74 protein-coding genes and 2 pseudogenes are annotated in these 99,565 nt (G+C 71.0%); 50 read left to right on the top strand and 26 right to left on the bottom strand.

Annotated features, from left to right (window positions below; genetic code table 11):
• Positions 1-150: 150 nt before the first annotated feature.
• The 5 genes from ACZ6KY_RS29505 to ACZ6KY_RS29525 all read right to left on the bottom strand — a co-directional run bounded on the left by ACZ6KY_RS29505 (position 151) and on the right by ACZ6KY_RS29525 (position 5,254).
• Positions 151-558 (bottom strand): VOC family protein, encoded by a 408-nt coding sequence (locus ACZ6KY_RS29505; protein WP_469313308.1) that lies wholly within the window; start codon positions 556-558, stop codon positions 151-153.
• A 118-nt stretch (positions 559-676) separates the two neighbouring features.
• Complete coding sequence (locus tag ACZ6KY_RS29510) at positions 677-2,377, bottom strand: hypothetical protein (protein ID WP_469313309.1); 1,701 nt, start codon at positions 2,375-2,377, stop codon at positions 677-679.
• Positions 2,359-3,096 (bottom strand): ABC transporter ATP-binding protein, encoded by a 738-nt coding sequence (locus tag ACZ6KY_RS29515; RefSeq protein ID WP_469313310.1) that lies wholly within the window; start codon positions 3,094-3,096, stop codon positions 2,359-2,361. Before ACZ6KY_RS29515 ends, ACZ6KY_RS29510 begins: the two co-directional genes overlap by 19 nt.
• 275 nt (positions 3,097-3,371) lie before the next feature.
• Positions 3,372-4,754 (bottom strand): aspartate aminotransferase family protein, encoded by a 1,383-nt coding sequence (locus ACZ6KY_RS29520; RefSeq protein ID WP_469313311.1) that lies wholly within the window; start codon positions 4,752-4,754, stop codon positions 3,372-3,374.
• A complete protein-coding gene (locus tag ACZ6KY_RS29525) occupies positions 4,739-5,254 on the bottom strand; it encodes an Lrp/AsnC family transcriptional regulator (protein WP_328553146.1) in 516 nt (171 codons plus the stop codon). Before ACZ6KY_RS29525 ends, ACZ6KY_RS29520 begins: the two co-directional genes overlap by 16 nt.
• Before the next feature lie 187 nt (positions 5,255-5,441).
• On the opposite strand from ACZ6KY_RS29525, the gene ACZ6KY_RS29530 reads away from it, so the two are divergent.
• A complete protein-coding gene (locus ACZ6KY_RS29530) occupies positions 5,442-6,881 on the top strand; it encodes a gamma-aminobutyraldehyde dehydrogenase (RefSeq protein WP_469313312.1) in 1,440 nt (479 codons plus the stop codon).
• 93 nt (positions 6,882-6,974) lie between these two features.
• Here the strand turns inward: ACZ6KY_RS29530 and ACZ6KY_RS29535 are convergent, their stop codons facing one another.
• Positions 6,975-7,181, bottom strand: coding sequence for a hypothetical protein (locus tag ACZ6KY_RS29535; RefSeq protein WP_469313313.1), 207 nt, complete (start codon positions 7,179-7,181; stop codon positions 6,975-6,977).
• A 115-nt stretch (positions 7,182-7,296) separates the two neighbouring features.
• On the opposite strand from ACZ6KY_RS29535, the gene ACZ6KY_RS29540 reads away from it, so the two are divergent.
• A complete protein-coding gene (locus tag ACZ6KY_RS29540; protein ID WP_469313314.1) occupies positions 7,297-8,487 on the top strand; it encodes an ABC transporter substrate-binding protein in 1,191 nt (396 codons plus the stop codon).
• A gap of 217 nt (positions 8,488-8,704) precedes the next feature.
• Entirely contained in the window at positions 8,705-9,400 is a 696-nt protein-coding gene (locus ACZ6KY_RS29545) for a DUF4232 domain-containing protein (protein ID WP_469313315.1), read from the top strand.
• A 183-nt stretch (positions 9,401-9,583) separates the two neighbouring features.
• Here the strand turns inward: ACZ6KY_RS29545 and ACZ6KY_RS29550 are convergent.
• Positions 9,584-9,883 (bottom strand): annotated as a pseudogene (locus ACZ6KY_RS29550) (alpha/beta fold hydrolase); the annotation flags it as partial.
• A 119-nt stretch (positions 9,884-10,002) separates the two neighbouring features.
• Here ACZ6KY_RS29550 and ACZ6KY_RS29555 point away from each other — a divergent pair.
• From ACZ6KY_RS29555 to ACZ6KY_RS29565, 3 genes are all read left to right on the top strand, one after another.
• Positions 10,003-10,368, top strand: coding sequence for a sortase-dependent protein (locus ACZ6KY_RS29555; RefSeq protein ID WP_469313316.1), 366 nt, complete (start codon positions 10,003-10,005; stop codon positions 10,366-10,368).
• On the top strand, positions 10,365-11,003 hold the full coding sequence (locus ACZ6KY_RS29560) for a class F sortase (protein ID WP_328553135.1): 639 nt from the start codon (positions 10,365-10,367) through the stop codon (positions 11,001-11,003). The genes ACZ6KY_RS29555 and ACZ6KY_RS29560 overlap by 4 nt, the downstream gene beginning before the upstream one ends.
• A gap of 150 nt (positions 11,004-11,153) precedes the next feature.
• A complete protein-coding gene (locus ACZ6KY_RS29565; protein ID WP_469313371.1) occupies positions 11,154-11,645 on the top strand; it encodes an RNA polymerase sigma factor in 492 nt (163 codons plus the stop codon).
• Positions 11,646-11,729: 84 nt separating this feature from the next.
• On the opposite strand, the gene ACZ6KY_RS29570 is transcribed toward ACZ6KY_RS29565, so the two are convergent.
• A complete protein-coding gene (locus ACZ6KY_RS29570; protein ID WP_328553134.1) occupies positions 11,730-12,107 on the bottom strand; it encodes a hypothetical protein in 378 nt (125 codons plus the stop codon).
• 401 nt (positions 12,108-12,508) lie between these two features.
• Here ACZ6KY_RS29570 and ACZ6KY_RS29575 point away from each other — a divergent pair, with 401 nt between their 5' ends.
• Entirely contained in the window at positions 12,509-13,873 is a 1,365-nt protein-coding gene (locus tag ACZ6KY_RS29575; protein ID WP_469313317.1) for an FAD-dependent oxidoreductase, read from the top strand.
• A 193-nt stretch (positions 13,874-14,066) separates the two neighbouring features.
• On the opposite strand, the gene ACZ6KY_RS29580 is transcribed toward ACZ6KY_RS29575, so the two are convergent.
• The 3 genes and pseudogenes from ACZ6KY_RS29580 to ACZ6KY_RS29590 form a co-directional block, all read right to left on the bottom strand.
• A complete protein-coding gene (locus ACZ6KY_RS29580) occupies positions 14,067-15,218 on the bottom strand; it encodes a serine hydrolase domain-containing protein (protein WP_469313318.1) in 1,152 nt (383 codons plus the stop codon).
• Positions 15,219-15,399: 181 nt separating this feature from the next.
• Positions 15,400-16,083 (bottom strand): glycerophosphodiester phosphodiesterase, encoded by a 684-nt coding sequence (locus ACZ6KY_RS29585; protein ID WP_469313319.1) that lies wholly within the window; start codon positions 16,081-16,083, stop codon positions 15,400-15,402.
• A 17-nt stretch (positions 16,084-16,100) separates the two neighbouring features.
• A pseudogene (locus ACZ6KY_RS29590) lies at positions 16,101-17,217 on the bottom strand (adenosine deaminase).
• A gap of 442 nt (positions 17,218-17,659) precedes the next feature.
• On the opposite strand from ACZ6KY_RS29590, the gene ACZ6KY_RS29595 reads away from it, so the two are divergent.
• Positions 17,660-18,508, top strand: a complete 849-nt coding sequence (locus ACZ6KY_RS29595) for a DUF4190 domain-containing protein (protein WP_469313320.1) — start codon at positions 17,660-17,662, stop codon at positions 18,506-18,508.
• Positions 18,509-18,575: 67 nt separating this feature from the next.
• On the opposite strand, the gene ACZ6KY_RS29600 is transcribed toward ACZ6KY_RS29595, so the two are convergent.
• Both ACZ6KY_RS29600 and ACZ6KY_RS29605 read right to left on the bottom strand, forming a co-directional pair.
• On the bottom strand, positions 18,576-20,099 hold the full coding sequence (locus tag ACZ6KY_RS29600; RefSeq protein ID WP_469313372.1) for an MFS transporter: 1,524 nt from the start codon (positions 20,097-20,099) through the stop codon (positions 18,576-18,578).
• A 428-nt stretch (positions 20,100-20,527) separates the two neighbouring features.
• Complete coding sequence (locus ACZ6KY_RS29605) at positions 20,528-21,109, bottom strand: NADAR family protein (protein ID WP_469313321.1); 582 nt, start codon at positions 21,107-21,109, stop codon at positions 20,528-20,530.
• A 178-nt stretch (positions 21,110-21,287) separates the two neighbouring features.
• Here ACZ6KY_RS29605 and ACZ6KY_RS29610 point away from each other — a divergent pair, with 178 nt between their 5' ends.
• The 8 genes from ACZ6KY_RS29610 (at position 21,288) to ACZ6KY_RS29645 (ending at position 31,193) form a co-directional block, all read left to right on the top strand.
• The gene (locus tag ACZ6KY_RS29610; RefSeq protein WP_469313322.1) at positions 21,288-22,814 is read left to right on the top strand and encodes a gamma-aminobutyraldehyde dehydrogenase; all 1,527 of its coding nucleotides are present in this window, start codon (positions 21,288-21,290) and stop codon (positions 22,812-22,814) included.
• 76 nt (positions 22,815-22,890) lie between these two features.
• The gene (locus tag ACZ6KY_RS29615) at positions 22,891-24,138 is read left to right on the top strand and encodes a polyamine ABC transporter substrate-binding protein (protein WP_469313323.1); all 1,248 of its coding nucleotides are present in this window, start codon (positions 22,891-22,893) and stop codon (positions 24,136-24,138) included.
• A gap of 5 nt (positions 24,139-24,143) precedes the next feature.
• Positions 24,144-25,295, top strand: coding sequence for an ABC transporter ATP-binding protein (locus ACZ6KY_RS29620; RefSeq protein WP_469313324.1), 1,152 nt, complete (start codon positions 24,144-24,146; stop codon positions 25,293-25,295).
• Complete coding sequence (locus ACZ6KY_RS29625; RefSeq protein WP_469313325.1) at positions 25,295-26,224, top strand: ABC transporter permease; 930 nt, start codon at positions 25,295-25,297, stop codon at positions 26,222-26,224. Before ACZ6KY_RS29620 ends, ACZ6KY_RS29625 begins: the two co-directional genes overlap by 1 nt.
• Entirely contained in the window at positions 26,225-27,025 is an 801-nt protein-coding gene (locus ACZ6KY_RS29630; protein WP_469313326.1) for an ABC transporter permease, read from the top strand.
• Positions 27,026-27,055: 30 nt separating this feature from the next.
• Positions 27,056-28,483, top strand: coding sequence for an NAD(P)/FAD-dependent oxidoreductase (locus ACZ6KY_RS29635; protein WP_469313327.1), 1,428 nt, complete (start codon positions 27,056-27,058; stop codon positions 28,481-28,483).
• A 178-nt stretch (positions 28,484-28,661) separates the two neighbouring features.
• Positions 28,662-29,120: a hypothetical protein gene (locus ACZ6KY_RS29640; RefSeq protein ID WP_469313328.1), complete on the top strand. Its 459-nt coding sequence runs from the start codon at positions 28,662-28,664 to the stop codon at positions 29,118-29,120.
• 237 nt (positions 29,121-29,357) lie between these two features.
• Positions 29,358-31,193 carry a chitinase gene (locus ACZ6KY_RS29645; RefSeq protein ID WP_469313329.1) on the top strand — a complete coding sequence of 612 codons (1,836 nt, stop codon included), beginning with the start codon at positions 29,358-29,360 and terminating at the stop codon, positions 31,191-31,193.
• Here the strand turns inward: ACZ6KY_RS29645 and ACZ6KY_RS29650 are convergent.
• Positions 31,132-32,058, bottom strand: coding sequence for a phosphatase PAP2 family protein (locus ACZ6KY_RS29650; protein WP_469313330.1), 927 nt, complete (start codon positions 32,056-32,058; stop codon positions 31,132-31,134). The two genes, ACZ6KY_RS29645 and ACZ6KY_RS29650, sit on opposite strands and share 62 nt — an antisense overlap.
• A 200-nt stretch (positions 32,059-32,258) precedes the next feature.
• The gene (gene gabT, locus ACZ6KY_RS29655) at positions 32,259-33,593 is read right to left on the bottom strand and encodes a 4-aminobutyrate--2-oxoglutarate transaminase (RefSeq protein ID WP_469313331.1); all 1,335 of its coding nucleotides are present in this window, start codon (positions 33,591-33,593) and stop codon (positions 32,259-32,261) included.
• Between the two features lie 300 nt (positions 33,594-33,893).
• Here gabT and ACZ6KY_RS29660 point away from each other — a divergent pair, with 300 nt between their 5' ends.
• The 3 genes from ACZ6KY_RS29660 to ACZ6KY_RS29670 all read left to right on the top strand — a co-directional run bounded on the left by ACZ6KY_RS29660 (position 33,894) and on the right by ACZ6KY_RS29670 (position 39,923).
• Entirely contained in the window at positions 33,894-36,305 is a 2,412-nt protein-coding gene (locus tag ACZ6KY_RS29660; protein WP_469313332.1) for a type IV secretory system conjugative DNA transfer family protein, read from the top strand.
• Positions 36,306-36,478: 173 nt separating this feature from the next.
• Entirely contained in the window at positions 36,479-38,146 is a 1,668-nt protein-coding gene (locus ACZ6KY_RS29665; protein WP_469313333.1) for a PucR family transcriptional regulator, read from the top strand.
• Between the two features lie 331 nt (positions 38,147-38,477).
• Complete coding sequence (locus ACZ6KY_RS29670; protein WP_469313373.1) at positions 38,478-39,923, top strand: aldehyde dehydrogenase family protein; 1,446 nt, start codon at positions 38,478-38,480, stop codon at positions 39,921-39,923.
• 450 nt (positions 39,924-40,373) lie between these two features.
• On the opposite strand, the gene ACZ6KY_RS29675 is transcribed toward ACZ6KY_RS29670, so the two are convergent.
• Positions 40,374-43,316, bottom strand: coding sequence for a glycoside hydrolase family 3 C-terminal domain-containing protein (locus tag ACZ6KY_RS29675; protein ID WP_469313334.1), 2,943 nt, complete (start codon positions 43,314-43,316; stop codon positions 40,374-40,376).
• A gap of 362 nt (positions 43,317-43,678) precedes the next feature.
• Between ACZ6KY_RS29675 and ACZ6KY_RS29680 the strand changes: the two genes are divergently transcribed.
• The 6 genes from ACZ6KY_RS29680 (at position 43,679) to ACZ6KY_RS29705 (ending at position 52,672) form a co-directional block, all read left to right on the top strand.
• Positions 43,679-45,358: a type 2 periplasmic-binding domain-containing protein gene (locus ACZ6KY_RS29680; RefSeq protein WP_469313335.1), complete on the top strand. Its 1,680-nt coding sequence runs from the start codon at positions 43,679-43,681 to the stop codon at positions 45,356-45,358.
• Positions 45,359-45,384: 26 nt separating this feature from the next.
• Entirely contained in the window at positions 45,385-46,449 is a 1,065-nt protein-coding gene (locus ACZ6KY_RS29685) for an ABC transporter permease (protein ID WP_469313336.1), read from the top strand.
• Positions 46,446-47,381: a carbohydrate ABC transporter permease gene (locus tag ACZ6KY_RS29690; protein WP_469313337.1), complete on the top strand. Its 936-nt coding sequence runs from the start codon at positions 46,446-46,448 to the stop codon at positions 47,379-47,381. The genes ACZ6KY_RS29685 and ACZ6KY_RS29690 overlap by 4 nt, the downstream gene beginning before the upstream one ends.
• Positions 47,382-47,537: 156 nt before the next feature.
• Positions 47,538-49,544, top strand: coding sequence for a beta-galactosidase (locus ACZ6KY_RS29695; RefSeq protein WP_469313338.1), 2,007 nt, complete (start codon positions 47,538-47,540; stop codon positions 49,542-49,544).
• Positions 49,541-51,919, top strand: a complete 2,379-nt coding sequence (locus tag ACZ6KY_RS29700) for a glycosyl hydrolase family 95 catalytic domain-containing protein (RefSeq protein ID WP_469313339.1) — start codon at positions 49,541-49,543, stop codon at positions 51,917-51,919. Before ACZ6KY_RS29695 ends, ACZ6KY_RS29700 begins: the two co-directional genes overlap by 4 nt.
• 36 nt (positions 51,920-51,955) lie before the next feature.
• Positions 51,956-52,672, top strand: a complete 717-nt coding sequence (locus tag ACZ6KY_RS29705; RefSeq protein WP_469313340.1) for a glycoside hydrolase family 12 protein — start codon at positions 51,956-51,958, stop codon at positions 52,670-52,672.
• A gap of 95 nt (positions 52,673-52,767) precedes the next feature.
• On the opposite strand, the gene ACZ6KY_RS29710 is transcribed toward ACZ6KY_RS29705, so the two are convergent.
• Both ACZ6KY_RS29710 and ACZ6KY_RS29715 read right to left on the bottom strand, forming a co-directional pair.
• Positions 52,768-54,810, bottom strand: a complete 2,043-nt coding sequence (locus tag ACZ6KY_RS29710; protein WP_469313341.1) for a glycoside hydrolase family 31 protein — start codon at positions 54,808-54,810, stop codon at positions 52,768-52,770.
• 230 nt (positions 54,811-55,040) lie between these two features.
• Complete coding sequence (locus ACZ6KY_RS29715) at positions 55,041-56,054, bottom strand: LacI family DNA-binding transcriptional regulator (protein WP_469313342.1); 1,014 nt, start codon at positions 56,052-56,054, stop codon at positions 55,041-55,043.
• Between the two features lie 452 nt (positions 56,055-56,506).
• Between ACZ6KY_RS29715 and ACZ6KY_RS29720 the strand changes: the two genes are divergently transcribed.
• The 8 genes from ACZ6KY_RS29720 to ACZ6KY_RS29755 all read left to right on the top strand — a co-directional run bounded on the left by ACZ6KY_RS29720 (position 56,507) and on the right by ACZ6KY_RS29755 (position 68,878).
• Positions 56,507-58,438 carry an acyl-CoA dehydrogenase family protein gene (locus tag ACZ6KY_RS29720; RefSeq protein WP_469313343.1) on the top strand — a complete coding sequence of 644 codons (1,932 nt, stop codon included), beginning with the start codon at positions 56,507-56,509 and terminating at the stop codon, positions 58,436-58,438.
• Between the two features lie 160 nt (positions 58,439-58,598).
• Positions 58,599-61,361, top strand: a complete 2,763-nt coding sequence (gene secA / locus ACZ6KY_RS29725; protein ID WP_469313344.1) for a preprotein translocase subunit SecA — start codon at positions 58,599-58,601, stop codon at positions 61,359-61,361.
• Between the two features lie 192 nt (positions 61,362-61,553).
• Positions 61,554-62,810, top strand: coding sequence for a 1-deoxy-D-xylulose-5-phosphate reductoisomerase (gene dxr / locus ACZ6KY_RS29730; RefSeq protein WP_469313345.1), 1,257 nt, complete (start codon positions 61,554-61,556; stop codon positions 62,808-62,810).
• Complete coding sequence (locus ACZ6KY_RS29735; RefSeq protein WP_469313346.1) at positions 62,807-64,111, top strand: M50 family metallopeptidase; 1,305 nt, start codon at positions 62,807-62,809, stop codon at positions 64,109-64,111. The genes dxr and ACZ6KY_RS29735 overlap by 4 nt, the downstream gene beginning before the upstream one ends.
• Before the next feature lie 168 nt (positions 64,112-64,279).
• Positions 64,280-65,437, top strand: coding sequence for a flavodoxin-dependent (E)-4-hydroxy-3-methylbut-2-enyl-diphosphate synthase (gene ispG, locus ACZ6KY_RS29740; RefSeq protein WP_261708026.1), 1,158 nt, complete (start codon positions 64,280-64,282; stop codon positions 65,435-65,437).
• A 198-nt stretch (positions 65,438-65,635) separates the two neighbouring features.
• On the top strand, positions 65,636-66,484 hold the full coding sequence (locus ACZ6KY_RS29745; protein ID WP_469313347.1) for a GNAT family N-acetyltransferase: 849 nt from the start codon (positions 65,636-65,638) through the stop codon (positions 66,482-66,484).
• A 61-nt stretch (positions 66,485-66,545) separates the two neighbouring features.
• On the top strand, positions 66,546-67,115 hold the full coding sequence (locus ACZ6KY_RS29750) for a GNAT family N-acetyltransferase (protein ID WP_469313348.1): 570 nt from the start codon (positions 66,546-66,548) through the stop codon (positions 67,113-67,115).
• Positions 67,116-67,186: 71 nt separating this feature from the next.
• Positions 67,187-68,878 carry a proline--tRNA ligase gene (locus tag ACZ6KY_RS29755; RefSeq protein WP_469313349.1) on the top strand — a complete coding sequence of 564 codons (1,692 nt, stop codon included), beginning with the start codon at positions 67,187-67,189 and terminating at the stop codon, positions 68,876-68,878.
• Positions 68,879-69,191: 313 nt separating this feature from the next.
• Here ACZ6KY_RS29755 and ACZ6KY_RS29760 read toward each other — a convergent pair whose 3' ends face one another.
• The 3 genes from ACZ6KY_RS29760 to ACZ6KY_RS29770 are packed head-to-tail and all read right to left on the bottom strand — an operon-like array spanning position 69,192 to position 71,284.
• Positions 69,192-70,130, bottom strand: a complete 939-nt coding sequence (locus tag ACZ6KY_RS29760) for an aminoglycoside phosphotransferase family protein (RefSeq protein ID WP_469313374.1) — start codon at positions 70,128-70,130, stop codon at positions 69,192-69,194.
• 39 nt (positions 70,131-70,169) lie between these two features.
• Entirely contained in the window at positions 70,170-70,643 is a 474-nt protein-coding gene (locus ACZ6KY_RS29765) for a ferritin-like domain-containing protein (protein WP_469313350.1), read from the bottom strand.
• Entirely contained in the window at positions 70,640-71,284 is a 645-nt protein-coding gene (locus ACZ6KY_RS29770) for a hypothetical protein (RefSeq protein WP_469313351.1), read from the bottom strand. The genes ACZ6KY_RS29765 and ACZ6KY_RS29770 overlap by 4 nt, the downstream gene beginning before the upstream one ends.
• Before the next feature lie 252 nt (positions 71,285-71,536).
• Here ACZ6KY_RS29770 and rimP point away from each other — a divergent pair, with 252 nt between their 5' ends.
• The 9 genes from rimP to ACZ6KY_RS29815 all read left to right on the top strand — a co-directional run bounded on the left by rimP (position 71,537) and on the right by ACZ6KY_RS29815 (position 84,025).
• Positions 71,537-72,034 carry a ribosome maturation factor RimP gene (gene rimP, locus ACZ6KY_RS29775; RefSeq protein ID WP_355842119.1) on the top strand — a complete coding sequence of 166 codons (498 nt, stop codon included), beginning with the start codon at positions 71,537-71,539 and terminating at the stop codon, positions 72,032-72,034.
• 2 nt (positions 72,035-72,036) lie between these two features.
• Positions 72,037-73,035 carry a transcription termination factor NusA gene (gene nusA, locus ACZ6KY_RS29780; RefSeq protein WP_365873415.1) on the top strand — a complete coding sequence of 333 codons (999 nt, stop codon included), beginning with the start codon at positions 72,037-72,039 and terminating at the stop codon, positions 73,033-73,035.
• Positions 73,036-73,136: 101 nt separating this feature from the next.
• A complete protein-coding gene (locus tag ACZ6KY_RS29785) occupies positions 73,137-73,415 on the top strand; it encodes a YlxR family protein (RefSeq protein ID WP_469313352.1) in 279 nt (92 codons plus the stop codon).
• Positions 73,416-73,564: 149 nt separating this feature from the next.
• On the top strand, positions 73,565-76,729 hold the full coding sequence (gene infB, locus ACZ6KY_RS29790; protein ID WP_469313353.1) for a translation initiation factor IF-2: 3,165 nt from the start codon (positions 73,565-73,567) through the stop codon (positions 76,727-76,729).
• Between the two features lie 245 nt (positions 76,730-76,974).
• Positions 76,975-77,268, top strand: a complete 294-nt coding sequence (locus ACZ6KY_RS29795) for a DUF503 domain-containing protein (protein WP_351123437.1) — start codon at positions 76,975-76,977, stop codon at positions 77,266-77,268.
• Between the two features lie 33 nt (positions 77,269-77,301).
• A complete protein-coding gene (rbfA, locus tag ACZ6KY_RS29800) occupies positions 77,302-77,751 on the top strand; it encodes a 30S ribosome-binding factor RbfA (RefSeq protein ID WP_261709639.1) in 450 nt (149 codons plus the stop codon).
• Positions 77,748-78,653: a tRNA pseudouridine(55) synthase TruB gene (truB, locus tag ACZ6KY_RS29805; protein WP_469313354.1), complete on the top strand. Its 906-nt coding sequence runs from the start codon at positions 77,748-77,750 to the stop codon at positions 78,651-78,653. Before rbfA ends, truB begins: the two co-directional genes overlap by 4 nt.
• A 288-nt stretch (positions 78,654-78,941) precedes the next feature.
• Complete coding sequence (locus tag ACZ6KY_RS29810; protein ID WP_469313355.1) at positions 78,942-82,877, top strand: serine protease; 3,936 nt, start codon at positions 78,942-78,944, stop codon at positions 82,875-82,877.
• A 194-nt stretch (positions 82,878-83,071) separates the two neighbouring features.
• The gene (locus tag ACZ6KY_RS29815; protein ID WP_469313356.1) at positions 83,072-84,025 is read left to right on the top strand and encodes a bifunctional riboflavin kinase/FAD synthetase; all 954 of its coding nucleotides are present in this window, start codon (positions 83,072-83,074) and stop codon (positions 84,023-84,025) included.
• 103 nt (positions 84,026-84,128) lie between these two features.
• Here ACZ6KY_RS29815 and ACZ6KY_RS29820 read toward each other — a convergent pair whose 3' ends face one another.
• Entirely contained in the window at positions 84,129-87,869 is a 3,741-nt protein-coding gene (locus ACZ6KY_RS29820; protein WP_469313357.1) for an SCO5717 family growth-regulating ATPase, read from the bottom strand.
• Between the two features lie 416 nt (positions 87,870-88,285).
• Positions 88,286-88,582, bottom strand: coding sequence for a DUF397 domain-containing protein (locus ACZ6KY_RS29825; RefSeq protein ID WP_469313358.1), 297 nt, complete (start codon positions 88,580-88,582; stop codon positions 88,286-88,288).
• A gap of 264 nt (positions 88,583-88,846) precedes the next feature.
• Between ACZ6KY_RS29825 and rpsO the strand changes: the two genes are divergently transcribed.
• The 5 genes from rpsO (at position 88,847) to ACZ6KY_RS29850 (ending at position 94,371) form a co-directional block, all read left to right on the top strand.
• Positions 88,847-89,137: a 30S ribosomal protein S15 gene (rpsO, locus tag ACZ6KY_RS29830; protein ID WP_081219736.1), complete on the top strand. Its 291-nt coding sequence runs from the start codon at positions 88,847-88,849 to the stop codon at positions 89,135-89,137.
• 362 nt (positions 89,138-89,499) lie between these two features.
• Positions 89,500-91,716 (top strand): polyribonucleotide nucleotidyltransferase, encoded by a 2,217-nt coding sequence (locus ACZ6KY_RS29835; RefSeq protein ID WP_469313359.1) that lies wholly within the window; start codon positions 89,500-89,502, stop codon positions 91,714-91,716.
• A complete protein-coding gene (locus ACZ6KY_RS29840) occupies positions 91,713-93,092 on the top strand; it encodes a M16 family metallopeptidase (protein ID WP_469313360.1) in 1,380 nt (459 codons plus the stop codon). Before ACZ6KY_RS29835 ends, ACZ6KY_RS29840 begins: the two co-directional genes overlap by 4 nt.
• Before the next feature lie 41 nt (positions 93,093-93,133).
• Positions 93,134-93,886: a 4-hydroxy-tetrahydrodipicolinate reductase gene (gene dapB, locus ACZ6KY_RS29845; protein WP_469313361.1), complete on the top strand. Its 753-nt coding sequence runs from the start codon at positions 93,134-93,136 to the stop codon at positions 93,884-93,886.
• A gap of 32 nt (positions 93,887-93,918) precedes the next feature.
• Positions 93,919-94,371, top strand: a complete 453-nt coding sequence (locus ACZ6KY_RS29850) for a tetratricopeptide repeat protein (RefSeq protein ID WP_355842083.1) — start codon at positions 93,919-93,921, stop codon at positions 94,369-94,371.
• A gap of 62 nt (positions 94,372-94,433) precedes the next feature.
• Here the strand turns inward: ACZ6KY_RS29850 and ACZ6KY_RS29855 are convergent, their stop codons facing one another.
• Together ACZ6KY_RS29855 and ACZ6KY_RS29860 are read right to left on the bottom strand one after the other, a co-directional pair.
• Positions 94,434-94,991, bottom strand: a complete 558-nt coding sequence (locus tag ACZ6KY_RS29855; RefSeq protein ID WP_469313362.1) for a hypothetical protein — start codon at positions 94,989-94,991, stop codon at positions 94,434-94,436.
• Positions 94,992-95,081: 90 nt separating this feature from the next.
• Positions 95,082-95,321: a hypothetical protein gene (locus ACZ6KY_RS29860; RefSeq protein ID WP_469313363.1), complete on the bottom strand. Its 240-nt coding sequence runs from the start codon at positions 95,319-95,321 to the stop codon at positions 95,082-95,084.
• Between the two features lie 241 nt (positions 95,322-95,562).
• On the opposite strand from ACZ6KY_RS29860, the gene thyX reads away from it, so the two are divergent.
• The 3 genes from thyX to ACZ6KY_RS29875 all read left to right on the top strand — a co-directional run bounded on the left by thyX (position 95,563) and on the right by ACZ6KY_RS29875 (position 99,248).
• Positions 95,563-96,303 (top strand): FAD-dependent thymidylate synthase, encoded by a 741-nt coding sequence (gene thyX / locus ACZ6KY_RS29865; protein ID WP_469313364.1) that lies wholly within the window; start codon positions 95,563-95,565, stop codon positions 96,301-96,303.
• A 211-nt stretch (positions 96,304-96,514) separates the two neighbouring features.
• Complete coding sequence (dapA, locus tag ACZ6KY_RS29870) at positions 96,515-97,414, top strand: 4-hydroxy-tetrahydrodipicolinate synthase (RefSeq protein WP_469313365.1); 900 nt, start codon at positions 96,515-96,517, stop codon at positions 97,412-97,414.
• Between the two features lie 148 nt (positions 97,415-97,562).
• Positions 97,563-99,248: a ribonuclease J gene (locus ACZ6KY_RS29875; protein ID WP_469313366.1), complete on the top strand. Its 1,686-nt coding sequence runs from the start codon at positions 97,563-97,565 to the stop codon at positions 99,246-99,248.
• 101 nt (positions 99,249-99,349) lie between these two features.
• Here the strand turns inward: ACZ6KY_RS29875 and ACZ6KY_RS29880 are convergent.
• Positions 99,350-99,565, bottom strand: a 216-nt coding sequence (locus tag ACZ6KY_RS29880) for a hypothetical protein (RefSeq protein ID WP_469313367.1), incomplete at its 5' end; no start/stop codon positions are given.

The raw sequence follows: 99,565 nt of genomic DNA on the forward strand, positions 1-99,565 counted from the left end.
GGTGGGGGTGTGGGGGTTTGGGGTAGTCGGCCACAAAACGGAACCCTGGTGGGGGGGGTCGCGACGACTCCCCCGCGAACCCCCACTGCACCCCCCCCCCCCCCCCCCCCCCCCCCCCCCGGCCCCGGAACGTCGACCGGGTCGGGGGACTCAGCCCTGGACCGCCGCCGGGTCCATCCACATGACCTCCCACGTGTGGCCGTCCGGGTCGTCGAAGGCGCGGCCGTACATGAAGCCCTGGTCCTGCGTTTCGCCGGTGCCCGAGCCGCCCGCCGCGATGGCGGCGTCGACCAGCTCGTCGACCTTCTCGCGGCTCTCGGCGCTCAGACACAGCAGCACCTCGCTGGTCTTCGTCGCGTCCGCGATCTGCTTCTTGGTGAAGTCCGCGTAGCGCTGCTTGCCGAGCATCATCGCGATGATCGTGTCGCTGATCACCACACAGGCGCAGTCGTCGGTGGAGAACTGCGGGTTGATCGTGTAGCCGAGCTCCGTGAAGAACTTCTTCGAGGTGTCCACATCGGACACCGGCAGGTTCACGAAGATCATCTGCTGGTACATGCGAGGGTCTCCCGTCAGTGTTGTGCCGTTCGCGGGGATAGACCGCCGGCCCGCCCTGAACTCATCGCCCGGCGCGGACTTTTTCCCCGGGGACCGTGCCGAACCGTCCGCGGGCCGATCAGCTGATCAGCGGAAGAGCGGCCAGTTCGGCGACCACCCAGGTCAGCGGGGCGAACGCGACGAACAGCGCCCCGGCACGCAGGGCCGCGGCTCCGCGCAGCAACGCGTTGGGCGCCCCCAGCCGCAGCAGCGCCGCCGTGGTGTCCGCACGGGCCTGCTTCGCCTCGACGGCGGCGGTCGCCAGCGTCAGCAGCGTGCACCCGGCGACCAGGAGGGCGCCGAGGGTGGTCAGCGGACCGAAGGCGGGCCGGGCACCGGTGTACAGCGTCGTCATGGCGAACCCGCCCGACGCCACCGCGCACACCACACCCAGCGGCTGCCCGATGCGCCGCGCCTCCGCCTGGAGCACCCGTCCGGCCAGCAGGCGCAGCGCGCCCGGACGTACGGCCTGGAGCAGACGCCCGCACAGATACGTGATCGCGGGCCCGGCGAGGGCCAGACCGACCGCCGTCAGCACCCAGCCGAGCAGCACCCCGGCAGGCCCGCCGACGAATCCGCCGGGCAGCGCGAGCGCCGGCGCGGGTCCCGAACGGCTCGCGTACGTCTCCACGGCCAGCCCGGCCGCCAGCGTGGCCGCGCCCCAGGGGAGCCCGTTCGGGGAGGCGTCCGGGGGCGGCAGCCGACGGGAGCCGGCCTCGGCGGCCCGGTGCCGGTCCGGGCGCGCTTCGGACGCGTCCGCACCCTCGTACGACACATCCGGACCGTCGTACGACACGTCCGCGTCCTCGTAGGAGGCGGGCGGCCCGGGGTGCCCGTGGGCGACGGCGCCCGAACGGTCCTGCGCGCCCACCCGGTGGGGTGTCTCCGCATCGGCGTACGCCTCGGCGGTCCAGTGGAAGTCGGCGCCGTCGGAGCCGTCCGTTCCGGGGGCTCGCGGGTCGGGCTGCGGGAGGGCGGCGCCGGCGTCGACGTCCGCCGACCCGTCCCGGAACCCGTCGCCCGTGCCGGTCACCGTGAATCCGTCGGTCGTGCCCGTCGTGGTGGTGGGGGCGGCGGTCATGCCGGTCGCGGTAGAGGGGACGGTCGTTCCGGTCGTGGTGGGGGCGGCGGGCGTTCCGCGACCTACATGACCGTCGCCCGTGGGCCGTCCGCCGCCCCGGGTCCCGCGCCGCGGAGCGCTCGCGACCGCGTTCTGCCGCGCCGACATCCAGGTGCGGCCGTACGACCACGGAGTGCGCTGCGGACCGCTGCGCCGTGGGCGCAGGACCACGGCGGACGCGCCGGAGGCCGCGGTCGGTACCACGGCGAGCAGCGTCAGGGCCGCGGGCAGGGGCAGGGACTGGCCGGCGGCGAGGAAGTCCGTCGCCGCGCCGCCGAACGGGATGCCGGTCAGGTCGCCCCGCAGGTGCAGGAAGAGGAGCAGGGCGAGCAGCGAGCCGAGGAGCGTGGACAGGGCCGTGGTGACGGCGGAGATCGCCATCAGCCGGCCCGGACCGAGGCCGATGGCGGACAGGCCGGGCCGGGGGCGGGTGGCGGGGTCGGTGCGGGCCACCGCGACGGCGAAGTAGACCGTGGCGGCGAGGGGGGCGACGCACCAGGCCAGGCGCAGCGCGCCGGCGGCCGAGGCGTCCGGATGGCTCATCGCGTAACCCAGCGTGCACAGCAGCAGGAACCCGGTGCCCGCGGAGGCGGCGGCGACCAGGAGCCGGCGGAGCTGGACGAGGGGGTGGCCCCCGCGGGCTAGACGGAGAGCGAGCACGCGGCCCGGCCTTCCGTCTCGGCGACCGGGGGCAGGTGGACGGTGTTCACACGCCGTCCGTCGAGCAGCGACACCGTGCGGTCGGCGAGCGCCGCGGTGTCCGCGTCGTGGGTGGCGAGGACGACGGTGATGCCGTGCGAGCGGGCGGCCGTGGTGAGCGTGCGCAGCGCGAGGGCGCGGTCGGCGCGGTGCAGCGGGGCCGTCGGCTCGTCGGCGAACAGCACGGTGGGGATGGGGGCGATCGCGCGGGCGATGGCCACGCGCTGCCGCTCGGCCTGGAGCAGGGCGTGCGGGCGCTTGCGGGCGCAGCCGCCGATGTCCAGGCGCTCCAGCCACTCCAGGGCGGTGGTCTTGGCGGCCCGGCGGGCCCAGCCGCGCAGCATCAGCGGGAGGGCGGCGTTCTCCCAGGCGTTCAGCTCGGGGACCAGCGTCGGGACCGGGTCGATCCAGCCGAACCGGTCCCGGCGCAGCCGCTCGCGGCTGAGCGGGCCCATGGTGTGCACGGGCGAGCTGTTGAACCAGACCTCGCCCCGCTGCGGCAGCAGCTGGCCGGACAGGCACTGGAGGAGGGTCGTCTTGCCGCTGCCGCGCGGGCCGCCGACGGCGAGGATCTCGCCCTCACGGACGCCGAGCGAGACACCGCTGAGCGCGGGCGAGCCGTTGTGCTTGACGTGCAGGGCGCGTGCCCAGAGCACGTCGTTGTCCGGCGGGGCCACCATCGCGTACACCTCGTTCAGATCTGACTGTGCCGTGCCCGGCGATCTCTTCGAGGTCGCTCGGTCCCCCGGACGAGGGAACGAAGGCAGGGCCGATCGGTCACACGGCACGCTAGGGAGTCGGGGCCGGGAGGCCGGACAGCACGCGGCCCCGGGGCGCCCATTCTCACTCGAACGGGCGCCACCGGGGCCGGTGTTGATCAGTCGGACGGAGGACCGGGGGCTGCCGGGGGAAATCGGCGGGGCCGGGCTCGCGGCTGAGGATCAGAGGCGCGGGATCAGAGCTTGGTCCACGCCTCCGTCAGGACCTGACGGACGATCCCCTCGATCTCGTCGAAGGTCGACTGGTCGGAGATCAGCGGCGGCGACAGCTGGATGACCGGGTCACCGCGGTCGTCGGCGCGGCAGTAGAGGCCGTACTCGAAGAGCTTCTTGGAGACGAAGCCGTAGAGCACGCGCTCCGACTCCTCGTCCGTGAAGGTCTCCTTGGTGGCCTTGTCCTTCACCAGCTCGATGCCGTAGAAGAAGCCGTTGCCGCGGACGTCGCCGACGATCGGCAGGTCGTGCAGCTTCTGCAGGGTCTTCAGGAAGTTCGCCTCGTTGTCCAGCACGTGCTGGTTGAGGCCCTCGCGCTCGAAGATGTCGAGGTTGGTCAGCGCCACGGCGGCGGAGACCGGGTGGCCGCCGAAGGTGTAGCCGTGCAGGAAGGTGTTGTCGCCCTTGTAGAACGGCTCGGCGACGCGGTCGGAGACGATGCACGCGCCGATCGGGGAGTAGCCCGAGGTCATGCCCTTGGCGCAGGTGATCATGTCCGGTACGTAGCCGAACTTGTCGCAGCCGAACATCGTGCCGAGGCGGCCGAAGGCGCAGATGACCTCGTCCGAGACCAGCAGTACGTCGTACTGGTCGCAGATCTCGCGCACGCGCTGGAAGTAGCCGGGCGGCGGCGGGAAGCAGCCACCGGCGTTCTGCACCGGCTCCAGGAAGACCGCGGCGACGGTCTCCGGGCCCTCGAAGAGGATCTCCTGCTCGATCTGGTCGGCGGCCCAGCGGCCGTAGGCCTCGGGGTCGTCGCCGAAGAGCGGGGCGCGGTAGATGTTGGTGTTGGGGACCTTGTGAGCACCCGGGACCAGCGGCTCGAAGGGGGCCTTCAGGGCCGGCAGGCCGGTGATGGACAGGGCGCCCTGCGGGGTGCCGTGATAGGCGACCGCACGCGAGATGACCTTGTACTTGGTCGGCTTGCCCTGCAGCTTGAAGTACTGCTTGGCCAGCTTCCACGCGGTCTCGACGGCCTCGCCGCCACCCGTCGTGAAGAACACCTTGTTCAGGTCGCCCGGCGCGTGGTGCGCGAGGCGCTCGGCCAGCTCGATGGCCTTGGGGTGGGCGTAGGACCACACCGGGAAGAAGGCCAGCTCCTGGGCCTGCTTGAAGGCCGTCTCGGCCAGCTCGGTGCGGCCGTGGCCGGCCTGGACCACGAACAGGCCCGCGAGACCGTCGAGGTAGCGCTTGCCCTTGTCGTCGTAGATGTAGGTGCCCTCACCCTTGACGATGGTGGGAACGGGCGCGTTCTCGTACGAGGACATGCGGGTGAAGTGCATCCACAGGTGGTCGTACGCGGTCTTGCTGAGGTCCTTGGTGCTCACGGCTATCGGGTTCCCCACATGTAGGTCTGCTTCTTGAGCTTCAGGTAGACGAAGCTCTCGGTGGAGCGCACCGCGGGCAGCGCCCGGATGCGTTTGTTGATGACGTCCAGCAGGTGGTCGTCGTCCTCGCAGACGATCTCGGCGAGGATGTCGAACGAGCCCGCGGTCATCACCACGTACTCGACTTCCGACATGGCAGTCAGCGCTTCGGCCACCGGGTCGAGGTCGCCCTCGACCGTGATGCCCACCATCGCCTGCCTGCGGAAGCCCACGGTGAGCGGGTCCGTGACGGCGACGATCTGCATGACGCCCTGGTCGAGCAGCTTCTGGACGCGCTGGCGTACGGCGGCCTCGGAGAGGCCCACGGCCTTGCCGATCGCGGCGTACGGGCGGCGTCCGTCCTGCTGGAGCTGCTCGATGATGGCGAGGGAGACGGTGTCCAACTGGGGACTGCCGTTCCTGGACTCGCGGGAGTCCCTGGGTTCCGCGCTTCGACTGACCACGACCCCACTGTGCACGACGTCTCGATAGTTCCGCAAGGATCAGGCGATGAAATTCGTTGTTTACAGGTACGTGTCTTGCGGATTTCGCAGTTCTGGGCCGTTCGGGGGTGTTGAAAACGTGGAGCCACGGATTAGGGTGGGGGCCAGGCATCTCAGGTAGTGGACACCTGAGTCGTTGGACATCCGACAGGAGGGCCGGGCAGTGAGCACCGAGCTGCGTCGTCTGCGCAATTACATCGACGGAGAGTTCCGCGATGCCGCCGATGGACGGACCACGGAGGTGGTCAATCCCGCGACCGGCGAGGCGTACGCGACCGCGCCGCTCTCCGGCCAGGCGGACGTCGACGCCGCGATGGCGGCTGCCGCCGCGGCCTTCCCCCAGTGGCGGGACAAGACCCCAGCCGAGCGCCAGAGGGCCCTCCTGAAGATCGCGGACGCGTTCGAGGAGCGGGCCGAGGAGCTGATCGCGGCCGAGGTGGAGAACACCGGCAAGCCGATCGGTCTGACCCGGTCCGAGGAGATCCCGCCGATGGTCGACCAGATCCGCTTCTTCGCGGGTGCCGCCCGCATGCTGGAGGGCCGCTCGGCCGGCGAGTACATGGAGGGCATGACCTCGATCGTCCGCCGCGAGCCGGTCGGCGTCTGCGCCCAGGTCGCGCCGTGGAACTACCCGATGATGATGGCGGTGTGGAAGTTCGCCCCGGCCCTCGCGGCGGGCAACACGGTCGTCCTGAAGCCCTCGGACACCACTCCGGCCTCCACCGTCCTGATCGCCGACATCCTCGGCGGCATCCTGCCCAAGGGCGTCTTCAACGTCATCTGCGGCGACCGCGACACCGGCCGCGCGATGGTCGAGCACCCGACCCCGGCGATGGCGTCCATCACCGGCTCGGTCCGCGCGGGCATCTCGGTCGCCGAGTCGGCGGCCAAGGACGTCAAGCGCGTCCACCTGGAGCTGGGCGGCAAGGCCCCGGTCGTCGTCTTCGAGGACACCGACATCGCCAAGGCCGTCGAGGACATCTCGGTCGCGGGCTTCTTCAACGCCGGCCAGGACTGTACGGCCGCCACCCGCGTCCTCGTCCAGGAGTCCATCCACGACGAGTTCGTCACCGCGCTCGCCAAGGCCGCCGCCGAGACGAAGACCGGCCAGCCGGACGACGAGGACGTGCTCTACGGCCCGCTGAACAACCCGAACCAGCTCAAGCAGGTCGCCGGGTTCATCGAGCGCCTGCCCGCGCACGCCAAGGTCGAGGCGGGCGGCAAGCAGGTCGGCGACAAGGGCTACTTCTACGCCGCGACCGTCGTCTCGGGCCTCAAGCAGGACGACGAGATCATCCAGAACGAGGTCTTCGGCCCGGTCATCACCGTCCAGTCCTTCTCGGACGAGGCCCAGGCCATCGAGTGGGCCAACGGCGTCGACTTCGCCCTCGCCTCCTCGGTGTGGACCAAGGACCACGGCCGCGCGATGCGCCTGTCCAAGTCCCTCGACTTCGGCTGTGTGTGGATCAACACCCACATCCCGCTGGTCGCCGAGATGCCGCACGGCGGCTTCAAGAGGTCCGGCTACGGCAAGGACCTGTCGGGGTACGGCTTCGAGGACTACACGCGCATCAAGCACGTGATGACGTCGCTCGACGCGTAGTACGTACGGTGTGAACCACACGGCCCCGGCCGGGAGTCGATCCCGTCCGGGGCCGCTGTGTTCCCCCCTCCGGGCAGGCTCGGGCGCTCTCGGTCACGATCGAGAGCGAGGGCAGCTCACGTAACTGATGCCGGCCTTCTTCAGGATCGGCGCGCACGCCTTCACGTCGGCCCGGTAGCTCTTCGACGTCGGGTCGAACTGCTTGCCCGCCTTCATCCGCACGCTCATCGGCACATGGCCCTGCTCGCCCTTCGAGGCCCCGGCGGGCAGACTCCCCCTGATTCCCCGGCCGATGGCCACGCGCCCGGAATTCCCGAAGCGCTCGGAAAGGGATCGACAGGGTGTCGGGTCGGCGGGCGACTGGTCGACGCAGCGTCCATTGTCCGGACCGAGCCAGGGCCCGCATGCTCGGCGCGTGCCAGTGAATCGGAAGACCTCGCCCCTGTCCCGCCGGTCCCTGCTGCGCGCCCTGGGCGGTGGTGCCGCGCTCGGAGCCCTGGCGGGATGCGGGGTGCCGGCGGCGTACGTGGGACCGGGCGACCGCGCCGGAGCCGATCTCTCCGCCACGGACAAGCGGCTGACCTGGGCGAACTGGCCGTTGTACATCGACACCGATGACAAGGACACCACTCGGCGGCCGACGCTGGAGGCCTTCGAGAAGCGCACCGGGATCTCCGTCGACTACATCGAGGAGATCAACGACAACGACGAGTTCTTCGGCAAGATCAGCCCGTCCCTGATGAACCACCAGCGGACCGGCCGCGACCTCATCGTCATCAGCGACTGGATGTGCGCCCGTTTCGTCCGGCTCGGCTGGGTCCAGGAGATGGACCGGGCCAAGCAGCCGAACATCACCAAGTACCTCGACCCGCTGCTGAGTTCGCCCGCCTTCGACCCCGGCCGCAAGTCCTCGGTGCCGTGGCAGTCGGGGATCACCGGCATCGCGTACAACCGCCGCAAGGTCGGCCGCGAGATCAAGCACGTGTCCGATCTGTGGGCCGACGACCTCAAGGGCCGGGTCACCCTGCTCTCCGGCCTCGACGAGGCGTTCGCGCTGCTCATGCAGGCGAACGGCGTCGACATCACGCGGTGGAAGGCGGACGACTTCCACCAGGTGTGCGAGCAGGTCGAGAAGCGGGTCCGCAGCGGCCAGATCCGCCGCTTCACCGGCAACGACTACATCAAGGACCTCTCCAGCGGCGATGTCCTGGCCTGCCAGGCCTACTCGGGCGACGTGATCCAGCTCCAGGCCGACGACCCCGACATCCGTTTCGTCGTTCCCGAGGAGGGCGCCGAGCTGTGGGCGGAGTCGCTGATGATCCCCAACCTGGCCCGGCACAAGGCCAACGCGGAGCAGCTCATCGACTACTACTACGAGCCCGAGGTCGCCGCGGAGCTGGCCGCCTGGGTCAACTACGTCTGTCCGGTCCCCGCCGCCCAGGACGTCCTCGCCGCCTCCAAGGACAAGGACACCGCCGCCCTCGCCGAGGACCCCCTGATCTTCCCGGACTCGACCATGCGCAAGCGCCTCGCGATCGCCCGCGACATCACCTCCACCGAACGAACGGAGTTCGCCAAGCGCTGGAACGCGATAGCGGGGTTGTGAGCCGCGGGCCGGTGGACGGCGTGCTCCGGCACGGAGCGCCCGGTGGCGGCGCGCGTTGGACCGCCTGTGCGTGTAACAGCAATGTATTAGGGGGTGGTTGGGCGGAACGGTGCGCCGGTCGGGCGGCTCTTGGTGGTCAGAAACGGCCGCTCGTACCGACTTGTACCGACTCGTACCGAGCGGCCGGTCCTGCCAACCGATGCTGAGGAAGAAACCGATGCGCGTCCACAAGCTCACCTTCGCGGCCCTGGCCGTTGCCGCGGGTCTCTCGCTCACCGCCTGCAACAACGGCGATGACAGCGCGGGCCGGAGCGGCCCGTCGTCCGCGTCCAACGCGTCCACCGCGTCGTCCGCGTCCCCCTCGGGCGGCGGTTCGGGCTCGGGCGGTTCGGATCAGAGCGGAGGGAAGGAGTCCGCCGGGACGAGCTCCGCCGGGACGAGCTCCGGCGGGAAGGGTGCGACCGCCGGGACCGGCTCCGGCAGGACCGGCCAGGTCGGCAGGTGCCACACCGACGACTTGCAGATCACGGCAACGGACAACACGATCAGCGGCGACCCCGACGGCACCGTCACGGTGCAGTTGAGGAACCGCGGCGGCCGGGACTGCGCGATCTCCGGGTACGCGGGCGTCGACCTGAAGACCGGCGCGGGGTCACTGTCCGCGAAGCGAACCGGTGAGAAGGCCGACCCGGTCATCCTCAAGAACGGCCGGTCGACGGCCTTCGGCATCAACTACCCGCTCAACAAGTCGGGTGGCTCCGGCGTCCGCGTCACGGGCCTGCTGGTGACCCCGCCGAACGAGACGAAGACGGTCACCCTCGCCTGGCCGGGCGCCGGCACGCTGCCCGTCACGGACGGCTCCGGCTCCCCGGTGAAGGTCGGACCGGTCGGAAACGCCGGCCAGGGCGGCTGACCCGCACGCCCCGGGTGTGGCTTCGCACTTGTCGCTGCCGGCGAGGCGGAGGGCGAAGCCCCCGCGGTCCGGCCGAGAGCGGGCGGGCCGGCGGCGCGGAGCCGCCGCCGGCGGCGACTGCCGCGGTCTGCTCCGGGCCGCCCCTGTTGGCACGGTGGCCTGCTTGACGAGCTCCGCGACGGCTTCCGGCCGGGAGACGTGGACGGCGTGGCTTCCGGCGCCCTCCGTCACCGTGGCTCCGGCTCGCTCGGCCATCGTGCGCTGTGCAGGCGGCGGGATCACGCGGTCCCCGGTCGAGACGAGATACCAGCTCGGCTTGGCACGCCAGGCGGCCTCCGTCACTCTCCCGTTGAGAGCCTCCGCACCCCAGGGAACCTGCGAGTCCACCATGAACTGAGCGTCCTCGGGCGCCACATCGCCCGCGAGCGACGCGGCGAACCTGGTTCCGCGCCGGGCGAGGCGTACCGGAAGGCGCGGACACACCCCCGCACGCCTTTGCCTCCCCTTTACAACCCCGTCCGCCGCCGGCTCGTCTCTCCGCTCGATCCGTAACGCAGCCCGCCGTGCCAACAGGCGGGCGGACCGACGAAAGAGAGCGATTCATGCGCCGAACCGTCTTCAGTGCCACGGCACTCGCGTGCACCGCCGTGCTGGTGGGCACGGTGCCCGCGTTCGCCGACGGGGCCTCCGCGAGCCCCACGGCCCGTCCGAGCGTCAGCGCCTCACCGGCCCCCGCGAGCCCCCGGGCGACCCGGCAGCCCTCCACCGCACCCAGCGCCGCACCGACCCGGGCGCCGGCCTCGCGGCAGGTCTCCGTCCGGCCGAGCGGGGCGCCCGACACCGGGGTGGCGCCGACGGCGTCGCAGTCCTCTGGGCCGGGCGGGCTGATCGGCGGGAGCGCCGCCGCGGTCCTCGTCGCGGGCGCGGCGGTCCTCGTCGTGCGCCGTCGGCGGGCAACCGGGGAATGACGCCCTTCTCCAGGCGCGCGTTCGTCACCGCGGCGGTGGCCGCGCTGCTCGTGGGCTGCGGCGGCCATCCGGCCGGTCCGCCCGCGACAGCGCGGTCCCGCAGCACACCCTCGGTCCCGGGTACCGTCAGCACATCCCCGCCCCCGCGTACCGCCGCCGGGTCGGCACGTCCGCTGGGGCGTTCGGTCCCGGTCGGGCTGCGGATACCGGCCATCGGGGTCGACACCCCGGTCATGCGGCTGGGGCTGGCCCCGGACGGCAGCGTGCAGGTGCCGCCGATCGCCGCGCACGACCGGGCCGGCTGGTACCGGCACTCGCCGACGCCGGGTCAGACCGGTCCGTCGGTGATCCTCGGCCATGTCACGGTCGGCGCGTACGGGGACGGCGTCTTCCGCCGCCTCGCGCGGCTGCGGCACGGCGACCGGATCGTGGTGCGCCTGGAGAACGGCCGGTCGGCGGTGTTCGCCGTCACCGGCGTCCGCACGGTCGCCAAGGCCGACTTCCCGACGGACGAGGTCTACGGGGATGTGGGCCGCCCGGAGCTGCGGCTCATCACCTGTGGAGGTCCCCGGTCCGGTAGCGGCTACCTCGACAACGTGATCGTGTTCGCGGCCCTGACCTCCGCGAACCCCTGACCCGCCGGCCGCATCCCGCGGTGCCCGGGTTCCCGACCCGTCCCCCCTCCGGGTCCGCCGTGGACCCGGAGGCGGGATCCTGGGCCGATGGACCTTAGGTCCTTGGCCCGGGATCCTTCCCTTCGAGTGCCGTCACGACCATGGAGAATGTTGAAAGGGTCCCGTGAGAAGGCAGCGTCCGAGCTGTTCGCCGCCCTCTATCCGCGCCTCGCCGGCTGGTGCCGCCGGCTCGTCGACGACGACGGGACGGCCCATGAGATCGCCTCGGAGGCGTTCACCCGGTTGTGGGCCCGCTGGACCTCCGTGGCCGAGCCGCGCGGGTTCCTCTACGTCACCGCGGCCAACCTCGTCCGGGACCACTGGCGCAAGCTGGAGCGGGAACGCAGGGCCGTGCACCGGGCGACCGTCGAGGCCGTCGTCGGCCCGCGCAACGAACAGACCGATCCGTCCGTACGTCTGCTGGTGCAGTCGCTTCCCGAACGGCTGCGCGTCCCGATCCTGCTGCACTACTACGCTGACATGCCGATCCGGGAGGTGTCCGCGCTGACCGGGCGCAAGGAAGGAACCATCAAGGCCGATCTCCACGCGGCCCGCGAACTGCTCCGCGCCCACCTGAGGAGAAGTCTTGATCACACACTCTGACGATGGTCCGGACTTCGGCCCCGACGACCCGCTCGCCGTCATCATGCGGCCCCCCGCCGACTACCTCGGACCACCCGCCGGCCGCTACGAGGCGATCCGCCGGGGTGCGGCCCGTCGCCGGCTGCTGCGCGCCGCGGCCGGGGTCGGCGTGGCGTGTGCCGTCGGCGCTCTCGTCGTGCTGCCGCTGCGGTCGGCCGCGCCGCAGTCACCCGTGTCCCCGGTGCCCCCGCTGGCGCCGCCGCCCGCGAGCGGTCCGTCGGCCGGGCCCTCGACGTCGGCGTCGCCGAAGCCTGTCAGCCCCCGTCCCCGGGAGTCCGGCCGTTCTTCCCGGACCACGGCGCCGAGCACCGCGCCCGTTCCCACCGCGCGGACCGCCTCGTCCGTCCCCGCCCGCACTCCGTCGCCGACACCCACCTCCGTCACGGTCCAGCCGTCCGCCGCCAGGACCCGGGCCGTCCCCACTCCGTCGAGAGTGGTCCAGCGGTAGAGGTGCGGGGCGGGTGTCCGTGGGCTGAGCGCGACAAGGGCAGCGGCCGGTGGAGCCGGCGCCGGCGGCTGCGGTTCGCGGCGGGGCCCGGGTGACGGCTTGTGGCGCGCGTGGGGCCCGGGGTGGCGGTTTGTGGCGCGCGTGGAGGCCGGGTGGTGGCTCGATGCGTGCGTGGGGTTCCGGGCCCCTGCCCGGTTCCGTTCGACGCGCCCCCGGTAGCCTTCCAGCCCCGCGCGGGCGCCGCCCATAAAGCGGCCCTTCATCACCCATAAGTCAGCCTTATGAGGTCATAGCCCGGACCCGCCTACTGACTTAGGTTTGCCTCAGTTTAGGCTTCCCGTCGAGTCCCCTGCCCCTGCTCGAAGGGAATCTGATCATGCCTCGCCCTCTGCGGGTAGCCATTGTCGGAGCCGGCCCCGCCGGAATCTACGCCGCCGACGCGCTGCTGAAATCCGCAGTGGCCGCCGAGCCCGGTGTCTCCATCGACCTGTTCGAGCGGATGCCGGCCCCGTTCGGTCTCATCCGCTACGGCGTCGCCCCCGATCATCCCCGGATCAAGGGCATCATCACGGCCCTGCACCAGGTGCTCGACAAGCCGCAGATCCGCCTCTTCGGCAACGTCGACTACCCGCGCGACATCAGCCTCGACGATCTGCGCGCCTTCTACGACGCGGTGATCTTCTCCACGGGCGCGACGGCCGACCGGGCTCTCGACATCCCCGGCCTCGACCTCGACGGTTCGTACGGCGCGGCGGACTTCGTCTCCTGGTACGACGGTCACCCGGACGTTCCGCGCACCTGGCCGCTGGAGGCGGAGAAGGTCGCCGTCCTCGGTGTCGGCAACGTCGCGCTGGACGTGGCCCGCATCCTCGCCAAGACCGCCGACGAGCTGCTGCCCACCGAGATCCCGCCGAACGTCCACGAGGGACTCAAGGCCAACAAGGCCCTCGAGGTCCACGTCTTCGGCCGCCGCGGCCCGGCGCAGGCCAAGTTCAGCCCGATGGAGCTGCGCGAGCTTGACCACTCGCCGAACATCGAGGTCATCGTCGACCCCGAGGACATCGACTACGACGAGGGCTCGATCGCCACCCGGCGCGGCAACAAGCAGGCCGACATGGTCGCCAAGACCCTGGAGAACTGGGCGATCCGCGACACCGGAGACCGCCCGCACAAGCTGTTCCTGCACTTCTTCGAGTCGCCCACCGAGATCCTCGGAGAGAACGGCGAGGTCGTCGGCCTGCGCACCGAGCGCACCGCCCTCGACGGCACCGGGAACGTCAAGGGCACCGGCGAGTTCAAGGACTGGGACGTCACCGCCGTCTACCGCGCCGTGGGCTACCTCTCCGACAGCCTGCCCAAGCTGCCCTGGGACGTCGACTCGGGCACGGTGCCGGACGCGGCCGGCCGTGTGCTGGAGGACTCCGGCGAGCACCTGCGGTCCACGTACGTCACCGGCTGGATCCGGCGCGGGCCCATCGGCCTGATCGGCCACACCAAGGGCGACGCCAACGAGACGGTCGCGAGCCTGCTCGACGACCACGCGAACGGCCGCCTGCGCACGCCCACTTCGCCCGAGCCGGCCGCCGTCGACGCCTTCCTCGGCGAGCGGGACGTCCGCTTCACCACGTGGGACGGCTGGCACCGGCTGGACGCCGCGGAGAAGGCGCTCGGTGAACCGCAGGGCCGCGAGCGCGTGAAGCTCGTCGAGCGCGAGGACATGCTGAGGGCGAGCGGCGCCTGAGCCTCCGAGCCCTTGGGCAAGGACGGTTTTGAACGCGTTCAAGTCGGAGCGTACGCTCCCGGCACGAGCGCCGGAGCCGCCCTGCTCAAGGGCATCCGTGAGCGTCTGGAGCGCTCACCCCGGACCGGGCGACCGCACCGGCACCGGCTGCCTGACCGCTCCGGTGCTCGCCACGCGACGACTCCGGTACCCGCTACTTGAGCGCCGCCAGGGCGATCCGCTGGGCGACCGGGTTCATCGACTCGCCCTTGGCGTCGGTGGAGTCGACCGAGTAGACGAGCGTGCGGGACAGGTTCCGGGTGGCCGCCACCACGGTGCTGTAGCCGTACCGGGCGCCCGACTTGAGCCAGTAGACCGTGCCCCCGTACTCGAAGCGCTGGAGTCCGGCGCTCATGTCGGCGCCCTCGATGCCCGGGGGCACGGTGAACATCTCCTCCAACTGCCGGGCCGGGACCAGGTCTCCCTTGAACAGGCGCGTGATCAGCCGCTCCAGGTCCACCGTCGTGGAGATCATGTCGCCGGCCGCCCAGCGGTCCGCCTGGTTCCAGTCGGTGACGTCCACGAACGCCGTCGTGCCGTCGGGCCGCGGTACCGCCTGGTAGCCGCGGTTGTGCGGCCCGTGGATGTACGGGTCGGTGCCGGGGAAGTAGGTGTGGCGCATCCCGGCGGGCCCGAGGATCCGCCGGGCCGCCTCGTGCGCGTACGTGTGGCCGGTCACCTTCTCGATCAGCATGCCGAGGATCGTGTAGTTGATGTTCAGGTAGTCCTGCCGGGTGCCCGGCGCGAACTCCGGTCCCTTAGCCACAGCGGACGCCACGACCTCGCGCGGTGTGAGAGTGTCGAAGCGGTGCGCGTACGCGTCCTCGAAGGCGTCGCCGAAGCCGTCACCGGACTGGATGCCACTCGTGTGGTTGAGCAACTGCCGTACGGTGATGGGCTCGAAGGCCGACGGCAGCAGCCCGGGGAGATACTTCTGCACGGGAGTCCCCAGCCCGACCCTGCCCTCGGCCGCGAGCTGGAGGACGACCGCCGCCGTGACGACCTTCGTGGTGGAACCGGCGCGGAAGCGGGCGTCCGGGTCGGCCGCGCGTCCGCTCTCCAGATCGTGCACCCCGGCGCTGCCGCGCCATGTGCCGTCGCTGCCTCCGATCCGTACGAGCGCCGCCGTCGCGTCCGCGTCCGGGAGTCCGGCCAGCGCGGAGCGCAGCGCGTCGGCGTCGGGGCCGCCGGCCGTCCGGGCCGACGCGGCGGCGGGGGAGGCGAACGCCGGAGCACCCAACGGTCCGGCCGCGAGGCCGAGGGCGAGGACGGCGACAAGGGCAACTGCTGGGCTGCGTGCGGGCATTGACGGCTCCTGAGGGGTGCGTGCCGGAAGAGGACACCGCTCATCCTCCGGCCGTGCGCGATCCTCCGGATCCTCATCAAGCAGGGCACCGTCCCCGGCATCCGAGCCGGGGTCGCCCCTAAGGGACGACGGTGACGCTCCCCGACCCGCACCCCGCGTCCGCCGCCGAACTGCGTCCGGCTCAGTCGCCGCGCAGAGCCGTCAGTGTTTCGACGCGGTTGGTCGTGATCGAGTCGACCCCCGCGTCCAGCAGCCGGCGCATGGAACGAATGGTGTCCGGGGTCCATGCGGAGACCAGGTAGCCGTCGCGGTGGACGCGGGCCGTGAGGTCCCGGTTCACCAGCGGGAAGCGGTAGTTGAGCCAGCGCGGCCGTACGGCTTCGAGCAACCCCGGGCGCGGTGGCGCCACGGTCGTCCACGTCAGGGCGATCTCCGCGGACGGGTCGGCGCCCCGCACCGCGAGCATGGCGGGGGCCGCGGCGCAGTAGTACACCCGTTCCTCGGCCCCGCACGCCCGCACCACGTCCACGACCTCGCGCGCGGCCCTCGCGTCCACCGATCCGGGCAGATCGACCATGACCCGGCCGTCGCCGGTCGCCCCGAGGGCCTCCGCCAGTGTCGGCACCCCGCCCGCCGTGAGCCCGCGCACCTCGTCGCCGGAGAGCGAGCGCAGCGGCCGGTCGTGTCCCCACAGACGTTTGAGGGTCTCGTCGTGCAGGAGTACGGGGACGCGGTCGCGGGTGAGCCGTACGTCGATCTCGACGGCGTCCGCGCCCCGGTGGAGCGCGGAACGCAACGAGTCGATCGTGTTCTCACGGGCGCGATAGGGGTCGCCGCGGTGGGCGACTGCGGTCACGGTGCGCATGGGCTCATTGTGCTGGGTCAGAGCGCGAGCCAGGTCGCGGCGTACGTGTCGATCTCCGCGGCGAGTTCCGCCTTCCCCGCCTCGTCGAGGAACGACGCCCGCACCGCGTTCTTGGCGAGCTCGGCGACGCCCGGCTCGTCGAGGCCGAGGAGGCGGGCGGTGACCGCGTACTCGGTGTTGAGGTCGGTGCCGAACATCGGCGGGTCGTCGGAGTTGACGGTGACCGTCACCCCCGCCGCCACGAACTCCTTGACGGGGTGTTCGTCGAGGGTGCGGACCGCGCGGGTGGCGATGTTCGAGGTCGGGCAGACCTCCAGCGGGATGCCTTGCTCGGCGAGGCGGTCGAGCAGCTTCGGGTCCCGCGCGGAACTCGTGCCGTGGCCGATGCGCTCTGCGCCGAGGAAGTTCAGCGCGTCCCAGACCGTCTCCGGGCCCGTCGTCTCACCGGCGTGCGGCACCGACCGCAGTCCCGCCGCGCGGGCCCGGTCGAAGTACGGCTTGAACTGCGGCCTCGGCACACCGACTTCGGGGCCGCCGAGCCCGAAGGAGACGAGCCCCTCCGGCCGCAGCCGGTCGTCGGTCGCGAGCCGCACGGTCTCCTCGGCCGCCTCCAGACCGGCCTCGCCCGGGATGTCGAAGCACCAGCGCAGGACGACACCGAGCTCGGACTCGGCGGCCTTGCGGGCGTCCTCGATCGCGTCCATGAAGGCGCGCTCGTCGATCCCGCGCCGCGTGGAGGACCACGGAGTGATCGTCAGCTCGGCGTAGCGCACCTGCTGGCGCGCCATGTCCCGGGCGACCTCGTACGTCAGCAGCCGTACGTCCTCGGGGGTGCGGATGAGGTCGACGACGGACAGATACACCTGGATGAAGTGGCCGAAGTCCGTGAACGTGAAGTAGTCCGCGAGCGCCTCGGGATCGGTCGGCACCCGGGAGTCGGGGTGGCGGGCGGCGAGGGCGGACACGATGCGCGGGGAGGCGGAGCCGACGTGGTGGACGTGCAGTTCGGCCTTGGGCAGCCCGGCGATGAAGGTGCGCAGGTCACGGGCGTCGTCGTGTGCGCTGATGTGGTCGGTCAACGGGTTCCTCCCCGGAACGGCGTCCCTTGACCGTGCGGGGCGGGACGCGGGTGATCGGCTGATCGATGGCTCGGGGATCATCGTAGGCGGCCCCCGCCGTCCGGGCCCGGTGTGTCCGGCGTGGCCCGTTGTCCGGCGGAGATCCCCTGGAGCCGCACGGGCCGTAGCATGACGGAACGACGAGAGAGGGGACCTCGCGCATGTCCGACGACGCCCAGAGGCCGATAGCCCCACGCGACACGGGCGCGTGGACTCCGCCGGGCGAGGCGAACCCGCCGTTCACGCCGAACGGGTCCCCGGTGGCGTCCGCCGCGCCGGATTCCGGCCCGGCGGACGCGATACCCGAAGCGGATCGCGTACCCGCCGTCGACCCGGACCACGAGGTACCTCTGTCGGACAGCGATCGGGGCAGGGATCGGGACAGCGTTCGGGACGCAGACCCGGGCGACGATCGGGACGGCGGTCCGGGTTCCGGGTTCGAGGAGCGCGCGCGGTGGGTGGATCGCGCGTTCGGTGACGGAGCGGAGCAGGGGGCGCCCGCGGCGGACGACGGTGTGTCAGGTGACGGGCCGAGGGGTTCCGTGCCCGCGCAGGGCACCGCGCCTTTCGCGGCTCCCGTTCCCGGCGCCCAGGTCTACCTCGGGAAGCGCGCCGTCGACCGGGAACCCGAGCGCGACCCCTGGGCGCCGCCCGAGGAGATCTCCTCGCCGGGGGGAACCGCACGGGGGAGTGCCACACCTCCTCCGGCGTACGGTCTGCCGACGATCACCTCGCTGCCCGGCGCGCCGGTCCCGCCCGGACCTGGAGGCATGGGCGGTCCCTCCTGGGACAACCCCTTCGCCCCGCCGGCGGCCCGCAGTCCCTACCCGCAGCCGGTTCCCGGTGAGCCCGTCCCCCCGCCGCCGATCGCGCCCGGCGGTCCGGGCCTCCCGTACGGCTACGGCTACGGCTACCCGCAGTACCCCGGCGCTCCCGCGGGGCCCGTCCATCCGGGCGCACCGGGCTACGGCTGGCCCCTGACGCAGCCCCCGCCGAGCAACGGTATGGGGACTGCCGCGCTCGTGCTGGGGATCATCGCGGTGGTCCTGTTCATCGTGTCGCCGTTGGCGATCTTGCTGGGCATCCTCGCCGTGATCTTCGGTCTGATCGGCCGGGCCAAGGCGCGCCGGGGCGAGGCCACGAACTCCGGGGTGGCGCTGGCGGGGGTCATCTGCGGAGCCGTCGGCATCGTGCTCGCTGTCGGTCTGTTCGTCCTTTTCATCTTCGTCGTTCCGGACGACGGGGGCAGCGGTGACCCGGGTGGCGACGACGGCTTCTCCACGTCCCTGGGGGTACACCAGCGGTAGCCCGCAGCCCCGCTGTACGTAGGCCGCCGCGCCGGAGGGCCACCGCACCAGAGGGCCGGCGGTCGTGTCAGTCCGCGGCCGGGGGTTCGTCGTCCGCGGCTGCCGGCCCGCGGCCTCCGGGGTGGCGCAGGGCGCAGAGGAATCCGACGGCGAGCGCGATGGCCATGCCGTAGAAGACCCACTGGTTGGCCTCGGCGAAGTCCGTCCGCACGCTCGCCATCACCTCGCGCATGGTCGACGCGGTGGCGCCGGTGCCGGTGGGCTGCCGGGCGTCGGAATTGCCCGTGACCGCCTGGGCGATCTCCTTGGCCACGCCGTGGGCCTCGTCCGACGAGAGGCCGTGGGACTGGAGCGTCGACACGACCTTGTCCGTCATCGTGTGGGTCAGGATGGTCCCGAAGACGGCCAGGCCCACACTCGCCGCGTAGTTGCGGACGGTCTGCGTGATGCCGGTGACCTCGCCGTACGACGCTCCGATGGACCGGTTGACGGCGTCCGTGGAGGCGGGCGCCAGGATGAAGCCGATGCCGGCGCCCGCGAGGGCGACGTACGGCCACTGGTCGCTCATGGACAGGTCGGTCAGCTTGTGGGCCCAGAGGGCGAAGCCGACCGCGCCCAGGACGGTGCCGATCTTCATGGCCGGCCGTGCGCCCTGTCTGTCCAGCATGCGGCCGCCCCATTGCGAGGCGATCGCGAAGCCGGCGAAGAAGTACAGCAGGTAGAGGGCCGCCTGGTTCGGTGAGGCGCTGAGGGAGACCTGCGCGTACACCGAGGCGAAGAAGAAGACCGGCACGAAGGCGAGCATGGCGAAGAAGAGCACCAGGGAGTCCACGGTGAACGCCTTGTCCTGGAAGACCGCCAGGTTGACCAGCGGGTGGCGCTTGTTCCGCTCGTAGCGCCAGAAGAGGACCAGGACGACGAGGCCGCCCGCGATGCAGCCCCAGGTCGCCGCGCTGTCCCAGCCCCAGGAGCCGGCCTGCTGGAAACCGAGCACGCTCAGGCCCATGCCCACCGCGATCAGGAGCGCCCCGACGCCGTCGAGCGACTCGTCGCGCCGCCTGTCGGGAATGTGCGCCATCACGGTCAGGACCAGGGCTACGACGGCGACGGGCACGTTGACCCAGAAGATCGCTCTCCAGGTCCACTCCGTGAGCCAGCCGCCCAGCAGCGGGCCGATGGCCGTGAGCGCGCCGGACAGCCCGAAGAACAGCGCCAGGGCCCGGCCGCGCCGCCGGACCGGGAACACGGCCACGACCACGGCGAGGGCCGCGGGGAAGAGGAGCGCGGCCCCCAGTCCCTGGGTCGCCCTGAAGATGATCAGCCAGGTCTGGGCGAAGTCTCCCTCGGGCACGCATCCGCAGAGCACCGACGAGATGACGAACACGAGGGTGCCGACGACGACGACACGGCGTGGGCCGAGCAGGTCGGCGAGGCGTCCGCCGAGGGCGAAGAACGCGGCCAGCGAGAGCAGATAGGCGTTCACCACCCATTGCATGCCGGAGGCCGACAGCCCCAGCTCGCGGACGATGTCCGGCGCCGCGATGGAGACGATCGTCTGGTCGATGAACGTCATCGCCACGGCGAAGAGCATCGCCGCGAGTGCCAGCGACTGACGCGGGGCGGGGACTGATGTCGGCACGGCCTTGTCCCGCGCCCCAGAGGTGCCACTCACACGGTCAGTGTCGGTTGATCAGGACGCCGACGCATCCGCAGACCGGCGCACCGGCCGCCTGCCTTCGCCGCCCCGCCAGGCCGTGAGCCGCGGACCGGCCCCGGACGGTGGCGGGAGGCCTGCCGGGGGAGCTCCGGCCGTACGCAATGCCGCCCGGCCGGAGTTCCACCGCCCGGGGTGGCATCGGGTGCGGCCGACCGGGCGGGCACCCCCCGGAGAGGAAAGCAGCGTCCCTGGGCGACGGCAGCGGCGCCCTCTGGGAAGGTCGTGGGCGTCGTCCGGGAAGGCGGCAGCGCCGTCCGGAAAAGGCGCGAGTGTCGGCCCCCGGTACCGGGCGTCCTCCGGGGCTACCGCAACCGCTCTCGTGCCTCCATCAGCGCGAAGCCCAGCAGGTTCGGGCCCCGCCAGCGGCGGGGGTCCGACGCGCCGTCGTCGTTCGCGGCGAGGCCGATGCCCCAGACCCGGTCCATCGGGCTCGCCTCGACCAGTACCCGGCCGCCCGTGCCCAGCAGGAACGTCCGCAGGCCGGGGTGGGCGGAGAACTTGTGGACGCTGCCCTCGACGACGATGTCGAACCGCTCGCGCTCCCATAGGGCGTCGTCGAAGCCGCGCACCAGCCGGCCGGCCTTCTTGGCGAGCGCGGGGCTCGGTGCGTCAATCGCCTGGCGCTCGGCCTCGGCGTCGCCGAAGAGGCGGGCCTTGGACGCCATCATCCAGTGCTCCGCCGTCGCGTAGGCGACTCCGTCGACCACGAAGGGCGACGGCCACCACTGGCTGAGACAGCTCGACCCCACCTGGCCGTCCGCCCTCGGGCGGTGCCCCCAGAAGTGCAGGTACTCCACCGGTGTCCCCGACTCCACGGCACTGACCAGTGCTTCCCGCGACTCGATCTTCCCCATGCACGCCACTGTGGCACGCACCACTGACATTCCGTCCCGCCTTTTCCAGGACGACTCGACACCTGGTCGAAGGATTCCGTCGCGTAACCAAAAGGCAACAACGGAATCACTTGTTGGAGTCCCTTTGCTCTGTCAGGATCGGCACTCAAATCGAGCTGGAGCTACGCCGACCCCCGTCTCGACGGGGAGGACGGCGGAGGAGAGCGACATGCACAATCCGGGCCATCGCTTCCAGGCGCAGGACCGCCTCGCGGACGGCGCGCAGTACATCGGGGGCCGTCTCACCAAGGGCACCTCCGGTCGTACGCACGCGGTCGTGAACCCCGCCACGGGCGAGGAGGTGTACACGTACGAGCTGGCGAGCACCGCCGACGTGGACGCGGCCGTCGCGGCCGCCCGCGCGGCGTTCCCCGGCTGGGCCGGCACCACCCCCGGGGAGCGTTCCGACGCGCTGCACCGCTTCGCCGCCGTACTCGCCGAGCGTGCCGAGGAGTTCGCCCAGGCCGAGTCGCTGCAGTGCGGAAAGCCGCTCAAGCTGACCCGCGAGTTCGACGTCCCGGGAACCATCGACAACACGGCGTTCTTCGCGGGCGCCGCCCGGCACCTCCAGGGCCAGTCGGCCGGTGAGTACTCCGGCGACCACACCTCGTACGTACGCCGCGAACCCATCGGCGTCGTCGGCTCCATCGCGCCCTGGAACTACCCGCTCCAGATGGCCGCCTGGAAGATCCTCCCGGCCGTCGCGGCCGGCAACACGATCGTGCTGAAGCCCGCCGAACTGACCCCGCTCACCTCCCTGTTGTTCGCCGAGGCGGCCACCCACGCGGGCATCCCGGACGGGGTCATCAACATCGTCACGGGTCTGGGCAAGGAGGCCGGTGAGCATCTGGTCGGGCACCCCGACGTCGCCATGACCTCCTTCACCGGGTCGACCGCCGTCGGCAGGCGCGTCGCCGAGATCGCCACCTCGACCGTCAAGCGCCTCCACCTGGAACTCGGCGGCAAGGCCCCCTTCCTCGTCTTCGACGACGCCGACCTGGAGGCCGCCGTGCACGGCGCGGTCGCCGGTTCGCTCATCAACACGGGCCAGGACTGCACGGCCGCCACGCGCGCGTACGTGCAACGGCCGCTCTACGAGGCGTTCGTGGAGCGCACCGGCGCCCTGATGGCGAGCGTCCGGGTGGGCGACCCCTTCGCGTCCGACACCGACCTCGGCCCGCTGATCTCGCACGCCCAGCGCGACCGCGTCGCCGGATTCGTCGACCGGGCCCGCGGCTACGCGCGCGTGGTCACCGGCGGCGAGGCCCCCCAGGGAGAGCTCAAGAGCGGCGCGTACTACGCGCCCACGCTCGTCGCCGACGCCGGGCAGGACAGCGAGATCGTGCAGGCCGAGATCTTCGGCCCGGTCCTCGTGGTGCTCCCCTTCGACACCGACGACGAGGGCATCGCGCTGGCCAACGACACACCGTACGGACTCGCCGCCTCCGCCTGGACCCGCGATGTCTACCGTGCGGGCCGCGCGACCCGCGAGATCAAGGCCGGCTGCGTCTGGGTCAACGATCACATTCCGATCATCAGCGAGATGCCGCACGGCGGTTACAAGGCGTCCGGTTTCGGCAAGGACATGTCCGCCTACTCCTTCGAGGAGTACACGCAGGTCAAGCACGTCATGTTCGACAACACCGCGGTCGCCAGGAAGGACTGGCACCGCACGGTCTTCGGGGACCGGCCGTAGCCGATCGACCGGCTACGGCCCTGTGGCACACCAGGCCGCGACCACGGCCGCGACCCTTCCGAAAGGGCATCAGAGCATGGAGCAGTACGAGCCCGAACGCCTGTCCCCGGTGCAACTGGCCGCCCTGCGGCGCAGCTTCCGGAACGGCAGGGCGTCCCTCACCCGCCGGTCACTGCTGCGCGCCTCGGCGGGCGGCGCGCTGGCCGTCGGCGGCCTCGGGGCGCTGAGCGCCTGCGGGATCCCCGCGGCCGGCAAGCCCCAGGGCAGCGTCTCGTCGGAGGACCACTCGGCCAAGGAGAAGACGATCAACTTCTCCAACTGGACCGAGTACATGGACGTCGACAAGAGCGAGAAGCACCACCCCACGCTCGACACGTTCACCAAGCGGACCGGCATCCAGGTCAAGTACACCGAGGACATCAACGACAACGTCGAGTTCTTCGGCAAGATCAAGCCGCAGCTCGCGGCGGGCCAGGACACCGGGCGCGACATGATCGTCGTCACCGACTGGCTGGCGGCCCGGCTGATCCGCTTCGGCTGGGTGCAGAAGCTGGACCCGTCGAACCTCCCGCACGCCTACACCAACCTGTCCGCCCAGTTCCGCAACCCGGACTGGGACCCCGGCCGCGCCTACTCCTACCCCTGGCAGGGGATCTCGACCGTCATCGCCTACAACAAGAAGGCGCTCGACGGGGTCGAGGTCAAGTCCGTCTCCGACCTGCTCGACAACCCCAAGCTCAAGGGGCGCGTCGGCTTCCTCTCGGAGATGCGCGACAGCATCGGCCTGACGCTGCTCGACATGGGCAAGGACCCGGCGAACTTCACGGACGACGACTTCGACGCCGCGATAGCCCGTATCCAGAAGGCCGTCGACAAGGGCCAGATCCGCCGCTTCACCGGCAACGACTACACGTCCGACCTCACCAAGGGCGACCTCGCGGCCTGTCTCGCCTGGGCCGGTGACGTCGTCCAGCTCAAGGCGGACAGCCCGGACGTCGACTTCATCATCCCGGACAGCGGCTATCTGACGTCCACGGACAACATGCTGGTCCCCAACAAGGCACGTCACAAGACGAACGCCGAGCGGCTCATGGACTACTACTACGAGCCCGAGCCGGCGGCGGAGCTCTCCGCCTACATCAACTACGTCTGCCCGGTCGACGGGGTGAAGCCCTACCTCGCGAAGATCGACAAGAACGCGGCGAACAACCCGCTGATCATTCCTGACAAGGCCATGGCCGCGAAGTCCCACGCCTTCCGCTCTTTGAGCTCGAAGGAAGAGACGGCCTACGAAGAGAAGTTCGCGAAGCTCACAGGGGCGTGACCACCATGACGAATGAAAACAGCGGCGACGTCCGCCTCTCCGGGATCAGCAAGACGTACGGCTCCTTCACGGCCGTGCACCCCCTCGACCTGACCGTGCCGCAGGGCTCGTTCTTCGCCCTCCTCGGGGCGTCGGGCTGCGGCAAGACCACCACCCTGCGGATGATCGCCGGCCTGGAGGAGCCCACCTCGGGCGTCGTCTCGCTCGGCGAGCAGGACGTGACGAACCTGCCGCCCTACAAGCGCCCGGTGAACACGGTCTTCCAGTCGTACGCACTCTTCCCGCACCTCGACATCTTCGAGAACGTCGCCTTCGGTCTGCGCCGGCGCGGCGTCAAGTCGGTGAAGAAGCAGGTCGAGGACATGCTCGACCTCGTACAGCTCGGTGAGCAGGCGCGCAAGAAACCGCACCAGCTCTCCGGTGGCCAGCAGCAGCGCGTCGCCGTGGCCCGCGCGCTGATCAACCACCCCAAGGTGCTGCTCCTCGACGAGCCGCTCGGCGCCCTCGACCTCAAGCTGCGCCGCCAGATGCAGCTCGAACTCAAGCGCATCCAGACCGAGGTCGGCATCACCTTCATCCACGTCACGCACGACCAGGAGGAGGCCATGACCATGGCCGACACCGTCGCCGTGATGAACGCGGGCCGGGTCGAGCAGCTCGGCGCGCCCGCCGACCTCTACGAGAACCCGAACACGACCTTCGTCGCCAACTTCCTCGGCACCTCCAACCTCATCGAGGCCGAGGTCGACTCCCGCAGCGGCGACGACATCGTGCTCAAGGCGGGCGGCGGCAAGCTGGTGCTCCCCGTGGCGCGCTGTTCCGCGACCGCCACGACCGGCGGCAAGGTCCTGGTCGGTGTCCGCCCGGAGAAGATCTCCCTCACGCACGCCGACGACGCGGGCGAGATACCCGCCGGCCGCAACCGGATCACCGGCAAGATCGCCGACTCCAGCTTCATCGGCGTCTCCACGCAGTACGTCATCGACAGCGCCGTCTGTCCCGAGTTCGAGGTCTACGCCCAGAACATCGACCGGGACTCCCGGCTGGTCCCCGGCGCGGACGTCGTCCTGCACTGGAGCCCGGCGCACACCTTCGGGCTCGACGGCGCCCAGGACATCGACGCGGGCGTCGAAACGGCCGAGGAGGAGGCCGCCTGATGGCCACCGTCACCGAGGTGGAGGCGCCACCGATCGCGCCGCGGCCCGCCGAGAAGCCGCCCAGAAAGCGTGGCCGCCTGGTCCCGTACTGGCTGCTGCTGCCCGGACTCCTGTGGCTCGTCGTCTTCTTCGCGCTGCCGATGATCTACCAGGCCTCCACGTCCGTGCAGACGGGCTCGCTGGAGGAGGGCTTCAAGGTCACCTGGCACTTCCAGACGTACTGGAACGCGCTCGCCGACTACTGGCCGCAGTTCCTGCGCTCCGTGCTCTACGCCGGCGCCGCCACGATCCTGTGTCTGGTACTCGGGTATCCGCTCGCGTATCTGATCGCGTTCCGGGCGGGCCGCTGGCGCAACCTGATCATGATCCTGGTGATCGCCCCGTTCTTCACCAGCTTCCTGATCCGCACGCTCGCCTGGAAGACGATCCTCGCGGACGGCGGCCCGGTCGTCGGCGCCCTGAACTCGCTGCACGTCCTGGACGTCACCAACTGGCTCGGCTTCACCGCCGGGGACCGCGTCCTCGCCACCCCGCTCGCGGTGGTCTGCGGACTCACGTACAACTTCCTGCCGTTCATGGTCCTGCCGCTCTACACCTCGCTGGAGCGGATCGACGGACGGCTGCACGAGGCGGCGGGCGACCTGTACGCGCGGCCGATCACCACCTTCCGCAAGGTGACGTTCCCGCTGTCGATGCCCGGCGTGGTCTCGGGAACGCTGCTGACGTTCATCCCCGCCAGCGGTGACTACGTGAACGCCGACCTGCTCGGCTCCACCGACACCCGGATGGTCGGCAACGTCATCCAGACCCAGTTCCTGCGGATTCTCGACTATCCGACGGCCGCGGCGCTCTCCTTCATTCTCATGGCCGCGATCCTCATCATGGTCACGCTCTACATCCGCAAGTCCGGGACGGAGGATCTGGTTTAAATGGCCTTCGTGAACTGGCTCAAGCGCCATCTCGTCGTCATCGCCGGCCTGGTGACACTCGGATTTCTGCTGCTGCCCAACATCGTCGTCACGGTGTTCTCCTTCAACAAACCGAAGGGGCGCTTCAATTACGAGTGGCAGCAGTTCTCGACGGACGCCTGGCGTGATCCGTGCGGGGTCGCCGACATGTGCGGCTCGCTCTCGATCAGCCTCCAGATCGCCGTCTGGGCGACGATCGGGGCCACCGTCCTCGGCACGATGATCGCCTTCGCGCTGGTCCGCTACCGCTTCCGCGCGCGCGGCGCCGTGAACTCGCTGATCTTCCTGCCGATGGCGATGCCCGAGGTCGTCATGGCCGCCTCGCTGCTCACCCTGTTCCTCAACATGGGCGCCCAGCTGGGCTTCTGGACGATCCTGATCGCCCACATCATGTTCTGCCTCAGCTTCGTCGTGACGGCCGTCAAGGCCCGTGTCATGTCGATGGACCCGCGGCTGGAACAGGCGGCCCAGGACCTCTACGCGGGACCCGCGCAGACCTTCCTGCGCGTCACCCTGCCCATCGCGGCCCCCGGAATCGCCGCGGGCGCGCTCCTTGCCTTCGCGCTCTCCTTCGACGATTTCATCATCACCAATTTCAACGCGGGTTCGACCGTCACGTTCCCCATGTTCGTCTGGGGTTCGGCACAGCGCGGAACACCCGTTCAGATCAATGTCATCGGTACGGCCATGTTCCTCGTCGCCGTACTGTTCGTCCTGGCCGGAATGGTTCTCGGCAATCGCCGGAACAGGCAAAAGGCATAACACCCGTCACCCTTGTTGGGAGTTGAAATCATGGCCCCAAGCGCCATGACCCGTGGTAATCAGTGGACGAAATCCCTTTCCGACGCCCAGCCGGTCCCGTACTGGCTGGACGACCCCGGCAAACCCCGCCCCGAGCCCGCGCTCACCGGCACCGAGACCTGCGACCTGCTCGTCGTCGGCGGCGGCTACAGCGGGCTGTGGACCGCGCTGATTGCCAAGGAGCGCGACCCCGGGCGGGATGTCGTCCTGGTGGAGGGGCGCGAGGTGGGCTGGGCCGCCTCGGGCCGCAACGGCGGCTTCTGCGCCGCGTCCCTCACCCACGGTCTGTCCAACGGACTCACCCGCTGGCCGGACGAGATCAGGAAGCTGGAGGAGCTGGGCGCCCGCAACCTCGACGAGATCGAGGCGGCGGTCGCCCGCTACTCCCTCGACTGCGACTTCGAGCGCAGCGGTGAGATCGACGTCGCCACCGAGCCGCACCAGGCGGCCGAACTGCGTGACTGGCACCAGGAGCTGGAGCGAGAGGGCCTCGCCGAGGGCATCGAATACCTCGACACCGAGGCCGTACGGGAACAGGTCGACTCCCCGACCTTCCTGGCCGGGCTGCACGACCGTCGCGGCGTCGCCATGCTCCATCCGGCCAAGCTGGCGTGGGGTCTGAAGCGGGCGTGCAAGGAGCTCGGAGTGCGGGTGTACGAGCACACACCCGCCCTCGAACTGAAGCCGTCCGGCGCCGGCATGGCCGTCCGCACCCCGTACGGCTCGGTCCGGGCCCGCCGGGTGGCCCTCGGCACCAATATCTTCCCGAACCTGGTCAAGCGCGTCCGCCCGTACACCGTCCCGGTCTACGACTACGCGCTGATGACCGAGCCGCTCACCGCCGACCAGTTGGCGTCCATCGGCTGGAAGAACCGGCAGGGCCTCGGCGACTCGGCCAACCAGTTCCACTACTTCCGGCTGTCCGCCGACAACCGGATCCTGTGGGGCGGCTACGACGCGATCTACCCCTACGGCGGCCGGATGAACGCCGAGTACGACGACCGTCCCGAGACGTACGCCAAGCTCGCCGGGCACTTCTTCACCTGCTTCCCGCAGCTGGAGGGCGTCCGTTTCTCCCACGCCTGGGGCGGCGCGATCGACACCTGCTCGCGGTTCTCGGCGTTCTTCGGCAGCGCACACGGGGGCAAGGTCGCTTACGCGGCGGGCTATACGGGCCTCGGTGTGGGCGCCACCCGGTTCGGCGCCGACGTGATGCTCGACCTGCTGGCGGGGGAGCGCACCGAACGCACCGAGCTGGAGATGGTCCGCCGCAAGCCGCTGCCGTTCCCGCCCGAGCCGTTCGCCTGGACCGGCATCGCGCTCACCAAGTGGTCGCTGGCCCGGGCGGACGCGCACGGCGGCCGGCGCAATCTGTGGCTGAAGACGATGGACAGGCTGGGCCTCGGCTTCGACAGCTGAGGCGCGCGCCACGGACGTGCACCGACGCGCGGGCCCGGACCTGATCCACCGGCGCGCCCCGCGTCGGCCGGGTCCCTGATCTTTTGCCAACTGGTAGCCCGAACCCGCGTAATGACCGGCCCTGACCTCCCTCTCCTCTGTGACGCGAACAGCGTCGACACGAGAGGGAGGTTCCGTCATGACAGGGCCCAAGGCGGCGGTCGAGTGGCTGGCATCCGTGGCACCGGATCCCGAGGCCTGCCGCTGGGAGTGGGAGCGCAATCCCCGCGGGATCGCGCTGTTGCCGGCGGGAAGGGCCTGGGACGTCCTCATTCTGCCGGGCGGGCTCGGCTATCCGACCCTCGACGTACTGACCCGGGTGATCGACCAGCCCGGGCCGGTGCTCGTCGACTTCGGCGACGCCCGGATGGGTTTCTTCGTGCCAGCGGGCACCGCGGCCCGATGGCTCGGCACGGGGGTGCGTACGGCGGGCCACGGCACCTGGATCGTGGTGCCCTACCCGGGGCGGTCCACCGGCGGGGTCCGCTGGCTGGTCCCGCCGGACGGCTCGGGCACGCTCACCGACCCGGCGCTGCTCGAACTGGCCATGCACGAGGCCGCGGCGGCCCTGGCCGGGAACGAGGACAGGCGGCGGTGAGAGGCAGGCTCGGCGACGCTGGGGACCGAGATCGGTGACGGTGGGGAGCCGGGGCCGGGGTCGGTGACGGCGCAGGGCCGGGACGGTGACCGTCCGGAAGCAGGCCCGGCGAGATTCCGGATTCCGGCCCGGCGGCCCTCCGAACTCCATTGCCTGCCGGAGGACTTGACAACCGAATTGGTCTGGACCAAGTTGGGCGCGCCCCATCCTCCAACTCCCCCATGCCCGGAGGCAGTCGTGGACCGCACCAGACACAACAGACCGTTCGCGCGCGGTCGCCGCAGGCTTCTCGCCGTGTGCACGGCCACCGCCCTGGCCGTGCCCGGACTGGTCGCGCTCTCGTCGGCCGCCCGCGCGGCCGACGCGGACCTCGCCAGGAACGGCGGATTCGAGTCGGGCCTGACCGGCTGGAGCTGTACGGCGGCGACCACCGTCAATTCCCCGGTCCGGAGCGGCAGTTCGGCGCTGATGGCGACCCCGGCCGGCAGCGACTACGCGCAGTGCTCGCAGACCGTGACCGTGAAGCCCGACGCGCAGTACACCCTCTCCGGCTACGTCCGCGGCGGTTACGTCTACCTCGGCGCGACCGGCACCGGCACGACCGACGTCAGCACCTGGACCCCGTCCGCCGCCGACTGGCAGCAGCTGAGCACCACCTTCCGCACCGGCGCATCCACCACCCAGGTCACGATCTACACGCACGGCTGGTACGGCACCGGCGCCTACTACGCCGACGACGTCTCGCTGACCGGCCCCGGCGTCGACGCCGGGCAGCCGCCGGCCGTGCCCACCGGACTGACGGTCGGCACGGTCACCTCCTCAGCGGTCGGCCTGTCCTGGACGGCGGTGCCCGGCGCGACCGGCTACGCCGTCTACCGCGACGGAGCGAAGGTCCAGACGGTCACCGGCACCTCGGCGACCGTGAGCGGTCTGTCCGCCTCCACCGCGTACTCCTTCCAGGTCTCGGCGACGAACGCCGCGGGCGAGTCGGCGAAGTCCGCCACGGTCACCGCGACCACCTCGGCGGGTTCCGGCGGGGGCGGCGGAGGTTCCTCGGACCTGCCCACCCACGCCCTCGTGGGCTACCTCCACGCGAGCTTCGCCAACGGCGCCGGCTACACGCGCATGGCCGACGTACCCGACAGCTGGGACGTCATCGACCTGGCCTTCGGCGAACCGACCTCCGCCACCTCGGGCGACATCCGCTTCAACCGCTGCCCCGTCACCGAGTGCGCAACGGTGGAGAGCGACGCCGACTTCAAGGCGGCGATCAAGGCCAAGCAGGCGGCCGGCAAGAAGGTGCTGATCTCGATCGGCGGCCAGAACGGTCAGGTCCAGCTCACCACCACGGCCGCCCGCGACACCTTCGTCTCCTCGGTCTCGAAGATCATCGACACCTACGGCCTGGACGGCCTGGACATCGACTCCGAGGGCCACTCGCTCTCCCTGGACGCGAGCGACACGAACTTCAGGAGTCCGACCACCCCGGTGATCGTCAACCTCATCTCGGCCCTGAAGACCCTGAAGGCCAGGTACGGCTCGAAGTTCGTGCTGACCATGGCCCCGGAGACCTTCTTCGTCCAGCTCGGGTACCAGTACTACGGCACCGGGAAGTGGGGCGGCCAGGACCCGCGCGCCGGCGCCTACCTCCCGGTGATCTACGCCCTGCGCGACGACCTGACCCTCCTGCACGTCCAGGACTACAACTCCGGCTCGATCATGGGCCTCGACAACCAGTACCACTCCATGGGCGGCGCCGACTTCCACATCGCGATGACCGACATGCTCCTGACGGGCTTCCCGGTCGCGGGTGACGCGGGCAACGTCTTCCCGCCGCTGCGCCCCGACCAGATAGCCATCGGGATGCCCGCCACCACCAACGCCGGCAACGGTTACGTGGCCCCGGCCGAGGTCACCAAGACGCTCGACTGCCTCACGAAGAAGACCGACTGCGGCTCGTACGCGACCCATGGCACCTGGCCGGGCCTGCGCGGCCTGATGACGTGGTCGGTCAACTGGGACCGGTTCGGAGGCTGGGAGTTCTCGCACAACTTCGACGCGTACTTCGGCTGAGGAAGAGCCGCAGGGAGCCGAGCAGCACCGCGCACAGGCACCAACTGGCCACCACGTCCAGTGGCCAGTGGTAGCCGCGCCGGACCAGGCCGAAGGCCACGCACGCGTTCACGGCGGCACAGACGCTCAGCAGTGCGCCACGGGCGCCCGCGGTGCGGAGCAGGGGGAGGAGGAGCAGCGTCGCGGCGCCGTACGCGATGGCGGCGGTGGCGGTGTGTCCTGAGGGATAGAAGCCGGTGCCGGGTCCCATGACCGGGGGGCCCGGCCGGGCGACGAGTTCCTTCAGCGGCACGATCAGCGCGGGGACGAGGGCCATCAGGACCGCGGCGGCGGCCGGGGGCAGCCACCATCGGTCCAGACCCGTGGCGCGGCCCCGCAGGGCGACGTACAGCAGCGTCAGGGCGAGGACCGGAACCGCCACCTGGACGCTGCCCAGGTCGGCGAGCGACTCGGAGAACCGGTCCGGGCGGACGAGGGCGCCGCTGATCCGCTCGTCCAGACTCACGAGCGGGCCGCCCGCAACGACCTGCCAGGTGATGAGCAGGAAGCAGAGAGCGGGCAGGCCGAACAGGAGGGGCATGGGGACAGCCTGCCATCGTCCGGCGCTGTCGCTGCGCCACCCGCCTGAGGCATCGGGCTGAAGAGCGGGCCCGGCGGAGGAGGGGGAAGAAGGAGGGTCGGCCGCCCCGGAACAGGGGGGGGTGGTTCCGAGGCGGCCGTCCGGACCGGAATGCCGCGCGCCCCGGGGGGTTTGGGGCGGGCGGCTGTCCGATCGGTGAGGAGAACCGGAGCCGGAAGCTCCGGGTGTGTGCGCGAGGGCACGACCAGGGCGAAGCCGGGGAAGCCTCGGCCCGGTGTCACCCACAGTCCCCTGTGGGCGGGTGTATCGCTGATCTGGTTAGAACCTACGGCAGGGGGTGCGGCTCCGACAGGCGGAATCGCGTCCCGCCATGCACCTCGCACACCTTCTTCACACGCCCGACCCGGAAAGCCGCAGCACCGGAACCCAGGCGGAATCCGCCCGTGGGCGGCTTCCCGGATTCCGGTGCTGCGGCGTCTCGGGCGTCAGATGCGCGAGAAGGCCTGCTCGATGATGTCGAGACCCTCGTTCAGGAGGTCCTCGCCGATGACCAGCGGGGGCAGGAAGCGGAGGACGTTGCCGTAGGTGCCACAGGTCAGGACCAGCAGGCCCTCCTGGTGGCAGGCCCTGGCGAGCGCGCCGGCCGCCTCCGCGTTCGGCTCCTTGGTGGCGGGGTCCTTGACCAGCTCGATCGCGATCATGGCGCCACGCCCGCGGACCTCGCCGATGATGTCGAACTTCTCGGCCATGGCGCCGAGGCGGGTCTTCATGACCGACTCGATGTTCTTCGCCTTGGCGTTGAGGTCGAGCTCCTTCATCGTCTCGATCGCGCCGAGCGCGCCGGCGCAGGCCACCGGGTTGCCGCCGTAGGTGCCGCCCAGGCCGCCGGAGTGCGCGGCGTCCATGATCTCGGCGCGGCCCGTCACGGCGGCGAGCGGCAGGCCGCCCGCGATGCCCTTGGCGGTGGTGATCAGGTCCGGGACGATGCCCTCGTCCTCGCAGGCGAACCACTGGCCGGTACGGCAGAAGCCGGACTGGATCTCGTCCGCGACGAAGACGATGCCGTTGTCCTTGGCGAACTGGCTGATGGCCGGCAGGAAGCCCTTCGCGGGCTCGATGAAGCCGCCCTCGCCGAGCAGCGGCTCGATGATGATCGCGGCGACGTTGTCGGCGCCGATCTGCTTGTTGATCATGTCGATGGCCTGCGCGGACGCCTCGGCACCGGCGTTCTCCGGGCCCGTCAGCCAGCGGTAGCCGTAGGCGACCGGCACGCGGTAGACCTCGGGCGCGAACGGGCCGAAGCCGTTCTTGTACGGCATGTTCTTGGCGGTCAGCGCCATCGTGAGGTTCGTACGGCCGTGGTAGCCGTGGTCGAAGACGACGACGGCCTGGCGCTTGGTGTAGGCGCGGGCGATCTTGACGGCGTTCTCGACGGCCTCGGCACCCGAGTTGAACAGCGCGGACTTCTTGGCGTGGTCACCCGGGGTCAGCTCGGCGAGCGCCTCGGCGACGGCGACGTACCCCTCGTACGGCGTGACCATGAAACAGGTGTGGGTGAAGTCCTGGAGCTGAGCGGAGGCCCGGCGTACGACGGCCTCGGCGCTCGCGCCGACCGACGTCACGGCGATGCCGGAGCCGAAGTCGATGAGGCGGTTGCCGTCGACGTCCTCGATGATCCCGCCGCCCGCGCGCGTGGTGAAGACAGGGAGCACCGACCCCACGCCGGCCGCGACCGTGGCCAGGCGTCGGGCCTGCAGCTCCTGCGACTTCGGGCCGGGAATGGCGGTGACGACGCGGCGCTCCTGCGGAAGTGCGGTCATGAGGGGCTCCCTGATGATCTTGCGAACCGGACGGTCCCCGGCGAACGCGGGGTGGTCCGGGCGGGGGGTTTCGGACGCTTGCCTTCTTTCTTCGCAGGCTAGAGCCGAGGAGGGGGGGTCGGCATGCGCCATGTGGGCGTTGTCGGGGGAATCGGTTGTCCGCGGTGGACATAGAGGAGCCGGCGTCCGGCGGTCCGCCCCCGAGGCCGGCCGGGTCGTGTAAACGCTGAACTCCCCCCGCGGGACCACTAGATTGGCCTGAGAGCGACAAGCGGACTGGCTGGTCAGGGGGCGCACACGATGGACTTCGACGGTACGCGCGACGCACGTGGCACGCACGATCCCGTGCCTCGTCCGGCCGCACCCCCCGGGGTCCCCGCTGTTCCCGGCGGTGCTCCGCCCAGGCCCTCGGGACCGCCGCCCGTGCCCGGTCAGGCGCCGACGCCCCGGCCGGCCGTGCGTGACTGGCTCAACGCGCCGCGCCCCGACGCCGCACTGGGGATCTGGCGGTACGGATACGTCGCCCCCCGGGAGCCGAAGGAGCGGAAGCGGCTCGCCTCCGTGACGATCGTCGGCCTGGTGATCCCCCTGGTGATCGGGCTGATCGTCTGGTCGTTGTGGCGCCGGGGGGCCGTTCCCTATCAGCTCGTCGTGCTGAAACTGTTCACGCCGGACGACTGGTGGTGGGGCGGGACGACCTCCCCGAAGTCCTGGCAGGGCGTGGACGCCATCGTCGTCTACGACGGCCTCTTCTTCGGCGCGCTGATCTACGCGATGGGCCGTCTCGGAAGCTGGCGCGAGGTCGCCCACCACTTCGTCGTCCGGCGCGCGCAGCCCGGCCGGGCCGTCATCGCGGCCCTGGCGGCCCTGGTGACCCTGATGTTCGTCTGGCCGGACGCCTTCCCGGGCGTGGGGTGGGACCCGCTGCCGATCGTCAATCCGGTGCTGTCCCTCGTGGCGCTGATCGCCGGCGGCGACGAGGTGTTCCAGTCACTGGCTCTCAGCTACGGCGTCTACACGCTGATCACCGTGCTGGTCCTGCTGCCCTTCGCCAAGCTGGGCGGATGGTGGCCGCTCGCCAAGGAACGGTTCGGCTCCCGGCCGGCTCCGGCGGGCACGCCCGCGGCCGAGCCCGCGGACCCGTCCGGCCCTCCGGCCGAATGGCCCGAGCTGAGGGCGACCGGACAGCACAAAGCGGCGGAACTGCTGTCCTCCGAGGTGCTGACCGGCCGTATGAACGACGTGGACTGCGCGAGGATCCTGCGTGCCTGGACCTCGGCCAAGCGGGACGGACAGCTCGCCGTCTTCAGCGACACCGTGCTGCGGCGGGGCGCCGCGGCCTGGACCCATCCGTCCGGAGCCCGCGATCTGCCCGCCCGCGCCGCCTCCCACGACCTGCTCGCGGCCCAGGTACGGCTCGGCCGATGGGTCGCCCGGGAACGCACCCCGCTCGCCTACTCCGGCGCGGGTGCCGCCCTCGACCCGGCGACACTCGGCACCTCGCTCCTCGCGGTCGGACCGGCGGGCTCCGGGAAGACACGCCACCTCGTCAGACCGGTCGTCGAATCGCTGGGGCTCCAGGCCCTCACCGCCCGGTGCGCCGTCGTCGTGGTGGCCGCCGCCGGGACGCCGGTCGGCCCTGACACGTCGTACGACGTCGTCGTGAAACTCGGAAATCCCGAGTCGGTCCATGACCTGGACCTGTACGCCGACTCCGACGACCCCGACGAAGCCGCCGCGTTCCTCGCCGAGGGCCTGGTCGGGAGCGTCGACGGCGTCGACGTCCGGCGTGCCGCCACCGCCCTCGCCCAGCTGCTCGGCCCCTACCGCGCCGTGTACGGCACGTTCCCGACGATTCCCGTGCTGCGCGAACTGCTCGAAGGCGTGCCCGCGGTACTGGAGCCGCTGCGGCAGGCGCTGTCGGCCGAGGGGCACCCCGCGATGCTCCGTGAACTGGAGGCGCGGCTGCGGCAGACGGGCGGCGCCAACGACCCCGGCCCGGTTCTGGCCGACCGGCTGGCGCTGCTGGACCGGCCCGTCTTCGCGGACTTCTTCGGTGCGGGCGGGAGCGCCCGGCCGTTCTCGCTCCGGGCGGTCGCCCATCATCCGCTGCGCGTCCGGATCGACCTCCCGGAACGCGGCTACGAAGAGGCGTCCCAGCTGATCACCCGGCTTCTGCTCGCCCAGTTCGCCGCCGTCGTCCGCGGCGGCGGCGAGCGCGGGCACTTCGCCTGCCTGGTGCTCGACGACGCGACCGGGGCCCTGACCGCCGAGACGGTCCGCCGCATCCAGGGCTTCCGCGCGCAGAACGCGGGAGTGGTCCTCGCCCTGCGGAGCATCGGGGACATCCCCGAGGCCCTGCACGGCCCGCTGTACGGAGCGGTCGGCTGCCGCATGGCCTTCTCCGGCGTCACGACATGGGACGGCGGTCGCTTCGCCGAGTCCTGGGGCACCGAGTGGGTGGAGGCGCGCGATGTGGCCCAGCACACCGTCTTCGCCGACCAGCCCATGACCCGGGCCATCCACGCGCTGCGCAAGCTGGTGACCGGCAAGGCCGTGACCACCGACGCCGTCACCGTGCGCCAGGTCGAGCGGGAGCACTGGTCCGCGTCCGAACTGGCCCACGCGGTGCCGCCCGGGCACGCGGTGCTGTCGCTGACCAGCGTGAAGGGCGAACACGCCCCGCCCCTGCTGGTGGACCTGCGGGGTTGACGGGCGGTTGCGGGGCTGACCGGGACGTATGGGCAGGAACGTACGCGACGACCGTACGGTGAGGCAGAATCGACACAGGCCGTTCATACGCCGCGGCCAAAAGATCGCAGAGATCACCGAGATCATCACAGAGATCACCGAGATCGCAGAGCTCACACCGACCTGAAGGCCTCATGCCCCCCACGCTCGCCTCGCTCGTCCACCACTCCGCGCTCAAGCTCTCGGTGCGCGCGGGCGAGGACCGCCTGGACGTGCCCGTCCGCTGGGCCCATGTCAGCGAGCTCGCCGACCCCGTGCCGTACATGGAGGGCGGGGAGCTGCTGCTGATCACCGCGCTCAAGCTGGACGCGGACGATCCCGACGTCATGCGGCGCTACGTGAAGCGGCTGGCCGGCGCGGGAGTCGTCGGGATCGGCTTCGCCGTCGGGGTCAACTACGACGAGATCCCGAAGGCGCTGGTCGACGCCGCCGACGAGGAGGGGCTGCCGCTCCTCGAAGTGCCCCGGCGCACCCCCTTCCTCGCCATCAGCAAGGCCGTGTCCGCGGCCATCGCCGCGGATCAGTACCGGGCCGTCACCGCCGGGTTCGCCGCACAGCGCGAACTCACCAAGCAGGCGCTGAACGACGGACCGGAGGGACTGCTCACCGCACTCGCCGCACAGGTCGACGGCTGGGCGGCGCTCTACGACGCGTCCGGCGCCGTCGTCGCCACCGCGCCGGACTGGGCGGGGCGCCGTGCCGCGCGGCTCACCCCGGACGTGGAGCGGCTGCGCGAGCGGCCCGCGCCCGCGAGCTCGGTGGTCGGCGGCGAGGACCGGGTCGAACTGCACTCCCTCGGAACGGGACGCAGGCCGCGCGCCGCGCTCGCCGTCGGGACCGCCGGCGCCCTCGGCACCGCCGAGCGCTACGCCGTGCACTCGGCGATCGCCCTGCTCACGCTCACCACGGAACGCTCGACGTCCCTGCACGCCGCCGAGCAGCGGATCGGCGCGGCCGTGCTGGGGATGCTGCTCGCCGGGGAACCCGACCACGCGCGCGCCGTCGCCGGGGACCTGTACGGCGAACTGCTCGACGCGCCGTTCCGGCTGATCATCGCCGAGTCGGTGTCCGCGTCGGCCGGACGGGCGCACGCCGACGGGCACGCGCGCGTGGGCGCCGCCGCGCCCTCCAAGACCGCCGCCGCCGTGCCGGGCGTCAACGGCGATCCGCTGGACGGCCTCGCCGAGGTCGTCGAATCCGCCGCCGCGCGTTCCGGGGAGACCGTCCTCGTCGTACCCGACGGGGAACGGCTGGTCGTCCTCGCCGTGGACGGCGGCGCCGCGGTCGCGGCCTGCGGGGACTACGCCGTGGTGCTGGAATCGGCGCGGGCCGTGCCGCGCGAGCAGCCCGCCGGGGTCTCCGGGGACGACGCCGAACTCGTCGTCGGGCTCTCGGCCCCCGCGGGTCCGATCGCCGCCCGCGCCGCCTACAAGCAGGCGGAACAGGCCCTGTCCGTCGCCCGGCGGCGGGGCCGGTTCCTCGTCGAGCACGAGGAACTGGCGGCCGGGTCCGTTCTGCCGCTGCTCGCGGACGACGCGGTGCGGGCGTTCGCGGACGGGCTCCTGCGGGCGCTCCACGATCACGACGCCACCGGCCGCGGGGACCTGGTCGCCTCGCTGCGGGCGTGGCTGTCGCGCCACGGCCAGTGGGACGCGGCGGCTGCCGACCTGGGGGTCCACCGGCACACGCTGCGCTACCGGATGCGCAGGGTCGAGGAGATCCTCGGCCGGTCGCTGGACGATCCCGACGTCCGGATGGAACTCTGGCTCGCCCTGAAAACCACGACCGCGTCGGGGGAGTGAACCGACTCCGCCGCTGACGGCAGCCGGCTCGGGTAGGGGGCGTGGGGCACGGTGGCCTCGGTGACCTGCCCGCACGGGCTACCGGTCACCCCAGTCCCGGCCGAGGTCGCGGACCTCAGCCCCGACCGTCTTCGGGCGACGCGGACGATCAGGCCAAACCGGCGTACCCCGCCCCCCGACTGTTACGCGCCGGATAAACCGTCGCCAGTGTTCCCGGCCCTACCGTGGACCGGAAAGCGCAGCACCACCAGAAACACCCCATCGTCACCCCCCTCATCGTCACCCCCCACTATGGAAGGGCCGGGACTCGCACATGCCTCAGGAAGAAATCGTGGGGGCCACCCACGCCTTCTGGCTCGCCGGCCGCCAGGCCACCGGTGAGACCACGTTCGACGTCACCTCGCCGTGGGACGGCCGGGTCGTCGGTCAGGTCAGCGTTCCCACCGAGGCTCAGGTCGAGGAGGCCGTGGCCGCCGCGTACGCCGTGCGCGACGAGTTCGCCGCCACCCCTGCCCACGTACGCGCCGCCGCCCTCGACCACGTCTCGCGCCGCCTCGCCGAGCGCACCGAGGAGATCGCGCAGCTCATCTCCGCCGAGAACGGCAAGCCGATCAAGTGGGCCCGGGGTGAGGTCGGCCGCGCGGTGTCCGTGTTCCGCTTCGCCGCGGAGGAGGCCCGCCGCTTCAACGGCGGCGAGGCGCAGCGCCTCGACACCGACCTGGGTGGTCAGGGCCGGCTCGCCCTCACGCGCCGCTTCCCCAAGGGTGTCGTCCTCGGCATCGCGCCCTTCAACTTCCCGCTGAACCTGTGCGCCCACAAGGTCGCGCCGGCCATCGCCGCGGGTGCCCCGATCATCCTGAAGCCGGCGCCCGCGACCCCGCTGTCCGGCCTGATCATCGGTGACCTGCTGGCCGAGACCGACCTCCCGGCCGGTTCGTGGAGCATCCTGCCGGTCGCCAACGACAAGATGCCCGCCCTGGTCCAGGACGAGCGCCTTCCCGTCATCTCCTTCACCGGGTCCGAGACGGTCGGTTACGCGATCATGGACTCGGTGCCGCGCAAGCACTGCACCCTGGAGCTGGGCGGCAACGGCGCGGCCGTCGTCCTCGCCGACTTCGCGAGCGACGCGGACCTGGACTGGGCCGCGACCCGCATCGCGACCTTCTCCAACTACCAGGGCGGCCAGTCCTGCATCTCGGTGCAGCGCGTGATCGCGGACGCGGCGGTGTACGAGCGGCTGCTGCCGCGCATCGTCGCCGCCGTGGAGGCCCAGGTCACCGGCGACCCGTCCGACGACGCGACGGATGTCGGCCCGCTGGTCAGCGAGGCCGCCGCCGAGCGCGTCGAGTCATGGGTGGACGAGGCCGTCGCGGCCGGCGCCACGCTGCTCACCGGCGGCAAGCGCGACGGTGCCTCCTACGCGCCGACCGTCCTCGCCGATGTGCCGGCCGATGTCACGATCTCCTGCGAGGAGGTCTTCGGACCGGTCCTCACCGTGCAGAGGGTGGAGGGCGAGGCCGCCGCCTTCGCCGCCGCCAACAGCTCCAAGTACGGCCTTCAGGCGGGCGTGTTCACGCACGACCTGCAGACCGCGTTCCGCGCGCACCGCGCCCTGGAGGTGGGCGGCGTCGTGATCGGCGACGTGCCGTCCTACCGCGCCGACCAGATGCCGTACGGGGGCGTCAAGCAGTCCGGTGTAGGCCGCGAGGGCGTCAGGTTCGCGATGGACGACTACACGTACGAGCGTGTGCTGGTCCTGACGGGCCTCGCCCTCTGACGAAGCCCCACCGAAGCCGACGGCCGGAGCCCAACTGTGCGGGGGCTCCGGCCGTCGGCGTATCCGGCGTCGAGCGCCCGTAGCGCCCGGTTCCGCAGCGGCGGTCGTGCCGGTCGAGGTCCGGACATCGAAAAAGACCCTGTCCCGGGTGATACGGGACAGGGTCTTCACAGAGCGCCGGGCAGGCCTTGCACCTGCATTTCCCCGCAGGAAGCGGGGCGTCTTTCCTTGGACCACCAACGCATCGCGTAGCGGCGTGACCTCCGCCGATCTGCTGAAGATCATATTAGCGCATGGGTCGGGAGGAGCAAACGCCCCGGCCCGGGGCGGGGCGGACGTGACCGAAAACGGCATGTCTAGTGACAATCGTTTTCAGCTAACGTTGTCAGGGAAGGGGCCCGGCACCGATGCCTTCCGGTGCCGGACCCCTGTGCCGGCTCCTCCGGACCCTCAGCCGGAGAAGCCGACGTGCGCGAGCCGAACGGGGCCGCGCAGTCTGAGGCGGACGTCGTGCACACCGCCGGCGGCGAACGCGGCGGTGAGGGTGCGGTAGTCGTAGGGCCCCCGCGTTCCGCCCGCCGTGATTTCGGCGACCGGAGCACTGCCCGGCGGCGGTTCGGCGACCGGCGGACCGCCCGGCGGCCGTTCCGCGACCGACGCCCCGCCCGGCCGGAGCCCAGAGGCCGACAGGTCACCGTCCAGGAAGACCTCGACGACCCCCTCGCCCGCCGCCTCCACGACGACCTCGGTGACTCCCGCGCCGAAATCGCAGTCCCGGTAGAGGAGTTCGCCCGTGCCGCCGTCCACCGGGGTCACCGCGTCGCCCGTCGCCTTCGTGCGGTCGACGATGGCGGTGTCTCGCTGCTCGTCGAAGTGGGCGGCGTTCAGGCCGCGTTCGCGGACGAGGCGAGGAGTGCCGGGCTCGCCGTCGAGTTCGACCCGCGCGCCGAGCCGGATGTCCTCGCTGGACGCGCCGACCAGCAGTTCGTACGCGCCCGGCTCCAGGCGCCGACGGTCGTGGGCCACGTCCCAGAACTCCAGCGCCGAGAGCGGTAGTTCGAAGGTGACGGGGGTCGAGACGCCCGGGGTGAGGCGGACCCGTCGGTGTGCCGCCAGTTCGCGGCGCGGGCGGGGTACGGACGGGGCGACCGCGCGGGTGTAGAGCTGGACGACCTCGTCGGCGGTCGCGGTCGAGGTGTTGGTGACGGTGCACGAGACCGTCAACGCGTCTGCTTCTCGGCGGACTTGAAGGTCCGCGTAGGCGAACGAGGCGTAGGACAGGCCGTGTCCGAACGGGAACAGCGGAGTCCCCTCGAAGTAGAGATAGGTCTGCCGGCCGCCGATCACGTCGTAGTCCAGCAGGCCGGGCAGGTCGTCGTCGCCGGCGTACCAGGTCTGCGGGAGGCGGCCCGCGGGGGAGACGTCCCCGGCGAGGACGCGGGCCAGGGCGGTGCCCGCCGCCTGGCCGCCGTGCGCGGTCCACAGCAGGGCGGGCAGATCGGCGTGGTCGACCGCGTACGGGTAGGCGGAGACCAGGGCCAGCACCGTGTCCGGGTTCGCCGCGCGGGCGGCACGCAGCAGCCGCTCCTGGTGGGCGGGCAGCCGCAGGGTCGTACGGTCCTCGGTCTCGCGGCCGTTGACGTGCGGGTCGTTGCCCGCGACGACGATGACCACGTCGGCCGAGGCGGCGGCACGGGCCACCGCGTCCTCGCCGTGTTCGCCGAACTCCAGCTGGAAGATCTCGGCGTCGCCGGCGTCCTCCTCGGCAACCTTCACGCCGTCGGCGGCGACAGAGACGTACCTGCCCGTCCCCAGGTGCTTCAGGAGGTGGCCGTTCCCATGGGATGCGGAGGGTTCCAGCCGGAAGGTCTCCTGGACGACCCAGCCGCCCGGCCGGTCGGCGGAGGCGCGGACGAAGCAGTCGTCGGCGACGGAGAGATACCGGCCGTCGGGGGCCCGCAGGGTGAGGATCCCCTCGCCCCAGTCGATCAGCGCCAGTTCGGTGCCGACGGCGTCGGCGGTCAGCGGGGGCAGGTCGGTGCGCCCCGTGAGCAGCGCCGGGTCGAGGGCGCCCCCGGCACCGCGTACCTCCTCCGCCGTGTCATCGGCGGCGGGCACCGCGAGATACCGGCCGGACGACGTCCTCAGACGTACGCGGTCCACGCCCTCGGCGAAGTCCACGCGCTCGGCGCCGAACCGCTCGTACAGGCCCTCCAGCGGGGTCGAACGGTGGATGAGCGTGCCGCTGTACCAGTCGAGCTTGCACTCGTCGGCGAGCAGGCCGACGACGGCGACCCGGACGCCGGGGCGCAGCGGCAGCAGACCGTCGTTCTTGAGCAGGACGATCGCCTGTTCCGCGGCTTCCCGGGCGAGCGCGCGGTGGGCGGGCGTGTCGAAGTCCTCGGTTCCGGCGTACGGGTCGAGGTCCGGGTCGAACTCGCCCAGCCGGAAGCGCACGGCGAGCTGGCGGCGGACCGCGGTGTCGATGTCGGCCTCGGTCAGCAGGCCAAGCTCCAGGGCGCCCCGGACGCGTCCGGCGATCCGCGATCCGTCCGTGCCGTGGTCGGTGAAGCTGTCGACGCCGGCGAGGAGGGCGGCGGCGGTGGCCTCCTCGTGGGTGTCGAAGTAGTGCTCGGAGTCGACCAGGTTGGAGGGCGCGCCCGCGTCCGAGCAGACCAGCAGCTCCTGGTCGGTCCACGCCCGCAGGTGCTCGCGCAGATACGGCGAGACATGGTTGGGGCGCCCGTTGACCAGGTTGTACGCGGGCATCACACCGGAGACGGCGCCCGCGACCACGGTGTCGCGGAAGGCGCGCAGGTCGTACTCGTGCAGCACGCGCGGGCGGACGGACGAGGACGAGGTGTCCCTGTGCGTCTCGTTGTTGTGCGCGAGCCAGTGCTTGAGGACGGGCGCCGTGCGCCAGTAGGCCGGGTGGCCGCCGCGCAGCCCGCGGGTGTACGCGGTGGCGATGGCGGAGGTGAGCGCCGGGTCCTCCGAGTAACCCTCCTCGTTGCGCCCCCACAGCGGGTGGCGCAGCAGATTGACCGTGGGGGACCAGACGTTGAGGCCCACCCGGTCGTCGCGGGCGCGCATCGCGCGGACCTCCGTCGAGACGGCCTCCCCGACCCGGCGCACGAGATCCTCGTTCCAGGTCGCGCCGAGTCCGACGGCCTGGGGGAACACCGTCGCCGGGCCCATCCAGGCGACGCCGTGCAGGGCCTCCTGGCCGGTGCGGAACGCCCGCACGCCGAGTCGCTCGACGGCGGGCGCGAACTGGTGCAGGAACGCGATCCGTTCGTCGAGGGTGAGCCGCGCCAGCAGGTCGTCGATGCGCTTCGCGAACGGCAGGCTCGCGTCACGGAAGGGCGGCATGGGTGGCGTCTCTGCGGTCACGTGGTGATCCCTTTGCGGTGGAGCGGTGACGGGCTTTCGAAGCGCTTCGATGCTCGATCGGCCAGGGGGTGGGTGTCAAGACACCTGGGGGCAGCAACTCCATTTCCCGCCATAGATCTCAAGTGCCAGGCGGGGCATGCCTGTTGCATGACACTCCGAGGAATCTTGGGATCGACCCTTGTGCACCCCCAGGCGTTCACTTAACCTCGCAGCAACATCGAAGCGCTTCGATTGACGGGCTTCCCTCCCCGCAGGGCACAGTCCTCCGAGGACCGCTTCAGCTCAGGCAGATCCACTCAAGACACCGCAGCCGACGGCTCCACCGCCGGGTGTCCTGCTGTGCGCCATGAAGGGTTGACGCAATGACGCCGAACTCCGCCACCTCCGCCCCCAGCCGGAGAAGCTTCCTCGCCTCCACGGCGGTCGCAGCGGCCGCCGTGGCCGGCGGAATGCCCCTGCTCGCCGCCTGTGGCGGCGGACAGGACGGCAACAAGGACGGCACCACCTCGGGCAAGGACGCGCAGAAGATCCTTCCGGCGTTCGTGGCGTCGAGCGTCGTCACGCCCGACATCCCCTCGAAGAACGGATCGGCCGCGGGCTTCACACAGCCGATCGACCTGAGCGCGCTGAAGACCGCCGTCCCGAAGAAGCTGGGCGGCGGCAGCGGCCTGAAGATCATGTCGCCGTTCTGGGGCACACCGCCGGCCGACGACAACGCGTACTACACGGCCATGAACGAGGCCATCGGCATCAAGGCGACCTGGCAGAACCAGGACGGCAACACCTACGACGAGAAGCTCGGCGCGATCCTCGCCTCCAGCGACATCCCGGACGTGGTGGTCGTCCCCGGCTGGAACCTGAACGGCAAGATACCGAGCGCGATCAACGCCAAGTTCGCCGACCTCGGCCCGTACCTGTCCGGCGACAAGGTCAAGGACTACCCGAACCTCGCGGCCGTACCGACCGACGCCTGGCAGCGCTCCATCTTCGGCGGCCTGCTGCGCGCGATCCCGATGCCGGCCTCGTACGTCACGAACATCGCGGCCTTCTACCGCAAGGACATCTTCGCCAAGAAGGGCTACACACTGCCCAAGTCGCCCGACGAGTTCCTGTCCTGGGCGAAGGAGGCCACCGACGCCAAGGCGAAGGTGTGGGCCTGCGACGACCTCAAGTGGACGGCCTTCAACATCTACGGCGTCCTCAACGGCAGCGACAAGGCACTGTGGTGGGACCTGCGGGACGGCAAGCTGGTCAACCGCGTCGAGACCGCCGAGTACCTCGAAGCCCTGGAGTGGACGCGCAAGCTCTACGCGGCGGGCGTCGTCCACCCCGACGCCAAGGCCGTCAAGGGCGACGCCTCCAACCGCTTCACCGCGGGCCAGTCCCTCGTCTTCAACGGCGACCTGTCCTACTGGTACGGCTCGACGGCCGAACAGCGCACCCAGAAGACGGACTTCGAGATGGGCGCGTTCGACATCTTCGGCCCCGACGGCGGCGACCCCACGCTCTGGGCGACCCAGCCCGCGGGCATCTTCACCTTCGTCAGCAAGAAGGCGTCCAAGCGGCAGATCAAGGACTTCCTCGCGCTCGCCGACTTCTGCGCGGCGCCGTACGGCACCAAGGAGTACATGCTCACGGTGTACGGCGTCGAGGGCACCGACTACACGGTCAAGAACGGCCTGCCCACCAAGACCACCAAGGGCACCAACGAGGTCAACGGCGCCTACGACTACACCGGCGACCCGGCCGCCTACCTCGCCCACCCCGATCTGCCGGACATCGCCAAGCTCCAGGTCGAGTGGCAGCAGCGCATGGGCGCCTTCACCAAGAAGTCCTCCTTCTACGGGCTGACCATCACCGAGCCCAACCGCTGGACCAACCTCGCCAACGACTTCGAGCAGCTGGAGGACGACATCGTCCGCGGCCGCAAGAAGATCAGCGACATGCAGCAGGCCGTCGCGGACTGGAAGCAGAAGGGCGGCGACGACCTGCGCGCCTGGTACAAGAAGCTGCTCGACGACAACGGCTCCGCGGCCAAGTGACCCAGGGCTGAGGCAAGGAGAAGGCCGTGTCGCACAGCACGGTGCCCCGGAGCGGGGCCGGGGCCGAGGCGGGCAAGAGGACACCGGACGGGAGTCCACCGGACGGCGACGCCGGGCGCGCCGCCGGACGGCGGGCCGGGCGGAACGCCGGACAGGGCGCCGGAAGGCCGGGCTTCCGGCTACGGTTCAGACGCGACCGCACCCTGATCCTGATGACCCTCCCGGCGGTCGCGCTCGTCCTCGTCTTCACCTACATACCGGTCCTCGGCAATGTCGTCGCCTTCCAGGACTACGACCCGTATCTGAGCGACAACGGCTTCGTCGCGATCTTCGAGAGCCCCTGGATCGGCCTGGAGAACTTCCAGCGGATCTTCGCCGACTCGGAGTTCTGGCACGCCGTGCAGAACACGTTCGTGCTGTTCTTCCTCCAGCTCGTGCTGTACTTCCCGATCCCGGTCGGCCTCGCGCTGCTCATCAACAGCGTGGTCAGGCCCCGGGTCCGGGCGGTCGCCCAGGCGGTCATGTACCTCCCGCACTTCTTCTCCTGGGTCCTGGTCGTCACCGTCTTCCAGCAGATCTTCGGCGGGGCGGGCATCATCGCGCAGACCCTGCGGCAGCACGGCCACCAGGGCATCGACCTGATGACCGATCCGGGGATCTTCAAGTTCCTGGTGACGGCCGAGGGTGTCTGGAAGGACGCGGGCTGGGGCATCATCGTCTTCCTCGCGGCCCTGTCGTCCGTCCCGCCCGATCTCTACGAGGCCGCCGCCATGGACGGGGCCGGACGCTGGCGCCGGATGTGGCACATCACCCTGCCCGCCCTGCGCCCGGTGATCGCCCTGCTCCTGGTGCTGCGCGTCGGCGACGCGCTCACCGTCGGCTTCGAGCAACTCCTGCTCCAGCGCGACTCGGTGGGCCCCGGCGCCTCCGACGTCCTCGACACCTACGTGTGGTGGAACGGCATCCGCAACCAGGACTTCGGCTATGCCGCGGCCGCCGGACTGGTCAAGGGCGTGGTCGGCCTGGGGCTCGTCCTGACCGCCAACAAGGTCGCCCATCTCATGGGTGAGCAGGGGGTGTACGAGAAATGACCGCCGTGACGTACGAACCGCGCGACAGGCCCGGCCGCTGGGCGGCGCCGCCCCGGCCGCCCTGGGAGGAGGAGCCGTCGAAGGCCGGCCTCGCGGGCAAGGGGCTCACCCTCACCCTGGCCGCCTTCGCGATCCTCTTCCCCCTCTGGATCGTCGTCGTCACCAGCCTCCAGTCGAAGAAGACCATCGACGCGGCCGGCGGTCTGGTGGTCATCCCCCAGGGCGTCACCCTCGTCGCCTACAAGGAACTGCTGACCGGCGGCCAGGTGCAGCGCGCCGCGCTCGTCAGCGTCGGAGTGACCCTGGTCGGCACCCTGTTCAGCATGTCGGTCTCGGTCCTGTGCGCCTACGGCCTCTCGCGTGTCGGATCGCTGGGCCACCGCTGGCTGTTGATGCTGCTGCTCGCCACGATGTTCTTCGGCGCCGGGCTCATCCCCACCTATCTGCTCGTGCAGGCGCTCGGCCTCACCGACACCTATCTCGCGCTGATCCTCCCCAGCGCGGTGAGCGTCTTCAACATCCTGGTGCTGCGCGCGTTCTTCATGGGCATCTCGCCCGAACTGATCGACAGCGCCCGCATCGACGGCGCCGGCGACTGGCGCGTCCTGTGGCAGATCGTGATGCCGCTCTCCCGGGCGGTCCTCGCGGTGATCTCGCTGTTCTACGCGGTCGGTTACTGGAGCGCCTGGTTCAACGCCTCCATCTACCTGACCGACCAGAAGATGATGCCGCTCCAGAACGTCATGATCCAGCTGGTGCAGAAGCAGGAGCGTCCCGTCGGACTCGCCACGCAGATCAACACCGGTCAACTGTCGCCGCTCGCCATCCAGATGGCCGTCATGGTGATGGCGCTGCTGCCGGTCGCGGTCCTCTCGCCCTTCGTCCAGCGGCACTTCAAGAAGGGCATGCTCACCGGCGCCGTGAAGGGCTGATCCCGGCCGGGTCTTGCGCCCCTCCACACCCCTCTCGTGCCTCCGCGTTCTTCCGTACGGCCTCCGTTCCGCCGCCCCAGCTCGCCGCGGCCGACCTGCTCCTGACCAGCGGTCGGCCGCGGCGGTCCACTCTCCTCACCCCGATCGAGGTAGGTCATGCGCACGCCCCGCGGAACCGGCCCGGAGTCCGGGCGTCCGAGCCTGAGCGACGCCACCCGGGGCCGCATCCTGTTCGGCGGCGACTACAACCCCGAGCAGTGGCCGGAGGAGACCTGGCACGAGGACGTCCGCCTCATGAAGGAGGCCGGCGTCAACTCCGTCACTCTCGGGGTCTTTTCCTGGGCCAGGCTGGAACCACGCCCAGGAGTGCGGGAGTTCGGCTGGCTGGACCGGCTGATGGACCTGACGCACGAGCACGGCATCGGGGTCGTGCTCGCCACCCCCACCTCCTCGCCGCCCCCCTGGATGGGCCGGCTGCACCCCGAGACGCTGCCCCGGGACGAGGACGGCCGCACCGAATGGTGGGGCTCCCGGCAGCACTTCTCGCACTCCAGCGCCGTCTACCGCCGATGCGCCGCCGCCATCACCGAGGATCTGGCCGCCCGCTACGGGAGCCACCCCGCGCTCACGATGTGGCACATCAACAACGAGTACTGCACCTTCGACTACGGCGACGAGGCCGCCGCCGCCTTCCGCCGCTGGCTCCAGGACAGGTACGGCACCGTCGAAGCCCTCAACACGGCCTGGGGAACGGCCTTCTGGGGCCAGGGCTACGACGGCTGGCACGAGGTGATCCCACCGCGTCACGCGCACTACATGAAGAACCCGACGCAGGTGCTCGACTTCAAGCGGTTCACCTCCGACATGCTCCTGGAGTGTTGCGCCGCCGAGCGGGACATCGTGCGCCGCCACAGCCCGCACACCCCGGTGACCAGCAACTTCATGCCGATGTGGGTCGGCCAGGACGCCTGGAGGTGGGCCGCCGAGGAGGACGTCGTCTCCGTCGACGTCTATCCGGACCCGCGCGACCCGCTCGGCGCGCAGAACGGCGCCCTCATCCAGGACATGACGCGCTCCCAGGCCGGAGGCGGTCCCTGGATGCTCATGGAGCAGGCGGCCGGGGCGGTCAACTGGCGTGGTGTGAACCACCCCAAGCCGCGCGGGCTGAACCGGCTGTGGTCGCTGCAGGCCGTGGCGCGCGGCGCCGACGCCGTCTGCTACTTCCAGTGGCGGCAGTCCCGGCAGGGCGCCGAGAAGTTCCACTCGGGGATGATCGGCCACGCGGGGGAGCGGGGCCGCACCTTCCAGGAGATCAAGCGGATCGGTGCCGAACTCTCCCTCCTCGGCACCTATGTGACAGACAGTCATGTCGCCTCGGACATCGCGATCCTGCACGACTGGAACTCCTGGTGGGCGGGAGCGCACGACGGCCGACTCTCCTCGGAGAACGACTACGCGGAAGTCGTACGGGCCTGGCATCGCGCCCTCTGGGAGGCTCACCTCACCACCGCCTTCGCGCATCCCGAACACGACCTCTCCGCGTACCGGATGATCGTCGTGCCCCAGCTCTACCTGCTCACCGACGCGGCGATCGACAACCTCCTCGCCCGTGTACGAGCGGGCGGCACCCTCGTCTGCGGCTTCCTCACCGGCGTCGCCGACGAGGACGACCGGGTGCGGCCGGGCGGCATGGACGAGCGGCTGCGCGAACTGTTCGGCATCCGCACGCTGCACGAGTGGTGGCCGCTGGACGCGGGGGAGAGCGCGGACTGCGACGGCTTCCGGGGCACGCTCTGGTCCGAGGAGATCGAACCCGACGGCACCGCGGTCGTCGAGACGCGGTACCGGGGCGGCGAACTGGACGGACTGCCCGCCGTGCTCCGCAAGGGCACGGCCCGCTACCTCTCCACCCTTCCCGAACCGGCCGCCCTGCGTGAACTGCTGGCGAAGGCCGCGTACGGCGCGGGCGTCCGGCCGGTGCTCGACGGGCTGCCCGACGGCGTCGAGGCCGTCCGGCGCGGTGACCTGCTCTTCCTGCTCAACCACGGGCACGACCCGGTGACCGTCGAGGTCCCGGGCAGTCACCGCGACCTGCTCGGCGGCGCGCCCGTACGCGACTCCGTACGACTGGAGCGCTACGGAGCGGTGGTGCTCGCCCCATGACGGACAAGGCTCGCTCCGACGCACACGCAGCGAACACCCACGCCCACTCCACTCGCACCGACTCCGACGGCACCCGAACGGAGGGGGGCCAAGCGGAGTGCGGCCGAGCGGATGGCGGCCGTGCCTCCGCCCCCGTCCACGGCACCTGGGAACCTCTCCCCGCCGCCCGCTGGGAGGACGCCTTCCTGAGCGGGAACGGCACGCACGGCGCCATGGTGTTCGGTGATCCGAACGACGACCGGGTGATCGTCAACCATCACCGTCTGGTCCGCCCGAACGGCAGCGTGAACGCCCGCCCGCCCGAACTCGCCGACCGCCTCGCCGACGTGCAGGACCGGCTGCTGGCCGGAGACGTGAGCGCCGGGGAGGACTTCACCGACGGACGGCCGCTGCTGTGGGTGCAGCCCTTCCACCCGGCCTTCCAGGTGCGACTGCGCCGCCCTGGTGACCTCGCGCATACGGACGGTGTGCGCCGCCCCGCCGAGGAGCGGCCTGCGTACCGGCGCGAGGCCGACTTCACCACCGGGGTCGTCAGCGCCGCGTGCGGTGACCGGCGCAGCGAGGTCTTCGTCTCGCGCGCCGACGACGTCATCGCGCACTATGCGACCGCCACCGACCTCGCGGCCGAGGTGACACTCGACCACCGGCTGCCGGGAGCGCCCGCCGACCTCGCGGTGGCCCACGGAGCCGTCCGCACCCCCGAAGGCGCCCTCCTCACCCTGCGCGCCCGCTATCCGGGCAGCGACCTGGCGTACACCGGGATCACGCTCCTCGTCACCGACGGCCGGACCCGTCCCACCCTTCCCGGCGTACGGGTCGAGGGCGCCCGCTCGATGCTGCTGCTCACCCGGGTACGCCGGCACCCGGGCGAGACGGACGTCCTCGCCGAGGTCCGCGCGCTACGGGAGCTGCTGCCCGAGGCCGGCCACGGCGCCGAGGGCATCGAGCGCGCCTACGTCCACCTGCTCGACCGCCACACCGCCTCGCACCGCGCCGCCTACCTCCGCGTCACCCTCGACCTGCACGCCGATCCCGCCGAACGGGCCCTCCCCGGATCGGAGTTGGTCCGGCGACCGAAGAGCCCCGCCCTCCTGGAACGGCTCTTCGCCGCCGGCCGCTACCATCTGTTGTCCGCGGCCGGGACGCTGCCGCCCCGGCTGACCGGGATCTGGACCGGCGACTGGGACACCGCCTGGTCCGGGGCGTTCACCACGGACGCCAACCTCAATCTGCAGACCGCGTCGGCCGTCGCCGCCGCGCTCCCCGAGGTCACCGAGGCGCACGCGGCCCTGGTCCACGGCCAGTTGCCGCACTGGCGGGACAACGCCCGAGCCGTCTTCGGCGCACGCGGTGTCGTGGCCCCCGCCCACACCGACGGCGAGTCCGGCCACATCCACCACCTCAGCCGTGAGTACCCGCTGCACGTGTGGACCGCGGGCGCCGACTGGCTCCTCAAGCCCCTGGTGGACCACGACGAGACCCGCGGCGAGCGCGACCCGAGGCTGGCCGCAGCGCTCGCCGAAGTCGCCCGTTTCTACGAGGACTTCCTCACCCGGACCGACGAAGACGGCCACCTGGTGATCGTGCCGTCCTACTCCCCGGAGAACCGCCCCGCGAACGCGGGCTGGGTCACCGTGAACGCCGCCATGGACCTCTCGGCGGCCCGGCACGCCCTGCGCACGGCCGCCGAATACCACCCGGGACCCGACGCCGACCGCCGGCGCGCGCTCGCCGACCGGCTGCCGCCGCACCGGATCAACGCCGAGGGAGCGCTCGCCGAGTGGGCCAGGCCCGGACTCCTCGACACCTACGACCACCGGCACCTCAGCCACCTCTACGGCGTCTGGCCGCTCGACGAGATCAACCCGTACGACACCCCCGAACTCGCCGCGGCGGCCCACCGCGCCCTCGAACTGCGCGGCGCCGAGAACGACTCGGCGCACGGCCACCTCCATCACGCCCTGGTGGCCGCCCGGCTGCGGGACGCGGAGCGGGTGGCGGCAGCCCTCGACAACGTCCTGGCCGGGGACTTCTTCCACGTCTCCCTGATGAGCGGCCACTACCCGAACCGGCACGTCTACAACGCCGACGCCGCCCACACCCTGCCCGCCGTGCTCATCGAGGCCCTGATCCAGTCCACACCGCGGCGGCTCGTCCTGCTCCCCGCGCTCCCCGCCGGCCTCCCCAGCGGCGAACTCCGGGGCATCCGCACGAGGTTCGGCGCCGAGGCCGACCTCATCTGGACCCCCGACGGTGCCACGGCCGTGCTGCGACCCGGCCGCACCTGCCGCATCGAACTCCAGACTTCCGCCGGCGCGCGACCGCTCTCCCTGAGCGCCGGAGAAGACCGCGTCCTCACCCTGGGGCCGCGGTAGACCCCCGCACCTCCCCCCACCCATGAAAGGGACCTCATGGCGCTTCGTACACGGAACAGGATCACTATGACCCTGCTGGCCCCCGCGCTCGCGCTCGGCGCGACGATCGGCCTCGCCTCGGCCCCCGCCCAGGCCGCCGTCTGGTCCTCCTGCGACCAGTGGGGCAGCACCACCCTCAACGGGTACACGCTCTACAACGACATCTGGGGCTCCGGCGCCGGCAGCCAGTGCATCTGGGCCAACTCCGGCACCAACTGGGGAGTCTGGGCCGACCACCCCAACACCGGCGGCATCAAGTCCTACCCCAACTCCAAGAAATACGTCGGCAAGACGATCTCGGGGCTGTCCACCCTCACCAGCACCTACAACGTCACCGTCCCGTCCTCCGGCGCGTACGACACCTCGTACGACATCTGGGACACCGGCTACGCCCACGAGATCATGCTCTGGGTCAACTACAACGGAGCCGTCGGCGCGCTCGGCACCTCACAGGGCACGCTCACGCTGAACGGCAACACCTGGACCGTCTACAAGGGCAACAACGGCGCGAACGACGTCTTCTCGTTCCTGCGGACCTCGGACTCCACCTCCGGCACCCTCAACATCCTCCCGATCCTGAAGTGGATCGCGAACACCAAGGGCTGGATGTCGAGCGGCGCGACCATCGGGGACGTGCAGTTCGGCTTCGAGATCACCTCGTCCGCGGGCGGTCTCGACTTCACCACCAACAACCTGACGGTCAGCAGCAGTTGACCCGCGCCTGAACGGGCGGCCGGTCCCTCGCGGGGCCGGCCGCACCCGGCCGGACAGGATCCGCCCCGGCCGGCCGCACCCGTCCCGGACCGGCCCTAACCGGCCACCGGCAGCCGCGCCCCGTCCCGCAGGAACAGCGGGATCCGGTCCAGCGGCGCGTCGACCGTCACGGCCACGCCCCCCTCGTACGACTTCCCGGTCCACGCGTCCGTCCAGCGCGCACCCGCCGGGAGGTACGCCGTACGGGCCGTCGCGCCCGCGGTGAGAACCGGCGCGACCAGCAGGTCCGGGCCGAGGAGGTACGCGTCGTCCACCGACCAGGCCGCCTGGTCGCCCGGGAACTCCAGGAGCAGCGGGCGCATCACCGGCAGCCCCTCCTCGTGGGCCTCCCGCATGACGTCCAGCAGATACGGCTTCAGGCGTTCGCGCAGCCGCAGGTACTTCTCCATGACGGCGCCGGCCTCCTCGCCGTACGACCAGACCTCGTTCGGGCCGCCCGTCATGCCGGGGCCGAGCGGCAGGCCGGGGTCGCGGAAGCCGTGCAGCCGCATCAGCGGGGACAGCGCGCCGAACTGGAACCAGCGGACCATGACTTCGCGGTACGCGGGGTCGTCCGGGTCGCCGCCGTGGAAGCCGCCGATGTCGGTGTTCCACCAGGGGATGCCGGACAGCGCGGTGTTGAGGCCCGCGGCGATCTGGCGGCGCAGGGTCGCGAAGTCGGTTCCGATGTCGCCCGACCACAGCGCGGCCCCGTAGCGCTGACTGCCCGCCCAGGCCGAGCGGTTGAGGGAGATGATCTCGGTCTCCCCGGCGGCGGCCATCCCCTCGTAGAAGGTGCGGGCGTTCTCGCGCGGGTAGAGGTTGCCCACTTCGAGACCCGGGCCCGCGTGGTAGCGCAGGTTCTCGGCGAAGCCCGGCTTCAGCTCCGGCTCGCAGGCGTCCAGCCAGAAGGCCGAGATCCCGTACGGATCCAGGTAGTTGTCCTTCACCCGCGACCACAGGAAGTCGCGCGCCTCGGGGTTCGTGGCGTCGTAGAAGGCCACCTGGACGGTGGACGCGACCTCCTTGTCCGGCCAGTCGGCGTGCGCCATCGGTCCGTACTCGGTGCCGATGAAGTAGCCCCGCTGCTCCATGAGCTGGTGGTTCTCGGAGAGCGGGGAGACCGAGGGCCAGACCGACACGACCAGTTTGACGCCGAGACCGGCGAGTTCGGCCTGCATGGCCGCGGGGTCGGGCCACTCGGCCGGGTCGAACCTCCAGTCGCCGAGATGGGTCCAGTGGAAGAAGTCGCAGACGATGACCGACAGCGGCAGGCCCCGGCGCTTGTACTCCCTTGCCACCTCCAGGAGTTCGTCCTGCGTGCGGTAGCGCAGCTTGCACTGCCAGAATCCGGCCGCCCACTCGGGCAGCATCGGCGTACGGCCGGTCGCCGCGCTGTAGCGGCGCTGGGCGTCGGCCGGAGTGCCCGCGGTGATCCAGTAGTCGATCTGGCGGGCCGAGTCGGCCACCCAGCGGGTGCCGTTGCCGGCGAGCTCCACCCGGCCGATGGCCGGACTGTTCCACAGAAGGGTGTAGCCGCGGCTGGAGGTGAGCACCGGAACGGTGACCTCGGCGTTGCGCTGGACGAGGTCCAGGACCGCGCCCTTCTGGTCGAACAGCCCGTGCTGGTGCTGCCCGAGGCCGTACAGCTTCTCGCCGTCGTACGCGGCGAAGCGCTGCTCCAGACGGTGGTGACCGTTCCCCGTGGGGGTGTACAGGCGCGAGCCGGGCCACCAGAAGTGGGCGCGCTCCTCGGCGAGGAGCTCACTGCCGTCGTCGGTGCGGGTAAAGCGGAGCAGCCCCTCGGCGCTCACCTCGACGGTCAGCGCTCCGACCGTCAACCTTCCCTGGCCGTCCCGGAGTTCGAGCATGCTCGCGGTGGCCTCCCGCTCGTCGAGCAGCGCTCCCGGCAGGCCTTCGAGTACGGGGGCGCCGAGACGGGCGCGGACCCGGACCGCGTCGGGGCCCCACGGCTCGATCCGGACGGTCTCCGTGCGGCCGCTCCACTCCAGCGCGCCGTCCCGCTCACGGAACGTGCCCACGGTCGGGGAGGACTGCGCGAGGCTGACCTGGGACTGGGTTTCGGCAGACTGATTCACGGCGAGTGCTCCTGAAGGAGTGCAGACATGAAGGAGTGCAGACAGGGAGTGCGGGTGGGGTGCGGGCAGGGGTGCAGCCAGGGCGGTGCGGGCAGAGCAATGCAGAGCGGTGCGGTGCGGTGCGGTGCGGTAGGAGTGTGCGGACGGGGGTGCCCCCCCGGCAGAGAGAGGCCCGGGACGGGGGCCCGGAAGGGGCGCCCTCGAAAGGGTCCTGGGTGCTGGGCCCTGGGTCAGGGAGCGGCCGGCGCCGGCCCCGTGCTCGCCCGGACCGTCAACTCGGGTGCGATGAGTACGACTTCGTCCTTGCCGCGCCCTTCGAGCTTGGCGATCAGATGCTCGACGGCGTGCCGGCCCATGTCCTGCGCCGGGATGGCGACCGACGTCAGCCGCACCGAGGCCTGGGTGGCGACCTGGTCCGGGCAGATCGCGATCACCGACACGTCCTCGGGCACGGCGCGGCCCTCCCGGCGCAGCAGCGCGAGGAGCGGTTCGACCGCCGACTCGTTCTGTACGACGAAGCCCGTGGTGCCCGGGCGCTCGTCGAGGATGCGGGCGAGGGTGAGGGCCATCGCGTCGTAGCCGCCCTCGCAGGGCCGGTGCAGTACGCGCAGGCCCAACTCCCTAGAGCGGGACCGGAGTCCGTCGAGCGTGCGCTCGGCGAAGCCGGTGTGCCGCTCGTAGACGGCGGGCGCCTCGCCGATGACAGCGATGTCACGGTGGCCGAGCAGCGCCAGGTGCTCGGCGCACAGCGCGCCCGTCGCCCCGAAGTCGAGGTCGACGCAGGTCAGGCCGGTGGTGTCGGCGGGCAGACCGATGAGCACGGACGGCTGGTCCGTCTCGCGCAGCAACGGCATTCGCTCGTCGTCGAGTTCGACGTCCATCAGGATCATCGCGTCGGCGAGCCCGCTGCCGGTGACCCGGCGCACCGCGTCGGGCCCCTCCTCACCGGTGAGCAGCAGGACGTCGTAGCCGTGCGTCCGGGCGTTCGTGGCCACCGCGATGGCGATCTCCATCATCACGGGTACGTACATGTCGGTGCGGAGCGGAACCATCAGCGCGATGATGTTGGACCGGCTGCTCGCCAGGGCGCGGGCGCCCGCGTTCGGGTGGTAGCCGAGCTCCTGGATGCTCCGCTCGACCCGCTGCCGGGTGCCCGCGGAGATGGACCGCTTGCCGCTGAGGACATAGCTCACCGTGCTCGCCGAGACTCCGGCGTGCTGGGCGACCTCGGCGAGGGTGACCATCCAGCTCTCCAAGCTTTGTGAAGCGCTTCGACAGTGCGCGCGGTACGGATAGGGGCGAGTGGGGGTGGCTCGACACTAGCCCGGTGGAGGAATCGTGTCCATAGGTTGTCGAAGCGCTTCGACAACGAAATTCCCGAACTTCGGCAACGAGATTCCTGAACCCGGTTCAGCGCCCTCGTGGAACGTGCGGTGGCCCCCTGAGCGGCGTACCCAGACCGTCCCCCGGAAGGCGTCCCCGGCGCAACACCGCCGACCGTGCCCGTGCCGGCGGGTGAGAGAGCAGGCGGGTACCCGGGTGACGGGGTGGCGCCGGCCGGGGTCCCGGGGGCGTCCATTGGGCCGAACGCTGCGTGAGGACTGGTGGGGTCACCGGGAATCCGGTAAATACGATCGAGTAGCACCGTTCGGTAACGAACAGCCCCAAGATCCCTATTCGCGGCGAGGTGAGCCTCATGTCCGCAACACCCCACCAGCCCACAGTCACCGAACGTGAGGCCCGACAGGTCGCCGAGGCCGCGCGCGAACAGGACTGGCGAAAGCCCAGCTTCGCCAAGGAACTCTTCCTCGGCCGCTTCCGGCTCGACCTGATCCACCCGCACCCGCTCCCCGCCGACGAGGACACCCTGCGCGGCGAGGAGTTCCTGGCCAAACTGCGCGACTTCTGCGAGACGAAGATCGACTCCGCCCGGATCGAGCGCGAGGCGCGGATCCCGGACGAGACCATCACCGGGCTCAAGGAGATCGGCGCCCTCGGCATGAAGATCGACACCAAGTACGGCGGTCTCGGCCTCACCCAGGTGTACTACAACAAGGCCCTCGCCCTGGTCGGCTCCATGAACCCGGCGCTCGGCGCGCTGCTCTCCGCCCATCAGTCGATCGGCGTACCGCAGCCGCTGAAGCTCTTCGGCACCCAGGAGCAGCGGGACACCTTCCTGCCGCGCTGCGCCCGCACCGACATCTCCGCCTTCCTGCTCACCGAGCCGGACGTCGGCTCCGACCCGGCGCGGCTCGCCACGACGGCGGTGCCGGACGGTGACGACTACATCCTCGACGGGGTGAAACTGTGGACGACCAACGGCGTCGTCGCGGATCTCCTCGTCGTCATGGCGCGCGTCCCGAAGTCCGAGGACCGCAAGGGCGGCATCACGGCCTTCGTGGTGGAAGCCGCCTCGGAGGGCGTCACGGTCGAGAACCGCAACGCGTTCATGGGCCTGCGCGGCCTGGAGAACGGCGTCACCCGCTTCCACCGGGTGCGGGTGCCTGCCGCGAACCGCATCGGACCGGAGGGTGCGGGCCTGAAGATCGCCCTCACCACCCTCAACACCGGCCGCCTCTCGCTGCCCGCCATGTGCGTGGGCGCGGGCAAGTGGTGCCTGAAGATCGCCCGTGAGTGGTCGGCGGTGCGCGAGCAGTGGGGCAAGCCGGTCGCCTTCCACGAGGCCGTCGGCTCCAAGATCTCCTTCATCGCGGCCACCACCTTCGCGCTCGAAGCCGTTCTCGACCTGTCGTCGCAGATGGCCGACGAGAACCGCAACGACATCCGCATCGAGGCCGCCCTCGCCAAGCTGTACGGCTCCGAGATGGCCTGCCTGATGGCCGACGAACTGGTCCAGATCCGCGGTGGCCGCGGCTTCGAGACGGCCGCGTCGCTGGCGGCCCGCGGCGAACGCGCCGTCCCCGCCGAACAGGTCCTGCGCGACCTGCGCATCAACCGCATCTTCGAGGGCTCCACGGAGATCATGCATCTGCTGATCGCCCGCGAGGCCGTCGACGCCCATCTCTCGGTGGCCGGCGACCTCATCGATCCCGACAAGTCCCTCTCGGAGAAGGCGAAGGCGGGCGCGAACGCCGGGGTCTTCTACGCCAAGTGGCTGCCGAAGCTCGTCGCCGGAGCCGGTCAACTCCCGCGCTCGTACAACGAGTTCCACCACGACGTCGACCTCTCCACGCATCTGCGCTACGTCGAACGCAGCGCCCGCAAGCTCGCCCGGTCCACCTTCTACGCCATGTCGCGCTGGCAGGGCCGCATGGAGACCAAGCAGGGCTTCCTCGGCCGGATCGTCGACATCGGCGCCGAACTCTTCGCGATGAGCGCGGCCTGTGTACGGGCCGAACTCCTGCGCACCACAGGGGAACACGGCCGCGAGGCCTACCAGCTCGCCGACGCCTTCTGCCGTCAGTCCCGCGTCCGCGTCGAGGAGCTGTTCGGACGTCTGTGGACCAACACCGACGACATCGACCGCAAGGTCGTCAAGGGTGTCCTGTCGGGCACCTACACCTGGCTGGAGGAAGGCGTACTCGACCCGTCCGGCGAAGGCCCCTGGATCGCCGACGCCACACCCGGCGCGAGCACCCGGGAAAACGTCCACCGGCCCATTCGCTGACGATCGTCCCGGTCACGCCGACGGACCCCGTCCGCCGTCGCGCTGCTTGCCGCGCCGCAGCAGGGCGCCGACAATGAACGCAACGGCGAACGGGGAACTCCACCGAGACGCCTCGCGGTTTTCCCCGGCATCGACCGCGCCGGACTGCGAGGGAATTCCCATGCCAGGAAAAGGGCTCGACGCCATCACCGGCAGGATCATGCGGGCGGGCGAGGGCCGGATACTGCACCGCCTCGAACGCCTCGCCGCACAGGTCGGCTCCCTGGAGGAGGAGTTCAGGGCACTGACCGACGAGGAACTCCAGTCACTCACACCGGAGTTCCGGGAACGTCACGCCGCCGGCGAGAGCCTCGACGACCTGCTGCCGGAAGCCTTCGCCGCGATGCGCGAGGCGTCCCGCCGCATCCTCGGCATGCGCCACTTCGACGTACAGATCATGGGCGGAGCGGCGCTGCACCTCGGCAACATCGCCGAGATGCAGACCGGCGAGGGGAAGACCCTCGTCGGCACCCTGCCGGTGTATCTGAACGCCCTCGCGGGCAAGGGAGTCCACCTCGTCACCGTCAACGACTACCTGGCCCGGCGCGACGCCGATTGGATGGGGCGCGCCTACCGCTTCCTGGGCCTGACCGTCGGCGTCGTCAGGACGGAGTCGACGCCCGCCGAACGCCGTGCCCAGTACGCCTGCGACATCACCTACGGCACCAACACCGAGTTCGGCTTCGACTATCTGCGCGACAACATGGCCTGGTCGCGGGACGAACTCGTCCAGCGTGGGCACCACTTCGCGATCGTCGACGAGGCCGACTCGATCCTCATCGACGAGGCCCGCACCCCGCTGATCATCTCCGGCCCGGCCGACCAGCCCACGCACTGGTACGAGGCCTTCGCCGCGTTCGCCCAGCACATGAAGGGCGTACGGGTGCAGGAGGAGCAGTTCACCACGCAGGCAGACAAGGACCGCCTCGCCGAACTGCGGATGCGGCACGACTACGAGTACGACCCGAAGACGCGCACGGTGTCGATCCTGGACCCCGGCGTCGAGTACCTCCAGGACCAGCTCGGCATCGACAGCCTCTACGAGTCCGACCACACCCCGCTGATCGGACACCTCAACAACGCCCTCAAGGCCAAGGAGCACTTCAAGAAGGACAAGGACTACGTCGTCGTGGACGGCGAGGTACTGATCGTCGACGAGCACACCGGCCGCATCCTCGCCGGCCGCCGCTACAACGAGGGCCTGCACCAGGCCATCGAGGCCAAGGAAGGCGTCACGATCAAGGACGAGAACCAGACCCTCGCGACGATCACCCTGCAGAACTTCTTCCGCCTCTACGACAAGCTCGCCGGCATGACCGGCACCGCCATGACCGAGGCGGCCGAGTTCCACCAGATCTACCAGCTGCACGTCGTCCCGATCCCCACCAACCGGCCCATGGTCCGGCGCGACGACCCCGACCAGATCTACCGCACCGTGGAGGCGAAGTACGCCGCGATCCTCGCCGACATCGCCGAGAAGCACCACCTCGGCCAGCCCGTCCTGGTCGGCACCACCTCCGTCGAGAAGTCCGAGCTGCTCTCGGTGCTGCTGCGCGGGCAGGGCATCCGGCACGAGGTCCTCAACGCCAAGAACCACCGGCACGAGGCCCAGATCGTCGCCCAGGCGGGACGCCGGGGCGCCGTCACCGTCGCCACCAACATGGCGGGCCGCGGCACCGACATCATGCTCGGCGGCAACCCGGAGGCCATGGCACTCGCCGAGGCGGGCGAGGACGCGGACCCGGAGGAACGGCGCAGGGCGCTCGACCGGATCACCTCCGCGGTCGCGGCCGAGCACGACGAGGTCAAGGAACTCGGCGGCCTCTATGTGCTCGGCACCGAGCGCCACGAGTCACGGCGCATCGACAACCAGCTCCGCGGCCGCTCCGGCCGGCAGGGCGACCCCGGCGCCTCCCGCTTCTACCTCTCGCTGGAGGACGACCTGATGCGGCTGTTCCGGGCCAACGTCGTCGACCGCGTGATGTCCATGGCGAACGTCCCCGACGACGTGCCCATCGAGAACAAGATGGTCACCCGCGCCATCGCCTCCGCCCAGGCACAACTCGAACAGCAGCACTTCGAGTCCCGCAAGGACGTCCTGAAGTTCGACGAGGTCCTCAACCGGCAGCGCACCCTCATCTACGCCGAACGCCGCCGGGTCCTGGCCGGCGAGGACCTGCGCGAGCAGCTCGTCCACTTCATGGAGGACACCGTACGGGCGTACATCGAGCAGGAGACCGGCGAGGGCTTCGGGGAGGAGTGGGACCTGGAGCGGCTGTGGGGCGTGCTCGGGCAGCTGTACCCCGTGGGGATCACCGTCGAGGAGCTGGAGGAACGCTACGGCGGCCGCGACGACCTCACCACCGAACGGGTCGTCGAGACGGTGACCGACGACATCCGCACCCGGTACGAGGACCGCGAGAGCGAACTCGGCTCCGACGCACTGCGCGACCTGGAACGCCTCGTCGTCCTCTCCGTCCTCGACCGCAAGTGGCGCGAGCACCTCTACGAGATGGACTACCTCCGCGACGGCATCGGCCTGCGCTGGACGCTCGGCCGCGAGCCGATCATCGAGTACGAGCGCGAGGGCTTCGACATGTACGGAGCCATGACCGACGCGATCAAGGAGGAGTCCGTCGGCTACGTCTTCAACCTCGACGCCACGGCCCCGGCCGACGGGACACTCGACCGGCGCGACCGCACCGACGGCCTCCTCTTCACCGCGCCGACGCTCGACACGGCCGACGGCGTGGTCGAAGGCGCGTTCGCCCGTACACAGCCGCCCGGGACCGCGCAGACAGCTCCCGAACCCGTCGGCGGACCGCCCGCGCGGAACCGCCCCAAGCCGCCGAGGTCCGGAGCCAGGCGCCGCCGCAAGCGCTGACCTGCGGATCAGTACGCCGGCCGGCCGCACCGGAACCCCCGCGGGTCGGCGCGCGCCCACCGCCGCCCGTACGGGATGTCCCCACCCCGCTCGGACCCCTCGGCGCGGCCGGGCGACGGGAATCACGAGGGGAGGCGGCGGAATGAGGGACGCACTGTCCTCCGGCCGACGTGATGCGGCCACAATGGGGGGATGAGTGACAGTCCAGCCCCCCTCGCTGATCCGCATCTCGTCTTCGACCCCGTGGCCGGAGTCCGGGATGTCGTGATCCTCGGATCCACCGGCTCGATCGGCACCCAGGCCATCGACCTCGTGCTGCGCAACCCCGACCGGTTCCGGGTCACCGCGCTGTCCGCCGCCGGCGGCAGGGTCGCCCTGCTCGCCGAGCAGGCCCACCGGCTGCGGGTACGGACGGTCGCCGTCGCGCGCGAGGACGCCGTCCCGGCGCTCAGGGAGGCCCTCGCGGCCCACTACGCCCCCGGTGAGCCCCTTCCCGACATCCTCGCCGGACCCGAGGCGGCCACCCAGGTCGCCGCCTCCGACTGCCACACCGTCCTCAACGGCATCACCGGCTCCATCGGCCTCGCGCCCACCCTCGCCGCCCTGGAGGCGGGCCGCACCCTCGCGCTCGCCAACAAGGAGTCGCTCATCGTCGGCGGCCCGCTGGTCAAGGCGCTGGCGAAGCCGGGCCAGATCATCCCGGTCGACTCCGAGCACGCCGCCCTGTTCCAGGCGCTGGCCTCCGGCACCCGCGCGGACGTGCGCAAGCTCGTCGTGACCGCCTCCGGGGGCCCGTTCCGCGGCCGTACGAAGGCCGAGCTCGCGGACGTGGCACCGGCCGACGCCCTCGCACACCCCACCTGGGCCATGGGCCCGGTCATCACGGTCAACTCCGCCACCCTGGTCAACAAGGGACTGGAAGTCATCGAGGCACACCTCCTCTACGACATTCCCTTCGATCGGATTGAGGTGGTCGTGCACCCTCAGTCGTATGTCCACTCGATGGTGGAATTCACGGACGGCTCGACGATCGCCCAGGCGACGCCCCCCGACATGCGGGGGCCCATCGCCATCGGCATCGGCTGGCCCGAGCGCGTCCCGGACGCGGCGCCCGCCTTCGACTGGACGAAGGCGTCGAGCTGGGAGTTCTTCCCGCTCGACAACGACGCCTTCCCGGCGGTGGGGCTCGCCCGGCACGTGGGGCAGCTCGCGGGTACGGCCCCGGCGGTGTTCAATGCCGCCAACGAGGAGTGCGTGGACGCGTTCCTGAACGGCACACTGCCGTTCAACGGGATCATGGAGACCGTCACCCGGGTCGTCGAGGAACACGGCACACCGCGTACGGGAACTTCCCTGACCCTCGCGGACGTCCTCGAAGCGGAGACCTGGGCGCGCGCCCGGGCTCGTGAACTGACGGCACAGACGACAACCGCGGAGGCTCGTGCATGACGACCCTGATGATGATCCTCGGCATAGTCGTCTTCGTGCTCGGGCTGCTGATCTCGATCGCGTGGCACGAGCTGGGACATCTGTCGACGGCCAAGCTCTTCGGCATCCGGGTGCCGCAGTACATGGTCGGCTTCGGCCCGACCATCTGGTCGCGCAAGAAGGGCGACACGGAGTACGGCATAAAGGCCGTCCCGCTCGGCGGCTACATCCGCATGATCGGCATGTTCCCGCCCGGCCCGGACGGCCGCATCGAGGCCCGCTCGACGTCCCCCTTCCGGGGCATGATCGAGGACGCCCGGTCGGCGGCCTTCGAGGAGCTGCAGCCCGGCGACGAGACCCGCCTCTTCTACACGCGCAAGCCGTGGAAGCGCGTGATCGTGATGTTCGCCGGCCCCTTCATGAACCTCGTCCTGGCCGTCGCGATCTTCCTCGGCGTGATGATGACGTTCGGCGTGCGCACCGAGACGACCACGGTCAGCAAGGTCTCGGACTGTGTCATCCAGCAGAGCGAGGACCGCACGAAGTGCGCGAAGGGCGACCAGGTGGCGCCCGCCAAGGCCGCCGGGTTCAAGGGCGGCGACAAGATCGTCGCGTTCGACGGCAAGGCGGTCCGCGACTGGACCGCCCTGCAGTCCGACATCCGGGGCAACCCCGGCAAGGACGTCACGATCACCGTCGAGCGCGACGGGCGGCAGATCGCCCTGAAGACCCATCTGATCAAGAACCAGGTGAGCCGGACGGACGGCAACGGCGGCTACGTCCAGGGCAAGTACGTGTACGCCGGATTCCTCGGCTTCACGCCCGCCTTCGGCATCGTCGAGCAGTCCTTCGGACAGTCCGTGAACCGCATGGGCGACATGATGCAGAACGGCGTCGAGTCCCTCGTCTCGCTGCCCGGCAAGGTCCCCGACCTGTGGAACGCGGCCTTCGGCGACGGCCCGCGCAAGGCCGACTCCCCGATGGGCGTGGTCGGCGCGGCCCGCATCGGCGGCGACGTCTTCACCCTGGACATCCCCGCGTCGCAGCAGGTCGCGATGATGCTGCTGCTGGTCGCCGGGTTCAACCTCTCGCTGTTCCTGTTCAACATGCTCCCGCTGCTCCCGCTCGACGGCGGGCACATCGCGGGCGCGCTGTGGGAGGCGCTGCGCCGCAACACGGCGAAGGTCCTGAAGCGGCCCGACCCGGGCCCCTTCGACGTGGCGAAGCTGATGCCGGTGGCTTATGTGGTGGCCGGAATCTTCGTCTGCTTCACCTTGCTGGTGCTCGTGGCGGACGTGGTCAACCCGGTGAAAATCAGCTAGTAAGCCTGCGTTTGCGGCGGCCGGGCACCCTGGGTGTCCGGCCGCCTTCCATTGAGTGGGTTTGGGGGCGGGGGCGTGATGTGCTCGGTGGCGCGCCCGTACCGTAATCTCGAAGCCTGGAGCCCACGATTCCGGGACCTTGATCCACAACTTGGGGTTGCACAGCAGATGACTGCGATTTCTCTCGGCATGCCGTCCGTTCCGACCAAGCTGGCCGAGCGCCGGAAGACCCGGCAGATCCAGGTCGGAACCGTGGCCGTGGGCGGAGACGCACCCGTCTCGGTGCAGTCGATGACGACCACACGTACGTCGGACGTCGGCGCCACGCTTCAGCAGATCGCCGAGCTGACCGCCTCCGGCTGCCAGATCGTGCGCGTCGCCTGTCCCACCCAGGACGACGCCGACGCGCTCGCCACGATCGCCAAGAAGTCCCAGATCCCGGTCATCGCGGACATCCACTTCCAGCCGAAGTACGTGTTCGCCGCGATCAACGCCGGCTGCGCCGCCGTCCGCGTCAACCCCGGCAACATCAAGCAGTTCGACGACCAGGTCAAGGAGATCGCGCGGGCCGCCAACGACACCGGCACCCCGATCCGGATCGGCGTCAACGCGGGCTCGCTCGACAGGCGGCTGCTCCAGAAGTACGGCAAGGCGACGCCCGAGGCGCTCGTGGAGTCCGCGCTGTGGGAGGCCTCCCTCTTCGAGGAGCACGACTTCCGGGACATCAAGATCTCGGTCAAGCACAACGACCCCGTCGTCATGGTCAACGCCTACCGCCAGCTCTCCGCCGCCTGCGACTACCCGCTGCACCTCGGTGTGACCGAGGCCGGCCCCGCCTTCCAGGGCACCATCAAGTCGGCCGTCGCGTTCGGCGCCCTGCTCTCCGAGGGCATCGGCGACACCATCCGCGTCTCCCTGTCGGCCCCGCCGGTGGAGGAGGTCAAGGTCGGCCTGCAGATCCTGGAGTCGCTGAACCTCAAGCAGCGCGGCCTGGAGATCGTCTCCTGCCCGTCCTGCGGCCGCGCCCAGGTCGACGTCTACAAGCTGGCCGAGGAAGTCACCGCGGGCCTCACCGGCATGGAGGTCCCGCTGCGCGTCGCCGTCATGGGCTGCGTCGTGAACGGCCCGGGCGAGGCCCGCGAGGCCGACCTCGGCGTCGCCTCCGGCAACGGCAAGGGCCAGATCTTCGTCAAGGGCGAGGTCATCAAGACCGTCCCCGAGTCGAAGATCGTGGAGACCCTGATCGAGGAGGCGATGAAGCTCGCCGAACAGATGGAGGCCGAGGGCATCGCCTCCGGCGAGCCGTCGGTGTCCGTCGCCGGCTGACGCCCGGCCGGACTCCGCCGCACACCCTGGAACCAGGCCGGTCCGAGGTTCTCGGTGAACCCCGGACCGGCCGGGGTTTCCGGTCGGTCCGTCGCCGCCGGGGCCCCGGCCGGTCAGCCCGTGCAGGAGGGCGGGCGAGGCACAACCTCGCCAGGTACAGTGCGGAGATCAGCAGACCCCAGGGTGAGGCCTCCGTACGTGTTGACCCAGACCACCACCAGGGTCCTCGAACCGAGTGACCTGGACGCCGCGCTCGCCGTGCTCGGCCGCGAGCCGGTGGCGAACGCTTTCGTCGCCTCCCGTGTACAGGCCGCCGGGCTCGACCCATGGCGGCTCGGCGGCGAGATGTGGGGCTGGTACGAGGACGGCATGCTCCAGTCCCTCTGCTACGCGGGCGCCAACCTCGTCCCGATCTGCGCCACCCAGCGCGCCGTGCGCGGCTTCGCCGACCGGGCCCGCAGGGGCGGCCGCCGCTGCTCCTCGATCGTCGGGCCCGCCGGACCCACCGCCCAGCTGTGGCGGCTGCTCGAACCGAGCTGGGGCCCCGCCCGCGAGGTCCGCGCCCACCAGCCGCTGATGGTGACCGACCGGCTGCCCGCCGACATCGCCCCGGATCCGTTCGTCCGCCGCATCCGCAAGGACGAGATGGAGACGATCATGCCGGCCTGCGTCGCCATGTTCACCGAGGAGGTCGGCGTCTCGCCGATGGCCGGCGACGGCGGCCTGCTCTACCAGGCCCGGGTGGCCGAACTCGTCGGCTCCGGCCGGTCCTTCGCCCGCCTCGACCAGGACGGAAAGGTCGTCTTCAAGGCCGAGATCGGCGCCGCGACCGGCCAGGCCTGCCAGATCCAGGGCGTGTGGGTGGCCCCCGAGTACCGCGGCCAGGGAGTGGCGGCCCCGGGTATGGCGGCCGTGCTGCGCTACGCCCTCGCCGATGTCGCCCCGGTCGTCAGCCTCTACGTCAACGACTTCAACACGGCGGCGCGGGCGGCGTACCGCCGTGTCGGGTTCCAAGAGGTCGGCGCGTTCATGAGTGTCCTGTTCTGACGCCTGGCGCGGGCCCGCCGGGACCTCACATGTCCCGCTGTTCGCCAGGTAGTCTCCCGGCATGCTGCGCTTCCCCGGTCAGGGCCCCCGCGACTCCCACGACGTGGTCATCGGCCCGCTGGATCTCACCGCGCGCGTCGACGAGGCGCTCGCCGTGCAGGCGCTCGCCTTCGGGCTCGGCGCCGACGAGATCGCCGTACGACGTCAGATCGTGCTGCGCCACCTCACCTACCCGGGAGCCCACGCGCTCGGCGCTACCACGCTCGACGGACGGCTCGTCGGCTTCGTCTACGGCATGCCCAACGACCGGGCGCACTGGTGGTCCACCGTCGTCGAACCGTATCTGCGCGGCCGGGGCCACGACGGCTGGCTCGACGACTCCTTCGTGATCACCGAACTGCACGTCCACCCCCGCTTCCAGAACCGGGGTGTGGGCCGGGCCCTGATCACCTCCATCACGGACACCGCGGCCGAACCCCGCTCGATCCTCTCGGCGATCGACTTCGACAGCCCGGCCCGCGGCCTGTACCGCTCCCTCGGCTACGAGGACCTCGCACAGCGGGTCCTGTTCCCCAGCGCACCCAAGCCGTACGCCGTGATGGGCGCCCCGCTTCCGCTGCGACACCGCTAATGGATTTCCGGGGACGGCCGCTGCCCGGCTAACCTCCAGACATCACCCTTACGCAGCAGGAGTCGAGAATCATGGCCCAGGTCCAGCGCATGTCCCGTTTGATGGTCAAGACATTGCGTGACGACCCGGCGGACGCCGAGACGCTCAGCCACAAGCTGCTCGTCCGCGCCGGCTACGTACGGCGTAACGCCGCGGGCATCTGGACCTGGCTGCCGCTCGGCAAGAAGGTCCTCGACAACGTCTCCCGCGTGGTCCGCGAGGAGATGGACGCGATCGGCGCCCAGGAGGTCCTCCTCCCGGCCCTGCTGCCCAAGGAGCCCTACGAGGCCTCCGCCCGCTGGGAGGAGTACGGCGACCTCCTCTTCCGCCTCAAGGACCGCAAGGGCGCCGAGTACCTGCTCGGCCCGACGCACGAGGAGATCTTCACCCTGGTGGTGAAGGACCAGGTGGCCTCGTACAAGGACCTGCCGGTCATGCTCTACCAGATCCAGACGAAGTACCGCGACGAGGCCCGCCCGCGTTCCGGCGTACTGCGCGGACGCGAGTTCCAGATGAAGGACTCGTACTCCTTCGACATCACGGACGAGGGCCTCGCCGAGTCCTACGCGCTGCACCGAGCGGCCTACCAGAAGATCTTCGCGCGCCTCGGTCTCGACTACCGCATCGTGTCCGCCGTCTCCGGCGCCATGGGCGGCTCGGCCTCCGAGGAGTTCCTCGCGCCCGCCGCCGCCGGTGAGGACACCTTCGTGGACTGCCCGGCCTGCGACTACGCCGCCAACACGGAGGCCGTGACCTTCAAGCTCACGCCCGTCTTCGAGGAGCACGGCCCGGTCGAGGAGCTGGACACCCCCGACACCCCGACCATCGAGACGCTCGCCGGGCACCTGGGCGTGCCCGCCTCCGCGACCCTGAAGAACCTGCTGGTCAAGGTCGACGGCGAGATCGTGGCCGTGGGTGTCCCCGGTGACCGCGAGGTCGACCTCGGCAAGCTGGGCGAGCACCTCGCCCCGGCGGTCGTCGAGCTCGTCACGGCCGAGGACTTCGAGGGCCGCGACGACCTCGTACGCGGCTACGTGGGCCCGCAGGGCCTGGAGAAGATCCGTTACATCGCCGACCCGCGCGTCGCGCCCGGCACGGCCTGGATCACCGGCGCCAACAAGATCAACACGCACGCGAAGAACGTCGTCGCCGGCCGGGACTTCGAGGTCGACGACTACCTCGACGTCGTCGTGGTGCAGGCGGGTGACCCCTGCCCGGCGTGCGGCACCGGCCTCAAGATGGACCGCGCCATCGAGATCGGTCACATCTTCCAGCTCGGCCGCAAGTACGCCGACACGTTCGGTCTCGACGTTCTCGGGCAGCAGGGCAAGCCGGTCCGCGTGACCATGGGCTCGTACGGCATCGGCGTCTCCCGCGCGGTCGCCGCGCTGGCCGAGCAGTCGGCCGACGAGCAGGGCCTGTGCTGGTCCAAGGAGGTCGCTCCCGCCGACGTGCACGTGGTCGCCGCGGGCAAGGCCCTCCAGACCGAGCTGGCGCTCGACGTGTCCGAGAAGCTCGGCGCCGCGGGCGTCCGCGTCCTGGTCGACGACCGCGCCGGCGTCTCCCCGGGCGTGAAGTTCACCGACGCGGAGCTCATCGGCGTACCGACGATCCTGGTCGCCGGCCGCCGCTCGGCCGAGGGCGTCGTGGAGCTGAAGGACCGCCGTACCGGCGAGCGCGAGGAACTGACCGTCGAAGAGGCGATCGCCCGCCTGACGGCCTAGCGGCTCACCCGGCGGCGCCTCAACCTCCTCTTCGAGGGGCGGGGGCGCCGCCGGCCCGTTTCTCCCCGGCTGCGCCGCGCCCGCACGCGCAGGACGTGACGGACCGTCATGCGTCATGCGTGGTACGGGCCTTGTGGCATGCGCCGTACGAATGAGCAGCCGCCCGGACCGGACCCGAGCGGGCGCCGACGGTGGTGCGCCGGGGATTCGGAACCGGTACACCGCCGGACCCGCCCGCGAACTCCCGCCGGATCCCCGGCCGTTGTCCGACGGCCTCGAACTCGCCGTAGCCGAGCGGGAGTCGGGACAGCCCTCAGAGCCAGCCGGCGAACTCCAGGAGGAGTTCGGCGTCGCGCAGGCGGCCGACCCGGCCCGCCCGGACGCCCGACTCGACGGCGCGGAACAGGGTCCAGCCGCGCAGCCGCTCCTGGTCCACGTCCAGGGACTCGGCGAGCCGCTTGACCCTGCGCCGGGTGATCGACGGCCCCGAAGGCGACGCGATGAGGTCCTCGACCCGGTCGCGGACCAGCCGGGCCAGGTCGAACGCGCACTCGCCGACCACCGGGTCAGGACCCACGGCCAGCCAGGGCGCGCGCTCCCCGGCGAGCACCTTGCTCTGCCGGAAGGTGCCGTGCAGCAGCCGCGCCTCGGGCGGCCCGGCCAGCAGCCCGTCGCGGGCCGCGAGCGCCGCGTCTACCAGGGCCGTCACCTCGGCACCGGCTCCGGCACCGTTCTCGGCCGTCGCCGTGGCCCGCATGGCCTCGGCCTGACGCCCGGTCCGCTCCGCGACGGTCTCGAAGACATGGCCTGTGGGCGGCTCGACCCAGAGCCGCCGCAGCGTCCCCGCCGCCTCGAGCAGGGCCTTCGCCTCGGGCAGCGACCGTACGGACATGTCCGGGTGCAGCCGCTCCAGCAGCAGGACGCCGTGGGTGTCGGGGGTGTCTCCGGGGTCGAGAACGCGGACCGCGCCGCGGCCGTCCCAGTGCGCGAGCGCGGCCCGCTCGCTCTCCGGACGCGCCCGCTCGGGCGCCAGCTTCAGCACGGCGGGCGTGCCGTCGGCCTGCCGCACCAGGACGACGAGACTGCTGCGCCCACCCGGTGCCTGCACCCGTTCCACGGTCAACTCGCGTAGACCGGTGGCCTGTTGGGCGGTCTCGGGCAGCCGCTCCAGCCACTCGTCGGCCCCCTCCGACCCGCTCCGGCGGGTCTCGCCGAGCGCCCGAAGAAGGCGCTGCGGCGGTTCGAAGGCCATGCGCGAGTCCATGCGCGAGAGGTTCCCTTCCAGGTCGCGTTACGTCGGCGAGGGCGCCGTGGCGGACGGGGCGCCCGCCCGCTCGGCGAGCCCAGGGAAGGCTACGCTCTCGCCGCTCCACCGCACCGCACGGACCGCGGCCTCCCGCAGCGCCCCGGCCGCCATGCGCCGCCGGTCGCCGACGGCGGCGCGTACGAGGTCGGAGTACACGTCGGCCACCCGCTCCTCCAGCTCGGCCGCGAACCGTATGGCCGCGGCGGTGTCCGTCACCGGGAACGGCAGCATGTACGCGGCCGACGCGGCTTCGGGGGTACCGCCCATGTCCTTCACCGCACGGGCCAGTTCGTCCCGGCGCGCGCGGTGGGCGTCGTACGCCGAGCGGGCGTCCGTCTGCCGGGCCGCGCCGATCCGGCCGCCGACGACGCCGTAGCCGTAGACGGCCGCGTGCTCGGCGCCCAGCGCGGCCTGCAGGGCCCTCAGCTCGGCTTCCTCGGTCTTGTTCCGCTTGCTCACTTCGCCGCCTTCGTCAGCAGAAACGCGTGGGCCGCACCGGCCGCCGCCACGGAGGCGAGCAGTCGGGCGAGCTCGCCGGGAACCTCCACCAGGGCCTGCGTCCGTTCGTCCGCGAGCGCCAGTTCGGCGGAGGCGAGGTCGGCGAGCGCGTCCTTGGGCCGGGCCGCCACACCGGGGGAGCCACTGGCCGAAGCCGAAGCCGAAGCGGAGGGCGGCACCGACACCGAACTCGAGGCCGACGCCGAAGCGGATGCCGACACCGACGCCGACGAGGACGCGGACGGAGACGCCATCGAGGAGGCCGAGGAGGGAGACGCGGACCCCGACGGGGACGCCGACGCCCCCGCGCTGCCGCCTCCGAACGCCGTCGCATGCCGGACGACCTCCGCCCGCAGCGGGCCGAGCCGCCCCGCCAGGTCAGGATGGGCGGCGATCACCGCGGTGTACCGGTCGGAGAGCGTCAGGCTGTCGCGGGCCCCGCGCGCGCGGGCCCGGTCCGCGGCCGAGGGGCTGCCGCCCGTCGTGTCGCTGGACGGCTCGGGAGCGGAACAGCCCGCGAGCGCGAAGGCGCCCGCGGCGGCCGCGAGCAGGGTCCTTCGGCGCGGACCCGACGGGGTGCGCGACGGCAGGGGGAACGACACGGCAGACGTCCTCGGAGGGCTCGAACGAAAGTATGGGCGAGCTGCCCGTGATCACGGTACCCGCGCATCGGCCGAACACCTCCCAGCGGCTCTCCTCCATCTGTCTCCGGCGCGATTTCACGGACGCCCTCCGGGACCTTCCGGCGCGGGCGCACGCGTCCCGGTGGACGGCAACACCCTCCGCGACCGGATACCCTTTGAGCTGACACGCGACCAACCCACAACAGCACACGCGGCCGAGGAGTCACCCGGATGAGCACGACCCAGAGCGAGAGGCTGCGAGAACTCCTGGACCCGCTCGTGAGCTCCCAGGGCCTCGATCTGGAAGAGATCGAAGTGGAGACCGTAGGCCGCAAGCGTGTTCTGCGCGTCGTCGTCGACTCTGACGAAGGTGCCGACCTGGACGCGATCGCCGATGTGAGCCGCGCGCTCTCGGCGAAGCTCGACGAGACGGACGCGATGGGCGCGGGGGAATACACCCTCGAAGTCGGAACCCCCGGTGCCGAGCGCGAGCTCAAGGAGCACCGTCACTACGTACGTGCCACCGACCGCCTGGTGAAGTTCCAGCTGGCGGAGAACGAAGAACTGCTCGCCAGGATCCTGCGGGTCGAGGACGACGGTCTCGATGTCGAAGTGCCGGGCGTGAAGGGGCGCAAGCCCACCGCCAAGCGGCTCGCCTTCGCGGACATCGTCAAGGCCCGCGTCCAGGTCGAGTTCAGCCGCAAGGACAAGAAGGAAGAGGAGGCGTAGCCGTGGACATCGACATGAGTGCCCTGCGGGGTCTGGTGCGGGAGAAGGAGATCTCCTTCGACCTGCTGGTCGAGGCGATCGAGTCGGCCCTCCTCATCGCCTACCACCGCACCGAGGGAAGCCGCCGGCGCGCGCGCGTGAAACTCGACCGGGAGACCGGCCATGTGACCGTGTGGGCGAAGGAGGACCCCGAGGACCTGGAGGAGGGTCAGGAGGCGCGCGAGTTCGACGACACCCCGTCGGGGTTCGGCCGGATCGCCGCGACCACCGCCAAGCAGGTGATCCTGCAGCGCCTGCGGGACGCCCAGGACGACGCGACCCTCGGCGAGTACGCGGGCCGCGAGGGCGACATCGTCACCGGTGTGGTCCAGCAGGGCCGCGACCCGAAGAACGTGCTCGTCGACATCGGCAAGCTGGAGGCCATCCTGCCGGTGCAGGAGCAGGTCCCCGGCGAGAACTACGAGCACGGCCTGCGCCTGCGCTCGTACGTCGTACGGGTGGCCAAGGGTGTCCGCGGTCCGTCCGTGACCCTGTCCCGTACGCACCCCAACCTCGTGAAGAAGCTCTTCGCGCTGGAGGTGCCGGAGATCGCCGACGGTTCCGTCGAGATCGCCGCCATCGCCCGTGAGGCCGGCCACCGCACGAAGATCGCCGTCCGGTCCAACCGCAGCGGTCTGAACGCCAAGGGCGCCTGCATCGGCCCCATGGGCGGCCGGGTGCGCAACGTGATGGCCGAACTGAACGGCGAGAAGATCGACATCGTGGACTGGTCGGACGACCCGGCCGACATGGTGGCGAACGCGCTCTCCCCGGCCCGTGTCTCCAAGGTCGAGGTCGTCGACCTCGCGGCCCGCTCCGCGCGCGTGACGGTCCCCGACTACCAGCTGTCGCTGGCGATCGGCAAGGAGGGCCAGAACGCCCGCCTCGCCGCCCGCCTCACCGGCTGGCGGATCGACATCCGTCCGGACACCGAGCAGCCCGCCGAGCAGCGCGGGGAATAGACCGGGAATAGATCCGGCCCGCGGATCGCTTACATCACGACAACAACCGTTCGATTCGTGCCCCAAAGGGGTGAGGTCGGTACGGGGAGGTAGACTCAAGAGTGTCTGGCCGGACGCGAGCCCGCGCATGCCCTGAACGCACCTGTGTGGGGTGCCGGGAGCGAGCGGCCAAGAGAGACTTGCTGCGCATCGTGGCGGTCGAGGGCGAATGCGCCCCCGATCATCGCGGTACGCTGCCCGGCCGGGGTGCGTACGTGCATCCCGTTCTGGTCTGTCTCGATCTGGCGGTCCGCCGCCGGGCGATCCCACGGGCGCTGCGCGCCCCGGGACCGCTCGACACCGAGGCGTTGCGTCTCTGCGTCGAGCAGGCAAACCCGTAAGAAAGCGTCGTGCGGAACCCCCGTGCGGCCCTGGTATTCCGCGAGTTGGAAGTAGGTCGAGATTGCGATGAGCACTCGATGAGCACGCGATGAGTACGCCCATGAAGTAGCGACGGTCCGGACGCAGACCCGGACCTAAAAGGAGCGAAGTGGCTAAGGTCCGGGTATACGAACTCGCCAAGGAGTTCGGCGTAGAGAGCAAGGTCGTCATGGCCAAGCTCCAAGAACTCGGTGAATTCGTCCGTTCGGCGTCCTCGACGATCGAGGCCCCCGTCGTACGTAAACTGACAGATGCCCTCCAGCAGGGCAACGGTGGCGGCAAGCCCGCCCCGCGCAAGGCTTCCCCGGCCAAGCCGGGTGCCCCCTCTCCGGCGCAGGCGGCCCGTCCGGCCGCCCCGCGCCCGCCGGCCCCGAAGCCGGCCGCGGCCGAGACTCCCGCGGCTGCTCCGGCTGCCCCGGGCCCGCGCCCGACTCCGGGTCCCAAGCCGGCCCCGAAGCCCGCTCCGGCGGCTCCGGCTCCGGTAGCGGCCGAGTTCACCGCGCCCCCGTCGGCGCCGGTCGCGCCGTCGACCCCCTCGGCTCCCGCCGCGGGTGCCCCCCGTCCGGGCGCTCCGCGTCCCGCCGGCCAGGCCCCGCGTCCCGGTGCCCGTCCGGCCGGTGGCCCCGGTCAGGGTGGTCAGGGTCGTGGTGACCGTCCCGAGCGTTCCGAGCGTCCCGAGCGCGGCGACCGTCAGGGTGGCGCCCCGCGTCCCGGCGGTCAGGCTCCGCGTCCCGGTGCCCGTCCGGCCGGTCCCCGTCCGGGCAACAACCCGTTCACCTCTGGTGGCTCCACCGGCATGGCGCGTCCGCAGACGCCCCGTCCGGGCGGTGCCCCGCGTCCCGGTGGCGCCGGTGCCCCCGGCGCTCCGCGTCCGCAGGGCGCGGGCGGCCAGGACCGTGCTCCCCGTCCCCAGGGCGGTCCCGGCGGCGCTCCGCGTCCGCAGGGCGGTCCGGGCGGTGCCCGTCCCACTCCGGGCGGCATGCCCCGTCCGCAGGCTCCGCGTCCCGGCGGCGGTCCGGGCGGTAACCGTCCGAACCCCGGCATGATGCCTCAGCGTCCGGCCGCGGGCTCCCCGCGTCCCGGCGGCGGCCCCGGTGGCCGTGGTCCCGGTGCGGGTGGCGGTCGTCCCGGTGGTCCCGGTGGCGGCGGCGGCGGTCGTCCGGGTGGCGGCGGCTTCGCCGGCCGTCCGGCCGGTCCCGGTGGCGGTGGCGGCGGCTTCGCCGGTCGTCCCGGTGGTCCCGGTGGCGGTGGCGGCGGTTTCGCCGGTCGTCCCGGTGGTCCCGGTGGCGGTGGCGGCGGTCGTCCCGGCTTCGGCGGTCGTCCGGGTGGTCCCGGTGCCCGTGGTGGCACGCAGGGTGCGTTCGGCCGTCCCGGCGGTCCGGCGCGTCGTGGTCGCAAGTCGAAGCGGCAGAGGCGCCAGGAGTACGAGGCCATGCAGGCCCCGTCGGTCGGCGGCGTGATGCTGCCTCGCGGCAACGGACAGTCCGTCCGCCTGTCGCGCGGTGCGTCCCTCACCGACTTCGCCGAGAAGATCGGCGCCAACCCGGCGTCGCTCGTCGGCGTGATGATGAACCTCGGCGAGATGGTCACTGCCACGCAGTCCGTCTCCGACGAGACGCTGAAGCTCCTCGCGGACGAGATGAACTTCGTCCTCGAGATCGTCAGCCCCGAGGAGGAGGACCGCGAGCTGCTCGAGTCCTTCGACATCGAGTTCGGCGAGGACGAGGGCGACGAGGACGACCTCGTGGTCCGTCCGCCGGTCGTGACCGTCATGGGTCACGTCGACCACGGTAAGACCCGCCTTCTCGACACCATCCGCAAGACGAACGTCGTCGCGGGCGAGGCCGGCGGTATCACCCAGCACATCGGTGCCTACCAGGTGGCCACCGAGGTCAACGGTGAAGAGCGCAGGATCACCTTCATCGACACCCCGGGTCACGAGGCGTTCACCGCCATGCGTGCCCGTGGTGCCAAGTCGACCGACATCGCGATCCTCGTGGTGGCGGCCAACGACGGTGTGATGCCCCAGACGATCGAGGCGCTGAACCACGCCAAGGCGGCCGACGTGCCGATCGTGGTCGCGGTCAACAAGATCGACGTCGAGGGTGCCGACCCGACCAAGGTGCGCGGTCAGCTCACCGAGTTCGGTCTGGTGGCCGAGGAGTACGGCGGCGACACGATGTTCGTCGACATCTCCGCCAAGCAGGGCCTCAACATCGAGAGCCTGCTGGAGGCCGTGGTCCTGACCGCGGACGCCTCGCTCGACCTGCGGGCCAACCCGGAGCAGGACGCGCAGGGCATCGCGATCGAGTCCCACCTCGACCGCGGCCGCGGTGCCGTTTCGACGGTCCTGGTCCAGCGCGGCACGCTGCGCATCGGCGACACCATGGTGGTCGGCGACGCGTACGGCCGTGTCCGGGCGATGCTCGACGACAACGGCAACAACGTCGAGGAAGCGGGTCCGTCGACCCCCGTCCTGGTCCTGGGTCTCACCAACGTCCCGGGCGCCGGCGACAACTTCCTGGTCGTCGACGAGGACCGCACGGCGCGTCAGATCGCCGAGAAGCGGGCGGCGCGCGAGCGCAACGCCAACTTCGCCCGCCGGGGCGTCCGGTTCTCCCTGGAGAACCTGGACGAGGCCCTCAAGGCCGGTCTGGTGCAGGAACTCAACCTCATCATCAAGGGCGACGCGTCCGGTTCGGTGGAGGCCCTCGAGTCCTCGCTGCTCCAGCTCGACGTCGGCGACGAGGTCGACATCCGTGTCCTGCACCGCGGTGTGGGTGCGGTCACCGAGTCCGACATCAACCTGGCGACCGGCTCCGACGCCATCGTCATCGGCTTCAACGTCCGCGCTGCGGGCCGCGCGGCGCAGATGGCGGAGCGCGAGGGCGTCGACGTCCGGTACTACTCGGTGATCTACCAGGCCATCGAGGAGATCGAAGCGGCCCTCAAGGGCATGCTCAAGCCGGAGTACGAGGAGGTCGAGCTCGGCACGGCGGAGATCCGCGAGGTCTTCAAGTCGTCCAAGCTGGGCAACATCGCCGGTGTCCTGGTCCGCTCGGGCGAGGTCAAGCGCAACACGAAGGCGCGACTCGTCCGCGACGGCAAGGTCATCGCGGAGAGCCTCAACATCTCCGGGCTGCGTCGCTTCAAGGACGACGTCACCGAGATCCGCGAAGGGTTCGAGGGCGGTATCAACCTCGGCAACTTCAACGACATCAAGGTCGACGACGTCATCGCGACGTACGAGATGCGCGAGAAGCCGCGCTCGTAAAGCGGTTCCCAGGCTGGCCGGCGGTGAGCAGTCACCGCCGGCCAGCCTGGCTTTTGCACGATCACGCAATTCCCCGCGTCCCTCCTCGGGGCGCGGGGAACTGTGTGACCGGCCCCGGCCGGCGAACGGCCCGGGGGCCCGGAAACCCCGTCGAGCGAGCCGACGGTTCGTTGTACGGTTCTGATGTTCCTGCCAAGTGCATTGGCAGGCCGTCTATCCCGTACCGGCGGGACATCCGGTTACACATGTATGTGGGGACGCTGTCCTTCGACCTCCTCCTCGGCGACGTTCACTCGCTCAAGGAGAAACGCTCTCTCGTCCGGCCGATCGTCGCCGAACTCCAGCGGAAGTACGCGGTGAGTGCCGCCGAGACGGGCAACCAGGACCTTCACCGCCGGGCCGAGATCGGCCTGGCGGTGGTCTCCGGGGACACCACGCACCTGACCGACGTACTGGACCGGTGCGAACGGCTGGTCGCGGCGCGGCCGGAGGTGGAACTGCTGTCGGTACGGCGCAGAGTCCACACAGACGAAGACTGACGAAACAAGCAAGGCGAAGAAGGAGACGGACCAGTGGCCGACAACGCGCGGGCGAAGAGGCTGGCGGACCTCATCCGAGAGGTGGTGGCCAAGAAGCTGCAGCGCGGGATCAAGGACCCGCGGCTCGGCACTCACGTCACCATCACGGACACCCGGGTCACCGGGGACCTCCGGGAGGCCACCGTCTTCTACACGGTGTACGGGGACGACGAGCAGCGCGCCGAGGCGGCCGCGGGCCTGGAGAGCGCCAAGGGCGTTCTCCGTTCGGCCGTCGGCGCGGCGGCGGGCGTGAAGTTCACGCCGACGCTGACGTTCGTCGCGGACGCCCTGCCGGACACCGCCAAGACCATCGAGGACCTGCTCGACAAGGCACGGGCCTCGGACGAGAAGGTGCGCGAGGTCTCGGCCGGCGCGTCCTTCGCGGGTGACGCGGACCCGTACAAGAAGCCGGGCGAGGACGACGAGGACGACGCGGCGGAATGACGCAGAAGCCCAGCACGCCCGACGGGCTTGTCATTGTCGACAAACCGTCGGGCTTCACTTCGCACGACGTGGTCGCCAAGATGCGCGGCATCGCCCGGACACGCCGGGTCGGCCACGCGGGCACCCTCGACCCCATGGCGACGGGCGTGCTCGTCCTCGGTGTCGAGAAGGCCACCAAGCTCCTCGGGCACCTCGCGCTCACCGAGAAGGAGTACCTCGGCACGATCCGGCTCGGCCAGAACACGCTGACCGACGACGCCGAGGGCGACCTCACCTCCTCGACGGACACCTCCGGTGTGAAGCGCGACGCGATCGACGCCGGGGTCGCCAAGCTGACCGGCGCCATCATGCAGGTGCCGTCCAAGGTCAGCGCCATCAAGATCAACGGCGTGCGCTCGTACAAGAGGGCGCGCGAGGGCGAGGAATTCGAGATCCCGGCCCGCCCGGTGACCATCTCGTCGTTCGCGGTGTACGACATCCGTGACGCGGTCGCCGAGGACGGCACCCCGGTGCTCGACCTGGTCGTCTCCGTCGTCTGCTCGTCCGGGACGTACATCCGGGCGATCGCCCGCGACCTCGGCGCGGACCTCGGTGTCGGCGGTCACCTCACCGCCCTGCGCCGCACCCGCGTCGGCCCCTACAAGCTGGACTCCGCGCGCACCCTCGACCAGCTCCAGGAGGAGCTGACGGTGATGCCGGTCGCGGAGGCGGCCGCGGCCGCGTTCCCGCGCTGGGACGTGGACACCAACCGGGCCCGGCTGCTGCTGAACGGCGTCCGGCTCGAGATGCCCGACGAGTACACGGGCAAGGGCACCGTCGCGGTCTTCGACCCCGAAGGCCAGTTCCTCGCGCTGGTGGAGGAGCAGAAGGGCAAGGCGAAGTCCCTGGCCGTCTTCGGCTGAGGCTTCCCTTCGGCCGAGGTCCCCCGCGCGCACGCCAGGTGCGCCGACCGGGTGGACACTCCGCCCGTGGAGCGGCGATCACGGGGTCTCGTGCCCGCCGCTCCACGGTCCCCCCTCGGATCCCCCACCCAAGGGTGTATATCCATCCACTCTCCCGTATTCACCCCATCGGGCAGGCGCTCGGAGTGAACCGAGGGAGTAGAAGGGGGCGCGTTCGCCTCACGATCTGTCCCGCTGATCACCTCGCCCCTACCGTCGGAGCAGGAGCGCGGCGGGGGAGGTTCGAGTATGGCGGGGCGAGGCCCGCGGACCGGGAACGAAGAGGCGGCGGACGACGCCGGCCAGACGCGGGACGACGTCCTCGTGCGCGTCTGCGACCTGGCGGGCCGTCCACGCGGCACGGGTTTCGCGGCCGACCACCACGGCACCGTGATCACCGGCCATGAGGCCGTCGACGGCCTGGACCGACTCGTCCTGCACGCCCCCGGCGACCGCACCTGTGTGGTGACCGCCGACGCCGTCACGCCGCTGCCCGACATCGGTCTGGCTCTCGTACGCACCGAAGGTCTCGGCCTCGTCCCGCTCCCCGTCACCGTGCGGGACCGCGTCGCGACCGGTACGTACGTCCGGATCGCGGCGGGCGGCTGGCGGGAGGCTCGGGTACTGGGCGCCTCCACCGCGACGTACCCGGCCACCGGTCGCGCCCATCTCCTGCGTGACGTGCTGGAGTTGGCGATCGGTACGGCGGGCGCGGACGCGCTCCGGCCGGGTGGCGGAGCGGCCGGGGGACCCGTCCTCGACGCCGGCACCGGCGCCGTGGTGGCGGTCGTCGGCACCGCCCTGTCTCCCCGGACCCCGGACGGCAGCGGGCCGGGGGAGACCCCGGCCGGCCATCGGGCGCCCGGCTTCGCCGTCCCTCTGCGGGGATTCGCGGGGCCGCTCACCGAGCTGCTGGCCCGCAACGCGGCGACCGTGCCCGCGTACGGCGCCGATCTGAATCCCGCGGGCGCACTGGAACTCACCGCGACCTCGGTGGGCTCGGACGGACCCCGCCCACCGGTTCCGTCCGGGGCCGCGGACACGGACCCCGACATCGTCGAACGGGCCGATGTCATCAGGGAGTTCGCGGTCTTCGAGAGCGGCCCCGCCCTCGTCCTCGGACTCGTCGGCCCGCCCGGCAGCGGTCGTACGACGGAACTGGCCGCCCTCGCCGCCCGCCGCCTGCGGGGCTGTGAACCGGCGCCCACACTGTGGCTGCGCGGCGCCGACCTCCGCGCCGACGACACCTCGGTGGCGGACGCTGCGAGGCGCGCCCTGGAGCGCGCCGGGCGGATCGTCGCCACGGCCCGGCAGACTCCCGGGGCGCCCACCCAGGGAGAGGCCGTCCGGCGGTCCGCGGACGACACGGGTGTGCTGCCCCCCGAGGTATACGACGGCGAACTCGGCGACATCGGGCCGGACCGGCTGGCCCGACTGGCCCGCGCCGCCGGCCGGCCGCTGCTGCTCCTGCTCGACGGCCCCGAGGAGATGCCACCCGAACTCGCCCACCGGCTTCCCGCCTGGACCGAGGGAACGGCCACCTGGCTGACGGAAACCGGCACACGGCTCGTGGTCGGCTGCCGGGCGGAGTACTGGGAACGGGCGGGGGCGGAATTCCCGGCGGAGCTGCTGCACCGGCCGGGCGGCCGTCCGACGGTGCACCCGGCCGGCCGTCCACCGGCCGACCCGGCCGTCGGCGGGCAGGCGCCGCCGTATGCGGACGGGCAGGCGTCACCCGACGTGGCTGGGCAGCAGGTGCCGGCTTACCTGGCCGGGCAGGCGTCGGCGTGCGCGGGTGGGTCTCTGCCCGGCTGCGTGCCGCTCGGTGACCTGACCGGGGAGGAGGCTCGGCGGGCCCGGTCGCGTGCCGGGATTCCGGAGGGCACCCTCGTGCCGGCCGACGCCCGCCATCCGCTGGTGCTGCGGCTGCTCTCCGGAGTGCGGGCCGCGCCGGTCGACCTGCCGGCCGAACCGCTCGACCGCGACGACGTGTTCGCCGCCCACCTCGACCTGATGTGCCTGCGCGTAGCCGTACGGCTCGCCGTGGCGAACGGGCTGCGCGGCACCGCCGTGCGCCGGCTCGCCGCCCGGGTCTCCGGCCAGGTGCACGAGGCCGCCCGACGCTGCCTGGGACCCGGGCAGGGCCAACTGGACCGGGCGTCCTTCGAAGCCGTCTTTCCCTGGGGGCCCGCCCCGGGACGCCTGGCGGGCATCACCGGCTGGGCGTCCGCCGTACTCACCGAGGGACTCCTCGCCCCCGCCGGCGACGGCTACCGCTTCGCCCACGAGGAGCTCGCCGACTGGATCCAGGGCACCCACCTCGACCTGGACGCGGCGCTGGAAAGCCTGGTCCACCGCGGGCGCGCCGCACCTGGCACCGGCTCCGGGCGTACGGGGACCACGGTGACCACGGGGACCACGGCGCCCGGCCGCCGGAACGCTCGCCGCGTCCGGCCCACCACGCCTGACTCCGGTACGCCTGACCCCGGGGCGGACACCACGCCCGTCCCCCGCCACCGGATCGGCCCCGTCGTCGAGACCCTGCTCCTGCTGGCCCGTCAACAGGGCGCCGCCGAACTGGCCCTCCGTCTGGAGGACCTCGTCCACGCGGTCGACGATCGGCTGCCCGAGGCGCCGGACCGTCTCGGCGATCCGGCGCGCACACCGCAGGGCCCGCCGAGGGGCGCCTCGCGGCGCGACCCCCTCTGGTGGGCCACCCGCCTCTGCACCACGGTTCTGCTCCGGGTGCCCGACGCGACCCCGTACATCGGTGTACTGCGGCTCCTCACCGGGCGGATCGTGGCGTGGCGGGAGCAGGGCGGGACCGTGCCGGAGGAGTTCGGCCCGGCCTTCTGGGCGGCGCTGCCCGTACCGGACGCGGACCGCTTCGACCTGCTCAGGCGCCTGGTGGCCGCCGACCCCCGCCGGACCCCGGCGACCGAGCCCCCGCGCCCCGGCGAGGCCCCCGCCGCCCCGCGCTACCTCGACACCGTCTCCCGTCTCCTCGCCGCCGACCCGACCGCCGTACACCGCCACCTCACCCGCTGGTTCGACGACGAGCGGCCCCTCCCCGCGACCCCGGACGCGACCGTGGCGACGGCCGCGCAGGCGCTGCTGTACGCGCACCGGCGGCGGGCACCGGACGATCTGGCCGAGTCCCTGGTGGCCTGCGGACACCCGCGGGGCGACGAGCTGCTGGCCGTGCTGGCCGAGGAGGAGCCGTCGGCCGTCTGCCGGGCGGTGCACCGGTGGGCGCACGACGAACAGCCGGCGCGGCGGGTGGCTGCGGTCGCGTACGGCCTGCGGGCGGCGCCGTTCGCGGGGACCGCGGCCGACCGCGAGCTCCTGCGTCACGCCGCTCTCACCCTGCTCGCCCGTCCCGCCGACCACACGCTGCACGGCGGGGCGCTCGGCATCCTCGTACGGGATCCGCTCACGCGTGCCCAGTGCCTGCCACAGGCATCGGAACGCTTCGCGGCCGGCGACGTCCGGCTGCCCCCGAGCGCGTTGGCCGCCGCGCTCACCACCCACCCGGAACCCGTGCTCGCCGCCTTCCGCGACCGGCTGCGACGCCTCGGCCCCGACACGGCCGAGCTGCTGAGCTGCCTCGCCGACGTCACCACAGCGCCGCTGGCCCGCCGAGTGGCCGCGCTGGTGCGGGAGACCGTGGAGCTGTGCCCCGGGGCCGCCGCGTACATGGCGGCCTACGTGGACCGGCGCCTCGACCACGGAAGCGCCGCCCAGACGGTGTTGTTTCCCCTGGTCAGTGGTCTGCTGGAGGGGTGTGACGCGCAGGTGCGGACGGCGCTCGCCCAGGTTCTCGCGGCGCCGGGAGACACGGTGTCCGCCCCGCTGCGGCGCGAGCTGCTCGATCTGCTGCTGGCGCACGAGCGGGATCCGGTCGTTCTCGACACCGTCCTGAGGGCCGCCGCCGACGGCCTCGACCGACGCGGCGAGGACCTCACCCGCGAACTGGTGCACCGTGTCGGCCTTCTCCTCGTCCGCACACCGGCCGGGGCCACCGGCTTCGACCGCGCCCTCGCCGACCTGGCCCGGCGTGTCCCGGGCTTCGCCGACCCGGCCGCCCGCTGGCTGACCGGCACCCCCGAGGAGTGGTCCGGCATGGTCGGCCCCAGCACCCGCCGCATGATCGAGAGCCTGACCGGGGCAAGGATCCCCGCCTGAACCACGCCCACGCACCGAACTCCGCACCGCAGACGGCACTTCCGACCCCACCGCACACCCCACCGCACCGAGTCGGCGGCGCTGAGCGATCGGTCACAGCCCGATGCCGATGCAAGCCGAGAGCACACGGCATGGCACCCTTAGAGCTGCGAATGAGGCAATCACGGACACGGGTTCGACAAGGAGCGGTCACAGTGCAGCGCTGGCGTGGCTTGGAGGACATCCCCGAGGACTGGGGGCGCAGCGTCGTCACCATCGGTTCCTACGACGGGGTGCACCGCGGACACCAGCTGATCATCCGGCATGCCGTGGACCGCGCCCGTGAGCTGGGCGTCCCCTCCGTCGTGGTCACCTTCGACCCGCACCCCAGCGAAGTGGTCCGCCCCGGCAGCCACCCCCCGCTGCTCGCCCCGCACCACCGCCGCGCGGAACTGATGGCCGAACTGGGCGTGGACGCCCTGCTCATCCTGCCGTTCACCACCGAGTTCTCGAAGCTGTCGCCCGCCGACTTCGTGGTGAAGGTGCTCGTCGACAAGCTGCACGCCAAGGCCGTCGTCGAGGGCCCCAACTTCCGTTTCGGCCATAAGGCCGCGGGCAACGTCGACTTCCTGCGCGAGCAGGGGAAGACGTACGGCTTCGAGGTCGAGGTCGTGGACCTCTATGTGACCGGCGAGGCGGGTGGCGGCGAGCCGTTCTCCTCGACCCTCACCAGGCGCCTCGTCGCCGAGGGCGATGTCGAGGGCGCGCGCGAGATCCTCGGACGGCCGCACCGCGTCGAGGGCATCGTCGTCCGAGGTGCCCAGCGTGGTCGTGAACTCGGCTTCCCCACGGCGAACGTCGAGACCCTCCCGCACACCGCGATCCCCGCGGACGGCGTCTACGCCGGCTGGCTGCACGCCCAGGGCGAGGTCATGCCCGCCGCGATCTCCGTCGGCACGAACCCGCAGTTCGACGGCACCGAGCGCACGGTGGAGGCGTACGCCATCGACCGCGTCGGCCTCGACCTCTACGGCCTGCACGTCGCCGTCGACTTCCTCGCCTTCGTCCGCGGCCAGGCCCGGTTCGACTCCATCGAGGCACTGCTGGTAGCCATCACCGACGATGTGAAGCGCTCGCTCGAACTGATCGAGGCGTACGACGGGGAGTAGTCCCTGTCTCCTCGGCCCGTCCGTCCGGGTACGCGAAAGCCCGCACCGTCCGCGAACGGTGCGGGCTTTCGCGTGGGTCGGCCCCTCGGCAGGGCCGACCGGGCTACTGCTGAGGGGGCGCCGGAGGCGGCGGGGTCGGTCCCTGGTCCGGCGGGTAGGGCTGTCCGGGCTGGTACTGCTGACCCGGCTGGGGCGGCTCCGGCTGCGGGTAGCCCTGCGCCGGCGCCTGCGGATAGGGCTGACCGGGCTGCTGGGGGTAGGGCTGTCCCGGCTGGGCGTACGGCTGTCCGGGCTGGGGCTGCTGCGGAGCCTGACCCGGCGCGGGCTGGCCCGGAACCTGCTGGCCCGGAACCTGCTGACCCTGGACGTACTGCCCGGGAACCTGCTGGCCCGGAACGTACTGGCCCGGCATCGGCGGCGCGGCCACCGGTGGCGGGTTGCCGTCGTTCGTCCACAGCCCGTGCGACTGCTGGTGCCGTGCGATGTCCTCGGCGACCATCGCGGAGAGGTTGAAGTACGCCTCCCGCACCTTGGGGCGCATCATGTCGAGGTCGACCTCGGCGCCCGCGGACAGGTGCTCGTCGAACGGCACGACCACGACACCGCGGCAGCGCGTCTCGAAGTGGCTGACGATGTCCTCCACCTTGATCATCTTGCCGGTGTCGCGCACCCCGGAGATGACGGTGACGGACCGCGAGACGAGGTCCGCGTACCCGTGCGCCGACAGCCAGTCCAGTGTCGTACTGGCGCTACTCGCCCCGTCCACCGACGGCGTCGAGATGATGATGAGCTGGTCGGCGAGGTCGAGCACCCCGCGCATGGCGCTGTACAGCAGACCCGTACCGGAGTCGGTCAGGATGATCGGGTACTGCTTGCCCAGGACGTCGATCGCGCGCCGGTAGTCCTCGTCGTTGAAGGCCGTGGACACGGCCGGGTCGACGTCGTTGGCGATGATCTCCAGCCCGGAGGGCGCCTGGGAGGTGAACCGCCGGATGTCCATGTACGAGTTGATGTACGGGATCGCCTGCACGAGGTCACGAATGGTGGCGCCGGTCTCGCGACGCACCCGGCGGCCGAGCGTACCGGCGTCCGGGTTGGCGTCGATGGCGAGGATCTTGTCCTGCCGCTCGGTGGCGAGCGTGGAGCCGAGCGCGGTGGTCGTGGTCGTCTTGCCCACGCCACCCTTGAGGCTGATGACGGCGATCCGGTAGCAGGAGAGCACCGGAGTCCGGATCAGCTCCAACTTCCGCTGCCGATCGGCCTCTTCCTTCTTCCCGCCCAGCTTGAAACGCGACGACGCGGCGGCCGGACGACCGCTCTTGACCTTCTGCCTCTTGTTGTTGAGCAGTCGGTCGGAGGACAGCTCCACCGCCGCGGTGTACCCGAGCGGGGCCGCACCGGGATTGGTCGGCTGCCGCTGATCGTGCCGCACGGGCTGCGGCCAGGCGGTACCGGTCCGGGGGTCGACGGGGGCGGCGGGCTGCTGCTGTACGGGCGGAGGGCCCGGCTGGTGCGGGGGCTGCGGCTGCGGGCTCTGCGGCTGGGCCGGTGCCGGGTACGGCGGGGCCGCCTGGCCCGGGGCCGGGGGCTGCTGCGACTGCGCGAGGTCGTAACCAGGCTGCGGGGCGGGCGAGTTGGCCGCCTGCTGCGGGAATCCGTAGCCCTGCTCAGGGAAGGGAGCGGGAGCATGCGGCGGTACGGCGTCCGGCGCGGGCGCGGCGGGCTGCGGGAACCCGTATCCCGGAGCCCGCATGGCGGCGGGGTAGGCGACCTGCTGGTCCTGGGGCGGCGTGTGCTGCTGAGGGAACCCGTATCCCGGAGCGGGTGCGTACTGCTCCGGGGCGGGGGCGTTCTGCTGCGGGAACCCGTACGCCGGAGCCTGCGGGGCGGCGGGGTGGGCCACCTGCTGGTCCTGGGGCGCGGTGTGCTGCTGGGGGAACCCGTATCCAGGGGCCTGGGTGGGCGGGGCGGCCGGAGCCGGGGCGGGTGCGCCGGGCTGCGGGAAGCCGTAGCTGCCCTGCGGGGTGGATGCCGGGTCCGGAGCACCGGACTGGGGGAACCCGTAACTCCCCTGCTGCGGTGGAGTCGGCGCGGGCGCCTCGGTCGGCGGGAGCGGTGGTACCGGCGGTACCGAGGGGTGGGCCTGCGGCGGAGCCGGCACGGGGTTCTGGAATGCGGCCGGCTGCGCAGACACGGGCCCCTCGGGCGAACCCGCTGAACCCGCCGAACCGGGTGCACCGGGGGAGGACCACGCCGTCGGCGCCTGCTGCGGTGCCGGGGGCTGGAAGGGCTGGCCCGGAGCGGGTGAGGGCGCCGGCGCGGGGGGCTGGAAAGGCTGGCCGGGCGCGGGCGATTGCGCGGCAGGCGGCTGGAAGGGCCGGCCGGGGGCAGGTGCGGCGGGCGCCTGCTGCGGCACCTGGCCCTGTGCGGCCGGTGCGGGCTCGGTGGAGGCGGGCCACTGCGGGGCCGGCGTGGGTGCCGCGGGCTGGTAGGCGGGCGGCAAGGGCGGCAGCCCACCCTGCGGCAGCGGCGGCGGAGCCCAGGCGGGGGGCGAGTCCGGTACGCCCTCGGACTCCTCAGGCCGGACCACGGGCACCGCGTCCTGGGGCTCGCTGTCCTGGGAGGGGACGTCCTGCTGGTGGAAGTCGTCGGACGCGTGGGCATCGGGGTCCGTGCCGACCTCGTCGTCCGCGGAGCGCGGCTCCACGATCTCGGCGCCCTCGCCCTCGCCCTCGCCCTCGCCCTCGGCCGAGACAGCGCTCGGTTCCTCGGCGGACTCGGCACCCGGGGAGCCGACGACGGCGTCGGCCGTGGGGGCCTGGTCGGCCAACGGTACGTCGGCCACGCTGGCGCGCTGGGAGGCCGCCTCCAGCGACTGGTAGGCGAGCACGGGATCGATGACGGGCTCTGCCGCGGGGGCGGCCACGGGCTGGAGCTGTGCCGTCTGCTCGGACTGGACCACGTGCTCGGACTGGGCCTCGGGGCCGGGCTGGACCACGGCGTCAGGTTCGACCGCGGCTACGGGCACGCTCGGGTCCTCGGCCTCGCCCTCGTCCTCCAACGCACCGCTGTTGTCGCTGCCTTCGGAGCCCGCCTCGGCCTCGGCACCCTCGGCGGCGAAGTCGGCCGCAGGCGCAGGCGCGTCCGCGTCCTCGGACTCGGTGGTCTCGGAAACCGCCCGCTCCGCGATCTCACGCTTCAGCGCGGCAGCGGAGAACCGCATGGTCGCGCCGCTCTCCAGGTCTCCGTTCCCGGAATCCGGTTCGCCGGAAGGGGTGTTGGAAGGGACGGCAGGCTCGGCGACGGGCGCCGGGGAGTCGGCAGGCGTCCACGGCGCCTGGAATCCCCCCAGGGGAAGGTTGGCAGGCAGAGCGGTCGCGCCACCGGCGTCCGCGACAGGCGCCACGGCCGGAGCCTGGGGCTGCGGGACGTGGGGCTGCGCGACGGGCGGCCGGACTGCCTCGGGGCCAACGACAGGCGCCGAGCCGACCGGAGCGGTCGCCGGAACGCCCGAAGCAGTCGAACCACCCGAAGTCGTCGGGTTCCCCGAAGGCATCGAGGCGCCCGAAGCTGCCAAGTCCTCCGACCCAGCCGATCCCTCCGACGACTCCTCCGACTCATTCGAGCCCTCCGGGCCTTCCGAGTCCCCCGAACCGCCCGGTCCCTGGGCGTCGCCAGGGCTGCCCGAATCGCCGGAACCACCCGAGGCGTTCTGCGTGTACCAGGCGGGCGGCGCGTAGTCGATGGTGAACTCGCCCGTCGTCTCGACGGCGGACTCGGCGTCGGACTGGTCATCGCCGGGCGTGGCCCAGCCCCCGCGGATCCCGTCCCGATCGCTGTTCACAATTCCTCCTGGTGTGGTCGAGCACCCTCAAGTCGTGCCGAGGCGACCGTCTACTTGTCGTCCGTTGACGTTCACGGACGACCGAGGCCGCCCGAAGTCCGTACGAGGTCGTCCGAATTGACCGGCCCCCCGGGTAACGCGAGCCACCCGTCCAAGGGTTCAGGCGTCGCGCCCTGTCCCAGCCTAATCACCATGACTGTCCGTAGGGCAGGCCTGCCCACCTCACCGCGGCAGCCCGTTACGGCACACCCTGCCCAGAAGTGGCGTACGCACGCTCACTATTGACCCCGAAAGCAGACAAACAACGGCATCAGGAAGGCCACTTGCCTCCCGTGAACGGACCGTGAGGCAGCCAAAAGGGCCGCCACGGAACTTCTCCGCGCGGCCCCTCGGTTCCCGGCGTCCCCGCCGACCGACTACTCCGCCGGCAGGCCGCCCGTCGTCGGCGCCGGTTCCAGATCGAACTCGCCGTCCCGCGCGCCCAGCACGAAGGCCCGCCATTCCGCCTCCGTGTACCGGAGGACCGTCGCCGGGTCGAGCGAGGACCGCATGGCCACCGCGCCCCCGGGGAGATACGCGATCTCGACGCGCTCCTCGTGCTCCTCCGTGCCCGGCGCGCTCTGCCATTCGACGCCCGAGATGTCGAGCGCGTAGAGCTCGTCCTTCTCCCGCTCCTTGCGCGCCTTGACGTCCTTGTCCGCTTCCTCGGCCATGTTCCGCCGGCCCCTTCCCCACGTACGAATGACCTCTGCCGTCACCCTAGTGGCCTGGTCCGCGCCGTCCGGGAAGGTTCGAAGACCCGGACGGAAGCATCCGGCCAGGCTGGTACCCTGTGTAACGGCCGTTTGTGTACGCACCCCCGGAGCACTGCTCCGGAGGCCGCGCCCAGCGGATCCCCGCCTCCCGAGTAACGGAAGCTCCCCTGAGAATTCGACCAGGGGCACTCGGTGGCAGACACGAGACTACAAGGAGTAAGCGTGCCGCTCGACGCCGCTACGAAGAAGCAGCTCATCAGCGAGTTCGGTCAGAAGGAGGGCGACACCGGCTCCCCCGAGGTCCAGGTCGCCATGCTCTCGCGCCGGATCTCGGACCTGACCGAGCACCTCAAGACCCACAAGCACGACCACCACTCCCGCCGTGGTCTTCTGATCCTGGTCGGCCAGCGTCGCCGCCTGCTTCAGTACCTGGCCAAGAAGGACATCCAGCGCTTCCGTGCGCTGGTCGACCGCCTGGGCATCCGCCGTGGTGCGGCCGGCGGCGCCAAGTAAGACGCCGTGAAGGGAGCGGTTCCCACTTCTTGGGAGCCGCTCCTTTTGCTGTATGTGCTGCCGCAGGTGCTCTCTACGTGCGGAGTGTCACCGACGCTTTGTAGTGTGGTAGCACAACGCAATACGCAGGAAACCGCACGTACGAACACAGCGTGACGACGCCGTACCCGCCGGGTAGGGCATCTCACGACAACGAACGAGGAGAAGCGCGCCTCATCGCCGCCGGTCCTCGGTAGTGGCCCCCGGGCGAAAGAGCCCCGGGTGCTTCGATCGAAGACCGGCCCGCACCAGAAGGAGCGCTTCTCCGCCACCGTCCCCCTGCCACACGGGCAGGACGGGACGAAGACGAGGAGAAAACGCTAGTGGAGAACGAGACCCACTACGCCGAGGCCGTTATCGACAACGGTTCCTTCGGCACCCGCACCATCCGCTTCGAGACGGGCAGGCTGGCCAGGCAGGCCGCCGGCTCCGCCGTCGCGTACCTGGACGACGACACCATGGTGCTGTCGGCCACCACCGCTTCGAAGAAGCCCAAGGACCAGCTCGACTTCTTCCCCCTGACGGTGGACGTCGAGGAGCGGATGTACGCCGCCGGCAAGATCCCCGGCAGCTTCTTCCGACGTGAGGGCCGTCCCTCCGAGGACGCCATCCTCACCTGCCGTCTGATCGACCGCCCGCTGCGTCCGTCCTTCAAGAAGGGCCTTCGCAACGAGATCCAGGTCGTCGCGACGATCATGGCCCTCAACCCCGACCACCTGTACGACGTCGTGGCGATCAACGCCGCCTCCGCGTCCACCCAGCTGGCCGGTCTGCCCTTCTCCGGCCCGGTCGGCGGCGTCCGCGTCGCGCTGATCAACGGCCAGTGGGTCGCGTTCCCGACGCACACCGAGCTCGAGGACGCCGTCTTCGACATGGTCGTCGCCGGTCGCGTCCTCGAGGACGGCGACGTCGCGATCATGATGGTCGAGGCCGAGGCCACCGACAAGACGATCACGCTCGTCCAGGGTGGCGCCGAGGCGCCGACCGAGGAGGTCGTGGCCGCCGGCCTCGACGCCGCGAAGCCCTTCATCAAGGTCCTGTGCAAGGCGCAGTCGGACCTCGCCGCGAAGGCCGCCAAGCCGACCGGTGAGTTCCCGATCTTCCTGGACTACCAGGACGACGTCTTCGAGGCCCTCACCGCCGCGGTCAAGAGCGAGCTCGCCCAGGCGCTCACCATCGCCGGCAAGCAGGACCGCGAGGCCGAGCTGGACCGCGTCAAGGAGATCGCCGCCGAGAAGCTGCTCCCGCAGTTCGAGGGTCGCGAGAAGGAGATCTCCGCCGCGTACCGCGCGCTGACCAAGAAGCTGGTCCGCGAGCGCGTCATCAAGGACAAGATCCGCATCGACGGCCGCGGCGTCACGGACATCCGTACGCTGGCCGCCGAGGTCGAGGCCATCCCGCGCGTGCACGGCTCGGCGCTGTTCGAGCGTGGCGAGACCCAGATCCTGGGCGTCACCACCCTCAACATGCTCCGCATGGAGCAGCAGCTGGACACCCTCTCCCCGGTGACCCGCAAGCGCTACATGCACAACTACAACTTCCCGCCGTACTCCGTCGGTGAGACGGGCCGCGTCGGCTCCCCGAAGCGCCGCGAGATCGGCCACGGCGCGCTCGCCGAGCGCGCGATCGTGCCGGTCCTGCCGACCCGCGAGGAGTTCCCCTACGCGATCCGTCAGGTGTCCGAGGCCCTCGGCTCCAACGGTTCGACGTCCATGGGCTCGGTCTGCGCCTCGACCATGTCGCTGCTCAACGCCGGTGTGCCGCTCAAGGCCGCCGTCGCGGGTATCGCCATGGGTCTGATCTCCCAGGAGATCGACGGCCAGACGCACTACGTCGCCCTCACCGACATCCTCGGTGCGGAGGACGCCTTCGGCGACATGGACTTCAAGGTCGCCGGCACCAAGGAGTTCGTGACCGCCCTCCAGCTCGACACCAAGCTGGACGGCATCCCCGCCTCCGTCCTGGCCGCGGCCCTCAAGCAGGCCCGCGACGCCCGCCTCCACATCCTCGACGTGATGATGGAAGCGATCGACACGCCGGACGAGATGTCCCCGAACGCCCCGCGGATCATCACCGTCAAGATCCCCGTGGACAAGATCGGTGAGGTCATCGGCCCCAAGGGCAAGATGATCAACCAGATCCAGGAGGACACCGGCGCCGACATCACGATCGAGGACGACGGCACCATCTACATCGGTGCCCAGCAGGGCTCGCAGGCCGAGGCCGCGCGCGCCACGATCAACGCGATCGCCAACCCGACCATGCCGGAGGTCGGCGAGCGCTACCTGGGCACCGTCGTGAAGACGACGACCTTCGGCGCGTTCGTGTCGCTGCTCCCGGGCAAGGACGGTCTGCTGCACATCTCGCAGATCCGCAAGCTCGCCGGCGGCAAGCGCGTGGAGAACGTCGAGGACGTCGTCGGCGTGGGCTCCAAGGTCCAGGTCGAGATCGCAGAGATCGACTCCCGCGGCAAGCTCTCCCTGATCCCCGTGATCGAGGGCGAAGGCGACGATGAGAAGAAGGACGACACCGACCAGTGACGTCGAGTAGCTCCACGACGACGGCCCGCACCTCTTCGGAGGCGCGGGCCGTCGCCCGTACCCAAACCCTCATCAAGGGCGCGAACGGCATCGGTACGGTTCGCAAGACCACCCTGCCCGGCGGGCTGCGCATCGTCACCGAGACGCTCCCCTCCGTGCGCTCCGCCACGTTCGGCATCTGGGCGCACGTGGGCTCCCGCGACGAGACGCCGACCCTGAACGGCGCGACGCACTACCTGGAGCACCTGCTCTTCAAGGGCACGAACCGCAGGTCAGCCCTGGACATCTCCTCGGCGATCGACGCGGTCGGCGGCGAGATGAACGCGTTCACGGCCAAGGAGTACACGTGCTACTACGCGCGCGTGCTCGACACCGACCTGCCGCTGGCCATCGACGTCGTCTGCGACATGCTGACCGGCTCGCTCATCCGCGAGGACGACGTCAACGTCGAGCGCGGCGCGATCCTCGAAGAGATCGCGATGACCGAGGACGACCCGGGCGACTGCGTGCACGACCTGTTCGCGCACACCATGCTCGGCGACACCCCCCTCGGCCGCCCGGTCCTCGGCACGGTCGACACGGTCAACGCCCTCACCGCGGACCGCATCCGCCGCTTCTACAAGAAGCACTACGACCCGACGCACCTCGTCGTGGCCTGCGCGGGCAACGTCGACCACAACAAGGTCGTACGCCAGGTCCGCGCCGCCTTCGAGAAGGCCGGCGCCTTCAAGAACGCCGAGGCGGCACCCATCGCCCCGCGCGACGGCCGGCGCGGCATCCGCACCGCGGGCCGCGTCGAACTGCTCGGCCGCAAGACCGAGCAGGCCCATGTCGTCCTCGGCATGCCGGGTCTGGCCCGCACCGACGAGCGCCGCTGGGCGCTCGGCGTGCTGAACACCGCCCTCGGCGGCGGCATGTCCTCGCGGCTGTTCCAGGAGGTCCGCGAGAAGCGCGGCCTGGCCTACAGCGTGTACTCGTACACGTCGGGCTTCGCCGACTGCGGTCTCTTCGGCGTCTACGCGGGCTGTCGCCCGAGCCAGGTCCACGACGTCCTCAAGCTCTGCCGCGACGAGCTCGACCAGGTCGCCGAGCACGGTCTCTCGGACGACGAGATCGGCCGCGCCATCGGCCAGCTCCAGGGCTCCACGGTCCTCGGCCTGGAGGACACCGGCGCGCTGATGAACCGGATCGGCAAGAGTGAGCTGTGCTGGGGCGAGCAGATGTCGGTCGACGACATGCTGGCCCGGATAGCGTCGGTCACCCCTGACGAGGTCCGCTCGATCGCCCGGGACGTCCTGGGACAGCGGCCCTCGCTGGCGGTCATCGGCCCGGTCAAGGACAAGCAGGCCTCCCGGCTGCACGACGCGGTCGCGTAGATCCCGGCCGCGTGAATCCCGTCTCGGTAAGGAACGAAGCAATGAGCAAGCTGCGCGTGGCGGTCCTCGGTGCCAAGGGCCGGATCGGAGCCGAGGCGGTACGAGCCGTCGAGGCCGCCGAGGACATGGAACTGGTGGCCGCGCTGGGCCGCGGCGACAAGCTGGAGACGCTCGTCGACGCGGGAACCCAGGTCGTGGTCGAGCTGACCACTCCGGCCTCGGTGATGGGCAACCTCGACTTCTGCGTCCGGCACGGCATCCACGCCGTGGTCGGGACGACCGGCTGGACCGAGGAGCGCCTCACTCAGCTCGGCACCTCACTGGCCGCGTCCCCGGAGACCGGCGTGCTCATCGCGCCGAACTTCTCCATCGGGGCCGTACTGACGATGAAGTTCGCCGAGATCGCGGCGCCGTACTTCGAGTCCGTCGAGGTCGTCGAGCTGCACCACCCGAACAAGGTGGACGCTCCCAGCGGCACCGCCACGCGCACCGCTCAGCTCATCGCCGCGGCCCGGGAACGCGCGGGCAGCGCCCCGCAGCCCGACGCCACGGTGACCGCCCTGGACGGCGCCCGCGGCGCCGACGTCGACGGCGTCCCGGTGCACGCGGTCCGGCTGCGCGGCCTCCTCGCCCACCAGGAGGTCCTGCTGGGCGGCGAGGGCGAGACCCTGACCATCCGCCACGACTCCCTCCACCACAGCAGCTTCATGCCGGGCATCCTGCTCGGCGCCCGCCGCGTGGTGACCACACCGGGCCTCACCTTCGGCCTGGAACACTTCCTGGACCTCGGCTGAGCCGGGGAACGTACGACAGTTAGCCGGCAGACATGCGCGCGAAGATCACCTATGCCATCACGGCCGCCGTCCTGGTCGTCTATTTCGTCCTGGTCGGCAGCCGGGGTGTGCTGCTCATCCAGAACGGCACCCTGATCACCGTCACCTTCGGTGTCGCGGTGCTCATCCTGCCGGTCATCGGCGTCTGGTTCCTCTGGATGAACACCCAGTTCGTCCGGAAGGCCAACCGGCTCTCCGCCGTGCTCGACGCCGAGGGCGGACTGCCCGTCGACGAGCTGCGGCGCACCGAGGGAGGCCGCATCGACCGCGACTCGGCCGACGAGGTCTTCGCCCGCCGCAAGGCCGAGACCGAGGACGCCCCGGACGACTGGCGCAACTGGTTCCGCCTCGCCGTCGCCTACCACGACGCCCGGGACACCCCGCGCGCCCGCAAGGCCATGCAGAGGGCCATCGCCCTGCACGAGGGCCGGACGCTGGAAGCCTGATCAGGTCGTACGACGATGGGGCCGGCCCGCAGCGCGCGGGCCGGCCCCATCGTCGTGATGTCTCAGACCCGCCGGTACTCGTCGGCCCACACCTCGACGACGTCCGCCGCCCGGTCGAAGGCCTCGGTCCGCGCCAGGAAGTCGGCGTTGTGCGTGGTCATCAGCGGGGGCGCGTCTCCGGGCGCGCGGTTCCTGCTCACGAGCGTCAGGGCCTGGCCCTGGACCGTGCGCGGCAGTCCCAGCCAGCGCACCGGCTGCTGGACCGTGCGCACCGCCACGACCCGCTCCCACGGTGTCGTGTGCGTGACGAAGAAGCCCACCCGGCGCAGCCCTCGGGCGCTGACCCACACACCCATGCGCAGCAGCCGCAGCGCGCACAGGATGACGACCGTCGCCCCGGCCATGCAGGCCGCGGCGCCGGGCAGCGTCCCGGCGACGGCGATTATCACGGCCGCGACGAGCACGTACGAGGCGAGCAGCAGGACGAGCGCGGCCGCGCCCACCCGCCAGGGGCCGGGCCGGTAGGGGCGCCGCCAGCGGTCGCGGTCGTCGAAGGGCAGCGCGACATCCTCCGCCGCCTCGTCAAAGGCGCGGTCCGCCGTCAGGAAGGGCAGGGGCACGACTGATCCTCACTCAATCCACGCATGGGCTGTGCCCGGTGAGGTTATCGAGCCGGTTGCCGGCTCACCACCCTTGGGGGTCCGGAAGAGTCAGCGGCCGTCCGACGCCTCGGAATGCTGCGTCTGCGCAGGTGACCGATCCTGTGACAGGGCGGGCATTCCGAGGATCAGGGACCCGGCGATCCCGGCGATCACGGTGAGTCCCATGAGCCACCGGCCGGCTATCTGCCCGGCGGAGGACCGCTCGCGGGGCGGGGGAGCGACATTGCTGCGGAACTGGTCGGCTTCGGCGTTGAAGGCGAACGGGACGGGCTCGCGCCGACGGAACATGGGCGGTGCTTCTCCTCTGGGGGTCGCGGGATGCGGTGATGCGGTGACAAGCGACTCGAACTGCTCGAACAGGTCAGTCTCACTCATACAGACGGCCGAACGCCCCAAGAGGTGCCCAGAATCACCGAATTCGCAGGACTTCGCCGTCTAATGTCGCGGCACGGTAGCGAACGCCCCGTTGTCAGTGCCGGGCCGTAGAGTGGTCGCCGCCCGAGCCAGTGATGGGAAGGACCCTCCGCACGTGACCGACACCCCAGCCGACGACCTCAAGCCCAGCTTCCGCAGCGATGTCACCGTCGAGCTGATCAAGCACACGGCCTCCGACGCCGACGTGCTGTTCGCCGCCCGTGTCTCCACCGCCGGGGAGCAGTCGCTGGAGGAGCTGCAGAAGGCCCCGGAGCGCTCCAAGGGCCTGATCAACTACCTGATGCGGGACCGGCACGGCAGCCCCTTCGAGCACAACTCGATGACCTTCTTCATCAGCGCCCCGATCTTCGTCTTCCGGGAGTTCATGAGGCACCGTGTCGGGTGGTCCTATAACGAGGAGTCGGGCCGCTACAGGGAGCTGGAGCCGGTCTTCTACGTTCCCGGTGAGGACCGCAAGCTGGTCCAGCAGGGGCGCCCCGGCAAGTACGAGTTCGTCCAGGGCACCCCCGAGCAGTACAAGACTGCCAGCGCGGTCATGGAGGAGTCCTACCGGCAGTCGTACGCCGCGTATCAGGAGATGCTGGCCGCCGGTGTCGCCCGCGAGGTCGCCCGGGCCACCCTTCCGGTCGGTCTCTTCTCCTCGATGTACGCCACGTGCAACGCCCGTTCCCTGATGCACTTCCTCGGTCTGCGTACCCAGCACGAGCTCGCCAAGGTCCCGTCCTTCCCGCAGCGGGAGATCGAGATGGTCGGCGAGAAGATGGAGGCGGAGTGGGCCGGGCTCATGCCGCTCACACACGCGGCCTACAACGCCAACGGGCGCGTGGCGCCGTAACACGCCTCCGCGCACCGGCCCGGCACAGATGTACGGATCAGCCGAGCGAAGTGTCCGTATTGCGGCATTTCGCGAAGTTCATCTAGCCTGATCAAACGGACCCGGCACTGCTTGAACCCCCGAGCAGGCAGTGCCGGGTTCCACCTTTGTCATGCTTTGTCGTGTCTCCCGAGGGCAGACCACGCGTTGAGCAGCGAGTAGCGTGTTACCCATGGCTCCGACCTCCACTCCGCAGACCCCCTTCGGGCGGGTCCTCACCGCCATGGTCACGCCCTTCACGGCGGACGGCGGACTCGACCTCGATGGCGCTCAGCGGCTCGCCACCCACTTGGTGGACGCAGGCAACGACGGCCTGATCATCAACGGCACCACCGGTGAGTCCCCGACCACCAGCAACGCGGAGAAATCGGATCTCGTACGCGCGGTGCTGGAGGCGGTGGGCGACCGCGCCCACATCGTCGCCGGCGTCGGCACGAACGACACCCACCACAGCATCGAGCTTGCCCGCGACGCCGAGAAGACCGGCGCGCACGGCCTGCTCACCGTGACGCCGTACTACAACAAGCCCCCGCAAGAGGGCCTGTACCGGCACTTCTCGGCCATCGCCGACGCGACCGGACTGCCGGTCATGCTCTACGACATCCCCGGCCGCAGCGGCGTCCCGATCAACACCGAAACTCTGGTGCGGCTCGCCGAGCACCCGCGTATCGTCGCGAACAAGGACGCCAAGGGAGACCTCGGCCGGGCCAGCTGGGCCATCGCCCGCTCAGGCCTCGCCTGGTACTCGGGCGACGACATGCTGAACCTGCCGCTGCTCTCCGTCGGCGCGGTGGGCTTCGTCTCCGTGGTCGGCCACGTCGTCACCCCGGAACTGCGCGCGATGCTCGACGCGTACCTCTCGGGCGACGTCCAGAAGGCCACCGAGATCCACCAGAAGCTGCTCCCCGTCTTCACCGGCATGTTCCGCACCCAGGGCGTCATGACGACCAAGGCCGCGCTCGCCCTCCAGGGCCTGCCCGCCGGTCCGCTGCGCGCCCCGATGGTCGAACTGTCGCCCGAGGAGACCACCCAGCTCAAGATCGATCTTGGCGCCGGCGGGGTAGAGCTCTAGCCACAGACTTCGCCACCACAGACTTCACAACTGAATACGTACGACCGCAGGCCATCGGTCTGCACCCCACACACAACAGCTACTGCACGAACGTCACGCGCGCCACGTGCCTTGCCAGGTACGTGGCGCGCGTGGTGAGGAGAGTCTTTTGAGTCATCCGCATCCTGAACTCGGCGCACCGCCGGTCCTCCCGAAGGGCGGCCTCCGGGTCACCCCGCTCGGCGGCCTCGGCGAGATCGGCCGGAACATGACGGTCTTCGAGTACGGAGGCCGCCTGCTGATCGTCGACTGCGGAGTGCTCTTCCCCGAGGAGGAGCAGCCCGGAATCGACCTGATCCTGCCGGACTTCACGTCCATCAGGGACCGCCTCGACGACATCGAGGGCATCGTGCTCACGCACGGCCACGAGGACCACATCGGCGGCGTCCCGTTCCTCCTGCGCGAGAAGCCGGACATCCCGCTGATCGGCTCCAAGCTGACCCTCGCGCTCATCGAGGCGAAGCTCCAGGAGCACCGCATCCGGCCCTACACGCTCGAAGTGGCCGAGGGCCACCGTGAGCGCATCGGCCCCTTCGACTGCGAGTTCGTCGCGGTCAACCACTCCATCCCGGACGCCCTCGCGGTCGCCATCCGCACCCCCGCGGGCATGGTCGTCCACACCGGCGACTTCAAGATGGACCAGCTCCCGCTGGACGGCCGCCTCACGGACCTGCACGCGTTCGCCCGGCTGAGCGAGGAGGGCATCGACCTCCTTCTCTCGGACTCCACGAACGCCGAGGTCCCGGGGTTCGTCCCGCCCGAGCGCGACATCGCGAACGTGCTGCGCCAGGTCTTCGCCGGTGCCAGCAAGCGGATCATCGTGGCGAGCTTCGCCAGCCACGTCCACCGCATCCAGCAGATCCTCGACACCGCCCACGAGTACGGCCGCAGGGTCGCCTTCGTCGGCCGCTCGATGGTCCGCAACATGGGCATCGCGCGGGACCTCGGCTATCTGAAGGTCCCGCCGGGCCTGGTCGTCGACGTCAAGACGCTCGACGACCTCCCGGATCACCAGATCGTCCTCGTCTGTACGGGCTCCCAGGGTGAGCCGATGGCCGCCCTCTCCCGGATGGCGAACCGCGACCACCAGATCCGGATCGTCCAGGGCGACACGGTGATCCTGGCGTCGTCGCTGATCCCGGGCAACGAGAACGCGGTCTACCGCGTCATCAACGGCCTGACCCGCTGGGGCGCGAACGTCGTCCACAAGGGCAACGCCAAGGTGCACGTCTCCGGCCACGCCTCCGCGGGCGAGCTGTTGTACTTCTACAACATCTGCAAGCCGCGCAACCTGATGCCGGTCCACGGCGAATGGCGCCACCTGCGCGCCAACGCCGAGCTCGGCGCCCTGACCGGCGTCCCGCACGACCGGATCGTGATCGCCGAGGACGGCGTCGTCGTCGACCTGATCGAGGGCAAGGCGAAGATCTCCGGCAAGGTCCAGGCGGGATACGTGTACGTCGACGGCCTCTCGGTCGGTGACGTCGGTGAGCCCACGCTCAAGGACCGCAAGATCCTCGGCGACGAGGGCATCATCTCGGTCTTCGTGGTGATGGACGCCAGCACCGGCAAGCTCACGGCCGGCCCGCACGTGCAGGCACGCGGTTCCGGTATCGACGACTCCGTCTTTGTCGATGTCATCCCGAAGATCAGGGAAGTCCTGGAGCGGTCGGCCCAGGACGGTGTGGTCGAGCCCCACCAGTTGCAGCAACTCATCCGCCGCACGCTGGGCAAGTGGGTGTCCGACACCTACCGCCGGCGCCCGATGATCCTCCCGGTCGTCGTCGAGGTCTGACGTCCGGCAGAGCCCCAACCTGGAGCGGAGCGCCTCGATTTGCATCGGGGTGCTCCGCTCCAGTACGTTTACGTCTCCGCCTGAACGGGCACCCGAAAGCTTCAAGCTTCCGGACCAGTCCCCGAACTGGGCGGGAATTCCGACTCAGGAAACCTGATAAAGTCGGAGCCGCCGGAAAGGGAAACGCGAAAGCGGATTACCTGGAAAGCACCGAGGAAATCGGGCCCGAAAGGATCTGATAGAGTCGGACTCGCCGGAAAGGGAAACGCGGAAGCGGGAACCTGGAAAGCGCCGAGGAAATCGGATACGGAAACGGT

The organism is Streptomyces sp. NPDC042002, from assembly GCF_055588305.1.

Excerpts from the sequence above, each read along its gene's own strand:
- ACZ6KY_RS29505 (WP_469313308.1), bottom strand. The coding sequence starts at position 558 with ATGTACCAGCAGATGATCTTCGTGAACCTGCCGGTGTCCGATGTGGAC.
- ACZ6KY_RS29515 (WP_469313310.1), bottom strand. The coding sequence starts at position 3,096 with ATGGTGGCCCCGCCGGACAACGACGTGCTCTGGGCACGCGCCCTGCAC.
- ACZ6KY_RS29545 (WP_469313315.1), top strand. The coding sequence starts at position 8,705 with ATGCGCGTCCACAAGCTCACCTTCGCGGCCCTGGCCGTTGCCGCGGGT.
- ACZ6KY_RS29555 (WP_469313316.1), top strand. The coding sequence starts at position 10,003 with ATGCGCCGAACCGTCTTCAGTGCCACGGCACTCGCGTGCACCGCCGTG.
- ACZ6KY_RS29560 (WP_328553135.1), top strand. The coding sequence starts at position 10,365 with ATGACGCCCTTCTCCAGGCGCGCGTTCGTCACCGCGGCGGTGGCCGCG.
- ACZ6KY_RS29575 (WP_469313317.1), top strand. The coding sequence starts at position 12,509 with ATGCCTCGCCCTCTGCGGGTAGCCATTGTCGGAGCCGGCCCCGCCGGA.
- ACZ6KY_RS29580 (WP_469313318.1), bottom strand. The coding sequence starts at position 15,218 with ATGCCCGCACGCAGCCCAGCAGTTGCCCTTGTCGCCGTCCTCGCCCTC.
- ACZ6KY_RS29585 (WP_469313319.1), bottom strand. The coding sequence starts at position 16,083 with ATGCGCACCGTGACCGCAGTCGCCCACCGCGGCGACCCCTATCGCGCC.
- ACZ6KY_RS29600 (WP_469313372.1), bottom strand. The coding sequence starts at position 20,099 with ATGCTCTTCGCCGTGGCGATGACGTTCATCGACCAGACGATCGTCTCC.
- ACZ6KY_RS29605 (WP_469313321.1), bottom strand. The coding sequence starts at position 21,109 with ATGTCAGTGGTGCGTGCCACAGTGGCGTGCATGGGGAAGATCGAGTCG.
- ACZ6KY_RS29610 (WP_469313322.1), top strand. The coding sequence starts at position 21,288 with ATGCACAATCCGGGCCATCGCTTCCAGGCGCAGGACCGCCTCGCGGAC.
- ACZ6KY_RS29615 (WP_469313323.1), top strand. The coding sequence starts at position 22,891 with ATGGAGCAGTACGAGCCCGAACGCCTGTCCCCGGTGCAACTGGCCGCC.
- ACZ6KY_RS29620 (WP_469313324.1), top strand. The coding sequence starts at position 24,144 with ATGACGAATGAAAACAGCGGCGACGTCCGCCTCTCCGGGATCAGCAAG.
- ACZ6KY_RS29625 (WP_469313325.1), top strand. The coding sequence starts at position 25,295 with ATGGCCACCGTCACCGAGGTGGAGGCGCCACCGATCGCGCCGCGGCCC.
- ACZ6KY_RS29630 (WP_469313326.1), top strand. The coding sequence starts at position 26,225 with ATGGCCTTCGTGAACTGGCTCAAGCGCCATCTCGTCGTCATCGCCGGC.
- ACZ6KY_RS29635 (WP_469313327.1), top strand. The coding sequence starts at position 27,056 with ATGGCCCCAAGCGCCATGACCCGTGGTAATCAGTGGACGAAATCCCTT.
- ACZ6KY_RS29640 (WP_469313328.1), top strand. The coding sequence starts at position 28,662 with ATGACAGGGCCCAAGGCGGCGGTCGAGTGGCTGGCATCCGTGGCACCG.
- gabT (WP_469313331.1), bottom strand. The coding sequence starts at position 33,593 with ATGACCGCACTTCCGCAGGAGCGCCGCGTCGTCACCGCCATTCCCGGC.
- ACZ6KY_RS29660 (WP_469313332.1), top strand. The coding sequence starts at position 33,894 with ATGGACTTCGACGGTACGCGCGACGCACGTGGCACGCACGATCCCGTG.
- ACZ6KY_RS29665 (WP_469313333.1), top strand. The coding sequence starts at position 36,479 with ATGCCCCCCACGCTCGCCTCGCTCGTCCACCACTCCGCGCTCAAGCTC.
- ACZ6KY_RS29680 (WP_469313335.1), top strand. The coding sequence starts at position 43,679 with ATGACGCCGAACTCCGCCACCTCCGCCCCCAGCCGGAGAAGCTTCCTC.
- ACZ6KY_RS29690 (WP_469313337.1), top strand. The coding sequence starts at position 46,446 with ATGACCGCCGTGACGTACGAACCGCGCGACAGGCCCGGCCGCTGGGCG.
- ACZ6KY_RS29695 (WP_469313338.1), top strand. The coding sequence starts at position 47,538 with ATGCGCACGCCCCGCGGAACCGGCCCGGAGTCCGGGCGTCCGAGCCTG.
- ACZ6KY_RS29700 (WP_469313339.1), top strand. The coding sequence starts at position 49,541 with ATGACGGACAAGGCTCGCTCCGACGCACACGCAGCGAACACCCACGCC.
- ACZ6KY_RS29705 (WP_469313340.1), top strand. The coding sequence starts at position 51,956 with ATGGCGCTTCGTACACGGAACAGGATCACTATGACCCTGCTGGCCCCC.
- ACZ6KY_RS29715 (WP_469313342.1), bottom strand. The coding sequence starts at position 56,054 with ATGGTCACCCTCGCCGAGGTCGCCCAGCACGCCGGAGTCTCGGCGAGC.
- ACZ6KY_RS29720 (WP_469313343.1), top strand. The coding sequence starts at position 56,507 with ATGTCCGCAACACCCCACCAGCCCACAGTCACCGAACGTGAGGCCCGA.
- secA (WP_469313344.1), top strand. The coding sequence starts at position 58,599 with ATGCCAGGAAAAGGGCTCGACGCCATCACCGGCAGGATCATGCGGGCG.
- dxr (WP_469313345.1), top strand. The coding sequence starts at position 61,554 with ATGAGTGACAGTCCAGCCCCCCTCGCTGATCCGCATCTCGTCTTCGAC.
- ACZ6KY_RS29735 (WP_469313346.1), top strand. The coding sequence starts at position 62,807 with ATGACGACCCTGATGATGATCCTCGGCATAGTCGTCTTCGTGCTCGGG.
- ispG (WP_261708026.1), top strand. The coding sequence starts at position 64,280 with ATGACTGCGATTTCTCTCGGCATGCCGTCCGTTCCGACCAAGCTGGCC.
- ACZ6KY_RS29750 (WP_469313348.1), top strand. The coding sequence starts at position 66,546 with ATGCTGCGCTTCCCCGGTCAGGGCCCCCGCGACTCCCACGACGTGGTC.
- ACZ6KY_RS29755 (WP_469313349.1), top strand. The coding sequence starts at position 67,187 with ATGGCCCAGGTCCAGCGCATGTCCCGTTTGATGGTCAAGACATTGCGT.
- ACZ6KY_RS29760 (WP_469313374.1), bottom strand. The coding sequence starts at position 70,130 with ATGGCCTTCGAACCGCCGCAGCGCCTTCTTCGGGCGCTCGGCGAGACC.
- rimP (WP_355842119.1), top strand. The coding sequence starts at position 71,537 with ATGAGCACGACCCAGAGCGAGAGGCTGCGAGAACTCCTGGACCCGCTC.
- ACZ6KY_RS29795 (WP_351123437.1), top strand. The coding sequence starts at position 76,975 with ATGTATGTGGGGACGCTGTCCTTCGACCTCCTCCTCGGCGACGTTCAC.
- truB (WP_469313354.1), top strand. The coding sequence starts at position 77,748 with ATGACGCAGAAGCCCAGCACGCCCGACGGGCTTGTCATTGTCGACAAA.
- ACZ6KY_RS29810 (WP_469313355.1), top strand. The coding sequence starts at position 78,942 with ATGGCGGGGCGAGGCCCGCGGACCGGGAACGAAGAGGCGGCGGACGAC.
- ACZ6KY_RS29825 (WP_469313358.1), bottom strand. The coding sequence starts at position 88,582 with ATGGCCGAGGAAGCGGACAAGGACGTCAAGGCGCGCAAGGAGCGGGAG.
- dapB (WP_469313361.1), top strand. The coding sequence starts at position 93,134 with ATGAGCAAGCTGCGCGTGGCGGTCCTCGGTGCCAAGGGCCGGATCGGA.
- ACZ6KY_RS29850 (WP_355842083.1), top strand. The coding sequence starts at position 93,919 with ATGCGCGCGAAGATCACCTATGCCATCACGGCCGCCGTCCTGGTCGTC.
- ACZ6KY_RS29860 (WP_469313363.1), bottom strand. The coding sequence starts at position 95,321 with ATGTTCCGTCGGCGCGAGCCCGTCCCGTTCGCCTTCAACGCCGAAGCC.
- dapA (WP_469313365.1), top strand. The coding sequence starts at position 96,515 with ATGGCTCCGACCTCCACTCCGCAGACCCCCTTCGGGCGGGTCCTCACC.